This window comes from Neobacillus sp. OS1-32, from assembly GCF_030915425.1.
GTDB classification, from domain to species: domain Bacteria; phylum Bacillota; class Bacilli; order Bacillales; family Cytobacillaceae; genus Neobacillus; species Neobacillus paridis.
Genome location: NZ_CP133263.1, coordinates 1959395 through 2074737 on the forward strand (window position 1 = coordinate 1959395; position 115343 = coordinate 2074737).

At 39.7% G+C, this 115343-nt stretch carries 109 protein-coding genes, 2 pseudogenes and 1 riboswitch (2 of these 112 running past the window's edge); of the genes and pseudogenes, 42 read left to right on the forward strand and 69 right to left on the reverse strand.

Translation table 11 applies throughout. From position 1 onward, the window contains the following. From RCG24_RS09945 to hemE, 7 genes are all read right to left on the reverse strand, one after another. Window positions 1-57, reverse strand: partial view of a fatty acid--CoA ligase family protein gene (locus tag RCG24_RS09945; RefSeq protein WP_202653617.1) — the beginning only. It extends 1506 nt beyond the left edge of the window; only the first 57 of its 1563 coding nucleotides appear in the window; its start codon is at window positions 55-57; its stop codon lies beyond the left edge, outside the window. Between the two features lie 174 nt (window positions 58-231). After that, window positions 232-1221, reverse strand: a complete 990-nt coding sequence (locus RCG24_RS09950) for a lipoate--protein ligase (protein WP_202656376.1) — start codon at window positions 1219-1221, stop codon at window positions 232-234. A 247-nt stretch (window positions 1222-1468) separates the two neighbouring features. Continuing rightward, a complete protein-coding gene (locus RCG24_RS09955; RefSeq protein WP_308078981.1) occupies window positions 1469-2818 on the reverse strand; it encodes a YhgE/Pip family protein in 1350 nt (449 codons plus the stop codon). Then, complete coding sequence (locus RCG24_RS09960) at window positions 2790-3938, reverse strand: YhgE/Pip domain-containing protein (RefSeq protein ID WP_308078982.1); 1149 nt, start codon at window positions 3936-3938, stop codon at window positions 2790-2792. Before RCG24_RS09960 ends, RCG24_RS09955 begins: the two co-directional genes overlap by 29 nt. Window positions 3939-4117: 179 nt before the next feature. Then, entirely contained in the window at window positions 4118-5560 is a 1443-nt protein-coding gene (gene hemY, locus RCG24_RS09965) for a protoporphyrinogen oxidase (protein ID WP_202656375.1), read from the reverse strand. A gap of 37 nt (window positions 5561-5597) precedes the next feature. Beyond that, complete coding sequence (gene hemH, locus RCG24_RS09970) at window positions 5598-6533, reverse strand: ferrochelatase (RefSeq protein ID WP_202656374.1); 936 nt, start codon at window positions 6531-6533, stop codon at window positions 5598-5600. Window positions 6534-6699: 166 nt separating this feature from the next. Beyond that, window positions 6700-7746, reverse strand: a complete 1047-nt coding sequence (gene hemE / locus RCG24_RS09975) for a uroporphyrinogen decarboxylase (RefSeq protein WP_202656373.1) — start codon at window positions 7744-7746, stop codon at window positions 6700-6702. Between the two features lie 208 nt (window positions 7747-7954). On the opposite strand from hemE, the gene RCG24_RS09980 reads away from it, so the two are divergent. After that, window positions 7955-8446 (forward strand): antibiotic biosynthesis monooxygenase family protein, encoded by a 492-nt coding sequence (locus tag RCG24_RS09980; RefSeq protein WP_202656372.1) that lies wholly within the window; start codon window positions 7955-7957, stop codon window positions 8444-8446. A gap of 95 nt (window positions 8447-8541) precedes the next feature. Here RCG24_RS09980 and RCG24_RS09985 read toward each other — a convergent pair whose 3' ends face one another. Both RCG24_RS09985 and RCG24_RS09990 read right to left on the reverse strand, forming a co-directional pair. Next, a complete protein-coding gene (locus RCG24_RS09985; RefSeq protein WP_202656371.1) occupies window positions 8542-9756 on the reverse strand; it encodes an ABC transporter permease in 1215 nt (404 codons plus the stop codon). Beyond that, window positions 9749-10489, reverse strand: a complete 741-nt coding sequence (locus tag RCG24_RS09990) for an ABC transporter ATP-binding protein (protein WP_202656370.1) — start codon at window positions 10487-10489, stop codon at window positions 9749-9751. The genes RCG24_RS09985 and RCG24_RS09990 overlap by 8 nt, the downstream gene beginning before the upstream one ends. Window positions 10490-11080: 591 nt before the next feature. On the opposite strand from RCG24_RS09990, the gene RCG24_RS09995 reads away from it, so the two are divergent. Both RCG24_RS09995 and RCG24_RS10000 read left to right on the forward strand, forming a co-directional pair. Then, the gene (locus RCG24_RS09995; RefSeq protein ID WP_202656369.1) at window positions 11081-11500 is read left to right on the forward strand and encodes an HIT family protein; all 420 of its coding nucleotides are present in this window, start codon (window positions 11081-11083) and stop codon (window positions 11498-11500) included. Window positions 11501-11640: 140 nt separating this feature from the next. Beyond that, window positions 11641-12168, forward strand: coding sequence for a tryptophan transporter (locus RCG24_RS10000; protein ID WP_202656368.1), 528 nt, complete (start codon window positions 11641-11643; stop codon window positions 12166-12168). Window positions 12169-12227: 59 nt separating this feature from the next. Here RCG24_RS10000 and RCG24_RS10005 read toward each other — a convergent pair whose 3' ends face one another. Beyond that, a complete protein-coding gene (locus RCG24_RS10005) occupies window positions 12228-12419 on the reverse strand; it encodes a membrane protein YhzF (RefSeq protein WP_308078983.1) in 192 nt (63 codons plus the stop codon). Window positions 12420-12798: 379 nt separating this feature from the next. On the opposite strand from RCG24_RS10005, the gene RCG24_RS10010 reads away from it, so the two are divergent. Then, window positions 12799-13374 carry an HTH-type transcriptional regulator Hpr gene (locus RCG24_RS10010; protein WP_202656366.1) on the forward strand — a complete coding sequence of 192 codons (576 nt, stop codon included), beginning with the start codon at window positions 12799-12801 and terminating at the stop codon, window positions 13372-13374. Window positions 13375-13382: 8 nt separating this feature from the next. On the opposite strand, the gene RCG24_RS10015 is transcribed toward RCG24_RS10010, so the two are convergent. After that, window positions 13383-13721 carry a DUF1878 family protein gene (locus tag RCG24_RS10015; RefSeq protein ID WP_202656365.1) on the reverse strand — a complete coding sequence of 113 codons (339 nt, stop codon included), beginning with the start codon at window positions 13719-13721 and terminating at the stop codon, window positions 13383-13385. A 184-nt stretch (window positions 13722-13905) separates the two neighbouring features. Between RCG24_RS10015 and RCG24_RS10020 the strand changes: the two genes are divergently transcribed. Continuing rightward, entirely contained in the window at window positions 13906-14085 is a 180-nt protein-coding gene (locus tag RCG24_RS10020; RefSeq protein ID WP_202656378.1) for a hypothetical protein, read from the forward strand. Between the two features lie 75 nt (window positions 14086-14160). Here RCG24_RS10020 and RCG24_RS10025 read toward each other — a convergent pair whose 3' ends face one another. Further along, window positions 14161-14253, reverse strand: a complete 93-nt coding sequence (locus RCG24_RS10025; protein ID WP_202656364.1) for a YjcZ family sporulation protein — start codon at window positions 14251-14253, stop codon at window positions 14161-14163. A 222-nt stretch (window positions 14254-14475) separates the two neighbouring features. Here RCG24_RS10025 and RCG24_RS10030 point away from each other — a divergent pair, with 222 nt between their 5' ends. Beyond that, entirely contained in the window at window positions 14476-15351 is an 876-nt protein-coding gene (locus RCG24_RS10030) for a peptidylprolyl isomerase (protein ID WP_202656363.1), read from the forward strand. A gap of 43 nt (window positions 15352-15394) precedes the next feature. On the opposite strand, the gene RCG24_RS10035 is transcribed toward RCG24_RS10030, so the two are convergent. The 6 genes and pseudogenes from RCG24_RS10035 to RCG24_RS10060 all read right to left on the reverse strand — a co-directional run bounded on the left by RCG24_RS10035 (window position 15395) and on the right by RCG24_RS10060 (window position 23220). Continuing rightward, complete coding sequence (locus tag RCG24_RS10035; protein ID WP_202656362.1) at window positions 15395-15583, reverse strand: sporulation YhaL family protein; 189 nt, start codon at window positions 15581-15583, stop codon at window positions 15395-15397. Between the two features lie 103 nt (window positions 15584-15686). After that, window positions 15687-16632: pseudogene (gene yhaM / locus RCG24_RS10040) on the reverse strand (3'-5' exoribonuclease YhaM). A gap of 98 nt (window positions 16633-16730) precedes the next feature. After that, on the reverse strand, window positions 16731-19724 hold the full coding sequence (locus RCG24_RS10045) for an ATP-binding protein (protein ID WP_308078984.1): 2994 nt from the start codon (window positions 19722-19724) through the stop codon (window positions 16731-16733). A gap of 17 nt (window positions 19725-19741) precedes the next feature. Next, window positions 19742-20959 (reverse strand): metallophosphoesterase family protein, encoded by a 1218-nt coding sequence (locus RCG24_RS10050; RefSeq protein WP_308078985.1) that lies wholly within the window; start codon window positions 20957-20959, stop codon window positions 19742-19744. A gap of 115 nt (window positions 20960-21074) precedes the next feature. Beyond that, window positions 21075-22328: an ABC transporter permease gene (locus tag RCG24_RS10055; RefSeq protein ID WP_308078986.1), complete on the reverse strand. Its 1254-nt coding sequence runs from the start codon at window positions 22326-22328 to the stop codon at window positions 21075-21077. Then, on the reverse strand, window positions 22321-23220 hold the full coding sequence (locus tag RCG24_RS10060) for an ABC transporter ATP-binding protein (RefSeq protein ID WP_202656357.1): 900 nt from the start codon (window positions 23218-23220) through the stop codon (window positions 22321-22323). The genes RCG24_RS10055 and RCG24_RS10060 overlap by 8 nt, the downstream gene beginning before the upstream one ends. Before the next feature lie 118 nt (window positions 23221-23338). Here RCG24_RS10060 and RCG24_RS10065 point away from each other — a divergent pair, with 118 nt between their 5' ends. After that, on the forward strand, window positions 23339-23524 hold the full coding sequence (locus tag RCG24_RS10065; RefSeq protein WP_202656356.1) for a YhzD family protein: 186 nt from the start codon (window positions 23339-23341) through the stop codon (window positions 23522-23524). A 162-nt stretch (window positions 23525-23686) separates the two neighbouring features. Here the strand turns inward: RCG24_RS10065 and RCG24_RS10070 are convergent, their stop codons facing one another. The 5 genes from RCG24_RS10070 to RCG24_RS10090 form a co-directional block, all read right to left on the reverse strand. Beyond that, window positions 23687-24478 carry an enoyl-CoA hydratase gene (locus RCG24_RS10070; RefSeq protein WP_202656355.1) on the reverse strand — a complete coding sequence of 264 codons (792 nt, stop codon included), beginning with the start codon at window positions 24476-24478 and terminating at the stop codon, window positions 23687-23689. Between the two features lie 138 nt (window positions 24479-24616). After that, a complete protein-coding gene (locus RCG24_RS10075; protein ID WP_202656354.1) occupies window positions 24617-26236 on the reverse strand; it encodes a long-chain fatty acid--CoA ligase in 1620 nt (539 codons plus the stop codon). A gap of 247 nt (window positions 26237-26483) precedes the next feature. Continuing rightward, on the reverse strand, window positions 26484-27995 hold the full coding sequence (locus tag RCG24_RS10080) for a coproporphyrinogen III oxidase (protein ID WP_308078987.1): 1512 nt from the start codon (window positions 27993-27995) through the stop codon (window positions 26484-26486). A 255-nt stretch (window positions 27996-28250) separates the two neighbouring features. After that, the gene (locus RCG24_RS10085; RefSeq protein WP_308079150.1) at window positions 28251-29120 is read right to left on the reverse strand and encodes a Cof-type HAD-IIB family hydrolase; all 870 of its coding nucleotides are present in this window, start codon (window positions 29118-29120) and stop codon (window positions 28251-28253) included. 112 nt (window positions 29121-29232) lie between these two features. Then, the gene (locus tag RCG24_RS10090) at window positions 29233-29583 is read right to left on the reverse strand and encodes a YlbF/YmcA family competence regulator (protein WP_202656352.1); all 351 of its coding nucleotides are present in this window, start codon (window positions 29581-29583) and stop codon (window positions 29233-29235) included. A gap of 270 nt (window positions 29584-29853) precedes the next feature. Here RCG24_RS10090 and RCG24_RS10095 point away from each other — a divergent pair, with 270 nt between their 5' ends. The 8 genes from RCG24_RS10095 to RCG24_RS10125 all read left to right on the forward strand — a co-directional run bounded on the left by RCG24_RS10095 (window position 29854) and on the right by RCG24_RS10125 (window position 37034). Then, a complete protein-coding gene (locus RCG24_RS10095; RefSeq protein ID WP_308078988.1) occupies window positions 29854-31230 on the forward strand; it encodes a YheC/YheD family endospore coat-associated protein in 1377 nt (458 codons plus the stop codon). A 1-nt stretch (window position 31231) separates the two neighbouring features. Next, entirely contained in the window at window positions 31232-32335 is a 1104-nt protein-coding gene (locus tag RCG24_RS10100; protein WP_202656350.1) for a YheC/YheD family endospore coat-associated protein, read from the forward strand. After that, window positions 32313-33677, forward strand: a complete 1365-nt coding sequence (locus RCG24_RS10105) for a YheC/YheD family endospore coat-associated protein (RefSeq protein WP_202656349.1) — start codon at window positions 32313-32315, stop codon at window positions 33675-33677. The genes RCG24_RS10100 and RCG24_RS10105 overlap by 23 nt, the downstream gene beginning before the upstream one ends. Further along, a complete protein-coding gene (locus tag RCG24_RS10110; protein WP_308078989.1) occupies window positions 33674-34582 on the forward strand; it encodes a YheC/YheD family protein in 909 nt (302 codons plus the stop codon). Before RCG24_RS10105 ends, RCG24_RS10110 begins: the two co-directional genes overlap by 4 nt. Beyond that, the gene (locus RCG24_RS21280) at window positions 34471-34713 is read left to right on the forward strand and encodes a YheC/YheD family protein (RefSeq protein ID WP_374049142.1); all 243 of its coding nucleotides are present in this window, start codon (window positions 34471-34473) and stop codon (window positions 34711-34713) included. The genes RCG24_RS10110 and RCG24_RS21280 overlap by 112 nt, the downstream gene beginning before the upstream one ends. Beyond that, window positions 34637-34852, forward strand: coding sequence for a hypothetical protein (locus RCG24_RS10115; RefSeq protein WP_308078990.1), 216 nt, complete (start codon window positions 34637-34639; stop codon window positions 34850-34852). The genes RCG24_RS21280 and RCG24_RS10115 overlap by 77 nt, the downstream gene beginning before the upstream one ends. Window positions 34853-35042: 190 nt before the next feature. Beyond that, window positions 35043-35828: a PucR family transcriptional regulator gene (locus RCG24_RS10120; RefSeq protein ID WP_308078991.1), complete on the forward strand. Its 786-nt coding sequence runs from the start codon at window positions 35043-35045 to the stop codon at window positions 35826-35828. Between the two features lie 105 nt (window positions 35829-35933). Then, window positions 35934-37034: an ABC transporter ATP-binding protein gene (locus RCG24_RS10125; RefSeq protein WP_308078992.1), complete on the forward strand. Its 1101-nt coding sequence runs from the start codon at window positions 35934-35936 to the stop codon at window positions 37032-37034. Window positions 37035-37161: 127 nt separating this feature from the next. On the opposite strand, the gene RCG24_RS10130 is transcribed toward RCG24_RS10125, so the two are convergent. Next, window positions 37162-37404 carry a hypothetical protein gene (locus RCG24_RS10130; protein WP_308078993.1) on the reverse strand — a complete coding sequence of 81 codons (243 nt, stop codon included), beginning with the start codon at window positions 37402-37404 and terminating at the stop codon, window positions 37162-37164. Window positions 37405-37705: 301 nt separating this feature from the next. Here RCG24_RS10130 and RCG24_RS10135 point away from each other — a divergent pair, with 301 nt between their 5' ends. After that, complete coding sequence (locus tag RCG24_RS10135) at window positions 37706-37909, forward strand: alpha/beta-type small acid-soluble spore protein (protein ID WP_202656344.1); 204 nt, start codon at window positions 37706-37708, stop codon at window positions 37907-37909. Between the two features lie 355 nt (window positions 37910-38264). On the opposite strand, the gene RCG24_RS10140 is transcribed toward RCG24_RS10135, so the two are convergent. Both RCG24_RS10140 and RCG24_RS10145 read right to left on the reverse strand, forming a co-directional pair. Beyond that, entirely contained in the window at window positions 38265-40280 is a 2016-nt protein-coding gene (locus RCG24_RS10140; protein WP_308078994.1) for an ABC transporter ATP-binding protein, read from the reverse strand. Next, window positions 40277-42034: an ABC transporter ATP-binding protein gene (locus tag RCG24_RS10145; protein ID WP_202656342.1), complete on the reverse strand. Its 1758-nt coding sequence runs from the start codon at window positions 42032-42034 to the stop codon at window positions 40277-40279. The genes RCG24_RS10140 and RCG24_RS10145 overlap by 4 nt, the downstream gene beginning before the upstream one ends. 639 nt (window positions 42035-42673) lie before the next feature. Between RCG24_RS10145 and RCG24_RS10150 the strand changes: the two genes are divergently transcribed. Continuing rightward, window positions 42674-43588 carry a nuclease-related domain-containing protein gene (locus RCG24_RS10150; protein ID WP_308078995.1) on the forward strand — a complete coding sequence of 305 codons (915 nt, stop codon included), beginning with the start codon at window positions 42674-42676 and terminating at the stop codon, window positions 43586-43588. A 703-nt stretch (window positions 43589-44291) separates the two neighbouring features. Here the strand turns inward: RCG24_RS10150 and RCG24_RS10155 are convergent. The 7 genes from RCG24_RS10155 to thiT all read right to left on the reverse strand — a co-directional run bounded on the left by RCG24_RS10155 (window position 44292) and on the right by thiT (window position 50252). After that, window positions 44292-45488: a transglycosylase domain-containing protein gene (locus RCG24_RS10155; RefSeq protein WP_308078996.1), complete on the reverse strand. Its 1197-nt coding sequence runs from the start codon at window positions 45486-45488 to the stop codon at window positions 44292-44294. Beyond that, window positions 45469-46344, reverse strand: a complete 876-nt coding sequence (locus tag RCG24_RS10160) for a transglycosylase domain-containing protein (protein WP_308078997.1) — start codon at window positions 46342-46344, stop codon at window positions 45469-45471. Before RCG24_RS10160 ends, RCG24_RS10155 begins: the two co-directional genes overlap by 20 nt. 115 nt (window positions 46345-46459) lie before the next feature. Continuing rightward, window positions 46460-46918, reverse strand: coding sequence for a helix-turn-helix transcriptional regulator (locus RCG24_RS10165; protein WP_308078998.1), 459 nt, complete (start codon window positions 46916-46918; stop codon window positions 46460-46462). 196 nt (window positions 46919-47114) lie between these two features. Continuing rightward, the gene (locus RCG24_RS10170; protein WP_202656412.1) at window positions 47115-47270 is read right to left on the reverse strand and encodes a FeoB-associated Cys-rich membrane protein; all 156 of its coding nucleotides are present in this window, start codon (window positions 47268-47270) and stop codon (window positions 47115-47117) included. A 20-nt stretch (window positions 47271-47290) separates the two neighbouring features. Beyond that, window positions 47291-49294, reverse strand: a complete 2004-nt coding sequence (feoB, locus tag RCG24_RS10175) for a ferrous iron transport protein B (protein WP_202656413.1) — start codon at window positions 49292-49294, stop codon at window positions 47291-47293. After that, the gene (locus RCG24_RS10180) at window positions 49294-49518 is read right to left on the reverse strand and encodes a FeoA family protein (protein ID WP_202656414.1); all 225 of its coding nucleotides are present in this window, start codon (window positions 49516-49518) and stop codon (window positions 49294-49296) included. The genes feoB and RCG24_RS10180 overlap by 1 nt, the downstream gene beginning before the upstream one ends. Before the next feature lie 149 nt (window positions 49519-49667). Continuing rightward, a complete protein-coding gene (gene thiT / locus RCG24_RS10185; RefSeq protein WP_308078999.1) occupies window positions 49668-50252 on the reverse strand; it encodes an energy-coupled thiamine transporter ThiT in 585 nt (194 codons plus the stop codon). A 74-nt stretch (window positions 50253-50326) separates the two neighbouring features. After that, window positions 50327-50434: riboswitch (TPP riboswitch) on the reverse strand. A gap of 139 nt (window positions 50435-50573) precedes the next feature. Between thiT and RCG24_RS10190 the strand changes: the two genes are divergently transcribed. From RCG24_RS10190 to RCG24_RS10215, 6 genes and pseudogenes are all read left to right on the forward strand, one after another. Then, the gene (locus RCG24_RS10190) at window positions 50574-51131 is read left to right on the forward strand and encodes a GNAT family N-acetyltransferase (protein WP_308079000.1); all 558 of its coding nucleotides are present in this window, start codon (window positions 50574-50576) and stop codon (window positions 51129-51131) included. A 457-nt stretch (window positions 51132-51588) separates the two neighbouring features. After that, window positions 51589-52897, forward strand: a pseudogene (locus RCG24_RS10195) (hemolysin family protein). Between the two features lie 487 nt (window positions 52898-53384). Further along, window positions 53385-54737 carry a hemolysin family protein gene (locus tag RCG24_RS10200; protein ID WP_202655546.1) on the forward strand — a complete coding sequence of 451 codons (1353 nt, stop codon included), beginning with the start codon at window positions 53385-53387 and terminating at the stop codon, window positions 54735-54737. 304 nt (window positions 54738-55041) lie between these two features. Further along, the gene (locus RCG24_RS10205; protein WP_202655547.1) at window positions 55042-55737 is read left to right on the forward strand and encodes an AtpZ/AtpI family protein; all 696 of its coding nucleotides are present in this window, start codon (window positions 55042-55044) and stop codon (window positions 55735-55737) included. 130 nt (window positions 55738-55867) lie between these two features. Then, entirely contained in the window at window positions 55868-57124 is a 1257-nt protein-coding gene (locus tag RCG24_RS10210; protein ID WP_202655548.1) for a DUF445 domain-containing protein, read from the forward strand. A 168-nt stretch (window positions 57125-57292) separates the two neighbouring features. After that, entirely contained in the window at window positions 57293-57658 is a 366-nt protein-coding gene (locus RCG24_RS10215) for a cytochrome-c oxidase (RefSeq protein ID WP_308079001.1), read from the forward strand. Between the two features lie 95 nt (window positions 57659-57753). On the opposite strand, the gene RCG24_RS10220 is transcribed toward RCG24_RS10215, so the two are convergent. Next, the gene (locus RCG24_RS10220; RefSeq protein ID WP_202655550.1) at window positions 57754-58572 is read right to left on the reverse strand and encodes a 5'-nucleotidase, lipoprotein e(P4) family; all 819 of its coding nucleotides are present in this window, start codon (window positions 58570-58572) and stop codon (window positions 57754-57756) included. Window positions 58573-58665: 93 nt separating this feature from the next. Beyond that, complete coding sequence (locus RCG24_RS10225; RefSeq protein ID WP_202655551.1) at window positions 58666-60066, reverse strand: amino acid permease; 1401 nt, start codon at window positions 60064-60066, stop codon at window positions 58666-58668. Window positions 60067-60265: 199 nt separating this feature from the next. On the opposite strand from RCG24_RS10225, the gene RCG24_RS10230 reads away from it, so the two are divergent. Next, window positions 60266-61513, forward strand: a complete 1248-nt coding sequence (locus RCG24_RS10230) for a PucR family transcriptional regulator (protein ID WP_308079002.1) — start codon at window positions 60266-60268, stop codon at window positions 61511-61513. A gap of 113 nt (window positions 61514-61626) precedes the next feature. Beyond that, on the forward strand, window positions 61627-62763 hold the full coding sequence (ald, locus tag RCG24_RS10235; protein WP_202655553.1) for an alanine dehydrogenase: 1137 nt from the start codon (window positions 61627-61629) through the stop codon (window positions 62761-62763). Between the two features lie 45 nt (window positions 62764-62808). Here the strand turns inward: ald and RCG24_RS10240 are convergent, their stop codons facing one another. Together RCG24_RS10240 and RCG24_RS10245 are read right to left on the reverse strand one after the other, a co-directional pair. Further along, complete coding sequence (locus tag RCG24_RS10240) at window positions 62809-64227, reverse strand: SpoVR family protein (RefSeq protein WP_308079003.1); 1419 nt, start codon at window positions 64225-64227, stop codon at window positions 62809-62811. 133 nt (window positions 64228-64360) lie between these two features. Beyond that, entirely contained in the window at window positions 64361-65371 is a 1011-nt protein-coding gene (locus RCG24_RS10245) for a M14 family zinc carboxypeptidase (RefSeq protein ID WP_308079004.1), read from the reverse strand. A 137-nt stretch (window positions 65372-65508) separates the two neighbouring features. Between RCG24_RS10245 and RCG24_RS10250 the strand changes: the two genes are divergently transcribed. Then, entirely contained in the window at window positions 65509-65763 is a 255-nt protein-coding gene (locus tag RCG24_RS10250; RefSeq protein ID WP_202655556.1) for a YhdB family protein, read from the forward strand. 115 nt (window positions 65764-65878) lie between these two features. Here RCG24_RS10250 and RCG24_RS10255 read toward each other — a convergent pair whose 3' ends face one another. Then, a complete protein-coding gene (locus RCG24_RS10255; RefSeq protein ID WP_308079005.1) occupies window positions 65879-67606 on the reverse strand; it encodes a phospho-sugar mutase in 1728 nt (575 codons plus the stop codon). Between the two features lie 181 nt (window positions 67607-67787). Beyond that, complete coding sequence (locus RCG24_RS10260; protein ID WP_202655558.1) at window positions 67788-68186, reverse strand: YhcU family protein; 399 nt, start codon at window positions 68184-68186, stop codon at window positions 67788-67790. 111 nt (window positions 68187-68297) lie between these two features. Between RCG24_RS10260 and RCG24_RS10265 the strand changes: the two genes are divergently transcribed. After that, window positions 68298-69218: an RluA family pseudouridine synthase gene (locus RCG24_RS10265; protein ID WP_202655559.1), complete on the forward strand. Its 921-nt coding sequence runs from the start codon at window positions 68298-68300 to the stop codon at window positions 69216-69218. Window positions 69219-69256: 38 nt separating this feature from the next. Here RCG24_RS10265 and RCG24_RS10270 read toward each other — a convergent pair whose 3' ends face one another. Continuing rightward, window positions 69257-69511, reverse strand: a complete 255-nt coding sequence (locus RCG24_RS10270; RefSeq protein WP_202655560.1) for a GlsB/YeaQ/YmgE family stress response membrane protein — start codon at window positions 69509-69511, stop codon at window positions 69257-69259. Window positions 69512-69824: 313 nt separating this feature from the next. Here RCG24_RS10270 and RCG24_RS10275 point away from each other — a divergent pair, with 313 nt between their 5' ends. Then, complete coding sequence (locus tag RCG24_RS10275) at window positions 69825-70442, forward strand: DUF47 domain-containing protein (protein ID WP_202655561.1); 618 nt, start codon at window positions 69825-69827, stop codon at window positions 70440-70442. 11 nt (window positions 70443-70453) lie between these two features. Further along, a complete protein-coding gene (locus tag RCG24_RS10280; protein ID WP_308079006.1) occupies window positions 70454-71455 on the forward strand; it encodes an inorganic phosphate transporter in 1002 nt (333 codons plus the stop codon). A gap of 51 nt (window positions 71456-71506) precedes the next feature. Here the strand turns inward: RCG24_RS10280 and deoC are convergent, their stop codons facing one another. From deoC to RCG24_RS10295, 3 genes are all read right to left on the reverse strand, one after another. Further along, on the reverse strand, window positions 71507-72181 hold the full coding sequence (gene deoC, locus RCG24_RS10285) for a deoxyribose-phosphate aldolase (protein WP_202655563.1): 675 nt from the start codon (window positions 72179-72181) through the stop codon (window positions 71507-71509). 179 nt (window positions 72182-72360) lie between these two features. Continuing rightward, window positions 72361-72681: a hypothetical protein gene (locus tag RCG24_RS10290; RefSeq protein ID WP_202655564.1), complete on the reverse strand. Its 321-nt coding sequence runs from the start codon at window positions 72679-72681 to the stop codon at window positions 72361-72363. 177 nt (window positions 72682-72858) lie between these two features. Beyond that, window positions 72859-73869 (reverse strand): DUF1646 family protein, encoded by a 1011-nt coding sequence (locus RCG24_RS10295; RefSeq protein WP_308079007.1) that lies wholly within the window; start codon window positions 73867-73869, stop codon window positions 72859-72861. Between the two features lie 294 nt (window positions 73870-74163). On the opposite strand from RCG24_RS10295, the gene RCG24_RS10300 reads away from it, so the two are divergent. Beyond that, window positions 74164-75333 carry a sensor histidine kinase gene (locus RCG24_RS10300; protein WP_306792973.1) on the forward strand — a complete coding sequence of 390 codons (1170 nt, stop codon included), beginning with the start codon at window positions 74164-74166 and terminating at the stop codon, window positions 75331-75333. Window positions 75334-75365: 32 nt separating this feature from the next. Here RCG24_RS10300 and RCG24_RS10305 read toward each other — a convergent pair whose 3' ends face one another. The 7 genes from RCG24_RS10305 to queG all read right to left on the reverse strand — a co-directional run bounded on the left by RCG24_RS10305 (window position 75366) and on the right by queG (window position 84305). Further along, window positions 75366-76364, reverse strand: a complete 999-nt coding sequence (locus tag RCG24_RS10305; RefSeq protein WP_308079008.1) for a CAP domain-containing protein — start codon at window positions 76362-76364, stop codon at window positions 75366-75368. A gap of 132 nt (window positions 76365-76496) precedes the next feature. Then, a complete protein-coding gene (gene yhbH, locus RCG24_RS10310; protein ID WP_202655566.1) occupies window positions 76497-77663 on the reverse strand; it encodes a sporulation protein YhbH in 1167 nt (388 codons plus the stop codon). Window positions 77664-77906: 243 nt separating this feature from the next. Next, on the reverse strand, window positions 77907-79802 hold the full coding sequence (locus tag RCG24_RS10315; RefSeq protein WP_202655567.1) for a PrkA family serine protein kinase: 1896 nt from the start codon (window positions 79800-79802) through the stop codon (window positions 77907-77909). Between the two features lie 408 nt (window positions 79803-80210). Then, window positions 80211-80960 (reverse strand): oxygen-insensitive NADPH nitroreductase, encoded by a 750-nt coding sequence (nfsA, locus tag RCG24_RS10320; protein WP_308079009.1) that lies wholly within the window; start codon window positions 80958-80960, stop codon window positions 80211-80213. A gap of 166 nt (window positions 80961-81126) precedes the next feature. Then, on the reverse strand, window positions 81127-81618 hold the full coding sequence (gene trmL, locus RCG24_RS10325; protein ID WP_308079010.1) for a tRNA (uridine(34)/cytosine(34)/5-carboxymethylaminomethyluridine(34)-2'-O)-methyltransferase TrmL: 492 nt from the start codon (window positions 81616-81618) through the stop codon (window positions 81127-81129). A 65-nt stretch (window positions 81619-81683) separates the two neighbouring features. Then, window positions 81684-82565: an amidase domain-containing protein gene (locus RCG24_RS10330; protein ID WP_308079011.1), complete on the reverse strand. Its 882-nt coding sequence runs from the start codon at window positions 82563-82565 to the stop codon at window positions 81684-81686. A 603-nt stretch (window positions 82566-83168) separates the two neighbouring features. Then, complete coding sequence (queG, locus tag RCG24_RS10335) at window positions 83169-84305, reverse strand: tRNA epoxyqueuosine(34) reductase QueG (protein WP_308079012.1); 1137 nt, start codon at window positions 84303-84305, stop codon at window positions 83169-83171. A gap of 262 nt (window positions 84306-84567) precedes the next feature. Between queG and RCG24_RS10340 the strand changes: the two genes are divergently transcribed. Then, entirely contained in the window at window positions 84568-85239 is a 672-nt protein-coding gene (locus RCG24_RS10340; protein WP_308079013.1) for a B3/B4 domain-containing protein, read from the forward strand. A gap of 346 nt (window positions 85240-85585) precedes the next feature. On the opposite strand, the gene RCG24_RS10345 is transcribed toward RCG24_RS10340, so the two are convergent. Together RCG24_RS10345 and RCG24_RS10350 are read right to left on the reverse strand one after the other, a co-directional pair. Beyond that, a complete protein-coding gene (locus RCG24_RS10345; RefSeq protein ID WP_308079014.1) occupies window positions 85586-86536 on the reverse strand; it encodes an alpha/beta hydrolase in 951 nt (316 codons plus the stop codon). Between the two features lie 124 nt (window positions 86537-86660). Beyond that, a complete protein-coding gene (locus RCG24_RS10350) occupies window positions 86661-87425 on the reverse strand; it encodes an alpha/beta hydrolase (RefSeq protein ID WP_308079015.1) in 765 nt (254 codons plus the stop codon). Between the two features lie 221 nt (window positions 87426-87646). Between RCG24_RS10350 and RCG24_RS10355 the strand changes: the two genes are divergently transcribed. Then, window positions 87647-88879: an IS701 family transposase gene (locus RCG24_RS10355; RefSeq protein ID WP_308079016.1), complete on the forward strand. Its 1233-nt coding sequence runs from the start codon at window positions 87647-87649 to the stop codon at window positions 88877-88879. A 155-nt stretch (window positions 88880-89034) separates the two neighbouring features. On the opposite strand, the gene RCG24_RS10360 is transcribed toward RCG24_RS10355, so the two are convergent. The 13 genes from RCG24_RS10360 to RCG24_RS10420 all read right to left on the reverse strand — a co-directional run bounded on the left by RCG24_RS10360 (window position 89035) and on the right by RCG24_RS10420 (window position 101755). After that, complete coding sequence (locus RCG24_RS10360) at window positions 89035-89757, reverse strand: GntR family transcriptional regulator (protein WP_308079017.1); 723 nt, start codon at window positions 89755-89757, stop codon at window positions 89035-89037. Window positions 89758-89823: 66 nt separating this feature from the next. Further along, window positions 89824-90609: a fructoselysine 6-kinase gene (gene frlD, locus RCG24_RS10365; RefSeq protein WP_308079018.1), complete on the reverse strand. Its 786-nt coding sequence runs from the start codon at window positions 90607-90609 to the stop codon at window positions 89824-89826. Beyond that, window positions 90609-91346, reverse strand: coding sequence for a GntR family transcriptional regulator (locus RCG24_RS10370; RefSeq protein ID WP_308079019.1), 738 nt, complete (start codon window positions 91344-91346; stop codon window positions 90609-90611). The genes frlD (RCG24_RS10365) and RCG24_RS10370 overlap by 1 nt, the downstream gene beginning before the upstream one ends. A gap of 129 nt (window positions 91347-91475) precedes the next feature. After that, window positions 91476-92834: an amino acid permease gene (locus RCG24_RS10375; RefSeq protein WP_202655576.1), complete on the reverse strand. Its 1359-nt coding sequence runs from the start codon at window positions 92832-92834 to the stop codon at window positions 91476-91478. Between the two features lie 57 nt (window positions 92835-92891). Beyond that, window positions 92892-93338 (reverse strand): secondary thiamine-phosphate synthase enzyme YjbQ, encoded by a 447-nt coding sequence (locus RCG24_RS10380; RefSeq protein WP_308079021.1) that lies wholly within the window; start codon window positions 93336-93338, stop codon window positions 92892-92894. Beyond that, window positions 93331-94185 carry an amidohydrolase family protein gene (locus RCG24_RS10385; protein ID WP_308079022.1) on the reverse strand — a complete coding sequence of 285 codons (855 nt, stop codon included), beginning with the start codon at window positions 94183-94185 and terminating at the stop codon, window positions 93331-93333. The genes RCG24_RS10380 and RCG24_RS10385 overlap by 8 nt, the downstream gene beginning before the upstream one ends. 10 nt (window positions 94186-94195) lie before the next feature. Further along, entirely contained in the window at window positions 94196-95014 is an 819-nt protein-coding gene (gene frlC, locus RCG24_RS10390; RefSeq protein ID WP_308079023.1) for a fructoselysine 3-epimerase, read from the reverse strand. Between the two features lie 67 nt (window positions 95015-95081). Continuing rightward, window positions 95082-96110 carry an SIS domain-containing protein gene (locus tag RCG24_RS10395; protein ID WP_308079024.1) on the reverse strand — a complete coding sequence of 343 codons (1029 nt, stop codon included), beginning with the start codon at window positions 96108-96110 and terminating at the stop codon, window positions 95082-95084. Window positions 96111-96135: 25 nt separating this feature from the next. Continuing rightward, the gene (frlD, locus tag RCG24_RS10400; protein WP_308079025.1) at window positions 96136-96948 is read right to left on the reverse strand and encodes a fructoselysine 6-kinase; all 813 of its coding nucleotides are present in this window, start codon (window positions 96946-96948) and stop codon (window positions 96136-96138) included. Next, window positions 96945-97799, reverse strand: a complete 855-nt coding sequence (locus tag RCG24_RS10405) for a sugar phosphate isomerase/epimerase family protein (RefSeq protein ID WP_308079026.1) — start codon at window positions 97797-97799, stop codon at window positions 96945-96947. Before RCG24_RS10405 ends, frlD (RCG24_RS10400) begins: the two co-directional genes overlap by 4 nt. A 459-nt stretch (window positions 97800-98258) precedes the next feature. After that, a complete protein-coding gene (locus RCG24_RS10410) occupies window positions 98259-98420 on the reverse strand; it encodes a hypothetical protein (RefSeq protein ID WP_202655583.1) in 162 nt (53 codons plus the stop codon). 489 nt (window positions 98421-98909) lie between these two features. Further along, the gene (gene gndA, locus RCG24_RS10415; RefSeq protein WP_308079028.1) at window positions 98910-100316 is read right to left on the reverse strand and encodes an NADP-dependent phosphogluconate dehydrogenase; all 1407 of its coding nucleotides are present in this window, start codon (window positions 100314-100316) and stop codon (window positions 98910-98912) included. A gap of 275 nt (window positions 100317-100591) precedes the next feature. Continuing rightward, entirely contained in the window at window positions 100592-101755 is a 1164-nt protein-coding gene (locus RCG24_RS10420; RefSeq protein WP_308079029.1) for a nitrate/nitrite transporter, read from the reverse strand. A gap of 378 nt (window positions 101756-102133) precedes the next feature. Between RCG24_RS10420 and RCG24_RS10425 the strand changes: the two genes are divergently transcribed. The 5 genes from RCG24_RS10425 (at window position 102134) to narI (ending at window position 109728) form a co-directional block, all read left to right on the forward strand. Next, on the forward strand, window positions 102134-102832 hold the full coding sequence (locus RCG24_RS10425) for a Crp/Fnr family transcriptional regulator (protein WP_308079030.1): 699 nt from the start codon (window positions 102134-102136) through the stop codon (window positions 102830-102832). A gap of 460 nt (window positions 102833-103292) precedes the next feature. Continuing rightward, complete coding sequence (locus tag RCG24_RS10430; protein ID WP_202655248.1) at window positions 103293-106973, forward strand: nitrate reductase subunit alpha; 3681 nt, start codon at window positions 103293-103295, stop codon at window positions 106971-106973. Further along, on the forward strand, window positions 106963-108429 hold the full coding sequence (gene narH / locus RCG24_RS10435) for a nitrate reductase subunit beta (RefSeq protein WP_308079031.1): 1467 nt from the start codon (window positions 106963-106965) through the stop codon (window positions 108427-108429). The genes RCG24_RS10430 and narH overlap by 11 nt, the downstream gene beginning before the upstream one ends. A gap of 53 nt (window positions 108430-108482) precedes the next feature. Continuing rightward, window positions 108483-109043: a nitrate reductase molybdenum cofactor assembly chaperone gene (gene narJ, locus RCG24_RS10440; protein WP_202655250.1), complete on the forward strand. Its 561-nt coding sequence runs from the start codon at window positions 108483-108485 to the stop codon at window positions 109041-109043. Next, window positions 109036-109728 (forward strand): respiratory nitrate reductase subunit gamma, encoded by a 693-nt coding sequence (gene narI, locus RCG24_RS10445; RefSeq protein ID WP_202655251.1) that lies wholly within the window; start codon window positions 109036-109038, stop codon window positions 109726-109728. The genes narJ and narI overlap by 8 nt, the downstream gene beginning before the upstream one ends. An 84-nt stretch (window positions 109729-109812) precedes the next feature. On the opposite strand, the gene RCG24_RS10450 is transcribed toward narI, so the two are convergent. Beyond that, complete coding sequence (locus RCG24_RS10450) at window positions 109813-110220, reverse strand: IS66 family transposase (protein ID WP_306792966.1); 408 nt, start codon at window positions 110218-110220, stop codon at window positions 109813-109815. After that, the gene (locus RCG24_RS10455; protein WP_202655252.1) at window positions 110217-111032 is read right to left on the reverse strand and encodes a hypothetical protein; all 816 of its coding nucleotides are present in this window, start codon (window positions 111030-111032) and stop codon (window positions 110217-110219) included. Before RCG24_RS10455 ends, RCG24_RS10450 begins: the two co-directional genes overlap by 4 nt. A gap of 348 nt (window positions 111033-111380) precedes the next feature. On the opposite strand from RCG24_RS10455, the gene RCG24_RS10460 reads away from it, so the two are divergent. The 5 genes from RCG24_RS10460 (at window position 111381) to RCG24_RS10480 (ending at window position 114191) form a co-directional block, all read left to right on the forward strand. Continuing rightward, the gene (locus RCG24_RS10460) at window positions 111381-112166 is read left to right on the forward strand and encodes a hypothetical protein (protein ID WP_308079032.1); all 786 of its coding nucleotides are present in this window, start codon (window positions 111381-111383) and stop codon (window positions 112164-112166) included. A 227-nt stretch (window positions 112167-112393) separates the two neighbouring features. Continuing rightward, window positions 112394-112582, forward strand: a complete 189-nt coding sequence (locus RCG24_RS10465; RefSeq protein ID WP_202655254.1) for a hypothetical protein — start codon at window positions 112394-112396, stop codon at window positions 112580-112582. A 126-nt stretch (window positions 112583-112708) separates the two neighbouring features. Then, a complete protein-coding gene (locus tag RCG24_RS10470; protein WP_308079033.1) occupies window positions 112709-112900 on the forward strand; it encodes a site-specific integrase in 192 nt (63 codons plus the stop codon). Between the two features lie 2 nt (window positions 112901-112902). After that, on the forward strand, window positions 112903-113217 hold the full coding sequence (locus RCG24_RS10475; protein ID WP_235888194.1) for a tyrosine-type recombinase/integrase: 315 nt from the start codon (window positions 112903-112905) through the stop codon (window positions 113215-113217). A 404-nt stretch (window positions 113218-113621) separates the two neighbouring features. Further along, window positions 113622-114191 carry a helix-turn-helix domain-containing protein gene (locus tag RCG24_RS10480; RefSeq protein WP_308079034.1) on the forward strand — a complete coding sequence of 190 codons (570 nt, stop codon included), beginning with the start codon at window positions 113622-113624 and terminating at the stop codon, window positions 114189-114191. A 127-nt stretch (window positions 114192-114318) separates the two neighbouring features. Here RCG24_RS10480 and RCG24_RS10485 read toward each other — a convergent pair whose 3' ends face one another. Then, entirely contained in the window at window positions 114319-115293 is a 975-nt protein-coding gene (locus RCG24_RS10485; protein ID WP_308079035.1) for a hypothetical protein, read from the reverse strand. 7 nt (window positions 115294-115300) lie between these two features. Further along, a protein-coding gene (locus RCG24_RS10490) for a hypothetical protein (protein ID WP_308079036.1) crosses the window boundary here: on the reverse strand, window positions 115301-115343 show its 3' portion. The gene runs 608 nt beyond the window's last position; 43 of the gene's 651 nt are visible here — the last part of the coding sequence; the start codon falls outside the window, past its right edge; it ends in the stop codon at window positions 115301-115303.

Sequence of the window (115343 nt, forward strand, 5' to 3'; positions counted from 1 at the left end):
AGCAATCTTTTCAGCTGAAGCCTTGGCCGTTTCGTGAAGTTGTGAAGAAAGATTCATAACTCGCTCCCCTTTGTTGAATGAATACTCATTCATTTTTAGTTTAAATTTTCTAAATATATTATATTGAATGAATTTTATCTATTCAAGTAAAATAGATAAAATTTATTTGGATTAATAAAGATTTGCCAAAAATAAAAGCACCCATTTGAGGTGCTCTTATTTCGACCGTGATCAATATATTAAGTTCATTAATTCTTGTTTTGATACATTTCCAAAATAATAAGTTGTATCCATGTCAGCAAGTGCCTTTTCTATCTCACCCTTTTCATACCGGATACCTGTCAGCTTCGCTTCGATCTCACTTACGTCGCCAATCCCAAAGAAGTCACCATAAATCTTACAGTTTTCAATCATTCCTTTATTTACTTCCAGACGGACATCAATCGTTCCAACCGGAAAACGGTGAGACCGTTGCAAATTAAATTTTGGTGATTTTCCATAATTCCAATCCCAGCTTTGGTATCTCTCTTTGGAAAGCTCGTGAATTTTCGTCCAATCCTCTTCTGTTAAAACATACTCCGGTATTTCCTGCTGACCGTCAAAAATATTTCTTAACAGGAAGGACCGAAATTCTTCAATACTTATTTTCTTCTCTAAAAACTCAGAAATGTTGGCAACCCGGCTGCGAACTGATTTAATGCCCTTTGATGCTATTTTTTCTTTTTTAACCTTTAAGGCTGCAGCAACATTTTCCATTTCAGAATTCAGCATCAGTGTACCATGACTAAACATTCTGCCTTTCGTGGAAAACTGGGCATTGCCAGAAATCTTTCTGCCGCCCACTTCAATATCATTACGTCCACTAAGCTCAGCATTAACACCCAATTTTTTCAAAGCAGCAATGACCGGTTCGGTAAATTTGCGAAAGTTATGGAAAGATTCGCCATCATCCTTTGTAATAAAACTATAATTCAAATTTCCTAAATCATGGTAAACCGCTCCACCGCCTGATAAACGTCTGACCACATGGATTCCGTTTTTCTCAACATATTCCGTATTAATTTCTTCAATCGTATTTTGGTTCTTACCGATAATAATCGATGGTTCATTTATGTAAAACAAAAAATACGTTTGATTAATATCTAGATTTTTTAACGCATATTCCTCAATTGCCAAATTAATACGCGGGTCTGTTATACCTTTGTTATCGATAAACAACATAAAATTCCAATCCCCTTCTATATTGAAATTGAAGCAAATTCTTCAGCAAGCCTAATTATACCATGATATTCGGAGGATGCCTGTTTCAACAGCTCAGCCAAGTCACCATAGTCCGGCAGATGCGTAAGGATGAGCTGACCCGCTTCAGTATTACGAGCATTTTTCTTATTATGTCTAATACCACTGTAACCATATTAAAGCAGAAAAAAACCAGCCAATTCAAATGTGATGGCTGGTTTGATCAAAGTTAATTTTCTTCTGTTAAATGACCATATTTCACATGATGTCTCATGGTTAAGTAGATTAATGTACAACCAGCAAAGGCAAGCACATAACCTGCTAGAATCATGAAATTATGCCACATATAACTAAAGTCTCCGCTTGATATGACAGCCTTAAAGCCTTGAACTGTGTAAGTCATAGGCAGAAATGCGTTAAAATGCTGCAAGAAATTCGGGATTAATTCAAGCGGAAATGTTCCGGCACTCGTCGTTAATTGGAAGATTAAGATTAAGATTGCCAAGAAACGACCGACATCACCGAATAAGGTAACAAGAAACTGAATTAAGGTAATAAATACCAAACTTGTAATAATCGAAAATAGAATAAATTTAGGTACGCTTTGGACATGAAGACCTAATGGTCCAAGAATAATAGCATCCGCAACCAGGGCCTGAATAAGTCCACAACTTGCTAAAATAGTAAACTTACTGCCAAACCAGGTAAACCCGTTTTTCGGCGTGATAATTGGTTCACGAATCGAGAACACGATGGTTAATACAAGGGCGCCAACAAATAACCCTAATGAAAGGAAATATGGTGTGAATCCTGAACCATAGTTTGGCACGCGGTTTACTTCTTCCTTATCAAGTTTTACCGGTTTTGCCATCATATCATAGGTCTTATCATCAGCTTTTACTTTAGCTACTTCTTTTGATCCGTCTTTCAATTTATCAGCTAGCTCGGTGGCCCCATCGGTTAACTTTGTTGTACCGTCTTGCAATTGACCGGATCCATCTGCCAATTTTCCTGCTCCGGAGGTAAGTGCACCGGCACCTGTGGTTAATTGGCCCATACCCTTGGAAAGATCGAATGCACCCAATTTCAATTGATTAGAACCCAATAGCAATTGATCTTCACCCGACAGCATCGCAGTTGTACCTGCGGCAAGTTTGTTCATCCCGGATGACAAATCACTTGCCCCGCTGTTTAAATCTTTTGAACCTAAATATAGCTGATGGATTCCATTCTGTAACTCAGTTTGTTTAGCATTTAAGCCATTAGCTAACTGATCAAAAACAGGATCTGTTTTGGCTTTAATTTTTGTATCCAAACCTGCTGTTGCACCAAGCAACTGCTTATCAACCTCGGTTTTAAATTGTTCAAATCCTTTATCTAAACCAGGGCCCAGTTTAGCAGGAATTCCACTTTTTAACTGTTCTTTAAGCTGCCCCTGCATTTGTTTTTGCAATTGTTGCTGCAATTCCTCCTGGGTTGGGATCGGCTGCTGCAGAGCTGATTGAAAAATTGCTTGTATTTGCTGAGCTTGTTCCGGAGAATTAGCAGTCTTAATTAGCGTTTGAGCCAGTTGAGTCATTCTTTTCTTTTTGTTGATTATACTGTCCAATTGTTTGGGCGGCGATTTGCTGCGACATTTGTTCAGCAATTTGCTCTGACATTTGTTCAGACATTTGAGTAGTAATCTGTTTACCTAATGCTGTCTTAAATTCGTCAATACCGCCATTTAGCTTGTCAACACTTCCAGAAAGCTGGCTGCCAATCTCAGCTGCAATGCCCTTCGGAAGCTTAGTTTTGATTTCTTCTGTTGCAGCCTTTGTCCCGTCAATTAACAGCGGCATTTTGGAGTCTGCTTCAGCTAACCCTTTTTTTAGTTTGGTAGAGCCGGATGCCAGTTTACCAGCACCGGAGTCGGCCGATTGCATTCCATTATTGAATTCGATCGATTTTTCAGCCAGGGTTTTGAGGCCATTATATAAATCATTAGAACCTGAAGCCAGTTTATTTGCCCCGGAATCAGCCGATTTGACACCATTGTTAAACTCAATCGATTTCTCTGCCAGTGTCTTTAGTCCATTGTTTAAATCCTTGGCGCCTTTATCCAAATCCTTGGAGCCGTCGCTCAATTTTCCGGCTCCATCACTTGCTTGATGGAAACCAGATGCTACATCGCTGATTTTATCAAAAATCGTTTCGGCATATGTTTCCGTTACTTTTTCGGAGACAGCCGTTCTGATTTTTTCTGCAGCCGTGCCGCCTATTTGGGCGGAAAGGAAGTTGAAGCCTTCATTTGGAACATAAACCAATTCCAATTTCTTTGGATTTTTGTCCATTAACGTTGTTGCATTTTCCGAGAAATCCTTAGGAATTTCAATTAGCATGTAATATTTTTGATTATTGAGTCCCTTATAGCCCTCTTCTCTGCTGACGATTTTATAGCCGAAATCCTTGCTTTTCTTTAATTTCTTGACAAGATCATCTCCCAGCTTCAGATGCTCTCCGTCCATTGTTGCCCCCGTGTCACTATTGACAACGGCAACCGGCAGCTTATCCATTTTTCCGTATGGATCCCAGAATGCCCAAAGGAACATTCCTGCGTATAAAACCGGGATGAATAAAACGGCGATAATGGGAATTAAGACTTTTTTATTTGTTATTATCGCAAGTAACTCTTGCTTTAACAGGCCGTTTCTCAACACTGATACCTCCTTTGTTCATTATTGACTAATTTATTCATTTGGTCATATTTTACCAAAAAAATAAAAATTGCTCATTTGACTGTCTCCTAAATTGACCATATGAACATTTTAGTCATTTTTATACTACAAGAGTATACCTCCATTTTCCACCGTTGGCAAGTGAAAAAAACAGCTGTTTATCAATGAACAGCTGTTTTTGAAGAATTAGCGATATTTAGGTAGTTTAGTACATTTTGAACGGCCGCTTCCCCTTGATCCACACAATCAGGAACACCAACGCCGCGATAGGAAGAGCCTGCCAAAAATACACCTGGGAGTTCGGTCTCCATCTTGTCCAGAATGGCCGCCAGCCGCTCTTTATGGCCGACTGTATATTGCGGCATCGCATTTTTCCAGCGGGAGATAACGGTAAAATCAGGTTTCATCGTAATATCCATTGTCTTGTTTAAATCATCCAAGACGATTTGGACGATTTTATCATCAGAAAGATCGACAATCGTTTCGTCCCCTGCTCTGCCGACATAGCAGCGCAGCAAGGCTTTCCCTTTTGGAGCAGAATGAAGCCATTTTTTATGTGTCCAGGTACAAGCGGTAATGGAATAATCACTTCTTCTTGATACAACAAATCCGGTACCGTTAATGTCTTTTGTGATAGCTTCTTCCGGAAATGCCATCGCTACCGTGGCAACCGAGGTCGATGGAACCGATTTAAAGGGGTCGAAAAAGCGATAATTAGAGAATATCGCTTGCGTTGCCTTGTGTGGCGTGGCCGCAATGATACAGTCCGCCTCCATTGTATCTCCATTATTAAGCGAAAGCTGATATTGATCATTTGACCTAGTGATTGTCTCAACCCTGTGACCTTTTAAAATCATGTTCGGGTCTAATTTACTTTCAATGGCTTCGGCAAACGACTGCAATCCGGATTTGAAAGTAAGAAAAGCCCCTTTTGTTTTATCTTTAACAACAGGCTCTTTCGGTTTCGGCGGCTTATTTCTCTTCATGCCGATAATTAAGCTGCGGTATTTCTGTTCGACCTCATAAAATTCCGGGAAAGTGCTCATTAAACTCATTTGATCAATATCACCGGCATAAATTCCCGATAATAATGGTTCAATTAAATTCTCAACCACTTCGTCGCCCAATCTTCTGCGAAAAAATCCCCCCAGAGACTGATCCTTACCGCTTTCCGTACGCGGTAAAATAAAATCAGCGGCAGCCCGAAGCTTACCGGGAATGGAGAATAAATTAGTTGTGATAAAAGGGCCGACTTCCGTTGGTATCCCCATAATAGAACCGCCAGGGATGGAGTACAGTTTTCCTCTTACAAGAACATAAGATTTACCCGTGGAATTATGAACTAACTGGTCTGCCATTCCCACTTCCTCTGCTAAACGGATCATGCTGGTTTTTCTCGCTAAAAACGAATCCGGTCCTCTCTCAATCGTGAAACCGTCTCTGACAACGGTTTGCATTTTACCTCCGAGACGGTGTGAGGCCTCAACAAGCTGTATATCAATAGGAAGATTGTTTTCTTTTACTTCCTTTTGGAGATAATAGGCCGCTGTCAAACCGGCAGCACCTCCACCAATAATTACAACCTTCTGCTTTTTCTCCGCCACGGACTTCACCCTCTTCCGTTAAATTTCGTTAGTATGGTTAACCATTCATTTTTTTCAAAATAACCGTTGCTATAAGTTCAATAAATTCCGGCTTGGCATTGGGCATTTCCGGGCGATAGTAATTTACACCTAATTCATCCGTCACCGCTTTGCATTCAATATCGTTGTCATAGAGCACTTCCAAATGATCACAGACAAAGCCGACAGGAGCATAGACAAACGCCTTATATTGGTGCTCCCGATATAAATCCCGGGTTAAATCTTGGACATCAGGTCCCAGCCATGGCTCCGGGGTATTTCCTGCACTTTGCCAGCCCACTACATAATTTTTTACCCCTGCTTGTTTTGCAATCATATCTGCCGTTTCCTGAAGCTGTCGAGGATATGGATCACCAAACTGGAGAATTTTCTCCGGCAGGCTGTGTGCCGAGACGATTAACACAGCCTGTTCTTTTTCGTCATCCGGCATTTGTGTGAAAATTTGGCTGATCTTGTCTGCCCAGTATGTAATAAATTTCGGCTCATCATACCAGCTGTCGATGGTGGTGATCTTCAGACGACCGCCTAATTTCGCTGCTTCCTCTACCGCCCTGCCATTATACGATTTCACACTGAAGGTTGAAAAATGCGGAGCCAACACAATGCTGACCGCTTCTTCAATCCCGTCTTCATGCATTTGTTTAACCGTATCCTCAATAAATGGCTCAATATGTTTTAAGCCGAGATACATTTTAAACTCAATCTCATCTTGAATTTTATTTAGATGCTCTTCAAGCTTTTCTGCTTGCTCCCGGGTAATTTTGGCTAGTGGTGAAATCCCGCCAATTGCTTCATACCGATTACGGAGATCCTCTATCATTTCCACTGATGGTTTGCGACCATGGCGGATATGGGTATAATAACGCTCCAAGTCTTCTGATGCGTAGGGGGTACCATAGGCCATTACCAGCAAGCCGATTTTCTTTTTTGTCATCCATTGCACCTCTTTATCAACTTAACTCATCGTCTATTTCAAAAAAGGATCAAAAGCCGCCGCAAACATTCCCTAAAACGCGGTCTCTATGACCCTGATTTCAAACAACTCATTTTATTTTGCCAAAAAATAATCGGGATTACCAATGATAGTACTTGAACAAAGATTAGCGGCCAAGCTTGGCAGCAGAATATTCATGAACAAACGCCGTCAATCTTTTTAAGGTCTCCGGTTTAACGGAAGGGAACACTCCATGACCCAAGTTAAAGATATAACCGTCTTGAGCCATTCCCTGGTCTAAAATGGCTTTAGCCTTTTTTTCAATAACCTCCCAAGGCGCCAGCAAAATAGCCGGATCAAGATTGCCCTGTACCGTTTTATGGATCCCCATTTCCCTTGCCTTGGCAATCGGCAGGCGCCAATCCAAGCCGACAACATCAAGCGGCAGGTCATTCCACTCAAGTGCAAGGTGGCTAGCCCCAACACCAAACATAATGAGCGGAACATTTTCTGTTCTTAAGGCTGCAAAGATTCTGTTCATGGTTGGTTTAATAAAGTAACGATAATCCTCTACATTCAGTGCGCCCACCCATGAATCAAAAATTTGAATCGCTTTTGCTCCGGCTCCAATCTGTGCCTTCACATATGTAATCACCATATCCCCTAGTTTATCCATTAAGGCAAACCAAGCTTTGGGTTCTGTATGCATAAAGGCCTTTGTCTTGTTATAATTCTTTGATGGGCCTGCTTCAATCATGTAACTGGCCAGTGTAAATGGCGCTCCTGAAAACCCAATCAATGGTACGGATAATTGTTCTTGTGTTAACAATTTAATCGTATCTAATACGTATGGAATATCTTCCTGCGGATGAATTTCCGTTAATTTTTCCACATCAGCCAGAGATTGAATCGGATTATCAATAACCGGTCCAACCCCGCCTCTAATTTCCACATTCATCCCCATCGCGGGAAGCGGTGTCATAATATCTTTATATAAAATCGCCGCATCAACATGATATTGGTCAACAGGCAGACGGGTCACATAAGCACATAATTCCGGCTGGTGCGTGATTTCGAACAACGAATATTTTTCTTTAATCTCGCGATACTCCGGCTGCGAACGGCCAGCCTGGCGCATGTACCAAACAGGAACATAATCTGTTTTCTCCCCCCTGGCTGCTTTTAAGAATGTTTCATTTATTTGTTTTGACATTCGATACAGTCCACCTTTCAACGACATACTGCTTTTTATTTTAATCTATTATAGTGAATTTTAAAAACTTTTTAGGCATACTCTTTTTACTATAGCGATGATTCCAAATTATGTATAGAAAACCCGATAAATTGTCAAAAAAATGTCGTTTTTCTTTCCTTTTTTAGCATAAAATATAAGGTAAAAATAAATTGGGAGGGGTGATTCCGTGAACGTCTATCTAACAACAGGCACGTTTGACTATTTAAAAAAGATCGAAGCCAAGTACCCTGATGAAATGATCACACTGGTTAATCAAAGTGAGGCCTTATTGTTCCATGAAACAAGCGGTCCGACTGTATTTAAACAACCGCGCAGGTATGAGGCAATTGCCGCAAGCGGTGAAATAAAAAAAGAAGGATTTGCGGTGATGAATAACATTCCTGTTACGGAGGAAGGGCGACCGTTATTTGAACACCTAATAAAGAAGCAGGTACCCTTGGTTGAAAAAGCGGAAGGTCTTGCTGCCTTAAGATTTCTGCGCCCATTATCCTCGAATACATACATCATCATGACCGTTTGGAAAAGCGAAGCAGCATTTAATAAATGGCAGAACTCCAACTCATTTTTTGACTTGAAAGATAAAGGATTTGGCGATGACGGGCAACCTAAAATTTTTGAAAGCTCCTCATACGTAAGAAAATATTTGATTTCGGAATAGCTGTTTTCAGACAGATAGAGCCCGGGAATCACTGTTTCGGGCATATTTGGGGCGCGGCCCCGGACGAAGAAGTCCGGGGCTGTTTGCCTTGAATTTTAAAGTGTCTTTAAGCGATTTTTACTGTAATAATAAACAAATAGATAATTAAATAGCAGTCCTGCTGTAAAACTGAGCAGCGCAGCAGTGGCCTCCCCTTTTAGCAGAATCAGTAGAGCAAATAGCACTGCTTCAATAGATAGAATAATCATCAGCATAGTGTGAAAGGCCGCTTGTTTATACTTGGCTGCTACCGGATACAAGTCGATCCAAAGCTTGTTTTGGTGATGTTTCATGAGTGGAAGCAATTGAAACCCGGTTAGATACAAAAATAACAAACTAAGCAAAATCTGCCCCGGACCAAACGAGATAAAATAGATGGCCAAAGAACCAATCACCGTCAACCGAACAAATAACCCTAAATAATCAGAAGAACGTAAAAACGCCCGTGAAAATAAATACAAAAAGGTATGATCCTGAGAAAATTTTATCCGACCGAGCAAGAAATCAAGATATTTTCTTCGTTTTACTGTCTCCTTAATAGTAGGCACATCAGTAAACATGTTGGCCAGCCGGTAAAATGAGCCCATCCGTTTTTCTTCCTGTTCAATAAGCATGTCCCATTTTAACCCCATTTTACTTGTTCGCAAATAAAAGGAGTGATAATAAAGCAGCATCACTATTCCTATGACTAGCAGAATGATAAGATTGGCCTGTTTTAACAACAAATATGTAAAGGTGCCATTGATGAAATAGCGTACGACCATATCCCACCTATGGACAGACAGCTGAACAAAATAAAGAATTCGCCATTTTGCCGCTAAATTCCAACCCTTTACGACTAAAAGGACAAGCAGAAATGGTAAAAACAAGCCAAAGCCGTTGTCGTTCACCTGGGCATACATTGGCATCAGAACAGCAAGCACAAGCAACAGGATATATCCTTGAAAAACAAGGCTTGCCACACCGGAACGAAGGAAGTAACCTTTCAGCTTGTCTTCAACGACAATTAAATATACTTTGTCTGCTTCCACCAAAAAATTATAAACAGGACTGTATGTAAGAAATAAACCAATGATCAGGGCAATCATTTCCTCGGCAGGAAAATCTGCCGGTAAGGTTTCCAGCCATTTCTGATAATAAAAGGATGCCGTTCCAATCAGAAATAATAACACAATCACAAAATGGCCATTCAAAATATACTTTAAATACCTGCTTAACTCCTTTACCCGGCCGCCTGCCCGCTTACGCCATAAGTTTTTATCATCAAACATATTTTTCTTCCTTTGTTAATTGGATATAGATATCATCAAGTGAGGCTTCAGGCATCCTAAACTCATCCCTTAGTTCATTTAGCGTGCCTTTTGCTCGTATTTTCCCTTCATGTAAAATAACAAAGCGGTCGCAATATTTTTCTGCCGTTGCTAAAATATGGGTTGACATCAGAATACCCGCTCCATTTTCTTTCACTTTTCTCATTAAATCGAGCAATGATTGGATACCTAGCGGATCAAGCCCAACAAACGGCTCATCGACAATATATAGAGACGGCTGCACAAGAAAGGCACACATAATCATTACTTTCTGCTTCATCCCTTTGGAAAAATGGGCTGGAAACCAATTCAGCCGCTTTTCCATGCGAAATTCTGCCAACAGTGGGGAAATCCGCTCTTTGTATGATGCTTCGTCCAACCCATAGGCCATCGCGGTCAGACGTAAATGCTCCTCTAATGTAAGTTCTTCGTATAACACGGGGGTTTCCGGGACGAAGGTGAACATCCGCCGATAGGCTTCTTTGTCATCCGTAAAACTTTTCCCATTAATCTTTACAGATCCACTATGCGGTTCCATTAAGCCAATAACATGCTTAATGGTCGTACTCTTTCCAGCCCCGTTTAACCCAATCAAGCCGACAATTTCATGTTCATTTACCGCAAATGAAATATCCTTTAACACTGGGTTTCTTGTATAGCCGCCGACAAGATTTTCAATCGATAATAAAGCCATGGATAACGTCCTTCCTCTGCATGATACTGTTATTTTAACAAATTGTTCCTAAGAAAAATAGAAATTCACATTTGCCATTTGGTTTGTATATTTAGCCTCGAACAGGACATCCTATTCTCTGAAGGGGAAAGTCACTTGATGAAGAAATTTCATCCTTCAGTTGAAATGAGGTGTCTACAAAAGACAATATCCGTTTCAATCCAGAGTAGCTTCACAAAACGTTTCAATAACAAGGGGATGGTTGTATTGTACAATGTGCGAACTAACCATTTTGTGTTCATATAACACCAATAGTTTATAACGAATAAACTTTAAATGAGGTGTTTATCGCAGACATCATCCGTTTTTAAAGGTGTGTAAACCGATAAAAACAATTAGGGGATGGTCAGCTTGAACAATAATGTTGTTTCATGATCAAAAACACTAACTGGTCAAATGAGGTGTTTATCAAACAAACAACATTCCTGATTGAACGTCAATTTTGAAGCAGTTCCCCTTCGAGAGGCAGGATTCCATTTGGATCCTGTCTTTTTATTTTAGCTAAATCATGGTAAAATAAGAACAAAATTAACTCGAAAGGCTGTGTAATCAATGAGCGATTGTATTTTTTGCAAAATTGTCAAGGGAGAAATCCCGGCAGCAAAAGTATTTGAAAATGAGCATGTTTTGGCATTTATGGATATCAGCCAGGTTACGAAAGGACATACCCTGGTCATTCCAAAGGTACATAAAGAAAACTTGTTCGAGTTGACACCGGAAATGGCCAGCAATATTTTTGAGGTTGTTCCAAAAATCGCCAATGCCTTAAAGACAGAATTCAATCCGATCGGTTTAAATGCTGTTAATAATAACGGAGAAAAAGCCGGACAATCTGTGTTTCATTTCCACCTTCATTTGATCCCACGGTATGGTTCCGGTGATGGCTTTGGCGCTGTTTGGAAAAATAATCAAAGCGACTATACAGCAGAAAAGCTGGCCGAGATGGCTGCCGGTATTGCCAAACATCTATGATGACAAATAAATTTTTCCGAAAATTATATCTTTATTACTAATATCGTCATATGCTATAATGAAAATAAGTTTTTTGCTGCAGGCATTCAGGGCACTGCAGAAGAAACAATAGTTTGAGAAAAGCAGAGGAGAGATTAGCAATGAATACGAAAAACCTTGTTATTTTATCACTTTTAGCGGGAATTGGTGTAGTCCTACACACCATTACGCCTAGTTTCTTTGGAATTAAACCGGACATGATGCTGGCAATGATGTTTTTAGGGATCGTGTTGATTCCAGAAATAAAAAGTGTCCTGCTTCTGGGCATTGTAACTGGCGTGTTATCTGGATTAACAACCGGATTCCCGGGAGGACAAATTCCTAATATGATTGATAAGCCGATAACAGCTTTAGTATTCTTTGGATTATTTTTAGCATTAAAGAAATTCCGCAGCAATGTGATTAGTGTTGCAGTCTTATCTGCCGTTGGAACACTTGTATCTGGTACGGTCTTTTTAACGGCTGCCTACTTAATTGTCGGCTTGCCAGCTGCATTCACAGTACTGTTTGCTGCAGGAGTTTTACCGGCAATGGCCATCAATGCTGTCGTAATGGTGGTTGTGTATCCAATCGCGCAATCAATCTTTAAAAGAACAAGAATATCAACAGCTTCCGTGATTGAAAAATAATTCGCGGGGGGCCTTTAAGAAAAAGAACCCTATTCCAAGGGTTCTTTTTCTTAATTGATTTAGGAAATATACGAAAATATTAGTGCGATTATGAGAAATATCCCCCCACCCCCTGCAAGCACAGCTGCTCTGCTTTTTAAAAGCTGTTTAGGCGGATATACTCCCGGTCTTTTTAAAGCTATAAAATAGTTTACCGATCCTAATAAAAAAATTGCACTCACAATATAAAAAATCACGGTTACAATCTTCATTTACTGCCCCCCTGCTAGGATCATGAATCCCCTCCATGCTGTAACTATTTATATGAATAATCGTCCACACATATGAACAAGGTTGTGATCTTCCCAAATCCTTATACAAAATGTTTGCAAAAATGCAATAAAAACTTTAATGTTTTCAAAAAAAAATTCCAATTTCTAAAAATTTTGTGAATTTATATCTTTATTAATTTTTATTTTATTGGCATAATGATAGTAGAGAAAAAGAAAAGCGCAAGCGCCTTGGTTAGTCCCGACAAGCACAAGACAAGCCGACCTAAAGGTTGCTTTTTAACCTTTTGGACGGATTGGCTTGTGACCTCGAGGTACTAGGCGCTGGAGCTGGACAAAAAAAAAGTAGGTGAAAATGGGGATGACAGAGAAACAATATTCGATGAAGGAAGCGATGCTGTTTAGCCAGAGAATAGCACAATTAAGCAAGGCCTTATGGAAATCAATTGAAAAAGATTGGCAGCAATGGATTAAACCCTTTGATTTGAATATCAATGAACATCATATATTATGGATTGCCTATCATTTAAATGGCGCTTCCATATCGGATGTTGCAAAATTCGGGGTTATGCATGTCTCAACGGCTTTTAATTTTTCGAAAAAATTAGAAGAGAGGGGGTTGCTAAAATTTTCAAAAAGAGAAAATGACAAGCGTAATACTTACATTCAGCTAACAGCTGAAGGTGAGAAAATTTTAGTTCAACTGATGGAGACATACAAACCGGATGAATACGCTGTCTTTTCCGGAGCTTTACCATTAAGAGATTTATATGGAAAGTTTCCTGAGATCATTGAAATGATGGCAATTGTCCGCAATATTTATGGAGACGATTTCATGGAAATTTTCGAACGATGTTTCAATAATATTGAAAATGGATTTGTTGAAGAAGATGGGACGCTTAAAAAGCCTGAAAAATCCGAACAGGAATTAGCCTAGACGATACATTAAAGGTATCTGGCAAATTCCTTAAAAAGTGGTTCATAAATTTTTTGCGCCAGGCATGCTCGCACAACATCATTTGTCTTCAGGCCAGCCGGCATTGCCGCAGATAATTCTGTGAAAAGCGGATGGAACGTAACAAACCCTTCCGCTTTTTGTTCTTCCATTTTATTATTTAATTCATGACATAACCGATAGAACCTTTCCATTTCATGTTTGGAAATGCCCTTTTCAACTATGAGTTTATAAAATTCCAAGTTGGGATTACTAATTAGCTCTAATAAAAGCTGTTGGTGGAACTCAAGTAGCTGAATCTTTTCCATCAGAATATTAAAATCATTCATGTCATATCCCTCATTCCAAACATTTAATCCTGTTTTATTTTCACTTATTTTTTGAGAGGTATACCTTAAATGAAGAAAAAGAATTAATCCAAAAATCTGACAGTCTACTATTTTAATGACTATCTTTTTTTGATAATTTTTGGTATCTTATAAAGGATACCACGTTAAAGGGAGGGAATCCATGATGATCTCCATTTTTATTGTCTTCGCCATTTTTATTTTGTTTTATGTCAATAAAATGACCTCAACGCTATGTATTCAAAAGGAAATTCCCGAAGAACGGCAACATAAAGTGTTTCGAACCATAAATGTTCTGATTACAATCCTGTTGATTTCTTCGTACCTGGAAATTTTATATACATAATGGCTTGAGATTTCATGGGAGAATGTTCGAGATTAAAAATATAAGCGATGAGGAGAATCCCATCGCTTTTTTTCATTACCAAATCCAAGCAGCCCCAACGATAATCAATAGGATGAAGAGGACTACGATTAACGCAAAACCTGCACCGTATCCACCTGCAGCAGTCATTTTATAACCTCCTTTTTCTTTTTCTACCTTATACTATTCATTTGTCTTTATTTTCGACTAGGCACTTTCCTTATTTTTGGTGGAATAGTCATGATTCATTTTTGGCAATTTACAAAAGAACATTTTAATGGCTTATATTTTTGCAGTGGTTCCCATTTATGTTATAGTAGAGCATATGGACAAGCGCCCATATGAATTTACAATGTAGGAGAGATTTAAAACATGAAAAAATGGATTTTAGCCTTAACTTTGGCCGGTGGGGTTCTTGCTTTGAGTGCATGTAATCAATCCGGTTCAGAAACAATAGCGCAAAGCAAAGCAGGAGACGTAACCCAGGAAGAACTTTACAACGCCATGAAGGAGAAGGTTGGCGACAAAGCTTTACAACAGCTGATTTATGAAAAAGTACTTTCGAAGAAGTACAAAGTATCCGATAAAGATGTAAATGATAAAATTAAGCAGCTGAAAGCAGACCTGGGCAGCAATTTTGAAGCTGCACTGGCGCAATATGGGTATCAAAGTGAAAATGATTTAAAAAGCACTTTAAAGCTTGGCATGTTGCAGGAAAAAGCAGCAATGAAGGATATTAAGGTAACCGAGAAAGAATTAAAGGATTACTATAATAACTATAAGACAGACATCAAAGTCCGGCATATCCTTGTGAAAGATTTAAAAACAGCCAAAGACGTTGAGAACCAACTCAAATCCGGCAAAAAGTTTGAAGATGTGGCGAAAAAAGAATCTACAGATACTGTCTCTGCAAAAGAGGGCGGTGATTTAGGCATAATCAACAACCAAAATGCCGGCCAATTTGATAAAGACTTTATAAAGGCCGCTTATGCCCTTAAAGTCAATGAAATCAGCGCACCTGTTAAAACACAATTCGGTTATCATATCATTCAAGTGACCGAGAAAAAAGAGAAAAAACCTTATAATGAAATGAAACAACAGATTGAATATGAGGTAAAATCCTCAAAATTAACAAACGATGATATCAACAAGGCCATGGAACGGGAAATGAAAGCTGCCAATGTGAAGATAACCGATAAAGATTTAAAAGATGCTTTAAAAACCCAAACAACAACTGCTGGCCAATAAGATAAGTGAAAAGCGCCCTTCATGTGGGCGCTTCCGCTTTTGATTATTCACTTGTTGCCTTTACTTCTTTTCGCATTTCTTTTTCTTTTTCCAAACGTTTCATGTAGATTTCTCCTTCCCGCTCGATGTTTTCCATTTCTAGCTGCCGCTCTTCCCGGCCTGTTTTAATTGCCATCAATGCGCTTATGACAATGCCAGCGACAACTGCATAAATCCAAATTGGAATCGTCAATTTCTTTTCCTCCCTATTAATGGTTGTCCACAATTTTTGATAACATCATATGCTTGAAGAGCAGAAAATAGACCCAAAAAAAGACAACCCGCGAAAGGCTGTCTCATTTATGAAATATCGGTTTGTAAAAGGAACGATTATCCAAAGCAAAAATACGCTCTGAAAATTCGCCTGGTTTCACCCGCTCTAACGCCCGATCTAGCATGTTCATTTTTGCATCTAAATTATCAATATAATGAAGTATTTCCGCTTCCTTAATTAAAGGTGGCTTAGGACTGCCCCATTCCGCTTTCCCATGGTGACTGAGCACCAGGTGCTGCAGAATTAACACCTCTTCACCAGTAATTCCCAACTCCTCAGCAGCTTTACCAATCTCATTTATCATAATGGTAATATGACCGAGCAAATTTCCTTCAAGCGTATAAACCGTGGAAACTGGTCCTGACAGTTCAATCACCTTGCCCATATCATGCAGAATGATCCCGGCATACAGCAAGTCCTTATCAAGGCTTGGGTATAGTCCAGCAATCGCCTTTGCCAGATCAAGCATGCTGACAACGTGATAGGCCAAGCCGGAAACAAACTCATGATGATTTTTTGTCGCCGCTGGATACTCCAAGAACGCTTTTTGATGTTTCTTGATAGAGATGACGAGTGATCCTCTGGATGTTAGGGTTTTTCATTTCAAAAATATATTGTGTCAGCTTGCTAACCATCTCTTCTTGGCTAAGCGGAGCCGTTTCAAGCAGGTCCTCAATTCTAACACCATCCATCGGACCAGACCGGCGGATCTGACGAATTTTCAACTGGTTTTTCCCACGATAGTTTTGCACATCACCGAGGATTTTGACAATATTTTGCGCGGCATACTTCTTTTCTTCCTCTTCTCCCACGTCCCAAAGCTTCGCCTCGATTTCCCCACTTTTGTCCTGCAAGATTAATGTTAAAAACGGTTTTCCATTGCTGGCAATTCCTTTTGTTGAACTTTTAATCAAAAAATACAATTCTATTTGTTCTCCGACTTCATAATAAGCGATCCCTTTTGCCAACCTTTTCACGTCCTTTCCCATATTAAGAGTATAGCATAAAGTGAAACTTCCATCAGTGGGGCCTTTACTGCCCGTTAAGGCGGGAAACACCTATTAGCCTATGACATTATCTGAACAGTACCTTTTTCCAGTGACAAAATATTTTCTTTAGAAAATAACGGTAATAAATGAGCATGACAGGTAAAAAACAAAATTTGATTTCCGTTTAGCCTTCGCAGCAGCTCCATGACTTTTTGTGTTCTTCCGGCATCAAAATTTACAAAGCTATCATCAATGATGAGCGGCAGCTTGTAATTTTCATAAAGGGTTGTCACAAGTGCCAGCCTGATGGATACATATAACTGTTCTGTTGTTGCTTGACTTAATTCATTCGCTTCAAATATGGTTCCATCCTTGCTCTCTACCAGAAATCCGCTCCCTGAAGGATTAAGATAGATCTGCAGATACCTGTCATTTGTCAAGAAGGCCAAAAACTCCTGAGCTTTTGTTAGCATTTTTGGTAAATGAACATTTTTGTAGGTATCTATTGTTTTCATCAGGATATCCTGGGCAATGGCTAGTACAGCCCAATCTTTCACGTCTTGATCAAACTCATATTTTCTTTGTTTGAATTGATGTAATAGATCAGAATAAACTCCGCCTTCCTCAAGCACCTGAATCTCATAATTTGTAGCTGCTTGTTCCTCATGGAGGGCTTTCAATTCAGCCCGTAAACGCTGCGTTTCCTGATTGTATTCTGACAATGATGCTCGATCTAATTGAAGTTGTAAAAATTCCTCCCGTTCCCGCTCGGAAAGAATCGAGTATTTTAGCTGTTCCTGTACTGATACCAAGCGTTCTTGTAGCTTCATTTGTTTTTCGCTTTTCTCCCCAAGTTCATAGAACTGCTGAACTGTTTCAACATTTGCTGACGTAATAAGCCGGTTGTACTCCATTTGCAAGTGCTCATGCTCTTGATTTTTTTGTTGCCATTCGGCTTCCAGTTCGCTTAGCTTTGCTTGCTTTTCCCGACGTTTTATTTGCTTTTCATGTTCCTCCTTGAGCTTATTCCGCAGTAAATAGGCTGATTGCTGCAGGCTTGTACCTTTTTCCGGCAAATAGCGTTGGACAAACGAATTAAGTCCTGCCTCTATCCTCGCTTGCTGCCGGGTAATCTCATCAAGCCTTTTTAGCAAATGCTGCTTCTCCCTCACAATTGACTTAAGCTGTTCAATCAACTGAAAAGCCTCAAGTAAGAAATCCTTTGCCATTTTTTCAGGGATGTTTAACTCCTTGCTCAAATCTCGCAGCTGGTTCTTATTTAGGGAAGATTGGAGCTCCCATTCTTCAAATTTTGCAATTACTTTTTCAAATTGTTCCTGCTGCTGTTCCAATTGAAAGCCTAACAATTTAAGCTGTTCCTGCCGCTCTTGGTCACGGAGTAATTGTTCCTCAATCTTCTGGAAATCGAAATACTTCGCTGCTTTAAGCCTTTCTATTAATTGTTGCTCTTTTTCTTGCAATACCTTCAGCTGTTGGTCAACATTCCTTTCCTTTGCCGACTTTGAACTTTGAACGAGGAAGACGGCCATCACAACCATTGCTGCCACGCCAAGCACTGTTAATAACCATTGCTTAGTATAGACTCCATACATGGTAAGCCCCAACAGGATGACGGCAAACAAGATATACTGCTGTTTTTGTCGGCCTGCTGCCTTTTTTTGCTGTTCAATGGCAATTTGATAGAATTCCATTTTTTCTCTTGTATGCTTTAATTCATTTTCGATGCTCTGTTTATCCTTACCCTCTGCCAATTGTTCCTCAAGAAGTATTCTTTCCTGCTTAGGTAAACATAGGTTTTCAAGCTGTTGAATCTTCTGTTCAAGATCTTCTAATGCTTCTTTCTCCTCCTGATACTGATTCTCCAATTCCTCCTTTACCTCGATGAGCTTTTTTGTTTTTTGCGCAACAAGTTCAACTTGTTGCTTCATATGTATATTTGTATTCATTTTAACAATCTCTTCTTCAGATAATGAAAAATGAAGCTTATCTCTTATCTCTAACAGCTTGTCCTCCAGCTCTCGAAATTTCGTTTCACACTGTTGTTTTTCAAGCTTTAATTGCTCATAAATCGGAACTTGGTCAATCAGTGACAGCAGTTCAGGTTCTGCTTCTAGGAAGGAACCGTTCGGATCAAGCGTTTCTAGCTCATGCCTTATCTGTTTCATTCGTTCTTGCAAACTGCTGAGCTGGGCGCGGTAAGGGGGCATAAGCTCAGTTAATTTTTCCAGCCGCTCAATACCGCGAGCCGGAAAGGACTGCATCTCCCCCAAATCTTCCAATTCTTTCATAACTTTCTTTTCCTCTTTAACAATTGCCTCAATTCTGATCCATTCATTCAGCTTTTCCTTCTTGTGCTGCAAATCTCCCAGTATTCCATTAACTTGCTTGATTTCCTGCTCGAGATTCTCTCTTATTGTAACTAACTCTTCATATTCCTTATTCTTGGCGGCAGCCTTATTTAATTCAGACTTCAGTTCATGAAGTGCTTGCAGTTTTTCATTCAAAACGGGTTTTTTTCCGCTTGGTTTAAAACGGGAATCAAGCTCCTTTTGCAGCCAAATTTCTGTTTTTGCCAATTGGTCCGTTCCTAATGTACCGGCAGAAAAGAGAAATTTCCCGATATCTTCTCCTTTCATCTGATGAATGTTTTGCAGTCCATGCAAATTAAAAGAAAAAACTGCTTGAAACAAGTTCTTGTCAAGATTGCCGAGCAATTCCTTTAACAGCTCTTCACCACCGATCGTACCATTGTCCAAAACGACTTTCACGTCACCGGCAGCCTTTCCCTTTACCCGCTCAATCGAGGCGTACCCCATTTCGTCGTGAAAAATTCGAATATTGCCGCCATACTTGGTATGATGTTTCGGTTCATAACGCAGTTCCGCTTGTTGTTTTGTCGGAAAGCCAAATAATATTCCATGAATGAAGGCCATGATCGTCGATTTACCGGCCTCATTTTCACCAAAGAATACTTGAAATTCAGCCAGGTTGTCGATTTTAACATCAGCTAATTGACCATAGCCATAAATGTGCAATGCGATAATTTTCAAACAGCAGGCACTCCTTTCTATTTGTTCAGCAGATTAAGCAGCAGCTTCTCAGCTTTTTTTAATACCTCTCGCTGTTCACCCCGGGACAGTGGAACCGTATATTTTCGTCCTAACGTATGTCGGTAAAGGGGCGCTAAGGCATGATCAAAGTTATTGTAGTGATCAAGCGTATGAAAAAGTTCCGCATAGAAACCGGCTTCTGTCGCCAACTGTTCCTTATCCGTTGATTTACTTTCGGAAATTTGGAGATCAACGATCCAAACAAAGGACTCTTCCTCTAGTTCTTCTTCTAAAAGAAGCTCCACAAGTTCGTCATGAATACTTTTATTTTCTTGATCATCTTCTAAGTTGATATTTTTCAAATAAACAGTCAACAGTGTGCCAATTTTATCCTTGCGATACCGATTCATTTCTTCCCGGCATAATTGAAATACTTCAAAAAAGCTTCCCGCCGAAGAAACATCAATTTCCGCTTCCTCCCAAATAATATCTGCGGATTCAATCAACGACATTTCCACCCCGTTCTGACTTAAGCTGACATGATAAAAACCCTTAACTCCGGCTTCCTTTCTGCTCCTTCCTTGGATGTTGCCCGGATAAATGATCGGGGGATGTTCCGATAAAGTCGTCCGTTTATGAATATGACCCAACGCCCAATAGTCAAACTCTTTCTCGCGTAAATCTTTGACTGTAAACGGAGCATAATTGTCATGCTCCGAGCTTGAACTTTCATTCCCGTGGAGGATTCCTATATGGAAATCACCCCCATCTATTTTCTGAAATTGATCGATTTTTCGCTCAAAAACATGACGAGTCGGATAGCTAAACCCATAAAGATGAACCTTTGCTCCGGTTTTTGTAAATAATGTTTTCATTTCTACCTGGCTGCCAAACACATGGACATTCGCCGGCATCTTAAGGTCAATCCATGAGCCATTTAAATGATCATGATTACCGTGAACGACATAAACAGGAATCCCATTTTCTTCAAGCTTGAGCATCTCCCTTCGGAGACGGGATTGAGCTCTTAGGCTGCGATCCTCCCCATCAAATAAATCACCGGCAAGAATCACAAAATCAACCTTTCTTTCAATCGCCGTTGCGGTAATTTTTCTTAGCGCGGTGAACGTACTCTCTTTTATCCTGGTAAAAATCGTTTCTGGCAAAAATTTCAGGCCAACCATTGGGCTGTCCAAGTGCAAATCAGCGGCATGAATAAACGAAATTTTTTTCATCAAAATTTCCTTTCATTAGTACTTTTCTCTATTGTAACATTCCGTAAATACGAATGCACGTTCTGCCGATAAAATTAATAACAGCTCTGCCTTTACGACAGAGCTTTGTTTAATCCTATTCATTTTTCGTTAATTGCAGTGCTTTTTTAATATCTTTAAAAGAGCTGGATTTACCATACATTAACACGCCACCGCGATAGACGCGGGCGCCAAATATGGCTAACACGATAATCGTCGCGACAAGAATGACAATCCCGAGCATTGTCTCCCAAGCTGGAATGGAGAGCATTCCGACCCTTAAGAACATGATCATTGGTGTGAAGAAAGGAAAATATGACGTGATCGTGATAAACGGAGTATCCGGTTTACCAAGCCCAAACATCGCGATCATAAATCCCGCCACTACTAATAAGGTCATTGGGGTAATCATTTGCTGGACATCTTCAATCCGGCTGACGAGCGACCCCAAAAAGGCGGCAAGGGTGGCATAAAGAAAATAGCCTAAAATAAAAAACACCACAGCGTAGATGATTGTCATTACTGGAACATTTCCAAATCCAAAAACATCCCAAAAGCCGTCTTGAAATGAATTCATGTTGCTTTTTAACGAATAATAGCCGACAAGCAAAAATACCACGAGCTGTGTCAAGCTCAATAATCCAACCCCTAATATTTTGGCAAACATTTGTTTAATCGGCGAGACACTGGAAATTAAAATTTCCATGACTCTTGAAGATTTTTCTGTCGCCACTTCCATCGCAATCATATTGGCATACATGATGACCGCGAAATAAATAATAAATAATAGGAAATAGACGAGTCCCCTAGCCTGATTCAGTTCCTCCTCGGTCTTGGCATTTTTCTCCAAGGCAATCTTTTTGAAATTGACAGGTTCATACAGTTTTGTCAGCTGGGCCTGGGTTAAATTTAGTTTGGAGGCGGCAAACGTTGTCTTCAGCTGCTGTAAACCTGTTTGCAAATCAGTGAATAACGAGGTGTCCGCAATGCTCTTTGCTTTAAATACAGCTTCTGGGAGCTGCTCCTGGTTTAACCGCAGCTGGATGAGTGCATCAAAATCTCCGGCTGCCACCGCTTTTTCCGCCTCCTTTTCATTATGAGAATAAATGGTCAGTTTAATCTCTTTATTAATCGCAGCAAGCTGCTGCTTCAAAGGCTCATAGAGTTTACCTGTTTCATCCAAGACTGCAACGGTCTCCTTTGCACCGCCCTTGTCAAAGAGATTGATAATGTTTTGAATATTGGTCAGTCCCAGGACAATAACAACCGTCAATATGGTGGTGATAATAAACGATTTGCTTTTTAATTTGGTCAGGTAGGTATGTAGTAAAATAATCCAAAAACTATTCATAGGAGGCACCTACTTTCTCGATAAAAATATCATTCAAAGAGGGCTCTTCGAGGGCGAATTTCCGGATGAATCCCTTTCCGACGATTTCCTGTAAAATCGCTTCGGCTACGCTCTCCCCTTCAATTTGCAAAAGAATGCCTTCCATTGTCGGCTTCGCCTTTACCACACCAGGAAAATCCTTTAATGATTCCAAAGGAAAATCGCCATGAATGATCAGGTTCTTTTTTCCGAATGCCCGTTTAATTTCTTTTAATGCCCCATGGACAACCGGCTTGCCTTTCTGCATGATACATAAGTGTTCACACAACTCCTCTACATGGTGCATTTGATGACTCGAAAATACGATCGTTGTACCATTTTCTTTTAAGGCAAGCACTGCATCCTTTAATTGTTCCACGTTCACCGGGTCAAGGCCGCTAAATGGCTCATCGAGAATAAGTAATTTTGGTTTATGAATCACAGCTGCAATAAATTGGATTTTCTGCTGGTTCCCCTTTGATAACTCTTCTACCTTTTTATTCTCATATTCAGGAACTCTAAATCTATCCAGCCAGAATTTTAATTCCTGCTGTGCTTCGTTCTTCGTCATTCCTCTTAATCTTGCCAGGTAAACAATTTGGTCGCGGACCTTTAGTTTTGGGTATAAGCCTCTTTCCTCCGGCAAATAGCCGACCAAATGACTGGTGGAATAGTTTAATGGCTTCCCCTCCCAGCTGATTTCTCCACCACTCGGGTCAAGCAGACCCAAAATCATGCGGAATGTAGTCGTTTTTCCGGCACCGTTTGCCCCAAGAAAACCAAATATTTCTTTTTCTGGTATGACCAATGATAAATCATCCACTGCCGTAAATTGCCCAAAGCGTTTAGTCACATGTTTCAGCTCTAAAGCCAAGCCCCTCACTCCTTTCCTTCTCCCTAAAAATATACCATATTATGCCGACTTCCTTTGCACAATTTGGTGAATTATGCAAAAATAATAGTATCAATCTATTTAAAAAAGGGGATGCAGAATGAAAACTTATAAATTAACAGCTTTTGAAGCAAATGGCGAAAAGATAATTGACGAGGCCTTCCAGGCAGAGAACGATCAAGCGGCCAAGGAACAAGGCGAAAAATTATTAGCTGAAAAAAACTTATTGGAAAAAACACACCGCTGTACCTCACCAAGCGGCCAACTGTTGCTTTTCCATCCATAATAGGAAAAGCGTAAGCGCCTCGATCAGCCCTGACAAGCAAATGTTCTTCTACCCTAAAAGTCCGCTTTTTGACTTTTTGGGTAGAAGGTTATTTGACCTCGAGGGGCTTGGCGCTGGAGCTGGACATAAAGCGGGCGCATGAATTACATGCGCCCTGCCTTATTATTTCCCAATAAATGTTGGTTTTCTTTTTTCAATAAATGCCTTTATCCCCTCTTGATGATCCTGGGTTTCACGCATTTTCTGCTGACCATGTTTTTCTAGTTCTAAAATCTTCAATAATTGTGGCCGGTTTTTCTCTGCTAAAATCTTTTTCGTCCTAATCATGGCTTGTACAGGGCGGTTTAACCAATCGGTTACTCTCGTATGTACGGCCGTCTCAAGGTCATCGTCAGCAACTTCTTGAATCAGTCCAAGCGAAAGCGCTTCCTCTGCCCCCATCATTTTGCCATCCCAAATAATCTGCTTTGCCTTTGTTTCACCTAATCTTTTTTCTAAAAAGAAATGGGCTCCCCCGTCCGGTATCAAACCAATACCGATGAAATTCATTGCCAGTTTGCTCGATTTGTCAGCAATGATATAATCTGTTGCCAATGCTAAACTAAATCCTAGGCCAGCCGCAGCACCTGTAACGGCACTTATGGTTAGCTTGGGAATGCTGTAAAGGGTAACGACAAGTTCGCTAATACAGTCCATAACTGGATAAAACGCTGAGGGATCCATGTTCGATAGCATTGTTTTAATATCGCCGCCTGCGGAAAAAGCTCTTCCTTTTCCGGTTAACACGACAATATCAATTTCATCCGATTCACTAATTTCTTTCAGCTTTGTGACTAATCCCCTGATCATCTCAACATCCATGGCATTTAATGCTTCCGGTCGATTCATTTCAACGGTTGCAACTCGGCCAGCCACCTTCACATTTACCTTATCGGTTACAAAATTGGTTGACACTTTTTATCTCCTCCCACAAATATTCAATTCTATTATATATGAAACAAACAAAAAAAGGATGAACTTTCATAATATATCGAATTTTTATCGAAACGCATACAGGACAAAGGACATGCCTGCCCCTTGTCCTGTGGTTGGTTAATTCTTGTTAATGACTCCTTTTTGCACTTGATCCCGAAGTGTCCGTTTTAGAAATTTCCCGACAGATGTCTTCGGAATTTCTTCAAGGAAAAGTATATCATCCGGAATCCACCACTTTGCAAACTGTGGTTTTAAAAAGTCAAATAATTCTTCTTTTGTTGTTTTTCCTTTATAGGCATCTTTTAATACGACACAAGCAATTGGCCGCTCCTGCCACTGTTCGTGCGGTACGGCTACAACGGCGGCCTCAAACACTGCTTCATGTGCCATTAATGCATTTTCCAAGTCAACGGAGGAAATCCATTCACCGCCGCTCTTAATTAAATCCTTTGTCCGGTCGACAATTTTGACAAAACCTTCCTCATCAATCGTAACCACATCACCGGTATAGAGCCAGCCATCGCGGAAGGCATCTTCGGTTCGTTCATCTTTATAATATTCGGAGGCAATCCACGGACCCCTCAAGGCTAATTCGCCCATTTCTTTCCCGTCCCAAGCGACCTCTCCATCTTTACCGATAATTTTCATTTCAAGGCAGGGAACAAGTGTCCCTTGCTTTGAGCGAAGTTCCAATTTCTCCTCGGGATCAAGGTTCTCCTGGTAGCTTTTTAACGTTGAAATAAGCGTTAGCGGACTTGTTTCTGTCATTCCGTAGGCATGCTTGAATGGAATGTTATATTTTTGTTCAAATGTTTTAATCATTCCTTTTGGTGCAGCCGATCCACCGCATAAAACCGTTCTTAAGCTGCTTAGATCATATTTGCCTTCTTCAAGTTCCTTTAGCAGGCCGAGCCATATCGTCGGCACACCCGCAGTGATGGTAACCTTCTCCTGCTCAATCAATTCCGCCAATATTTTTGGGGTAAAATAGGGCCCGGGCAGAACCAAGGTAGTACCAAACCATACCCCGGCAAAAGGCATTCCCCAGGCATTGACATGAAACATTGGGACAACTGGCATGGCGATATCCCGTTCACTGATGCCGCCGCCATCTACAAGTCCAAGCGCCAAGCTGTGCAAAACGATACCGCGATGAGTGTAAATGACTCCTTTTGGGTTACCGGTGGTTGCCGATGTATAGCACATTCCCGCCGGGGCATTTTCATCGATGTCTTCAGGAAAGTTAAAGTTTGGATTTGCTTCTTTTAAAAGATCTTCGTAGTGATAAATTGGTGAGAGTGTTGTTTCCGGGAGCTGTTGATCATCTGTCATGACAATATAGGCTTTTACAGTCTTTAATTCTGAAGCGCACTTTTCAAGCAATGGCAGGATGTCTTGGTCAACTAGGAGGACTTTATCTTCTGCATGATTGATGATATAGGTGATATGCTGCGGTGAAAGCCGGATGTTTATCGTATGGAGGACGGCTCCCATGCATGGAATCGCAAAATAGGCTTCTAAATGACGATGGTGGTTCCATGCCAATGTTCCTACTTTATCCCCTTTTTCGACGCCTATTTTGGCAAGCCTGTCAGCAAGCCTGCGCGTCCGCTCGGCCATTTGTTTGTAGGTGAATCGCTGGATTCCGCTGGCAGTCCTTGAAATCACCTGCTTTTTTGGAAAAAACATTTCTGCCCTTTTGATCATTTGCGTCATTGTTAAAGGTGTTTGCATCATCGCTAATAACCACTCCTTTAGCGTTTTAAACCCATAGATTTCTATGAGCTCCAGTCCTCTATTCTATTCGCCGTTAAGCCAGCGGATTCCTTTATTAAGAACAATATTTTGTCTAGGGAGATTGGTAAAGTGTAACAGAATATTCATATATCGTTAAGCTGTGTTGGGCTAGTTTTAATAAAATGAAACTAGACTTACATTTTAAAAAGGATGGTGGTTATGTTTACAAAAAGCTCCCGCTTAAACCTCAAGCAGGAGATCCGTTTTCTGAAAAGAGTTTTTCCAGAATTTTGATTTTTTCATCAGTATATGCTTCAAAATTGTCATTATAGGATTTAGGGTCTTTGGGATTGGCAAAATGGGTAATCTTGCCGCTTACAGGGTCAATAAATTTGCTTGAAGCCCCACAGCCGAGCCCAATAATCGTTTGCAGCTCTTCCATAATTATGATGTTATAAATACTCTCTTGAGTTGGTAAAGAATAACCCACATTCTCAAGATTGCCTAGGATATTTTTCTGCCGATACAAATAATATGGAACATAGCCATGAGCAGCAGTCCAATCCTGCGCAAGCTCCATCATTTTTTCAACTTCCGTCCTGTCGGCAACCCGATACCTATCCTTGTTTTTTGTCATTTCCGAAGCCCGTTTAAACGACAAGGTGTGGACAGTTAATGATTCTGGCATTAATTTCTCGGTTTCCGCCAAAGTATGGGCAAATTCCGTTACTCCTTCACCAGGGAGACCAATTATTAAATCCATATTGATATTATTCATGCCCGCCGAGCGCGCTAAATGAAACTTATCAATCGTTTCCTCGACGGTATGATGTCTGCCAATTGCTTTTAATGTTTCCTGGATATAGGACTGTGGATTAATGCTGATCCGATCGATGTTCCACTTTTTCAACACGGCCAATTTTTCCGGCGTAATTGTGTCGGGTCGCCCCGCTTCTACGGTAATTTCGCGAATTCCGGCAACCTCTGGAAATGAAGTATACATTTCTTCATAAAGCAAGTCCATTTCTTCAGCAGTAATACTTGTCGGGGTGCCGCCGCCATAGTAAACAGTTGTAATCTTGATTCCCCTTTCCTTTAGCCATTCACCAATTTTCCGCATTTCATAATGAAGGCCGCCTAAAAAGGAATCGACGGAACCCTGGCGTCCATTAATCGCATAAGCTGGGAAGGTGCAATAAGCACATTTCGTTGGGCAGAATGGAATCCCGATATAGATGCTCACTTCCTGCCGCAGCGAATACAGATCTGGCACGACGGATAATTGGCGGTCAACAATTTGCTGCATTAGCTGGATTTTTTCATCCGTAATAAGGTAATCAGCCTTCAGCTGCTGGTGGGCTGCTTCCATGGGTATTCCTGCCTGAATTTTTTTATGAAGCAGTTTGGTTGGTCTTACCCCTGTTAGAATGCCCCATTTCTGAGTGATTCCGCTAAAATCCTGTAAGACTGTTAAATATACATGGGAAACAGCATTTTTCACCTGCTTGAACCGTTCTTTGTCCGAGTCATCCGGAGGTAGTTCCTTCTGATAATTTGAAAAATAAACAGCACCTTCTCGGTCACATAATTCCGCCGAGACGGAAACTGCCTCACCTACCCGTAAAACAAATTTTATTTGTAAATCAGCCGTTCCATCAACAGCCATGACAATTTGTGATTCTTCGAAAAATAGATTGGCTATCAACTGCAGCGGCCGGATAAATCTTTCATCCTCTAATCCTAGTATGGAAATACGCAAATCTTATCACCTTTCAAACAGAATTTCCTTTAAGTGTACAAAATCGTCAATATTAGGTCAATATAGAGGTAATGATTCACCAACAACTGTTATCGGCCGGAAAAACGATGAAAATTAATTTAAAGAACCAGTTCCCGCCATTTTAGGCGCTTTAAGTAAAGATTCATTTGGCAAATGGACATATTCTTTCACTGTGGCTTGGCTCTCCCCTTTATCACAAAAAAATACCACAGGACCGAAGCCCGTGATATCTCTTTACGGTTTGATAATTTTCATCTTCCGTAGAAATTCGATTGGTTGCTGTTTCCGGAAGTGTTCCATTACCATGTACGCTACCCCTTGATCATTTTCTGATCTGGTAACCCAATCGGAAGCCTTTTTAACCGCAAACGGTGCATTTCCCATCGACACGCCCAGGCCAACAGCCTCAATGACCGGAATATCATCAAGTCCATCACCGATATAAACCATTTCTTTAAGTTTAATTCCGAACTGGTTTCCAAGATAGGTTAAGCCGGTGAGTTTGGAAGCGCCCGTCGGAACGATGTCTATCCTTAAAGGATCAAGCTCATACGCTTCAACTTCACTGTACATTTTTTCAAGGGCAGCTTTTGCATCAAGCAAATCACGCTTTTTTTCAAAATATACTTCGATTTTCGAAGGAGTCATTGGCTGGTCATGTAAATACTCACTTAATGAATTGACGAATTGCTGCGAGTAAACGAAAGGCTCTCCTGTCGTAAATATCGTCTTTGATAATAAATCATTTTGAATCTTAAACTTGTTGGCCAGCGAAAACTGTTCGTGGACGAGTCGGATCTGACAGGGAAGTGCCTCGAAAAATCGCACAATATCATACGTAATGCCCTCATTGATTCGCTTTACATAAATCGGTTTTTCCTCCGAACCGGCTATATACGCCCCTTGATGGGTCACGAGCGGCATTTTAATTTTTAAAGCTTTAGCTACTTTTCTTGCCGATGGAAAACTGCGTGATGTCACCAGTGTGACGTAGATACCTTTTTGCTGAACATATTCGATAGCTTCCTTTGTTGACTTATGAAGCTTCCCATTTGTTTGTAAAACAGTCCCATCAATATTTAGTGCAAGCAAGCGATAAATCATCATGGTGCCCCCTGTTCTTGGTGAAATTCCTCTATATCACTTTTATGACTTTTCACTCATTAATAGAACAGTCCATCAGCAACGTGATGATACCATTTACAACCTCTGCCGCTTATTGCCTTTCACCGTATAGTTCTAATAATGGTTTCATCACCACTTGGTTGATCTCGTGAATGATCATGTTCATCCGTTGCTCGGCTTCCATCAGCCGAAAGATCTTTTCATTTTGTTGTACTTGAAGAACCGATGCCTGCGCCTGCTGGAGCTCTTGCTCGGAAATGTTTTGGCCGGTCATTTGCTTTTGTTGAAGAGTCATTTGAATTTCCCGAAAGTGGTCAAACATATTTTTCGAGGCTGGATCAGCATTTACTCCATCGTACATCATTTTCAAATATAAAAATTCATCGCTTTCACGGATTGCCGCTTCCAATGCGTAAGCGGAATCATATAAGTTAACTGCCATCTTTAGGTCACTCCTTTAATGGGTAAATCTTAATAACTATACCAAATTATTCAAGAAATAGCGAAAATGTTCGAATCACCTTCTGCCGCGGAATGACATACATTACACTATCAACGGATGCCTATAGGCTATTTTGGCTAATAGAAAAATATAAAATTTTCCCAAATTTTATTCTTTACTATGTCGCATAAATTCAACTACGCCTTATGAACCGTCCAAACGGACTCGCCAATTGACGAGCTTTCATTTACCGGAAAATGAGGAATGTGTATGTCTGTTCCATTAACCTCGATTATGATCTCGATTCGGAAAGCAGCCAATCAAAATGACCGGCTTATACAAATGTCACAGCAATTATTGGAAAAATTAAACATTACTAATACGCAAAACCTGTATCTTTCACTGGGAAAAACAATCGTCAGTACGAACATTCAAACTATGGCAATGGCTGAAAATGAAATCATTCTACCGGAAAATATCACAAGAAGCCTGCACCTGCCAAATCAAAGATACAAATTTCAGGCCATTTACCGCTCTAACACTCATACACTTAAGCTCGGACCTGTGATTGCACTGCTGACAAACTTCCATATTAATAACGAAGATCCTCATTTTCGTACTGTCCATAAATTTTGTGAGGAACTTCATCAAGTTATTTCGAAAAACGGCGGTTTTTTTTATGTGTTTTCCTATAAAGACTTTTCAACTAAAGGATTTTTCTTTCAAAATGAAAAGTGGATTCCGGCTGAACTTCCTTTACCTGATGTCATCTACAACCGGATCCATTCACGGCAACTGGAACAGAAGATAAAATACAAACAATTCCGCCAACAGCTTGAACTATTAATGATCCCGTTATTTAATGATCGCTTTTTATCCAAGTTGGAAGTTTATGAACATTTAAAGAAGGAAGTCAGCCTCTTTTCTGCCATTCCCGAGACAAAGATTTTTTCAAAAGAAAACCTTTATGAATTTGTACAAAAATATGACACGGTTTTTATCAAACCAATCCACGGAAGCCAAGGTAAAAACATCTTGAAAATAAGCAAGCATAAGGATAACAGTTATTTCGTTCAATCCTCGGTAAAAACCGGCAAAGAACCATTTGAAAAACCTTTTTTCCTGGAAGAGTTATATCAGCGGCTAAAACCGGAACTGCAAAATCGCATCTATATCATTCAGCAAGGAGTCTCTTTGATAACGAAAGATTTGCGGCCAATGGATTTTCGCGTGTTATGTCATAAGCATCAGCCAACTCGCTGGGAAATAACTTCAATCATCGCCAGAGTCGGGGCGGAGCAAGAAATTGTCTCTAATTTGGCCCGGGGCGGTACCATCATGCGGCCGTTGGAGGCATTAATAAATGTGATGGATATCCAAAAAGCGAAAGAGTGCTTAGCACAAATGAAGCAATTGGCATTAGAGATTGCTGCAGGGATCAGTACACATTCAGCGGGAATCATTGCTGAACTAGGAATTGACATCGGCGTCGACAGCGAGGGAAAGCCCTGGTTAATCGAAGTGAACTCCAAACCTTCGAAATCATTTACTGAAACCCAAGGTAAAGTCAGACCGTCAGCGAGGGCGATTGTCCAATTTTGTACGGTTCTGGCATTTGATGAAAATACAGAAAGGGAGATTGGTTAAATTGATTGCATTTGGCATTATGACGTTAACCCCGGATAGTGAGGCCACCTATCTCACGGAAATCGCCAGGTTGGCAAAGAAATTTGATATTGAATGTTTCTGGTTTATCCCATCACAAATTAACCCATACTCACAGCAGGTTAAAGGAAAAAGGTTTGATTCTCTAACCAATCAATGGGTGGATGGTGATTTTCCCATTCCTTCTGTCCTTTATGACCGCTGTTTTTACGGCGATGACGATCACTCCAAGCAATGTCTCCCCATCGTCTCATGGTTAAAAAACAGAAACGATATTACTTTCCTCGGCTATGGGCTACCGAATAAACTAGAACTTTATGAATCCTTAAAGGACTCTATACTTTCTCCCTATTTACCGGTATCTGTGTTTGTTTCTGACAGTGAAATGGTCTTTCAAGAGCTGGAGGCAAGAAGAAAAATCGTTTTAAAACCAATTAACGGCTCACAAGGCCACGGGATTTATTATATCAAGAAAAACGACAATAGTTTTCATGTAAAAACGGAGAAGCAAAAGCAGATTATTTCGCGAATTTTTCCAAATAAGCTCAAGCTGTTAAGATGGTTAAAACCATTAATTCAGGCAAAAAAATATCTCTTGCAGCCATACCTTGAATTATACGATCAGAGCTTACAGCCGTTTGACATTCGCATTCTGCTGCAGAAAAACGAGCAGGGAATCTGGACCGAACGCGGCCGGGGAATTCGCACAGGAACAATGGGAGGAATCTTGTCCAACTTAAGTGCCGGAGGAATAGTCAAGAACTTTACGGAATGGGCCGATACGCTGCCGCCAACAACAGCGGAATACATCCGTTCCGAATTAAACTACATTCTAAATCATCTACCGCTATTACTAGAAAGTAAATTTCTTCCATTATTTGAAATTGGTGTTGATATCGGTATCGCCAAAAACGGTTCTATCTGGATCCTTGACCTTAACTCGAAGCCGGGGAGAAAGGTCATTTTACAAACAGCACCGGAAATGAAGGAAACGCTTATCCATGCCCCGCTTCTTTATGCAAAACACCTCCTTGGACTGGAACAACAGGAAAGGAAGAGCTTTTATGCGAAAACGTTATCTCATTGAGGTTGTACAAAATGACCAGTTAATCGTATTTTGCCCGGAAGCGCTGCTTAAAGGTCGGATCATTAAACGAATTGCCTTCGGTTCTAAGTCAATGGCCGTCGATTTCTACCCACATCCCGACAGCCATGACCGTATTGTCATCAGCAAAAGAATTCAACGGCAGCTTCAATACCCCAATTTAAATATTCCACTGCATGCCTTTATCAAAAATGAAGTGCTGACAATTGGACCGCTTGTGGGAATTTTCACCTCCGGCTTTACCCAGAATTTTGGCCAGCCTCTCGGTGAACGAACGGCTTTTTTTGCGAATTTGTTATCAGTCAACAAATCTGTTGGTGCGCTCTCCTTCCTGTTTGGAGAACAGCAAATTGATTGGGAGCAAGGCATCATAGAGGGATATTTCTTTTATAAAAATAAATGGCAGAAATATGAAGTGCCGTTCCCAAATGTCATTTACGACCGCCTGCCAAACCGCCGCAGTGAAAAAAGACAAAAGCAAAAAAAGGTAAAAGAACGGCTGCAAAAAGAATATATGATACCCTGGTATAATCCGGGCTTTTTTAACAAACTGGAAGTGTACGAAAGACTGCAGCAGGATGCATCGGTTGAAAGGTATCTACCCGAGACCCACCCTTTCACCTCTTTCTCCCATATCGAGTCGATGCTTTCCAAGTATGGACACGTCTATATTAAACCGAAAAATGGCAGCCTTGGGCTGGGAATCCATCAAATTATTTATGACAAACAGACAAATGAATATTATTGCCGTTACCAGGAAAAAGGTGAGGTGAACCGCTTAAGGAAATTTCATAGCCTTGAAAAAATGTTCGAACTCGTATTTGCTCACCAGCCGCTTGATAAAATGGTCGTCCAACAAGGTATCCATTTACTAAGAATGAATCAGCGTGCCGTTGACTTTCGGGTTCATACTAATAAAGATGACGCCGGGATATGGCAGGTAAGTGCGATTGCGGCCAAAATTGCCGGTCCTGGCAGTGTTACAACTCACAAACGCAGCGGCGGTGAAATCAAAACTTTGAGCGAAATTTTCCCACTGAAAAAGGCGGCGGAATATAAAGAAAAGCTTGAAACGGCTGCTCTTCATTTAAGCCATGCACTGGAACAGAATATGGAAGGAATCATTGGCGAGATTGGTTTCGATTTAGGGATTGACCGCCATGGGAATGTCTGGCTCTTTGAAGCAAACTCCAAACCGGGGCGGTCGATTTTCAGTCATCCAGAATTACAAGCCTTTGATTTATTAACGCGAAAGTTATCGATCGCTTTTGCGGTCTTTCTCGCGGAAAAATCGTTGCTACACCCCGAGGAAATGTATAAATGAAGAAAGCACAACGAAAACCGTTAATTGGCATCATCACTGCACAAAAAGGAAATGGAGCAATTGCCGGAAACAGCCGGCTGTTTAAAAGCCTGCAGCAAAAGCTTATTTCATTTGGTGGAATAAGCTTTGTCTTTACTGTGGAAGGAATCCATGAAAATGAAATTGACGGCTTTGTTTTTTCAGTTAGAAAAAACAGCTGGATGAAATCGCAGTTTCCCTTTCCTGATGTTGTCTACAATCGAATCCCCGATCGAACAGTGGAGCAAAGTGAAGAAGTCCAGAACTTTTTCTTACGCTTGAAGGAAAAAGGAATTCCCTTTTTTAATCCTTGCTTTATTGATAAATACGAGCTTTATCAATGCTTCCAACACGACTCCATCATCAGCAAATTTTTACCTAAAACCAGCTTGATTGAGAATAAGCAAAATTTATTAAAGTTATTGGAAACTCATTCTTCCATCTATTTAAAGCCCTGCAACTCTTCTAAGGGAAACGGAATTTATCGTCTGGCTCAGTCACCCTCCTTATCATTAACCGGGAGAAAACAACAGATATTGTATGAAAGTTACGAGCAGTTTTGGCAGGAATGGGGCGAGAAGCTACTGAGAAAAAGATATATTGCCCAGGAGGATATTCAGTCTGAACAATACAACGGCAAGCGATTTGATTTCCGCATCCTTGCCCATGCTTCCGGTACACACTATGTCTTAACAGGCATAGGCATCCGCCAGTCACAAAAGCAGGACATCACCACTCATATTCCATCGGGGGGAGGCTGGTTCCGTATCAACTTTTGCAAACTGCCTCACATGATCAATTCATTCAAACCATCATCCCGCCAATTGGAAAGACATTATCAGAACGGTATGGCTTTTTTGGTGAATTTTCAATTGATGCCGCGGTAAGCAAAACAGGACAATATTATATTTATGAGGTGAATTCCAAGCCAATGAGCTTCGATGAACCGGAAATTGAATCAGCTAAAATTGCTCAGCTCTGCCGATTATTTTGCCAACTTGCAAAAAATGATATTTAAATCATTCCATGAAACAGGTAAGCTAATAATAGCTATCATTAAGGGGAATGATGAAACGATCACCACCTCCAATTTAAACCATTATTTGAAAACAAAAATATTCCCGGGTGAAGTGTTTCTTATTACACTGCTGGGCTAAAGAAACATGGCTCAGCTTTTTTTGCATTTGTTATAATTAAACAAAATGTAATTTAATGGGGAATGTCATATGTTTAAAAAACTGTTAACACATTTTAAAGATTCCATTTTATTATCGAATCGTCCTGAGAAACCCATGGACCAATATTTCATTCTTTTACAATGAAGCCGAAAACGAATGGATCGGCCTATTGAAATCATTTGTAAGCGAGCAGGAATTACAGCTGTTGAAATCACTTTTCACACTTGTGGAATACGAACCATCATCCGCCATGACATTGCCACAAACATGGTATGAATTCTTATTAATGGATGGACCGCCCCCCAGCCAGAAGAAGGAAAATAACGTCCGTTTGATTCAGTTTTATCTTCATCATCATAATCCGGATCCTTCAGAAATTGAAACCGCGTTAACCGGATTTTTCAGCGAAGAAGTCATTATTTTTTGGGAAAACAATCATCGAGGGATTGTCATTGAGGAGAAGTCACAAATCGCTTTAACTGAGGAAGAATTAATCGCTATGACCGGCACATTAGAAAGTGATTTTTATGTTAAAATTTCTTTTTTCATCGGGAAGCGTTATCCGCTTACAAAGCTGCTCCCTTCAAGATTTCGAGAAGAAAGAGACTTCTTCGCATTTGGACTTGCCCATTTAAACAGCACGAATATTTTTACATATGAACGAATTTTTCCGGCATATCTTGCCTATCATTTACCTGAAGAAATTAAGCAAAAGGTAAATAACGAGATATTAGAAATTTTTCAACAAGACCCGGAGTTATTCTCAACCCTGAAAATTTTTCTCGAAAATAATTTAAACGCCAGCCTTACAGCCAAAAAATTATATATTCATCGGAATACCCTTCAATACCGAATTGATAAATTTACCGAAAAAACCGGGCTCAGCCTAAAAGATTTTTACGGTGCCTTTACGGTCTTTCTGGCCTGTCTTCTATTTGACTATCAACAAAAATGACAAGATGCCCAAAAGAGCGCTTTCAAACTTTGTGCAACCTGACGATTATGAAAAATTGATATATCCGTTAAACTGAGATTATTAATATCACAGGAGGCATTAAAGATGGCAGAATTAAAATTGGACCATATCTATAAAATTTATGATAATAAAGTTACCGCTGTTTCGGACTTTAATCTTCATATTGAAGATAAAGAATTTATCGTCTTTGTTGGTCCTTCAGGATGCGGAAAATCGACCACTTTGCGGATGATCGCTGGTCTTGAAGAAATTTCAAAAGGGGATTTCTATATTGATGGGAAACGCGTTAATGATGTGGCACCAAAGGACCGCGATATCGCGATGGTTTTCCAAAACTACGCTCTTTATCCGCATATGACCGTTTATGATAACATGGCCTTTGGACTCAAACTTCGTAAGTTCCCAAAAGCCGAAATTGATCGCCGGGTGAAAGAAGCAGCCAAAATTCTCGGCCTGGAAGATTATTTAAATCGCAAACCAAAAGCCCTCTCCGGTGGTCAGCGTCAACGTGTTGCTTTAGGTCGTGCGATTGTCCGTGATGCCAAAGTATTCTTAATGGATGAACCATTATCGAACCTTGATGCCAAGCTCCGTGTGCAAATGCGTGCTGAAATTGCTAAACTGCACCGCCGTTTAAATACAACCACCATCTACGTAACCCACGACCAAACGGAAGCGATGACGATGGCAACAAGGCTGGTTGTTATGAAAGATGGGGTGATTCAACAGGTTGGTTCGCCTAAAGAAGTTTACGAGAAGCCGGAAAACATCTTCGTCGGCGGCTTTATCGGTTCTCCGGCCATGAACTTCTTTAACGGCAAACTGGAAGAAGGCAAATTTATCATTGGAAATTCCACCATCACTATACCTGAGGGCAAAATGAAATACCTCCGTGAGCAAGGTTATGTTGGAAAAGAGATGATTCTCGGGATTCGCCCAGAGGATATTCATGACGAGCCAGTTTTCATCGAGGCCTCAAGCGGTACTAAAATTACTGCAAAAATTGATGTTGCTGAATTAACCGGAGCGGAATTAATGATTTACTCCAACCTTGATGGCCAGGATTTTGTTGCCCGCCTTGATTCACGTGCCGATATTAAACATGGCGACTCAATAGAACTGGCATTTGATTTAAATAAAGCTCACTTCTTTGATGCTGACACCGAGCTGAGAGTTCGTCCTTAATTTTCGTTCTTCTTGAAGTATTCCTGAGGACGCCGTAATATTAGATAAGCCCCGTAAAATGGCGGGGCTTTTTCTATTATGACCTTTGGATGCCAATCGCTTCCGGCCTTTCCACCACCCTCTTTTCTTATTCTTTTATAAAAACCACATCTTCCTTTTGACAGCCAGGGCAGCGATAAAAATGGGCACATTTGCGACTTGAATGGTTATCAGAATATCCATCTTCAAGCTTCATCAAGTCAATCTCCATATAGGGACTGTAATCATCATAATAATCCATTAACTTGCCGCATTCCAACATAGGTTCCCCGCAATTGGCACAAAGTAAATATACTTCCCGCAAACCATTACAAACCGGGCATACTGACATTTCCTTCACCCTTTTGTTTATTGTTTTCCCTAGTTTATGCTACTTTGTTTTCCCTATGTGGTGGAATAAATTACTAATGATTCTATCGAATAAGCAAACAAGATTAAACCATAATAAAGATTACAAGCTACAATCCAACATTGGATGAAACCATCAAGGGTAGTTACCGGTGCAATTCCGGTTCATCCAACCAAGTTTTTTCTTACCGACATGGGTTAGGCCTAGATGGCTTTAGGTAAATCCAAATATGGTGCAAATCCATACTAACCCCAAACTTTTTAAAGAGGAGTGTTATACAACTATGGCTAACAACAACAACTCTAATCAACTTCTAGTACCAGGAGTACAAGAAGCTCTTAACCAAATGAAGTATGAAATTGCTCAAGAGTTTGGTGTAAACCTTGGGGCAGACACTACTTCACGTGCCAACGGATCTGTCGGAGGAGAAATCACTAAGCGTCTTGTTTCAATGGCTCAATCACACCTTAGTGGATTCCAACGTTAAACGCAAGCAACCCTTTTTATAACAAGTTAATAATATGGCCTAAAGTCCCCTCTTTTCAGAGGGGGTTTTCATTTGCTGCTTTAACGGCAATACCCTTGCTTATGCAAAAAAAAGCCACAGATTATCATCTGCAGCTTTTAATGAGTCGTAATTGTATACCCAATAAAATATACAAGCACTAATACACTTCCGATTGCAAGTACAATTGAAAAATCCATAATTTTTGTCCCACCCCATTTGAATGATGTTAAACATTTTTAAATTATCATAAAATGGGACTTTTTCTTGTGACTTTTATTACACTTTCATGGCGGAAAATCGAACATTTTGTGAACTTTCGGGTTTTTTGCTCATTTTATCCGGCCAATTCTGCTCCCCCTTGCTGTAGCTGGTACATTTGGTGGTACTTGCCCGCTAACGCCATTAACTCATCATGTGTTCCTTGTTCAACAATCGACCCACGGTCTAAAACAAGAATTTGGTCTGCATTGCGAATCGTTGATAATCGGTGGGCAATGATAAAGGTTGTTCTCCCTTTCTTTAGCACTTCCATCGCTTCTTGAATCAAAGCTTCCGTCTCTGTATCAATACTGGAAGTTGCCTCATTTAATATTAAAATCGCCGGATTAAATGCCAATGCCCGGGCGAAAGAAATTAACTGACGCTGTCCGCTGGACAAGGTGCTGCCCTTTTCAATCACCGGTTCATCATAGCCATTTTCCAAATTTTTAAAGACACGGGCCGCGCCAACGTCTTTTAGTGCCTGCTCAACTTTTTCTCTTGTAATCGATGGGTCTTGTAAACTAACATTGGAGACAATTGTCCCGGTAAATAAATAGGGATCCTGTAAAACGATTCCCATATGGTTTCTTAATGTTTGCCTTGGAATACATTCAATATCCTTTCCGTCAATAACGATTTTTCCCTTTTGACAATCATAAAAGCGAAACAACAGATTCATGATTGAGCTTTTTCCGGAGCCGGTGTGGCCGACAAGGGCAATCGTTTCTCCCTGTTTCGCCGAAAAATTAATATTCTTTAGTACATATTCGCCCTCTTTATAGGCAAACGATACATTTTTAAATGAAACATTCCCTTTAATCCGAGGAATGCGCTCCTGACTGACGTTTTCACCCGGCTCATCCAAGAGCTTGAAAACCCGCTCCCCAGCGACGAGTGCCTGTTCCAAATTGGCAAGCTGGTTCACCACTCCCTGTACCGGCTCGAACAGGCGGTTGATATAATCAACAAAGGCGTAGAGCATTCCCAGGGAAATGACCGCGGAGGGGACAAGCGACTGAACGCCAAAATACCAGATAAAGGCAACGAAAATCAGATTGCGCAATACTCCAACCAGGTTATGTGAGGTTAAAGAGTTAAGGGTTAACAATTTATTTTGGTAGGTAAAATGTTGGTTGTTCAACTTTTCGAATTCCGCTTTCGTTTCTTTCTCACGGCCAAACGCCTGAATAATACTCATCCCTTGAATTGATTCGTTAATCATCGCATTTATATCGCTGTTCCGTGAGCGAATGACGCGGTTATATTTCGAAGCAAATTTCCGGTATACCAGCATCCAAATATACAGAATCGGCAGTAGCAATAGACAGATGGCCGCCAACTTGGGATTTAAAATAAACAAAGCAACATAAATCCCGCTGATATATATCGCGCTGGTAAAGAACGTCGCCAAAACGGTAACGTACAGTTCGCGGATCGCCTCTGTGTCATTGGTAATCCTTGCAACCACTTTTCCCGCAGGCAGATTATCAAAATAATGAATAGGCAGCCGCTGAATATGGTTAAAGACATCCTCCCGCATTTTTTGAATAATGCGGTTGGCGGATTGTTGCAGTAAATATCGCTCGCCATATTGAAAAATCGCCGATACCACTAATAATCCAAAATAGAGCAGTAGCAATTGGATGATACTCGGAATTTCCGGCTGGTAAAATCGCAACAGCTCATTTCCTTTTAGGACTTGAACTTGGTATTCAGCTGTTTTTGCTCCTTGCGTAATTGTCAATACGTCCTTGTTTAAACTCCGTTTCCCATCAAAGGCCAGTAATTCGTCTGTAAATACAAATTTGCTGCCAACTTGAAGAATACGGGCCGGGTCTCCTTTTGGCTCACCCTTGGAAAAATTGGTCTCCCGTTTATAATAGCTGCCATTAAATTTAGCAGCGTTCCTACTGCTTGAAGTTTCATACCAGACAGATTCGATTCCGAGAATGTGCTGGTCAATCACATTTTTTGCAATGAACGGGCCGGCTAGGTCGGTTGCAACAGAAATGGTCAGCATGACCAGTGCTGCAAAAATGATTTTCTTATAGGATAAGGCGTATTGAATTAATCTTTTTCCTGGTTTCATACTGACACCTCCTCTGCCACTTTGTTTTCAATCTGTTGGCGGATCAATTGCTCCTTGTACCAGCCATTTTGCTCAAACAATTGTTCATGTGTTCCTTTCTCGATGATGTTACCTTCATCAAGGACAATAATGTGATCCGCATGCTGAACCGCGGACATGCGATGTGTGGTTATAATCGTTGTCTTATTGCTGCGAACCTGACGGATATTATCGATAATTTGTTTCTCTGTTTTCGCATCGACAGCCGATAAAGCATCATCAAGAATCAGGATTTCCGGATTTTTGATGAGTGCTCTGGCAATTGAGATTCGCTGCTTCTGCCCCCCTGAAAGGGCGACACCCTTTTCGCCGACGAGCGTTTCCAACCCTTCCGGCAGCATTTCCAAATCCTGACGAAAAGCTGCCAAATCAATGGCTCTATTCATTTCTTCAGGGCTGGCATCTTCTTTACCGAATAAAATATTTTCCTTTACGCTTTTTGAAAAAAGAATATGGTCCTGGGGAACATAGCCAATCCAGCCCCGTACCTGCTCAAGCGTTTGCTCATCCAGGGAAATATCAGAAATTGAGACATCTCCTTGACCAAGCGGATATTGCCTTAATAATTGCTTAATAAATGTGGTTTTTCCACTGCCTGTTTTCCCAACTATCCCGAGTGTCTCGCCTTGATGAAGAGATAGATCAATATTTTTCAGGTTATCAAATTTCGACGATGGATAGCGGAAGGTCACTTGTTTAAAGTCAATTTTTTCAGCGGCACTTAAGGATGTTGGCTTTGACGGATCGGTTACTTCTTCTTTGTAGCGCAATGTTTCATTAACACGGTCTAACGAGGCATTGCCGCGCTGCATGACATTGATTAATTCGCCAATGGCAAACATCGGCCAAATTAACATCCCTAAGTAAACATTGAACGAAACAAGATTCCCCAGAGTAATGGTCTGATGAAAAACCAGGTACGCACCATAGCCAAGACCTATTAAATAGCTGATTCCAACTAAAATTTTTATGGTAGGATCGAATAAAGAATCAATCAGTGCTACTTTCATATTTTTTTGGTAAATATCCTCGGTCAACTGCCCGAATCTTCGGCTATCGGCGTTTTCCTGAACATAGGCGCGGATCACCCTGACACCGGCGACAGATTCCAATACACTGTCATTTAACTTACCGAAGGAATCCTGCGCTTCCATAAAGCGGATATGAATTCTTTTCCCGTACATTTGCATCAGGACTGCCATTATAGGTAGCGGGATGATTGCGGCCAATGTCAGTTTCCAGCTGATCAAAAAGCCCATTGTTAACAATAGTGTCAGCATCCAGGCACTTGAGTCGACGAGCGTTAAAATTCCAAACCCTGCTGTCATCGAGATGGCTTTTAAGTCATTCGTCGCCCGGGCCATTAAGTCCCCGGTACGATTTTTCTCATAAAAGGCCGGGGTCATTTTTAACAGGTGCTGGACAAATCTTGATCTCAGTTTACGTTCTACCAGAAACGCTCCGCCAAATAATAAATACTGCCAAATGTAGCTTAGACCGTAGGATGAAATCATAATAATGAGAAGAGCTATCAAATAGAGTCCTATTTTATTTCCGGTCATCGTACCAATATGGATATCATCAATGGCCATTCCAATCAATTTTGGCGGCAGGATATCAATTAACCCTACAATAATAAGCAATGGTATCGCGATCGCATAACGCTGCCAGTTTTCTTTAAAAAACCAGCTTAGTTTTTTTAATACTGAAAACATAATGGCACTCCCCCTTTTGTTGAACCTATCCGCTTTCTATCTCGATATTTTTGCTTGCGAATCTAATTAGGAATTTGGGTTTCATTTGTTTTTCCTCCTCTATTTTTATTGAAAAAAATAGAGCATACCGCTTAAAACGTGCAGTATGCCCTATCTTCAACCCGAAAAAAGAGACAAAAAAACACACATTACGTATCACAAAGGAACGTAACCTGTGTTAAGTTATCTGTTGAAAAACATTAAAGGATAATCGGATTATTCACCTGGACAGGTTACGTTGATATATTCAGTTGTTGGCTGGACTTTTTTAAGCTCAATCATGTCGTAACCCTCCATTTCCTTTTTTTTCTTACCTTGTTAGGTTATCACCAGTTTTTCTATATGTCAATTCCTAATTTTCACAAATTATTTTACCCAGGCAGCGGTTCCATAAGCAATGATTTCAGATGCTCCCTGCATCACGATGATCATCCAGAACACCTCTTTCCCCACATTTGCAACTATTTTGCCTTGCAATTGAAAAGTTTAATATAAAATTATTGGAAAACGTAACAAATTTTTCATTCTTTTTACAAAAAACAATGTTCGTTTCCTATAGAATATATATAGGGTTTTAAAAAATTTAAAGGATGTGAAAATATGCCTATACTAAGAAAGAAACGGCAAATACCAAAAGAATTAAGGATATTGCGGTTTCTTAATGCTCGAATGGTATTATTAGATCAGGACCGGAGGAACTACTTTAATGCGGAAAAAGGTTTTGAGGGTGAAACAAAGTTTGATCTTTTAACTGAGAAACTTGTGAGTAATTGCATAGTTATTAACGGTTTGCTGCTGAAAGCAGATAACACTTTCTATCAAATTGACACAGTTATTATTTTTCAAAAATTAATCTACCTTATTGACGTCAAAAATTTCGAAAGCGATTATCAGTTTGAAGGGAAACACCTTAAACATATTAAAACCGAAAAAATTATTAAAGATCCGTATATCCAGCTGCAACGCTGTGAAACCCTTTTCCGTCAATTACTCCAACAACTGGGGTTTAGCTTCAATGTTGAACCATTTCTCGTGTACATTAACCCCGAGTTCACCATGTATCAAGCTCCTCATAACCCTTCGATTATTTTTCCAACACAAGTGGATCGATTTATAAAAACTTTAAATAAGATGCCTTCAAAATTAAATAGCGGTCATGAAAAGCTGGCGGACCTGTTAATTTCAATGGATATTGGGGACTATCCTTTTGCTCAACTACCTAGTTACGATTTTGAACAGTTGGAAAAAGGAGTTATTTCCCCTTGTTGTTGGACGTTTATGAAGCCTCTTAGCAGGGAAAGATTAATTTGTCCAAAAAGTGGATTAATAGAAAAGGTGGATTCTGCGGTTTTACGGAGTGTGGAGGAATTTAGAATTTTGTTTCCCGACAGAAAGATTACCACCACTGAGATATATAACTGGTGCAAAGTAATAAAATCAAGGAGAGCCATTATGAGGATTCTTTTGAACAATTATCAATTATGTGGAAAAGGGAGATATTCTTTTTTTGTTTGAAAGATATTAAGGTTATGGGTTGCGTAAAATGTTGGAGTAACTGTGGTTTCATTATTAGTTGGGCCGCTCATAAGTGATGAGCGGCTTTCTATTATTCTTAAGATGGAGTTTGGATTTAGGACGGGGTATAATCGCTACATTTGACTTTATCATCACAGTTCGCGTTTATTCAAGACGACCATGTGCACTTTTGGGGGCTCCTCCTGGTTATTCTGTTCATTGAAGCTCGCCATGTTCACTTTCCGGGGGCTCTTCCTCATTTTTCTGTTCATTGATGCCCGCTATGTGCACTTTTCAGGGGCTTTTCCTCATTTTTCTGGTCATTGAAGCTCGCCATGTTCACTTTCCGGGGGGCTCTACCCCATTTTTCTGTTCATTGGAGCCCGCCATGTTCACTTTTTCTGGGGCTCTACCCCATTTTTCTGTTCATTGAAGCCCGCCATGTTCACTTTTTCTGGGGCTCTACCCCATTTTTCTGTTCATTGAAGTCCGCCATGTACACTTTTCAGGGGCTTTTCCTCATTTTTCTGTTCATTGAAGCTTCCCATGTACACTTTTCAGGGGCTTTTCCTCATTTTTCTGGTCATTGAAGTCCGCCATGTACACTTTTCAGGGACTTGTCTTCATTTTTCTGATCATTGAAGCTCACCATGTACACTTTTCAGGAGCTCTTCCCTATTCATTTGTTTATTTCGGGGCCATGTCAATGTCCACGTCCCCAACCATGTCCTTTCCCCTTATTATTCCACTTCTTTTTCCATTTTTCTTTTTGTTTATTCCATTTTTCTTCCCATTTTTGAACTTCATTGTTGAAGTTCTTTTGAAGGTTCTCAAAGATTTTTTCCCTTTCTCTTTTTTCGATCAAGGGAGCGATATGGGGCACGTTGAAGCTTTCTACTGAAGTATTTTGCAGCGCTTTGGTCATTGCTTCGCGAAAAATAACAGCTGCTCCCTTATCACTGGATGAAGTTATATAATGCTGGGCATCAGTCTTATCATACCCGACCCAGAAGGCACCGACCAGCTGCGGTGTATAACCGACAAACCATTGATCCTTCAAACCATTAATCCCTTTAATTGGAACTTGAGTAGATCCCGTTTTTCCAGCTGTCTCGCGACCAGAAATTTGTGCTTCCTTCCCGGTTCCCTCCTCAACCACGCCAAGAAGCATCGTAGTCATGTTATCCGCAACCGCCTTGGTGGTGACCCGGGTACCTTTGCCCTTCCATTCCGCGACAACTGTTCCATTTGCATCAACAATTTTCCTAATCACATGTGCCTTAAAACGAATTCCGTTGTTTGGAAAAACTGAAAAGGCCTCAGCCATCTCAACTGGAGCAACCCCTTTATGCAGGCCGCCAAGGGCAACGGCTAAATTTTGGTCTTGTTTATCTAAGGTAATGCCGAAACGTTTAACCGCATCTAACCCCTTTTCAAGGCCAATTTGATTTAAGAGCCAGACTGCCGCAACATTTTTTGAATCTTTCACGGCTTCATACATTGGCACCTCACCGTCATATTGATGATCATAATTGCTCGGCTGATAGCTGCCAAAACTGATCGGTTCATCCTTTACCATATCAGTTATTTTCCAGCCTTCTTCAAGTGCCGGTGTATAGACGGCTAAAGGTTTAAAGGAGGAGCCAGGCTGTGCTGTTAATTGTGTGGCACGGTTATAGCCTCTAAAAGTATGTTCTCCCCGGCCGCCGACTAAAGCTCTTACACCGCCTGTTTTCGGGTCCAGTAAAACGCCGCCGCTTTGCATGAGCCTATCACTGCTGCCAGCAGGAAATAATTCATCCCGTTGATACGTCTCCTCCATCGCCGTTTGCATAACTGGATCGAGCTCAGTATAAATGTGATAACCGCCGGTGAGCAGTTCATTCTTGCGACAAACCATATTTGTGAATAGCTTCAGACAATACCTCATCCACATAATAAGGATATTTCCCGCGAAACGGGTCGGGTCCCTTATCATTTAACACGATTTTTTCGTGAATGGCTCTGTTATATTGCTGCTTCGTGATGTATCCCTGCTCCTTCATTTGCAGCAGGACAAGATTCCGTCTGTCCACTGCTTTTTTCATATGTTCATAAGGGTTTAGGGCAGATGGGGCTTTAATCAATCCGGCCAGTGTAGCGGACTCAGATAATGACAAGTCCTTCACATCTTTGGCAAAATATTTCCCTGCAGCCTGCTTAATTCCCCAGGCACCATTCCCAAAGTATATTTGGTTTAAATACATTTGCAGAATTTCCTGTTTGGAATATTCCCGTTCCACTGCCAACGCTAAAAATACTTCCTCAAATTTGCGTCGCAGCGTTTTTTGCGGTGTCAGCAGCGTATTTTTGATTAGCTGTTGCGTAATTGTGCTGCCGCCTTCAGCCATTTCCCCCGCTCTTAAATCACGGACCAAAGCCCTGGACATCCCGATAAAATCCACACCATGATGGTGATAGAAACGATGATCCTCAATCGCAACAACAGCATTTCTCATCGAGGCAGGAACATCTCGAATCGGAACCCCTTCATTTTTATTAGCTGATATTTTACTGGCAACTTGCCCATTCACATCATAAAATACCGTTGGCTGAGGGAGTTCATTTTTTAAGCCGGAGATATCGGCATCCTTTGAAAAATAATATAGTAATCCAAAAAACGCCAAAATCACAATTAAGATTAACAGCAGTATTACTTGGAGTAAATGTTGTTTTCGTAAGCCTGCCAGCATACTGCTGATTGTTTGCTTTTTCATAGTGCCTCCAAAGATGTAAGATCATTTAATAATAGCACGTATAATTTTCGTAGAATTGGCTGCTTTTGTGACCGTTCATCGAAATTAGAAAAAGACAGGCAGATGCCCATCTTCTTTAATCTTTTCCCTGAGCTAGTTCTTTAAAACGCTGCTGTGATTGGTTTTCGTCCAGACTGCTGAAAATTCGATAGTTTTTTTCATTTAATATCCGAAAATGTTTACTTAAGATATTCTGTTGCAGGATAAAACCATTATCCCTGTTGAGTACCTTCCACCAAACACGCCCGCCAAGTGTTTTGGATTTACGATAGTCAATTCCTTCCCTGGCGACCGTTTCGATTACTTCAAGCGGTTCACTTCCAAACAAAAATTGAACCGTCTCAGTTTCACGAAAAAGAGCACATATGGCTACCACTGTTGACCAATTGGCAAGCACTCTGCCTTTTTCAATTTGAACGAGAGTTTTCTTTGAAACACCAATGATTTCAGCCATTTTATCTTGCGTATAACCCGCTTCTGTCCGAATTAACCGCAGTTTTTCGGAAACCTGCTGGATAATATCATCTCTGTTCATTTAAAACCCTTCCTTCAATAACTTATGGTGAAATATTACACTATATTTTTGATTTTTAAAAGTAAATCAGCTTGTTCAATGAAGAATTCTTCCATCCCAATTTCTAGATGGCTGGATAACGGATTGACTACAAGGAAACTGTTTACTACACAAAAAGGCTGCTACCTTCAACATGATAACAGCCTTTTTTGCCAATTTATTTAACTTTTGACGGGAGCGCACAGCTGCCAGAACAGGACTTTCTTAGGTCACAGGCAGCGCATTTTCCTTTTTTGGATCTGTTTATGAATTTTACCAAAGCCCAAGCAGCATAGCCGAAAATAACGGCTCCAATGATAATGCTCGCGATCATGTGATCATCTCCCCTTTAATTTAAACGAGCCCAAACAGCTTACCACCCTGATAAATAAGAAATGCCAACACATAGGCAATAACCAGGGCATAGCCGATGGCAAAAGCTGTCCATTTTTTCGACCCGGTTTCTTTGTAAATGGTCGCTGTTGTTGCTAAACAAGGAATATACAACAATATAAAGACCATAAAACTATAGGCAGCAAGGGGTGTATAATAATTTGCCAACAGCCCTTGTAAGTTGGAATCTTTGGGAACAAAATAAATAATATTCATTGTCGAAATGATTGATTCCTTAGCAAGGAAGCCAGTGATTAATGATGCAGCCGCCTGCCAGGTGCCAAAGCCAATTGGTGCTAGAATTGGAGCAATCACTCCTCCAATGGCAGCAAGGAAACTGTGGTCCATATCAACATTCAAGCCATTAGGCCCGGCATATGATAATAACCAGATAAAGACAGATCCGGCAAAAATAAAGGTCCCAGCCTTTCTGATAAAGCCTTTTCCTTTATCCCATGTACTGCGCCAAAGCGACTGAAACTGTGGCAGACGGTATGGCGGTAATTCAATGACGAATAAAGATGTTTCCGCCTTTAAAATGGTGGAAGAAAAGACTTTTGCCAACGTTAAAGCCACCACAATACCTAGCACATATAAGCTTAAAACTACAAGTGCTCGATGTCCGGCGAAAAAACCACCCACAAACAATGCATACACCGGAAGGCGTGCTGAGCATGACATTAACGGAGTCAGCAAGATGGTTAACAGCCGCTCCTTAGGTGTTTCAATCGTTCTGGCCGCCATGATTCCCGGAACATTACAGCCAAACCCAATGATCATCGGAATAAAGGCTTTACCGTTTAAACCGACTGATTCCATGATTCGGTCCATCACTAATGCAACACGGGCCATGTAGCCGGAATCTTCCAATAATGAAATAAAGAAGAACAAAATAAAAATTTGCGGTACAAACACCAGTACCCCGCCAACACCGGCAACTAATCCTTCAATAATTAACGCATGAATAAAAGCAGATGCATGAATCGCCGTTAAGGCCGATTCGAACAGATTGGTAATCGGACCCGTTAAAAAAGCGTCCAACATATCTGATAATGGTGTTCCTAACCAATCGAACGTCAGCATAAACATCAAATACATTAACAATAGAAAAATCGGAATCCCCAAATATTTATTGGTAACAATACTGTCGATTTTCTCTGTTAAGGGAATCACCGTGTCGGTTTTAACAGCAACCGCAGCGGCTATTTTTTCAATCGTTTCTTTTCGCTTCAGATAGATAAAATTAGCCAGTGATTTACAATCATAGCGATTTTGCAGTTCAGATTCCAGATTGCTAAGAATCGAACTCAATTTCATAGCATCGGCAATTTGGTGCAGATAATTTTTGACATATTCATTGCCTTCCAAATATTGAACCGCTAAAAAACGCTGGGAATGTTCTGTTTTACCTTCAATTACAGCAGATATTGCCGCAATCGCTGCTTCTACTTCTTTTCCATAATAAACAAGGTTCTTTTTAACGGGCTTCATTGATTTCGTCGATATGACATCAACCAGCTTGTCACAGCCCTTGCCGTTTCTGGCGACAACCGGAACAACCGGTACCCCCAAAAACGCCGAAAGCTTTGCCGAGTTAATTTGAATTCCCCGTTTTTTTGCCACATCAACCATATTAAGGCCAATAAGAACGGGTTTTTCGAATTCCAGTAATTGCAGTGTTAAATGCAAATTCCGTTCTAATTGAGAAGCATCTAATATATTTAGTAAGCGGTCAACTGATTCTGTTAAGAAGAAGGAAGTAACAACGCCTTCATCCTTTGACAGCGGGTTTAGCGTGTAAACCCCTGGTAAATCAATTAAATGACCTTGGGTATTTTTAAAAACGCCAACTTTCTTTTCAACTGTGACACCGCTCCAGTTGCCAACATACTCGTAGGATCCTGTTAAATTGTTAAACAATGATGTTTTCCCGGTATTTGGGTTACCAATAAGAGCGATTTCCATTATATTTTCACCACTTCCATCTGAATGGCTTCTTTGCGGCGGATACCAATACATTGTCCGCATGACTCAATCATGATCGGTCCACCGAATGGCATGACACATTTCACACACACTTCCGAGCCTTCAGTAATACCTAAATCCAACAGTCGTCTTTGTACCAGCTGGCTTACATGAGAAAGATCAACTATTTTTCCTTTATCTCCTGCTTTAAATGAATGATTCATAAATGATGATCACCCTATCTATGTTAAATGAGAATGATTCTCTTTCTATGTTGTTATTTTAACACTTTTTTCTGCATCCGTCATAATTAATTTTTGACAATTAAACGAAAAAAATAGGAAAGTTCTATGACTCTCCTATTTTTTCGACTCTAGTTTTCTTGTATAAGCATTTTCTTGGGTAAGGCTCTGATGACTAGAACAACAATAATCGCGCTGATCACGAAGCTTGGCAGCATGTACGTTCCATTATATAACAGCGAGTAAATCATCACCGGCTGACCTTTTGGCGCATAGTTTCCGAAAAATATGGCACCAGAAATGACATGAGCAATATAGCGCAGCAAGCTGCCGATAAATGCTCCAAAAACGGTATAAGTAACCCAAGTCCGATGATTGCCTTTATCAAAAGCAAGTTTAATTTGACGGGCAAACACTCCAGCAAAACCCACAACCGTAAAGGCGATGAAATAATCGATAATTCCCTGAATGATTTGATAAATCTGGGTAAAACTCAATATAAATTGTAACAATCCAAGAATAAACCCGGTTAATAAGCCGCCTTTAATCCCCCACCGATAAGCCATGATAAAAATTGGAACCATGGCAATCGAGATCGAGCCACCCTGAGGCCAGATTTTTAAAGACAGAATCCCGCAAAACAGGTCCAGTAAATAGGCCAATGCCGAAAATACTGCCACCTCTGAAATAAATAATATGTTGCTTTTTTTGTTCACTTCCAACTCTCCCCTTTGTATTCCACAACAAAAAAAGCAATGCAAACATAAGGAATGTCCGCATTGCTTTCTTTTCCGGCAAAAAACCACATCCCTACGCTAGCGTTAACTAACAGGTTCGAAGGGTTAGAACTCTTACGTTCACTCTCAGCCGCGCAGGTGCAGCTCCCCTTGTGGAACATATGTAATTTTAATTTCACTAACGACTATACAACTGTTCCCCGATAAATACAAGAAAAAAGCTTTGCTGTTTTTAAGAAAAAAAAGCACTCTTGGTATCCATCCTCATATTATGTAGTAAAAATTTTAGGAGTATGGCCTATGTTTACACTAAAAGTCGATCATGAAATTGAATTGCAAGTTTTGCAGCAGCATCACGCCATGAAACTTTTTCAGCTTATTGATGCGAATCGGGCTCATCTTCGTGAGTGGCTGCCTTGGGTTGATAACGTTCAGTCCCCTTTCGATATTGAGGGCCTAACTACTCTCTGGCTCAATCAATTTGCCGAAAACAGCGCCTACAATCTTGGAATTATCTTTAAGGGGGAACTCGTCGGAGCGATTGGGATCCATCAAATTGACTGGTACAACAAAATGGCCAGTTTTGGCTATTATCTTGTAAAAAACGCGGAAGGCCACGGAATAATTTCTCGTTCTGTTAAAGCCTTGTTGAATTATGCCTATTTTGAATTAGGCTTAAACCGGATCGAAATCCGCTGTGGAGCAAAAAATACAAAGAGCCGGGCAATTCCAGAGCGGCTCGGCTTTGTCATGGAGGGAACCATTAGAGACGGTGAACTATTAAATGGATATTACCATGATATAATATTGTATAGTATGCTTGCCCGGGAATGGAACGCCATGCCTCGATTAATTTAATACAATTTCCACTTAACAGCTGCCCGAATGGCAGTTTTTTCACGAGAAAACCAGCGGATTTGCTAAACAGATCATTTTTTGAAATAATAAATAAAGAAAAGCGCAAGCGCCTTGGTCATCGCTGTACAAACTCCTCGAAAAAGCTAACGCTTTTCCTTCGTGCGATGTTGATTCTGACGAAGCGTCCCTTGTGGAGGGGCTTCGACTGAGATAAAGGAAACACGATGCTCCTGCGCCAAGGGAGATTCGAGGAAGTGAATGTTCAGCTCGTCGCAAAGCTACATGATGTTTTTTCATAGAAGCTGCTTTGTTGACTTATCGTAGGGAGGAGACCTGAAGTTTGCTAGGCGATAGGCGCTGGAGCTGGACAGTATAAAGAAAAAATAACGGTACACTACTGATTCAATCAGTAATCTTGTAAGTGAGGTGGCATGTCTTACCGATTGTAAGGCGACCGATGGTTTGGATGAATGTTTTAGTTATAGCGATTTTGATTGCCTTTACAGCATTTTTTGTTGCTTCGGAATTTGCGATTGTAAGGGTACGAACAACCAGAATTGATCAATTAATCTCCGAAGGAAATAAAAATGCGGAGGCCGCTAAGAGAGTGATTTCCAATATGGACGGCTACCTGTCAGCTACACAGGTGGGGATTACCGTCACATCATTAATTTTGGGATGGCGGGGTGAATCTACTGTCCGCGAGCTTTTAAATCCAATTTTTGATTGGATTCAGATGCCTTTTTCGATTAAGCAGATCATCTCCACTTTCTTAGCATTTGCAATCATTACCTTTTTCAATGTTGTCATTGGGGAATTGGCTCCAAAAACTTTTGCGATTCAAAAGGCGGAAGAAATTATCTTACGAATTGCCAAGCCGCTTACTTGGTTTTATCGCATTATGTATCCTTTTATTTGGATTCTAAATCACTCTGCCCGATTTGTGACGGGACTATTCGGTATTAGACCAGCATCGGAAAATGACATCGTGATGTCTGAGGAAGAACTGCGGATGATCCTCTCACAAAGTTATGAGAGCGGAGAAATTAATCAATCCGAATATAGCTATATGAATAACATTTTTGAATTTGATGACCGAGTTGCCAAAGAAATTATGGTTCCAAGAACTGAGGTGGTTACCCTTTCCATCGATGCCACTTTAGATGAAAATTCTTGACACGATAAAAGAAGAAAAATATACCCGATACCCGGTTATTGATGGTGACAAGGATAATATTTTAGGAATTGCCAATATGAAGGAAGTATTAACAGATTGTATTAAACAAAAAAACTTAGAGAAAGAACCGCTAAAAAATTACATTAAGCCTGTCATTCATGTGATTGAAACAATTCCAATCAAAGAATTATTAATCAAGCTGCAAAAGAACCGCTCTCACATGGCGATTCTTTCTGATGAATATGGCGGTACCGCCGGAATCGTGACGGTTGAAGATATTTTGGAAGAAATTGTTGGTGAAATTCGCGATGAATTTGATGTTGATGAACTTCCGCTGATTCAAAAGGTGGGCGAGAATCACTTTATTTTAGATGGCAAAGTCCTAATCAGTGAAGTAAATGATCTCTTGGGGACTACGCTTGAAGAGGAGGATGTCGACACTATTGGAGGCTGGTTTTTAACACAAAAGTTTGATGTTCATCAGGGAGATTCCCTTGAAAGAGAGGGGTTTATTTTTCAAATCACGGAAATCGAAGGGCATCATATCCTATATATAGATGTAACGAAAACAAATGCGTCTCCTCAATAAGGAGACGTATTTGTTTGTATTTATTTTGCAAAGAGTTAGAGCCATGTATATGTCACTGTTAGATTACCATTCGATTCCTTCTCACCCCAGCAATCATGTGATGATCCTGATCTGCACAGATCGTCTTTCTTTTTCGAATTATTTTCATATCTACAACAAATACTCCATAAAATGTAGAAAATGGCACTTACACACTAACTAGTTTGACTGTAGCGTTTATTTCTTTTATAATAAAAGTTAATTTATATTTTTATATTTTTGTTGAGGTGGTCAGATAGACCAATTAGATTGAAATCAATAAATCACTGGGCAGCTGAACTGTTTTGTGACTGGTAAGACATGTTTAGCTACCTCTGAAACGCAAGGGTTTGTCGCTTTTTGCAATTCTAGTTTTCTTACAATCTCTGACAAAGTATTAAATTAATTTTTTAAATTACCGGGAGGTGAACCCTTCCCCGTCTTTAACAACCGGGCTAAGGGAACTTATTTGGACATATTTAACTTGGTTTTAATAGCCATTTTAATCGCATTAACAGCATTTTTTGTGACTTCTGAATTTGCAATTGTCAAAATTAGAAGTTCAAGAATTGACCAGTTAATCGAGGAAGGAAATTCGAAGGCAATTTCCGTAAAAAAGGTCATTTCAAACCTGGATGAATACTTGTCGGCTTGTCAACTTGGTATTACAATTACCGCTTTAGGTTTAGGGTGGATCGGAGAATCAACCATTGAGCATCTTCTTGATCCTGTTTTTCGTCAATTGAACATTCCCGACAATGCTGTAATTTTATTATCTGTCTCCATTGCTTTTGCGACGATTACCTTTTTACATGTTGTTGTTGGCGAACTTGCACCGAAAACACTAGCCATTCAAAAGGCCGAATGGATCACTCTAAATGTATCAAAACCGCTGATTCTGTTTTACAAAATGATGTATCCATTTATTTGGGTATTGAATGGATCGGCCAGGATTGTATCTCGTCTTTTTGGATTAAAGCCAGTATCGGAAAATGAAATTGCCCATACGGAAGAAGAGCTTCGAATTATCCTGTCGGAAAGTTATAAAAGTGGCGAAATAAACCAATCAGAGTTTAAGTATGTAAATAAAATCTTTGATTTTGATGATCGAATCGCCAAAGAAATTATGGTTCCGCGGACAGAAATCGTCTCATTGTCCAAGGACGACACACTCGAATCTTTTCTTAAGGTGATTCGTGAAGAAAAATTTACACGCTACCCGATTATCGATGGAGATAAAGATCATATTATTGGGGTTATCAATATTAAAGAAATCATGACCGACTTAATTGGCAATGAAAAGTTGACAGCGAAAACTCTGGAAACCTATATTCGACCAATTATTAGAGTGATCGAAACGATCCCGATTCATGATTTACTCGTTAAAATGCAAAAAGAAAGAATGCACATGGCCGTGTTAATGGATGAATATGGCGGTACTTCCGGACTTGTTACCGTTGAAGATATTTTAGAGGAAATTGTCGGTGAAATCCGTGATGAGTTTGATATGGATGAAATTCCTGAAGTCCGCAAAATTAAAGATAATCATTATATTATTGACTCCAAAGTATTAGTCAGTGAAGTTAATGAGTTATTAGGCGTCGAAATTAATGATGAAGATGTTGATACGATTGGCGGTTGGATCTTAACAGAAAATTACGAGGCCAAAGAAGGCGACATCATTTATCATGACTCCTATGCATTTAAAATTATTGAAATGGATGAACATCATTTAAAATATATTGAAGTAACAAAAATAGCCAGCGATGATGACTCAGCAGTACAACAAATAACGCTGCAAAAATCAGAGGCACTCTCGTAAATTGAATTCGTATCTGAATATATAATATATCGAGACCCGGTTCAAGATTGACCTGGTCTCTTTTCATTTCTTGCTTTTGGAGTGCTTACAGAAAGATTTACGATAACTAGGAAACTCTTTTGCCAAAATTAATATCGAGTTCACCCACACTAATAATTAAAATTCATTATTCCCTTAAACATGGTTCAGAAAATTAAAATTAATCGACTGTTTATATTACAATAATGGAAATTTATGTGTATAATATAGTTGAGAGGGAAGATTGGTATTCCTAAGGGAGATGGTGTAAAGGAGGCTGGTTTTTATGAAAGCCCTTTCCTTTAGCGTAGCTTTTGCAATCACTTTTGTTATATGTGTTTATGGCGGCTTTAAACTTGGCAGCAGCTTGGATGATAGGTTTGTTTCCTCCCCCATTTTCACTGTTATCGGAGCGCTTCTGGGAATTGGCACAGCTTCCGTCATTAGCTATTTCGTGATTTACAAACATCTGAAAGCCACAAAGGTTAAAGAGATTGACAATAAACAACTTGCAGTTAGTAAGGAAACGACAGCGAAACAACATTACCCCATTATTGATGTCAGCATTGACGAGGTTCGTCAAGCGATTCGAAAATTTTCCGACCAATTGCCTAATGGCGTTTATCGAACCATCCTGGTTAAAGAGGACCATAGTATCGACTTCAATCAATTAGCGCCCATTCTCGGGGGAATCCCAGCAAAAAAATTCTACATGTCAAAAGAAACCTATGATATTTTTGAAGAAAATGAAAAACATATTCCTCCCGCAATGGACATGGTTCAGAAAGCTGTCGATCAATATGTAAAAGAACATAAAGAATATCCGATATTAGATTTTGATCCAGAGCGCAGGGTAAATTATTATCAGCTTACCCAAGAGAAATTTCTCAAAAAGGCACCGGATATTCAATTTTATATTACTGATATGGATGGACTCATCACCCATATCAAACCGAAGCGGAAAAACACTTCTCGTTATTGAGGAGTGTTTTTTTTACATATACAGCCATTTCTATTTGTGAAATTACGTGTTTTTCGATATATTAGTTCTTGAATTATCTTTTTTCTCAAGAAGAATATCAGTATTATTATAGCAAACGAGGAGTTTTAAGATGGATAAACCGAAAAAAAATTTGCGTCATTTGGCAACGATCTCCCTTGCAATCATGGCAGCCGGTTTTCTAATAACCATTTTTTTAGAGCCATCCATATGGAAAACGATCCTACAGGGGGGTTTTGAAGCAGGACTTGTTGGGGGACTTGCCGACTGGTTTGCGGTAACCGCGCTATTTCGACATCCGCTGGGTGTACCTATCCCGCATACAGCGCTTTTACCAAAGAACCGGGAGAAGATTACTGCAAAAATAATTTCAATGATTGAAAATGACTGGCTGACAAAGGAAAGTATTCGTGAAAAAATAAACACGTTCCGGATTACTGACAAACTTTTTGGCTTATTGGAAAGGGAAATTCCCTCCGATCCTGTGAAAAAAAACATAATGAACGTGATTCAACATTTTATTAAAACCATGAATGTTAAAAAATTCGCACCTGTGATTGAAAAAGAACTTAAGTTGCGGCTAACCAAAATCGAGATTAAACACTATTTACCGATATTAATTGAGCAAATTAAGTTACGCAAATATGATGAAAAAGCACTTGATTTTATCCTCGAAGAAATTGATGAATGGGCAAAAAAAGATAGTACAAAGCTCCGCCTTGGTGGAATGGCCGTTGAAATGATTGAAAATATTAAAGCAGACGGTTTCATGCAATTTGCCTTACGGTCATTTAGCAGCCTGGTCAATGAAGAAAAATTGGGCAGTATCATTCAAAATCTCATTGTCAAAGGGGTCGACAGCTTCCGTGACCCCTATAATCAAAACCGGCTGACATTGCTGATGCATATCAATCAAAAGCTGCAGGACTTAAAGAACGATGAAAAAGTGTATGATGAGCTTGAGCGTTTCAGAACACACATCATCAATAGCTGGCAAGCAGAGGAGAAAATTACCAAGTTGTTGACAGAAATACAGGAAAAGGCGTTGGTTTTAACCTCAGCACCTGATTTTTACGAAAAATATATCCTGCCATTTATCACTAATAATCTGGAGCAGCTTAAAGCAGACGAAGACAAGGTCAATCAAATGGAAGCATGGCTGAAGAAACAAATTGCCAGCTTTGTTGATCAAAACCATTCAAAAATTGGAACCCTTGTAAGGGAAAATTTAGATAAGTTAGATACAAAGACACTCACTGAAATGATTGAAACCAATGTTGGTAATGACCTGCAATGGATCCGAGTAAACGGGGCTGTATGCGGCTTTTTAATCGGCCTCGTTCTGGTAGGAATAAAGGCGCTATTCTAATAACTCGACCGGAAGACCTTCAGAAAAGAAGGTCTTCTTACATTTATTATTCCACAATATTCTTCATAAAAAATCCTTTCTCGTCCTTATAAATCAAAGTTCTACTTTATAAAGAGCCCTCATAATTAGTACTGTAGGCATAATTTTGATCTATAAGGAGGCTGGCAAATGGGCGTTAGGTTCATTAAAATTTCCGTTTGTTACTTTGTCATTGGGGTGTGTTTTGGAATGTACATGTCAATGACAGAAAAATTTACCTTTACCCCTGTACACGTCCACGTAAATTTATTAGGATGGACGGCGATGACCCTTGCCGGATTGATCTATGTGGCATTCCCAAGGGCAACTGAAACAGCCCTGGCAAAAATTCATTTTTGGATTCACAATATTGCCCTGCCTGTTATGATGATTGGTCTTGCTTTATTAGTTTCCGGTGTGTCAGCTGCCGGCCCTGCCGTAGCCATCGGAGGAACGGCCATGGTCTTGGGTGTGATTATTTTCGCAATTAATATTCTTGTTAATGTAAGAAACTAAAACCACTGTCCTATTAATGATTATTTTTTATCATCCGCTTCTTGCTTCTCGCCAAAAATGCTGCCGTCATACTGCCGCAGCATTTTTGGTATTTTTTACGGCTCATAGGTTTGCAAATGATCTCTCCTGATCTTTTCTATTTCTTGCCAAGGCTTCTTCAAGTTAAAATCATAAATGGCTCCCTCCCAATCCCCATACATTGGGTTCGGAAATACAATCAATTTTTTTCCAAATTCCTCTTTCAATTTATTGACTGTTTCTAATCTTCCCCTATCTGTCAGACCATCAAAACCGCTGAAATCCCCTAAATTATCGCCAAATAATAACAAAATATCATGAGTTTTCGCCACCTGTTGGCGCCGGTTTTCCTTCCCATTTTCGCTTTCCTGCTGCAGCAGCACATGGTTTGCATCCGCTTGCGGTACTCCAACTTTTTGCAGATTTTTAATTGTCGATTCCTTCGCGGCCTCCTGACGGTTTGAAATATAAAAAATTTCAACTCCTTTTGAGTCGGCATAGCGTAAGAAATCAAGTGCGCCTGGCAGCAGTTTGGCATCAGCCCGTTTAATCCATTTGCTCCAATCACGCGGGTCCCCCTTTCCATTGACAACATAAGAAGCCTGATGGGGACTGTTATCAAGGATCGTTTCATCAATATCGAGAACGATCGCTGGCTTTAAAGCACGATTATACTGCTTTTTACGAAGTATTTCATCCAGCCTCATTTTTCCGATGTTATAGCCTTGAAAATACAATGCTTTTGCTTCTCCGGAATTTTGGAACCAAAGAATCGACATTGTATTTTGTTCATAAAGACGTGTCGGCGGTTTCGTAATGGTTTCCGCGTAACCACTACTGGCGGAAAAGAGCAGTATTAATCCGGCAGCAGAAACCGAAATTATTAATTTTTTCATCACTTTTACCTCCTGTTCATTTTTATATTGTTAGTATGTGAAAAACGCATAAAAAAATGAGACCCTTAATGGGTCCCATACTTCAGTCTGTATTTAACTGGCCTTTTGTTTAACTGACGTTTGCCGGTGTTCTTTTTTATGAAATCCCTTGCCGTAATAAAAAGCAACCAGAAGACATAACCATAGCGGTCCAACCAAAAGGGCAACTCTTGTATCAGGGCTGTAAGCCATAACCCCAATTACAAACACAAGAAAGGCTAACGAAAAATACGAGGTATATGGAAAAAACGGCATTTTATAGTTTAAACGTTTTACATCTTCAGGGTTTAATCCCTTTCGATAACGGATCTGCGACAGTAAAATGATCCCCCATGTCCAGATAGCACCAAAGGTCGCGATACTTGTCACCCAAGTAAAAACCTTGGCCGGCACAACGTAATTCAACAGCACACCTAACAATAAAGCGGCAGCAGATGCCAATACGGCAAAGCCGGGAACTCCGGATTTGGTTACTTTAGCAAATCTTTTGGGAGCCTCGCCATGTTCCGCAAGGTCAAATAACATTCGGGCTGTACTGAAGATTCCACTGTTACAGGAAGACAATGCAGCAGTCAGCACAACAAAGTTGATGATGCCGGCAGCACGTTTGATTCCGATTTTTTCAAAGGTCAGAACAAAAGGACTTCCTTTTGTTCCAATTTCCGCCCATGGGTAAATGGACAAAATGACAAATAATGCACCTACATAAAAAATCAAAATCCGCCAAAACACCGTATCAATCGCCCGTGATAATGATTTTTCCGGATTTTTAACCTCTCCAGCCGTTACCCCGATCATTTCGATTCCCAGATAAGCAAACATTACCATTTGTAAGGACAATAAAATACCTTTGGCCCCATTAGGAAACAATCCTCGATGATTCCATAAGTTACTGATACCAGTTGCGGTACCGCCGTTCCCAAAGCCGAAGAAAATCATCGCAGCACCAACAATGATCATGGCCACAATGGTTACAATTTTAATCAGTGCAAACCAAAATTCTAATTCACCATAAGCCTTAACGGCAATTATATTCACCGTTGTCATAATGATTAAAGCGGCTAATGCCCAAATCCATCGTGGCGTGGATGGGAACCAATACTCCATATAAATGCCCACTGCGGTAATTTCCGCCATACAAGTTACAACCCATAAAAACCAATAATTCCAGCCGGTAATATAGCCCGCCAACGGTCCTAAATATTCCCTTGCATAGGTGCTGAACGACCCGGCAACTGGTTTTTGAATGGCCATTTCGCCCAGTGCTCTCATGATAAAAAACATAATCATTCCGCAAAAGGCATAACCTAACAGTATCCCCGGCCCCGCCATTTTAATAGCAGTTGCTGACCCGAGAAATAAGCCCACACCGATTGCTGCCCCCAATGACATTAACGTGATATGCCTTTCTTCCAATCCGCGCTGAAGTTCGTCTTCCTGACTCTGTTGATTCATGTTTACACTCTCCAATGGTCCTGTATTTACTGAAAATTGATAATTAAAAGACCTAAAATTATTTTAACATTGTTTTATGTTATTTTTGAATAATATTTTGTAAAAAAACATGAAATACAACTATTTTTTTTGTAAAATTAAACAAAGAAGGTTTTACCTTTATATTTGTCTTCCTTTTCTTTAGATGGGGGTAATTCATATGAATTATAGTTTAAATGATCCTTTTAAAATGGATTTTGAAAGTTTGGAAGAATTGGCTGAGATGATTAGCCAAGTGTTGGAATGCCCAGTCACCATTGAGGACGCCAATCATCGCCTGCTTGCCTATAGCACCCATGATGAGCGAACGGATCCGGCGCGAATTGCCACAATAATAGGACGCAGGGTCCCCGAAAAGGTAATTAATCAGTTATGGAAGGAAGGGACCATTCCTGCCCTGCTGTCAACGAAAGAACCGATTCGTGTCAAAAATATGGACGAAATCGGTCTTGGTCATCGGGTAGCCGTATCAATTTGGAAGCAAGAGGAAGTATTGGGGTTTATTTGGGTAATTGAAATTGATAAAACCCTAACGGAAGAAGAGTATTCGCTGTTAAAGAAGGCGGCTGAATCTGCCAAAAATAAATTGCTGCAGCTTCAGACACGGAAAAATAAGAAAGAGGAGCGGTCTCAAGAATTCTTTTGGAAGCTGTTAACAGGGCATTTAGCTAATCATGAAGAAATCACAGGTAATTTTCACTCCCTGCAAATAACACCTGCCTCTTCCTATTCCTTGCTTGTTTTTCAATTTAAGCATAATATTTCGGGTAAGATAGAGCAAAATATTTCCTATTTGCTCACGACCAATCAGCGTTTTAAAATTATGCTTTATACCATTGACAGCAATCAATTGATATTACTTGTTTCGGCAGACAATATACGCCATACATTTGAAGAACTAAACTATTTTGTCCGCCAATTTGTCTTTAATATGAGTGAACGCTACGGGGGAAATGAGATCACTCCGGTTTATAGCAGTATTTATTATGACTATGGAAAAATAAAGCATGCCTATCATGAATCATTAGAGGTATTATCGATTAAGGAAAAGTTTCCAGAAGAAACCAAAGACATTCATACATATCAAAAGTTGGGAATTTACCAATTCTTTGATATCCTTCTGCAGAAACGAAAAAGTAACGATTTTGAAAATTATTCATTGAAATTACTTTATCAATACGACCAAAAACATAACAGCAATCTGATTGAGACGCTCGACGTATTTTTAACTAAAGATGCGAACATCAACGATGCCGCAAAAGAACTAAATGTACATGCCAATACTTTAAATTATCGGTTAAAAAGAATTGCGGAAATTGGCGAAGTCGATTTTAAAGATCCGAATCAAAAAATATCCCTTTATATTGACTTGAAGTTAAGGAAGTATCAGAATATGCAGCATTTGTGAAAATTTCCAAAAACACCGAAAATATTTCTTCAATCTTAACAAAGAAATTCCTTGACAAACGTTTTATACTTGACCTATGGGAGAAAAAACTTTATATAAGGGGCGAATTAAAAATGTTGATTGGCGTACCAAAAGAAATTAAAAACAATGAAAACCGTGTTGCTTTAACACCTGCCGGCGTACTTTCATTTGTAAATGCCGGACATACTGTATTAGTGGAAAAAGGGGCAGGTGGTGGAAGCGGTTTTGCCGATGAAGACTATGTTAAGGCTGGGGCCGAAATGATTGATACTGCTGATACCGTGTGGAAAAAAGCAGAAATGATTATGAAGGTTAAAGAACCTCTCGACAGCGAGTATCAATACTTCCGTCCAGGATTAATTCTGTTTACCTATTTACATCTGGCTGCTGAGCCTGAACTTGCCAAAGCACTTAAAGATAAAGGTGTTATTGCTATTGCCTACGAAACTGTTTCAGTAAACAGAACCCTTCCTTTATTAACACCGATGAGTGAGGTAGCCGGACGGATGGCGGCGCAAATTGGTGCGCAATTTTTACAAAAGAATAACGGGGGACAAGGAATTCTGCTTGCCGGCGTTCCTGGTGTTAACCGCGGTAAAGTAACCATTATTGGCGGTGGAATCGTTGGTACAAATGCTGCAAAAATGGCTGTTGGCTTAGGTGCTGATGTTACGATCATCGATTTAAGTGCGGACCGTCTGCGCCAGCTTGATGACATTTTCGGACATCAGGTAAAAACGTTAATGTCTAACCCTTATAACATTGCCGAAGCAGTAAAAGAAGCGGATCTTTTAATTGGTGCCGTTCTTATTCCAGGGGCCAAAGCTCCTAAGCTTGTTACGGAAGAAATGGTTAAAACCATGAAACCTGGTTCCGTAATTGTCGATGTTGCGATAGATCAAGGTGGCATTGTTGAAACAAGCGATCACGTTACAACACATGATAATCCAACTTTTGTAAAGCATGGTGTGATTCACTACTCTGTCGCTAATATGCCTGGGGCTGTTCCACGGACATCGACGATCGCTCTTACGAATGTGACTGTCCCATATGCATTGCAAATTGCCAACAAAGGTGTTTACAAAGCGGTCATCGAAAATCCTTCCTTACAGCTAGGGGTTAACGTTGCCGCCGGAGAAATCACCTATGAAGCGGTTGCACGTGATCTTGGCTATACCTATGTACCTGTAGAGGATGCATTAAGAAAAGTAACTTCTGAAGTAAAATAATGTTATTGAATCAAAGGCAGCTATCCATCTAGCTGCCTTTTCTTATTACAAATATTTCCGATGAACTCCCTTGCCATCGTATGAAAATAGCATCGTTCTATCCTCAATCATTGTTTCCAAATGCACGGGCCTGCCCCACAGCTGATAAATATAGGGCATGACCTTTTCAAGATATTTTACGTCCAATTCTACCCCTTCATACCAATGCTTCAAATATAATTCGCCATTTCTCAGATAGTCGCCGTCATTGACCGTAATGTAGGGAAACCCGCCGTTCACCCGCATGTTTACTAATTGATCACGGACATGCTCCCAATCTTTATCAACAATTTTATATTCCCTTCCCTGCTTTTGGAAAAGATACATATCCTCCCTAAAAACAAGCTCCTTTGTTAAATAATTTCTCAAGAAAGAAATGTCGGATTCAATTTCTCGTACTTCGAAGATTTTTTCCCTGCCGGAATTGGGTTCAACTCCCCGTTTTTTCATTTCTTCTGTTGGATTGTTATACCGTTCCTCAATATCTTCAAAAATCTTCAATCCAAGATAATAAGGATTGATTCCGGTTTTCGAAGGCTGCACGACTCCGGCATTTAATTTTGCAAATTCAATCGCCTCACCACTCGTCAAATTCATTTCTCGTAAAATACGTTGATGCCAGTATGATGCCCAGCCTTCATTCATGATTTTCGTTTCCAGCTGCGGCCAAAAATAAAGCATTTCTTCCCGCATCATCGTGAGAATATCGCGTTGCCAATCCTCCAATTCTCTGCTGTATGTTTCAATAAACAGCAATAAATCCTTTTCCGGTTTTGGCGGAAATTTCTTTTTCTTTACTGGTTTTGTTCTGCTCTTATTCTTTTTGTTTTCATCCAAATTCCATAAATCATCATATGGTGTTGGTAAACGCTTTTCTTCCTCTTCCTCCTCATCATCCTCGATTGACCATGCTAGTTTAGGACGCATAAGCGACGGATCAATATGTTCGTCAATCGCCAGCACGGCATCAAGGAAGGACTCAACTTCTCTTTTTCCATATTGAATTTCATATTGATGAATCCGGTCAGCTGTGGCAGCCATGCTTTCAACCATATCCCGTTTTGTATTCTGAAAGCGGACATTATTTTTGAAGAAATCACAATGAGCCAAGACGTGTGCAACGATCAGTTTGTTCTGGATTAACGAGTTGGAATCCAATAAAAAGGCATAGCATGGATTAGAGTTAATGACCAGTTCATAAATTTTACTTAAGCCGAGATCATAATGAAGCTTCATTTTATGGAATTGTTTACCAAAACTCCAATGCGAAAACCGGGTAGGCATACCATAGGCACCAAATGTGTAAATAATTTCGGCAGGACAAATTTCATAACGCATTGGATAGAAATCCAGGCCAAAACCACTGGCAATTTCCGTTATTTCGCTAATGGCAAATTCAAGTGCCCTGCGTTCTTCCTCATTCATCAGCCAATCCCCCCTTTTCCTCTTACCACAATGTATGAAGAAAAAGCAGGAATGATGAAACAAGATAAAGTGAAACTTCCATCAGTGGGGATTTTCTTCCCCCACTGATGGTTTGTTAAGGCGGAAAAAACAATTAGCGATAATGGATCTTTGTAAAAGAGTCAGTCGGAATCTTCCTTGCCTCTTTGGCAAGCTTTAGGCCAACCAATTTATTTCTGTTCCATTCATTTTTAAAAATGCTTAGCGGCGGGCTTGTTTCCCCGACAAGATAACTAATTTCGATGGTCAGTGCCGGACGGCGATAAGTAGTAATAAACCAGTCGGTAAAACCGCCGCCGGTTGCCTCCTTCTCCGGCTTTGCCAATTTGTAGCCAGTCAGTTTTGCGATTTTTCTGGCGATCCAATAGTCGCGAAATAGATAACGCCCATTTTTGTAGTTCCAAAAGAGCTCCCGGCCAGCTGAATGGTAGGAGACAGCAACCGCTGGATTTATTTCTCCGATAAAGTTTGTTAATGCCTGAACTTCCACCGCTTCCAGCGGCTTTTTTCCTTTATAGGATTTATAATATGGTGTTAATGGGTCCTTCGGAAGCTGATCCCAATCTGCGGGATATTGTCGATTTAAATCAATTCCGTTGCCATTGGCTTTCCAGCGTTTAAAATTTTGACATCCATCATTCATTTCTTGCAGATGGATTTGATGCTTGAGGGGAAATGTTGCCAATTGATGTTGCTGAATGATAACACCATCCGGATTTAACATCGGTACAAACCAAATAGCCGTTCCGTTTAGAATCGCGGTTGACTGTGAGCTGACACTTTCTTTTTTTTCATAGGCGTCTGCATATGTTTCCAGCATTTTCATCAGCAGCATACTTGTCAGCCATTCACGGCCATGATGGGCGCCAACCAGCAAGATTGTTTTTTTTCCTTGTCCAAGCTTGATTCCCCATATTTCCCGGCCAAACTCGGACTTGCCAATCGATGTTACCGTTAAAACGTTGCTATATTTATTTTCTAGTTCAAGTACATCATTGGTTAAATTGTTATATGAATACGGCTTAGTTGTTTCGACTATCGCCGCAGCAGCGTGTTTGTTACATAAGAAACAGCATACCAGTAAAAGAGCAAGATACTTTCCCATAAACCCCTCTTTGTTTTTAAAAATAAACAGGTAAATGTTGATAAGCGCTGTATGATCGGGCGTCCAACATTTTCTGCGTGTGTTCTCGTTAAAACGTCATACAATAATCACAACTCCTAATAAGGAGGAGAATATAAATGAACAAAATGGATTATGACCGGGCGTTATTTTATACGCACCGTTCCGAATGGGACAATTTATTGATTTTAATGGTGCGGACCACTGACCATTTTCTTTCGAAAAAAATAGAACATTTCCTGCATGCCTATAATTTTGAACGTGACTACGCTGTTATTGAGCAAAAATTATATAATCTGCTTCGTTACATCGACCATGCAAACGAGACGCTTGATGAGGAAATAAATGAGATGCCGATGTATAGTCTTTCCTGAAATCACAAGTGGATACATTTTAAGTGAAAAGATTTTTTCCAACCGGACAAAAGAATTCCACCAAAAAAGCACGGGATTTCAATTTTTTGAAATGCCGTGCTTGCTCAGTTTAAACTTATTTCATTTTTTCATCAACCAAGGCCATAAAATCTTGTTGAATTGCTTGTAATTTGGCTTTGCTCGTTTCCATCCTTTCACTATTCACACCAAAATAAAATTTGACTTTCGGTTCAGTGCCGGAAGGTCTTAGACAAACCCATGAACCGTCCTCAAAAATGTATTTCAACACATTTGAATGTGGCAAATTAATTTTCTCTTGGCGATTCAAGGTTGTTCTAACTCCTGATAAATAATCTTCCGTCGCCACCGTTTTCAGCGAACCTAATTGACTTAACGGTTCAGAACGGAAAGAAGCTAAAATACGTTGGATTTTTTCTGCCCCTTCCTTGCCTTTCAGAGTCAAGGAGCGAAGGCCTTCCAAATAATATCCATACTTTTCAAATAGCTGCATTAAGCCGTCATAAAGGGACATCCCTTGATTTTTATAATAGGCACATACTTCTGCAGCTAAAAGAGCGGCTTGAAGGGCATCTTTATCACGGACAAAATCGCCAATTAGATAACCGTATGATTCCTCATAACCAAATAAGAATTGGTGGTCACCGCTGGCATGATATTCTTTAATTTTTTCCCCAATAAACTTAAAGCCGGTCAGAACATCAACCGTTTCTAACTGGTATGCAGAAGCAATGGTTCTTCCCAGTTCAGAGGTGACAATCGTTTTTAAAACGACCCCATTCTGCGGGAGTGTTCCTTTCTCCTTTTTCTGGGAAAGAAGATAATCGAGCAATAACGCCCCTGTCTGATTCCCGGTTAGAACTACGTATTCACCTTCATGATTTGGTACCGCTATCCCCAAGCGGTCAGCATCAGGATCGGTTGCGATTAAAATATCAGCCTCTGTCTTTTGGCCGTCACGAATGGCTAATTCAAAAGCGGCATGTTCCTCGGGATTAGGGCTTTTTACAGTTGAAAAATTCGGATCCGGAAGTTCCTGTTCTTTGACAACTGTGACATTTTTAAACCCGAAAGCGGTCAGCGCAGCACGCAAAGGCTTATTAGAAGTACCATGTAAGGGAGTAAACACAATGTTAATATTTGTTTCTTTTGCCAAACTTGGGTTTACTGAAATGGTTTTTAATTTTTCTATATAGGCTTGATCAATCTCCTGGCCAATCGTCTTAATTAGGCCATGCGAACGGAGCTTTTCTTCATTTTCAACGTTAATTAATAATTCATTTTCAATTTCGTTGACTTTTTGTATTAATTCATCAGCAGCCCTGGGAGTTAGTTGACCGCCATCTGAACCGTATACCTTATATCCGTTATATTCAGGTGGATTATGGCTGGCAGTAACGACAATTCCAGCAAATGCCTGCAAATACCTTAAAGCAAAAGACAATTCTGGGGTTGGCCTGAGTTCATCAAATAGATAAGTTTGAATTCCAGAAGTCGCCAATGTTTTGGCTGCTTCCAAGGCAAACTCCGGTGATTTATGGCGTGAATCATAGGCGATCACAACCCCCCGCTGTTTTGCCTCTGCCCCAAATTTTTCTATATAGGCAGCCAGGCCAGCAGATGCTTTACGAACTGTATAAATGTTCATTCGGTTTGTCCCTGCACCAATTTCACCGCGCATGCCCCCGGTACCAAATTCTAAATTCTTATAAAAGGCCTCCTCAAGATATTTTTCATCATCCTTAAACGCTTCGAGCTGGTGCCGTAATTCTGGCTCTAATCCCGCGAATTCCATCCAGCTTTTTGCAGCTGTTCTCCAGTCCATGATTAAAATTCCCTCCAATGTTTATGTACTGTGTTATTCATTTTAACTTCTATTCTTATTCTATTACCCCTGCTAGAATTTCGTAAAATTAACCGACAATTTTTGCAGAATAAGAATACTTTCAATCCTATATAATTTTATCAAAATCCATGAATAAAAAAAGAAGCCAAAATCGGCTTTTTTAAATAAGCAGTTCATTATCTGCCTTTGAATATATACTTAAAGTCATTTTGTTGATGTTTTTAACAGTTTCAAACTGTTCAAACTCAAAAGGAAAATACAAGCCGAAATCATTGAGAGTGGCCGCATTTTTGTTGAATAAGGCGGAATAACGCTTATCCAAATAAGGCAGCTCAAGAATCGAAATAACAGTTTGAATACTTGTCATCACTTCAAAAGCATCCTTTAATGTACCAATTTCTTCAAACTTTTTCTGGGAAGTATATAATACTTTAAGTTTTTCGAACCGTTTGATCTCATGGTCGCTAAAATATTGCGGAAAAACATTTGAATAAAGATACCTCACTAGTTCACATATCTCTTGCTCCTGACTTGGTGTCGAAGCCCATACAATTTTCATTTAAAACCCCACCCTTGCCCTCGCTTTTTCTGTCATTATATATATAATTAAGAATAACATAACAAAACCCTCTGCTAGGGTGGTAATTAGTGGGATTCTAAAGGAGAATTTATGCAACAGACAATGCGTTATGGTGATTGGTACCAATTGATCGTTTTAAATAATTGGGAAGGCAAAACAATTGAACAGATTTTTCGCGATGACTGGAAGGTTTCTAAAAAGATGATTCATTCTTTTCGTACAGACAAAAAAGTACAAGTGAATGGAAAGGAATATAATTGGAATGTACCGCTTTCAGCTCGCTCTAAGCTGCAGCTCCGGTTATTTGAAGAAGAAGAGATCCAAATTGCTCCCCATTTCCAAGAAATTAAGGTGCTTTATGAAGATGACCACTTGGTTGTATTGAATAAACCACCTTTCATGAAAACACATCCGAATGACCCTACCGATACCGATACACTTGTAAATGCTGCTCAATTTCATATGCTGGCAAATGGTGAAGTTCGAAATATCCGGCAAATACATCGTCTCGACCGCGATACCTCGGGTGCCATTTTATTTGCCAAGCATGCTTTAGCTGGTGCAATTTTAGATAGAATGCTGGTTGAACGGAAAATTAAAAGAACTTATTTGGCTCTCGCGCAAGGGATCTTTCAAAAGAAAAAAGGAACCATTGATGCCCCAATTGGCCGGGATCGCCACCATCCAAGCAAAAGAAGGATTTCGCATTCAGGACAAGCGGCAGTTACCCATTACCATGTGATAAAAGAGGATAAACATAACCATTTATCATACGTAAAGTGCTCGCTCGAAACGGGGAGAACACATCAAATCAGGGTTCACCTTAAATCAATTGGACATCCATTAGCCGGGGATATTCTTTATGATGGAAACCCCATTTTCAATCGCCAAGCTCTCCATGCGGTGAAGCTTGAATTTATTCATCCATTTACTCAGGAGGAAATGAAATGTTTGGCGCCATTTCTGGACAACCCGGTGATTTTTAAGAATATTGACCTCGATACACTATAAAAGCCCCCCGGTTAGGGAGGCTTTGCTTTTTGATTTGACTAATCTGCTTTTCTGAAGGCTCTCATAATAAAGCTTAACAAGAGTACCAAAACGGCTGAGCCGATAATTGCCGGAATGATCGCGAAATCCGCAACATTCGGCCCCCAATTTCCTAAAATTGCTGTTCCAAGCCATGCGCCAACAAAACCTGCAATAATATTACCGATAATGCCTCCAGGTATATTTCTTCCAACGATTAGCCCAGCAAGCCAGCCAATTACTCCACCTACAATTAACGACCAAATAAAACTCATTAAGAACACTCCTTCTCTCGAATTTGGTATGACTTCCTAAATTTTCAACCCCACAACTAAGGTGATGAGCTGCCTATACCTTATAAATTTCCCCCATTTTCATTTTTATACTTATGATTTTCCTTAAAATCTCAAATAATAAATTTAACACTTGAGAAGGTGATAATGGATTGTGACGTAAGATAAGATTTTGAAAATTCTAATGTTAAGTTTTTGTAAATTTCCTTGGATTTGTTTCATTTTTCGACATTTATTAGATAAAATAGTTAAGTTGATATGGTGTTATTTATTCGAAAAATGGAGGTACCTTATTATGGCATTTAAAAAACAAGATAAATTTTCGAATTTACTTAGTAATATTTCGACAAATTTGAAAGAAAGCACCAATTTTTTTACGGACTACAAACTTAAAAACATCAGTGACTTAAAAATTTTTTCCGAAAAAATGAAAGAGTATGAATCAAGTGGGGACACCTTTGTTCATGAAATCATAAAGGAATTAAATGATGCCTTTATTACGCCAATCGAACGTGAAGACATTCTGCAGCTGGCAATGTGTATGGATGATGTTTTAGATGGACTAGAAGCAACCGCCGCGTTATTTGAAATGTATTCGATTACCCAAGCAGACGAGTTTATGAAAAAATTTGTTGACGCTATCCAAAGCAGTGTGGTTGAAATTGATAAAGCAATTGAACTTTTGTCCAATAAAAAACTGCAGCAGATAAGAGAACATGCGATTAAAATTAAGGATTATGAATCGCAATGTGATAACATTTTGAGACAATCAATCAAAAATATATTTAATGTTGAAAAGGATCCGATTCGGATTATCCAATATAAAGAAATTTATGAAAACCTCGAAGATGTTGCCGATAGCTGTCAAACTGTCGCTAATACTTTAGAAACCATTATTATGAAAAATGCATAAGGAGCAAGACTATGAGCGTTGTACTTATCTTAACCATTTTAATCGTCATCGGTGCTCTCGCATTTGATTTCATTAATGGGTTCCATGACACCGCAAATGCGATTGCAACAGCCGTGTCAACGAAAGCATTAAAGCCGAGACAGGCGATTATGTTAGCAGCATCGATGAATTTCCTTGGCGCATTGACATTCACCGGGGTGGCCAAGACCATTTCAAAGGATATTGTTGATCCATTCCATCTTGAACACGGCTCCGTTGTTATTCTGGCCGCGTTACTTTCAGCGATTGCCTGGAATTTAATTACATGGTATTTCGGTATTCCAAGCAGTTCTTCCCATGCCTTGATCGGGTCGATTGCTGGTGCCGCCATTGCTGCCGAAGGCTTAAATGTCCTGAACTACAGCGGTTTTATCAAAATTATCGAAGCACTTATTCTTTCGCCAATTTTGGCTTTTACCGTAGGTTATATCATTTACAGTATTTTCAAAGTCGTTTTTAAAAATTTCAATCTCACCAAAACGAATCGAAATTTCCGTTTTATCCAAATCGCTACCGCAGCATTGCAGTCATATTCACATGGTACAAATGATGCGCAAAAGTCGATGGGGATTATCACAATGGCGTTAATTGCCAACCAATTTCTTCCTCATAACGCCGATATACCTTTTTGGGTTCAGTTATCCTGCGCAACAGCAATGGGCTTAGGGACTTCTATCGGCGGCTGGAAAATCATTAAAACAGTTGGTGGAAAAATCATGAAAATCCGCCCCATCAATGGGGTTGCCGCAGATTTAACGGGGGCGGCGATTATTTTTGGTGCTACGTACATTCATTTACCTGTTAGTACCACACATGTAATTTCATCGGGGATCCTTGGCGTAGGAGCCTCCCATCGTCTGAAAGGCGTGAAATGGGATACGGCCCAGCGCATGATTATCACATGGGTTATCACCCTTCCCATCACCGCTTTAATTTCGGCAATTATTTACTTTGTTCTACACTTTTTCTTTTAGTTAACAACAAAAACCAGGGACTTACAGTATCCCTGGTTTTTTGTCATTTTTTTAATACTGGCTGTTGGAAACTTCACCATTACAAATAGCAACACCTGAACTAGCGCCAATTCGGGTTGCCCCAGCCTCTATCATGGCAAGTGCATCTTCACGGCTGCGTACACCACCGGAAGCTTTTACGCCGATATTAGGTCCAACCGTTTGTCGCATCAAACGAATATCCTCTACTGTTGCCCCGCCGGTTGAAAATCCGGTTGAGGTTTTTACATAATCAGCACCAGCTTTTACCGCAAGCTGACATGCCTTTATTTTTTCTGCATCCGTTAGTAGACATGTTTCAATAATAACTTTGACTAACGCTTTCCCTTTTGCTGCTTCAACGACACTGCGAATATCTTTTTCAACTAATTCATCCTGGTTACCCTTTAAAGCACCGATATTGATCACCATATCAATCTCATTTGCGCCATTTTCAATTGCGTTTGTTGTTTCAAACGCCTTTGTTTCCGACGTTGTTGCTCCAAGCGGAAAGCCAATCACCGTACATACCTTCACATTTGGAGTATCAGCAAGCATTTCAGCAGCCGTCTTTACCCATGTAGGATTCACACACACAGATGCAAAGGAATATTCTTTTGCTTCATTTACTAATTTAACAATTTGCTCTTTTGTCGCATCTGCCTTTAATAATGTGTGGTCAATCATGCTGGCAATATTTTGTGTCATCTTTACGACCTCCAAAGTTATCATTCGATAATAATTTCACAAAGTAACTATAACAAACAATGACAAGGTTTCCAAACATTATTTTTGCCATGATCCTTAGAAAGGAAACATCTGGAGGTTTGAATTTTTATCTTTTTGCGTTATTTCTACCTAAAAAAAGAAGCTCCGAAGAACTTCTTTTAGGCCATGAATGAAAGGATCACCTTTTGCGGAATGTCCGTTTTCCCGTCGGCTGTATTCTTAATCCGCTCACAAGAAGGCATCTGATATGAGAATTCTTCAACATTTGGAGGGATGATTCCTTGCTGCTGCAAACGGCGGAATACTGTTTCCATTGCATCATCAGTGGAAAGAGTAGCATCCGAATCCTTTAGTTTTAAGCACTCAACACATGTTTCTATAATATTATCGTCAATCTGCTCTTGCGCAAAAATCAATTTCGCCCCGGTCATTGCTTCAACTTCTTGATTTTCCAATTCAATAATTGTTGTGATGTTCATTTCCCTTACCTCCCCATTTAGATACCTTCATTATAAGAAATTTTCACCATATTCATAGAAGAAAACCGGATATTTCAATATTTATTCATAAGTTATTGACAAATTTCTGTCAAATTTTGCTTTCTTCATTTTTAGTGTCCTTTGAAGGAACTGAAAGGAGTGATCCTCACAGAATTATTAAAAAACAAACAGTACCACAAAATAAACCAACATCGTGATCAGCCCTACCGGTACACCAAAACGAGCCCATTCTTTACTGGTAATATTAAGCTTCCCTGCTGCAATAATATTGGGGATATTTCCAGGGATCAGCATCCCTCCACTAATTAACAACCCAAGTAAAATTGCCCTTATGGTTTCCCCGTCCATTGCCGGACTAATTTCTGCGGCTGCTAATGTTGCATTGTCTAGAATGGCGGAAATCATGTTAATCCAATATAATAGCATCGGATGAAGTCCCAGGACGTATTCATTGATTAACGGTTCGAAACCATGTCCTAAGAAGGTTAATCCCATAACAAACAAATAAATTTTTGCCGAGCGAATAACAATTTCTTTATAACTTTCAGTCTTTTGCGCTGACTCTAACCCTTGTGAACCTTCCCGCGGCTTAACAAGGAACATCGCTAAAATGCCAAAGATAACAACAGCCGGAATGACCTCTGCACCAACCAATTTTATTAAGTAAAAGAAATTCTCATTCAATTTACTGACCGTAATCGTTGACAACGGTTCACCAAGCGGTGTCAGTGTAGCCCCCAGACCAATTGAGAAGCATGCGAGTATAGTAAAGCGAATTTCAGATTGGCGGTCCAGCGGAAGGACATTCACGACGATTACCAGAATAATAGCCGCAATAATTGCAGTAATGATGCTTGAAGCCAGTCCTAAAATGATGATCGTCAAAGCGAGAAAAACCCGAGGCGTCAATACTCTGCTGATCGTCAAGATCGATTTTTCCAACGGGACTTGGGCCCATTTCGTAAATAATCCAGCCAACAACACAGCAAGCGTTATTTTAATGGGATCTTGCAGCGCTTTTGTCATTAAATGTTGATCCATTACACCGCTTACAAGCGCAGCCGCTACACCCATAATAAACAGAAAAAGTTCAAGGTTATGTTCGACCGGTTTTACTATAAAGGGTAAAAATAACACTAATGCTAAGATGACGATTAACCCTATCACTGTTATAGCTCCTTTTCGTGCGAATTATGTATATTTTTAAACTATTATAAACCCTTTAGATAGATTTTGCATGTGGCTTTTTCACATGGGATCCTGCAAAAAATAAATGACCTTATTCTTATGACAAAATTGTTGGATTATGTTGTAAGTGGTAGAAAAACAAGGTAATATTTTACTATCATTCTCTTATTGGAAGGTGTATTGAGTGGAAATTACTAAACATTTTTTCAGAATTTTTCCATTATTATTATCTTATTATTTTTCTTTTTAGTTTTTCTTGAAAGACACCCGAATTTGAACCTGCGCAGATTCCCGGTTACTCTAGTTTTCATTGTACTATTATGGAGCTGTATTCAATTCTCCTATCATCCGACTCCTTTTGCCAGATATGATCTAAGGATCATCCCTTTAGTTATTGGTGGTCTTTACTTTGGCATAGCGCCTGTTCTTGTAGGGGCCACAATTGCATTAAGAAGTTTTTATGGAATGGATATCGGTTTTTTTCAAACGGTTATTCTATACGTTCCATTTGCTATAATCGTTTGGCGGGTGCATCCCTGGTTTTTGAAACAAATCCCTTCACGCCGCATAATTATGTCTGTTTCTTTTACCGGTATACTTGGAGCTATAACCGTTTTGGAGATGCGAATAAATGAAACAAAGTCCTACTGGCTTGATGTGGTACTGGCTTACCTTTTTATCCCCGCGATAGGGGTTTTCATTATTGCTTATGCCATCGAGTTTTTCAGAAAAAGTGTCAAAATGCAGCAACAGCTAATTAAGTCAGAAAAGTTAAAGGCCGTTGAACAAATGGGCGCTGCCATTTCTCATGAGATTCGTAACCCGCTTACGGCAGCCAGCGGGTTTGTTCAATTATTACAGGATGATTATCTGCCGCGACAAAAGCGTAAGGAATATTTGTCAATTGTTAAAGATGAACTGCTCTCTGCAGAAAAGGTTATTCAAGATTACTTAACTTTTGCCAAGCCCGATATCGGGAAATTGGAGGAGATAAACGTAAAAAGCGAATTGCGGCAAATAATTAGTATTCTTCAACCATTAGCCAATCAAAATTCGGTTGAAATTTTAACCGATTTTTCAATCATTGGTTATATTAGAGGAGACAAACAAAAATTCCGGCAATGCTTTGTCAATATTATAAAAAATGCAATTGAATCGATGCCAAATGGCGGCCACTTAACGATTTTTACCAAGTTCAGTCAATCTGTGGTAACCATCGTGATTGAAGATACTGGTGAAGGGATGACAAATGAACAACTGGCGCAGCTTGGGGAGCCTTTCTACTCAACAAAGGGTAAAAACGGCACCGGATTAGGATTAATGGTTGTATACGGTATTGTCAGAGCAATGAATGGCACGATTCGGGTTAACAGTGAACTTGGGGCCGGAACATCCTTTCATATTACCTTCCCGACGATTTCCTCTATTCGAAAGAAAAGTTAGAACCGACAGAGTGAACTGTCGGTTCTCATTTATTATTTTTGAATAAACATTTGTGACCAGTGTTTTCCTGCTGACTCGAATCCGACACCAATATGCGTATATTTGGCATTGAGGATATTGGCCCGATGCCCCGGACTATTCATCCAGGCGTTTACTACTTCCTGTGGTGTTCGCTGCCCTTGAGCAATATTTTCCCCTGCGGCTTTATAGGTAACACCAAAGTCCCTCATCATATCAAATGGTGATCCATATGTCGGACTTGTATGGGAAAAATAGTGGTTTTGCTGCATATCATTAGCTTTTCTCTGAGCTACAGATCCCAATAGCGTGTCAGCTTTCAATTCTGACAGTCCTTGTTTCCTGCGTTCCGCATTTGTTAAGCTAATGACTTGTTGGGCATATTGACTGACCGTTCCAGTTGCAGTCGGATTATTTTGTTGAGTTGATGGCTGTTTTGGTGCTTGCTGGTTCTGATTTGGTGCCGGCTGAACCTGCTTTGGTGCCTGTTGGGTTTGATTCGTTGATCTCGGTTGGGTTTGATTTGGCACTGCATGTTGGACCGGTGGTTTAGCCATTGAATATTGTTGTTGTCCTGCATACGGCTGAAATGGCTGCAAAAGCCCTGTATTATTTGACCAGCTCCCTGGGTTCACTGGTACATACTGATACCTTGCATCTTCAATTAAAATTGCTCTTGTATGTGGATACTGAGCACTATCCAATGTTGTCTGATAAGCTGATATGGTATCACGGTTGTTTCTTTTTCTGTTATTATTAAACAGATTTACATCTACATCATTGTCATTGTTATTTCGATAATTTTCCGTTAACGGTCCATTATTGTCGTCCCAATCGTTACGAACATTTCTGACATCATTTAAATCATTGTTCCGATTGGTTACATTCATTCCAACCTGATCGTTTCGCTGATCATTCAGCTCGTTTAATCCGGTTTTATCATTGTTATTACAAGCTGCCAGCCCTATTGTCAGAATTGCTGTTAAACATAAACCTGCTGATTTTTTTATCACTTGTAATACCCCCCTCTGGCAAAAAGATTATTTCTTCTTGCACTTTTATTTTTTATTTTTTAGGGGCAAAGTATTAATGGTAATAAACGCAAAAAAACAGGTGACTGTCACCTGCATTGTTGCTTTTTTTAATTAAGCATACATTTTTTCTTCTTCTTTTTGGAAAAAGTGCTTCATCGCGTGGAAGACGTCTGACTTTTGCTTAAGGATATAATAGCGAAACTGTTCATTTTTAATGTTTTTATACGCAGTCATGAGAGTGGAATGGCGGTTGTACTGGTTGACCTCGCCATAGCCAAACATGTTTGACACCTTCATGAGTTCTTCAACGAGCTTTACACAGCGAGCATTATCTGAGGTGAGGTTATCACCGTCGGAAAAATGGAATGGATAAATGTTAAACTTTTGTGGATTATATTTCAGATCAACCATTTCCAGGGCTTTGCGATAGGCTGATGAACAAATGGTGCCACCGCTTTCTCCTTTGGAGAAAAAGTCTTCCTCCGGAACGACCTTTGCCTCCGTATGGTGGGCAATAAACTCAATTTCCACCGTTTCATACTTTGTGCGCAGAAAACGGGTCATCCAAAAGAAGAAGCTGCGGGCCATATATTTTTCCCAAATTCCCATACTGCCACTGGTGTCCATCATCGCAATAACAACAGCTTTTGAATCAGGCTTAACCACCTCATTCCAGGTTTTAAATTTCAAATCATCCTTGTAAATTGGATGGAATGCCGGCTTTCCGCTCATCGCATTCCGTTTAAAGGCAGCCATCATTGTCCGTTTCTTATCAATATTTCCCATAAGTCCTATTTTTCGAATATCATTAAACTCAATATTTTCAACCAAATTTTCCTGTTCTTCTTTTTTCTTTAAATTAGGAAGTTCCAATTGCTTGAATAATGCTTCCTCAAGTTCCATCAGGGATACCTCTGCTTCAAAATAATCTTCACCGGGTTGGTCTCCGGCCCCCTGCCCTTTACCGGGAGCATTTTGTCCGCTAGTTCCATCGCGGGCGACTACATCACCAACTTGACTGTCACCGTCCCCTTGGCCAACGTGCTTGTTTTTGTCATAATTATATCGAATTTTGTATTCGTCTAATGAGCGAATCGGAATTTTAACCACATCTCGACCATTAGACATAATGATGCTTTCTTCTGTAATTAAATCGGGAAGATTATTGCGAATAGCCTCTTGGACTTTTTCCTGATGGCGCTGCTGGTCATCGTGGCCTTTACGATGGAGGGACCAATCTTCTTTAGAGATCACAAACTGATGGTTACCCGTAGTCATGCAAACCCCTCCTTATCAAAATTTTTCACTAAACGTGCACACATTTTTTCTCAAGTACATACAATATCGCGAATGTAAAAACTTTAAACAATTGGTAGATTACTTTATCCTATGCAGAAATCGAGAATTATTTACAAGTAATTTAGACAATTGGTCTTTGGCCTAATAAAAGGGACAGGCCCAATAGGTGAAAAACGGACTGGCAGAAACACTCCGCCAGCCCTTCCTTCTTCACCACATACTTTATCGATTTAATAAACTGCCAACATAACGCAATAATTCATTAGCAGATGTGGAGTTATAGCCATACTCATCAATTAATCGGGCAACCACTTCATTAATTTTCTTAAGTTGCTGCTCATCAGGTGTTTTCGTGGAGGTTGTAATTTTGACTACATCCTTCAAATCAGCAAACAGCTTTTTCTGAATGGCCTCCCGCAAGCGGTCATGGGAATTATAATCAAATCGCTTGCCTTTGCGGGCAAAGGCAGAAATTCTGATTAATATTTCTTCCCTGAAAGCCTTTTTCGCATTTTCCGAAATACCAATCTGTTCTTCGATCGAACGCATTAACTTTTCATCCGGGTTAATTTCCTCTCCGGTTAACGGATCGCGCAGCTTGGATTTATTGCAATAGGCTTCAACATTATCCAAGTAATTATCCATCAACGTTTTGGCCGACTCTTCATAAGAGTAGACAAATGCCTTTTGAACCTCTTTTTTGGCAATATTATCATACTCCTTACGTGCCAAAGATATAAAGTTCATATAGCGTTCACGCAGTTCAGTCGTAATCGATGGATGCTGATCAAGCCCATCCTTTAACGACCGCAACACATCGAGCGCATTAATCGAAGGCACTTCTTTACGAATGATCGTCGAAGAGATCCGGTTAATCACATAGCGTGGATCTATTCCGCTCATTCCTTCATCCGGAAATTCCTTCTTCAATTCATCGACATCGGCTCGATTAAATCCTTCCACACTTTCACCATCATACAGGCGCATTTTTTTCACAAGGTCAATGTCACCCTTCTTTGGTTCCTTCAAACGGGTTAATATCGTGAACATCGCAGCAACTTTTAATGTATGTGGTGCAATATGAACATCAGCAACATCACTTTCACGAATCATTTTTTCATAAATTTTTTCTTCTTGAGACACCTTTAAATTGTACGGAATCGGCATGACAATAATTCTGGAATGGAGTGCTTCGTTTTTCTTATTAGAAATAAAGGAGCGATATTCTGTTTCGTTTGTGTGTGCGACGATCAGTTCATCAGCACTTATCAGCGCGAACCTGCCCGCTTTGAAATTTCCTTCCTGGGTCAATGACAGCAAATGCCAGAGGAATTTCTCATCGCATTTCAGCATTTCTTGAAATTCCATCATCCCACGGTTCGCTTTATTTAACTCCCCATCAAACCGGTAAGCACGGGGATCTGATTCTGAGCCATATTCGGCAATCGTGGAAAAATCAATACTCCCGGTTAAATCAGCAATATCTTGTGATTTCGGATCGGAGGGGCTGAATGTACCAATCCCTACACGTTTGTCCTCGGAAAAGAAGATCCTTTCCACGAGCACATCCTCGATTCGGCCCCCGTACTCCTGTTCAAGCCTCATCATATTGAGCGGAGACAAGTTTCCTTCGATCCTAATCCCGTATTCTTCAAAGAAATCCTGTCTTAAATGATGGGGAATTAAATGGAGCGGGTCCTCATGCATTGGGCAGCCCTTTATCGCATACACAGCCCCTTGATCGGTAAGGGAATATTTCTCCAACCCCCGCTTTAGCATTGTGACAAGAGTGGATTTTCCTCCACTAACGGGGCCCATGAGGAGAAGGATCCGCTTTCTCACGTCCAGTCGTTTGGCGGAAGGGTGAAAGTATTCCTCCACCAGCCGCTCAAGGGCTTCCTCCAAGCCAAATAATTGATGACTAAAGAAATTGTACTTTTTCGTCCCTTTTTCTTCTTCAATTCCAGCATCTTTAATCATATTATATACTCGAGAATGTGCCGACTGTGCAACCCATGGCTTCTCTTTTAGCAATTCCAAATAGTCCGCAAACGTTCCTTCCCAACGAAGTTTTTCCTCTTCTTCGCGAAACTTCTCGATTTTTTTTAAAATATCCATATTGCCCTCCCCCTGTACTTAATCAGAGACGATTAATATACTCTATGCGCTTTATCAATTGAACATGCGTGACCAAGACGTAATCAGCTTTTACTTTTTGTATTCTTTTACAACTTACTCTTTTCATTTTTTTATGATAGGTTATAATAAAGTTATATGTGTAAAATGGAAAATATGATTCTAAGGGGGATGTACATACTATGAAATTATTTCTAATTCTTTGCGTAATGGTGGCATTCTTGTCGGCAATCTTTACTTCAGGCTATAATGATAAACCGGGGCAAAATTAAGCCAAAAGGGCCGCTACGAGAAAGCGGCCCTTTTTTTAGCAAAAAGTTGAAAATTTTATCTTTTCCATTTCGTATAAGTTCAACTTCGCCTTAAAGGCTCGCCAGTCGGCGAGTTTTTTTATCTAAGGTTTAGTTTGTTTTTTTGAACAAAGTCCTTCATGTACATTCTGTTTTGTCTTGCCAGCATATTTGCCATTTGCTCTGTCCAACGATCTTGCCTTGTGCCATTGGTCCTTTCATGATAGTAACTTGAAATGACATCGTCATACTGGCGGAGCTGCTGTAGGTATTCTTGTTGGTTTTGTTCGTATTCTTCTTCATGATAAATATGTTCAAAAGGTAATCTCGGCTTTTTGCCAGTCACTTTTGTCGGATAGCCTACCGCGAGGCCGAACAGCGGAATGACCCTTTCCGGTGTTTTTAATATCGCCTTGACCTCCTCTAAATGATTCCGCAATCCGCCTATGTAACAAATGCCTAAGCCCATTGATTCTGCAGCAATTGCTGCGTTTTGTGCCGCTAAAGCCGTATCAATCAGCGCTACCATAAACTTTTCGGTACTTTCAAGTGAAGGGGTGACATTTTTTTGTTCCTGTTGGCCAATCAGTGTATGACGATAGAGGTCGGCGCAGAAAACAAAAAAGTGGCCATTAACGGCGACATATTCCTGATTCCCGGCAAGCTCGGCCAATTGTTTCTTTTTCTTCTTATCTTTTACTCCAATAATCGAATAGGCCTGAATAAAGCTTGATGTCGCTGCAGCTTGCGCACAGGAAACAATTGTCTTAATCTGCTCGTCAGTTAATGGCTTGTCCGCAAAATGACGGATTGAGCGATGGTTTAAGATGGTTTTAATTACTTCGTTCATAACGAGAAGCCCCTTTCAATTTGTTTATTTATAAGAACTGAGTGGAGGATTTTTCGATGGGTATGGTTCGCATAAACGCTCTATGAGAACTCAGCACCTGCTTTTTTATGGTTGCAGTCCTCATGAACACCCGAAGACTTTAAGGAAAGCAATATGAAAAAAAGGCCTAGCGTTCAGGCCCTTTTCTAATTAAGTTTGGATAGTTTTGCTGCCTTAACGCCTCATAAACAAGAATAGCGGCGGAGTTTGACAGGTTTAAGGCACGGACATTTTGATTCATTGGAATTCGTAATGCCCGATCATAGTTTTGTTCAATTACTTCTTTTGGCAGCCCGGTTGTTTCACGGCCGAAGATAAAATAATAGTCTTTATCTCTGTTGCTGTAATCAAAAGAGCTATGCGGCTTATCTCCGTATTTCGTTACATAATAAAACTCACCGCCGGCATTTTTTTCAAAAAATTCATTTAATGAATCATAATAAACAATATGGACGAACTCCCAGTAATCTAAACCAGCTCGTTTTAACATTTTATCTTCGGTAGAAAAGCCTAGCGGGCGAATCAAATGTAACATGGTATCGGTTGCGGCACAAGTACGGGCAATATTTCCGGTATTTGCAGGAATTTCCGGCTGATATAATACAACATGCAATGACACGAATCTCACCTCAGAAAAAAACTCTATCTGCAATTATACCACTAACCTCCGCCTGTTCAAGGATTTTAGCCATCTACAATAGTGTAGAACCGATACTTAATATTTGGTGTGTAAGCGGATGAATCTTCATAAGCCCAGTATCTCATGCGGCTGTTATAAGTATTAGCATTCACCAATGGCATTCCATATGCATCCTTCCCGGTTACAATCGTATTGTGATTGAATCTGCCATCGCCTTCGAAATCATAACAAATAATATCTCCGAGAAGCAACTGCTCAGGGCTGCTGACCTGCTTTGCTCGTAAACCGCTTTTGGAAGTATTTAAATAGTTTTTCAGCGAATGGGCTACGGCCCAGCTGTAGCTCCAATTCGTATGTTGGTACCACCAGCCCGTACCTCGGTTTGGCTGTCCTCTCATTGGCGCCTCCCCAGCCCGTAAACACTGGGAAATATAATTAGTGCAATTATTTTCAAATTTTTTATAAGCAGGGTTATACGTATTCCACCAGCGTTCTGCATATTGAACTGCCTTAAGGCGATTATAAGAGTAGCTAATGCGGTCACCATTATCCTCTTCAGCAGCGCGAGGCAAAGGGGATGATTCTTTGGAGCCTTCAATAGCCGTCAGCACTATTTCTTCATCCATGATCAGCGCGCCTTTATAAAACTTAGCTGTCCTTTCCTCCACTTCTTCTTCCATATAGAGAAGATCCTTTTGTCTAATTAAAAACTGATAATGTGCCAGATAATTAACATGTTCAAACTCTTCTTCGACGTTTGATTCAAAAATATTTCCGGATACTTTTACTTTCACAATCTCAGCAGACCTTTTTGCCATTGTTTCCAGCTTCCGTTCAGCTTTTGGAAAAATATCCTTAGCATTCCGTTCACTGGTAATAAAATGCTTAGCTCTGAACTCGAATAGTTGTTGAAGTGCCTTGTTCATGGTAGGTGAAATCAACTCCTTTCTCTTCATACATATGAAGGAAAGGAACATTTAACAATTAAAAATGAAGAGGGGGATTGCTGACCGGGGGCATGAAAAACTCGAGTGTTCGGGTCCCTATACACTCTATTGGTGACCAGAAACTCAATTCATTTAGATGCTTGGACTCCTATAAGCGCCATTGGCGACCGGCAACTCAAAAAAATATGGTGACCGGGTCCCTATAAGCGCCATTGGCGACCGGCAACTCAAAAAAATATAGTGATCGGGTTCCTATAAGCGCCATTGGCGACCGGCAGCTCAAAAAAATATGGTGATCGGGTTCCTATAAGCGCCATTGGCGACCGGCAACTCAAAAAAATATAGTGATCGGGTTCCTATAAGCGCCATTGGCGACCGGCAACTCAAAAAAATATAGTGACCGGGTTCCTATAAGCGCCATTGGCGACCGGCAACTCAAAAAAATATAGTGATCGGGTTCCTATAAGCGCCATTGGCGACCGGCAAACAAAAATAATACTGTGTTCGGTCACCTATCAAGGCGATTGGCGACCGACAAGACAAATAATCTGGCAACTCGGTCACCAACCAATAAAGTAGTTTTTATTTTTGCACTATCAATCCCAAGCCTTTATCTATTTCTCGCAGTACTTCAGGATCAGTTTCGCGTGCTTTTGCCGTCTTCAATGCCGAAAGCGCCAGTTCACCGCCGATTTTTCCAAGAGCCCAGGCGGCAGTGCCTCTTGCGACCGGACTGGTCTCCTCTTTCAAAACCCTAATTAAATCGGGGACAGCAGATTGATCTTTAAAATGAGCAAGGGCAATCATCGCATTTCTTTGAATTGGCTTTTTCCCGCGCCATGCACCTGAAACCTGGCCAAACTTCAGTTTAAATTCCCGATTACTCAAGTTTAAAATGGGTTTCAGAAGTGGTTTCGCCACTTCGGGATCGGGCTCCATTTCTTCATGAAAATGAAAATCCTTACCTTTGTTATAAGGGCAGGCTGTTTGACATGAATCACAGCCATATATGCGATTTCCAATTTTGTCACGAAACTCATCAGGAATCAAACTTTTTGTTTGGGTTAAAAACGAAATGCAGCGTTGAGCGTTGATTTGTCCTCCCTGCACCAAAGCACCTGTAGGACAGGCTTCCAAGCATTTGGTACAGGAACCACATCTGTCCTCAATTGGGGTATCCGGCTCAAACGGAAGGCTGGTGATCATTTCCCCGATATACACATAAGAACCAAATTCCGGGGTGATAACTGCGCAGTTTTTACCGCTCCAGCCAATTCCGGCCCTTACTGCGACCGCCCGGTCAGAGAGTTCTCCGGTGTCAACCATTGATTTTAACCGTACGTCTGGAACTTTTGATACAATAAATGTCTCAAGCTTTTGGAGCCTGTCTTTAATAATATGATGATAGTCCAATCCCCAGGAAGCGCGGCAAAAGATCCCTCTTCTTGCTCCTTTTTTACTTTCTACCCGGATTTTCATTTTAGCTGGATAAGCGAGGGCAATGGAGATAAGCGACCTAGGCTCCTCTATTAGGAGCGCCGGGTTCGTCCTTTTTTCGATATCAGGTTCCTCAAACCCGGATTGATAGCCCAATTCTTGCTGACGAATTAAGCGATTTTTCAATTCCGTAAAGGGATCAGCAGTGGTGAACCCAATTTTATCAATCCCAATTGATTTACTATAGGAAATAATTTCTTGTTTTAATTTTGTTAAGTCCATATTCAGTAACCTCCCTTCGAGTGAAGTTGGTTTATGATAAAGTGAAACTTCCATCAGTGGGGGTTTTCTTCATCCCCCACTGATGGTTAGCTGAACCGATCGGATCTTTACGGGCAGTTGATCCCCCGCCTAGATTCCTTGTAGACTTGGACTCTTAAGGTGGGGTCTTACTGCCCGTTAAGGCGGGATAAAAATTAAATAATTTTTAGCTACACATTTAATTATGATAAACTATTATTAACAAATTTTGGAGGTGGAGTTTTTGGAAATTCAACTAGCAACGGAATTAACGGAGCTAATCCCCCATTTCAAAGTAGGTGTCATTGACTATCGAAATATTACGGTGGGCGATTCACCGCAAATGTTAAAAGGCCGAATTCAGCTATTTCAAGAGTCTATTTATTTTGAACTAGAGAATAAAAATGTAACCGAACTTCCGGGCATCCAAGAATGGCGGTCCATTTTTAAAACAACCGGCAAAGACCCCAACCGGTATCGGCATTCTGCTGAAGCATTGTACAGAAGAGTGAAAAAGAAAAACTACCTTTCTTCTATACAAAGTGCGACAGACTTAAATAATTTTTTCTCATTACAGTATCAAGTGCCGATGGGTATTTATGATCAGGATTTGCTTGTTGGGCCGGTAGAAATCCGTCTTGGCGCGGAAAACGAAGAATATCTCGGTTTAAACGGACGGACCAATTCGCTAAACCGTTTAATTATTTCCTCTGACCAAAATGGACCTTTCGGCAGCCCATTCGTTGATTCAGAGAGAACCGCTGTCACTACTAATACAAAAAATGCCCTGCAAATCATTTATTTGCGGCCATCTACCGACACCGAGGAGGCTAAAAAACTAACTGAATCAATCATGAACATGTTTACCCAAATAAACGGCGGCGAAGCAAGCTATCAAATCTTAGGTGACCACTAATGGTTCACCAGAACGAAAATGAAAAAACGCAATGCATCGTTCTCTTTTGAAACGATACACTGCGTTGTTAACGATAATATGTGACAACTCTCATCAGTCGACTTTTACAATATTACATATTATCTTAAAATTCGTCAAGTATTTTTCGACAAATTCTGTCGAAATATTTCCCGGGAAAAATAGCAAAATAATACCTATGATCCTAATTAATAGATATTATTTGAGTTCATTTTTTCTAGGCAAAAATGGACAGGCATCTGTGGATCGGCATAGTTTTATACTTGAGAAGCTCTAATTTTTTGTTGTGTTAGTTATTGATCAGACTAAAAGTAAATGTCATCGACACTTAAAGTCCATCTGCTGACTTTAAGTGTTTTTTGATCCAGGAAATTATGTCTTTGTGCACTTCTTCGCGATTTATTTCATTTAGTAGTTCATGCCGGGCATTTTCATAAAACTGGTAGGAAACATCGTTCATCCCAGTCTGCCTGTAGGTATTATAAGTTTTTACGACGCCTTTTGTATTATTTCCGACCGGATCCTTGGTTCCGGAAATAAACAAGATTGGCAGTTTTGCAGGTGTCATTTTGATATTTTCTACCTTATTTATTGTTTGCAGTCCCTCTAGTAAATCGAAAAAAAAGCCGCACGAGAAAACTCCGCCGCAGCGAGGGTCGGCAATATACTGATCTACTTCTTTTTCATCCCTCGTTAACCAGTCAAACTCCGTCCGATTGGGGCGAAAAGCCTTATTATAACTTCCAAATGTTAAATTATTCATTAAGGGGCTCGGCGTTCTTCTTCCTTTTCTTTTGATTTCTCTGACAGCGACCATTTTTCCGATTTTACCCATTAGGCCTGGGTCACCGCCTGTTCCACACAAAATAACTCCCGCCAGCTTTTCGCCAAACAATTGAATATACCTTCTTGATAAGAATGACCCCATACTATGACCAAATAAAAAGATAGGTATATGAGGATATTCTTGTTCAATAATACTTGTCAGCAGCTGCATATCCCCAACGACTTTTTCAAAACCTTGTTCATCAGCAAAATAGCCGATACTGTTATTGAGTTTTCCCGTTGTTCCATGTCCGCGATGATCATTGCCATATACAAATAACTTATTAGCAACAAGCTTTCGGGCAAATGCATCATAACGTTCAATATGTTCTGCCATTCCATGAGCGAGTTGGACAATGGCAAGCGGCTTTTCATCACCTTGGGCAACCCATTTTTTTGCGTAGATTTCCACGCCATCATTTGCTTGAAATGTAAATGGCAATCCTTGGGTCATCGACGTCCCCTCCAAACGAGCGAAAAATTTGGTTTAATTGTTAATAATTATAATCTTAACACCTAAAGAGAATAATAAATACAATAAAGTTGGAGATGATAAAATGCCGCATCCATTTGAAGCACTATTGAAGGTAGTCATCTAAATCGCGAAAAAAGCGGATCGCACGATGAATAGCGTGATCCCAATACAACCAGGAGTGTTCACCCGTTTCATAATGGCTGGCAACATTATAGCCATGCTGTTTGCACTTATTCTCAAACTCCCTTGTGTCTTCGTAAAATTCATCCTCTGTTCCGCACAAAAGAAGAAGCTTTCCGTCCCGGTAAACTTCCGCCTTTCCTTCCATTAGTAAATCCAGGGGCTCCCGGACTCTTTCCAATTGTGAACTTGCCCACTCATCCGGAGCAAACAAATCAGGCTCGCTAGTAATCAGTTTTTTTAACGAAATCACAGGGGAAAGGGCGGCAATTTTTTCGTAATTCTTAGAGTGAGTAAGACCAATTCGGAGTGTACCGTATCCCCCCATGCTTTCTCCGCTTAGAAAAGTCTTTTCCTTTGCTGGGATCTTAAACCAACGCTCAAGGAATTTCGGCAGGTCGGTTGAAACATATTGTTCATATTGAGCGCCGGGTTGATCCAAATAAAAACTGCGATGCACTTCAGGTAAGACAATAATCGCATTGTATTTTTTTGCATAGTATTCAATTTTGGAAAAACGCGTCCACTCACTGGCATTTCCTGTTAATCCATGCAGTAAGTATATGAGAATGATGTCATCCTCTGGATACAAAGGTGTTACATCATTGGAAGCTTCCGGGAGGATCACTTGAACCTGGGTGGTTTGACGCAATGTTTTTGATGAAAAATTTAACAGCAAATGTCCCATATTTTCCTCCAGCTTATAACATTGCAGCCACTCTCCGCGAAAAACGGCTGCACAATTTAATAGAATAAACTACTAGACTCTTGCAAAAAACTTGTCATGTCGAAATTCATCTGAAATTGTTTTATGTTCAGAACTTTTGTCGACTCTGAAAATTTAAAAAGGACATTCCACCCTTTTTGCTGAAATTTAGGTTACCGACCAAAAATTCCACAAAAAGGAGAATGTCCAATATCATGGTAACCTTTTATTCACATATCGTCAATTTTATTTTAGCCTTGCAGCTTCAAATTTCTAAACCGCAAATGACCCATTTGTTGACTTTTATACATGGAATCATCCTGACTGATGGCAGGATAAACGTTTCTCAAATTCGCCGATCAACCAATGAAATACGGGATCTTAGCTGTATGACTCGATTCCTTAATGAATCTCCGTGGTGCCCGAATCGAGTGACAAGGCGCCGCCTGCAGTTTGTCATCAACAAAATAAAAAGGTCCCGGACTAAAGCTGGAGATTCACGTCCTATAGTCTTTTTCATTATCGATGATACACAGTGCAAAAAGGAGCGCTCTACCAAACGGATGGAAGGTCTCGATAATCATTTTTCCCATTCTGATGGGAAAACGATTTGGTCCCATTGTGTCGTAACCGCCCACGTTGTCAGTGAGAATAATTCCTTTGCTTGGGATTTTCGATCCTATTTTCGAGAACCCTATTGCCTAGAAGAAGGGACTTCATTTAAAAGCAAAAATGATCTCGCAATTGAGTTGATCAACTCGTACCCAGTAAGCGATGATGAACTAGTTTACGTACTGGTTGATAGTTGGTATACCAGTAAAAAACTGATCGAATCCTGTTATCAAAAGGGGTTTCATCTCATCGGGGGTTTACGAACAAACCGAAAGATTTACCCTATAGGAACAGGAATCAAAATTTCTGAATTTGCATCAACCTATCTTGAGTCAACTGACCTCCGCCCCGTTACCGTGGATGGTCATACCTATAAAATTTACACGTATGAAGGCAACTTAAGTGATACCGAGTATGCCAAAGTCCTGTTGTCTTGGGAAAACAAATTCGATTCGAACAAAACACCGTTTTGTCTCCTTTGTACAGATAGTAGTCTGAATCTCGTAACCATTCTGAGCTATTATAATGTGCGCTGGAATATCGAAACTGGATATCGTTATTTCAAGGAGTTACTAGGCTTTGACGAATATCAACTTCTTTCACACAAAGGGATTGAGCGTTTTTGGTGCATTGAGTTTTTAACCTACAACTATCTAGAATACCAACGTCAAGAATGGCAACAGGAACTACCATTAACAATTGGAGATGTTGTTCGGCGAATACGAAAAGACCATCTTGGTCAATTTGTGGTATACGCCTATGAACAAGCATTGTCGAAAAAACCATTGATGGATGTGCTGAAAGACCTAAAATTGGCGGTTTAAAAATTTCCCAACCGCATGACACTACCAGTATGCCCTTTTTTAGGGGTAGTGTTAAAAAATGCAAGAGTCAAGTAAACTACTAGCTTTTTTCAAATGTTCTGACCTGATTACCACTTACAGGCATGAATCGCTGTTGTGATCTCATTGAGACTATGTTAATGACTGAAATTAACGGTAAATTCGCAAAGGTCAGCACGTACGTAAGTTTTGGCATATTCAATTGGAGTTTTCTCGTCAGCATAGGTTATGCTGGTAAACAGATATACCGCCTGTGAGGTATTAATATTAAGCAGTCTGGATTCATTTTGATCCAGCGTAACAATATCCAAAGTTTGGTAGGCATTGGTGACATTGATTTTATAAAAATGATACAGATCATACATGGAAAAATCAGCTACATTGAGCTCGTTCATGTTCGGCAAAATTACCTTAGGGACAAAAATCTCTTCAATTGACATTGGTGTGCCATCAACAAAACACACCCGTTTGATGTAGTGGACTTCGTCTTCTTCGTCAATGTGAAAAACCTTGCTAAATTTTACCCCCGCCTTCCGTACTCTCTGATTTAGCACATTTACCTTAGGATTACTATTTTTTCCACGAATGGTGTTGGAAAAGCCTGACAACGTATCAAGGTCTCTGTTCATCCGCTCTCCCATAACATAAACACCTTTACCTTGGACTGGTTTCACAATTCCTTCCTTAGTCAGTTCTTCAATGGCCGTTCTCACCGTGAGACGGTTAACACCATACTCTTCACTGAGTTCATTTTCTGAAGGAATGGCAGTTCCAGGCAAATACACACCATTTTCAATCTGCTCTCTTAAAATATCACGCAATTGTACATAAATCGGATATTGCTGCTTAAATTGATACATAATAAGCGCTAAAAAAAGCTCCCTCACTTTCAAAAAACTCCACAAATCACTTTGAACTATATCACATCACCATGCACCATTGTAGCCAATCGTTACCGCACTGGTCTCTGCTCCAAACTTCATTCGCTCAACAATTGGCAACCCCTTTAAAGAGGCCATTAAAAATCCGGCAATATAACTATCACCTGCACCAATGGTATCGACGACTTCACAAGGGATGATGCCAAACTCATGAAAATCCTTCCCATCATAAACGATACTTCCTTTATCGCCTCGAGTAACAATAATCAATTGACCGTCATAATGGTGTAATTTCTTCATAAACTCCTTGATCCAATTAATATCCTCCCCATCATAGGAGAAAAAGGCGTAATCTATATAAGGAATGACCTCTCCAACAAGTGGATCATCTAATTTTGTCGCAAAATCAAAGGCTGTCTTTATTCCTTGTTCATGAAAATACTTAAAATCCTGATGGACATGCCCCCAAAAACCACTGGTGACAATATCAAAGTTCTTAATGAATTCATAATCTTCTTCCCGGAGTTTAAAATGCTCCATGACTCCTTCGTTGTAATCGCCAAAAACCCGATCACCGTTAATTAGTTCTACTTGCGTGACAGCAGTTGTCCCTTCCTCCACGTGGACATGGGACACATCGACTCCTTTTGCCTTTAGACCATTCAATAATACCTGACCAAATTCGTCTGTTCCTACCGCGCCAATATAAGCACTCTCGCCGCCATTGCGGTGAAAATAGACGGCGACGTTCACAGCATTACCACCCGGAAATGCTTGATTTGTTTGTTCATAAAAATCGATACAATTATCCCCAATTGCAACTAATTTCATCAAAATTCTTCCTTTCTTCTCAAAGTTGAGAAAAACTTAACATTGTCGGAGCGAATAATCGATTTAAAATATTCAAAAGGGTGTTGTTCTCCTTCACTATAGGTGACACCTCTTAAAAAAAAGATCGGTGTTCCTTCGGGAATTTGTAACAGTTTAGATTCATTATCTGTAGCATAACTAATCGACACTTTTTGCGAGCCGGCAGAAGGTTTTATTTGATAGACTCTCTCTAACGTATCATAGAGAGAGTTTGTATTAAAATCACAATCTTCTATCCCCTTCGTAAATGATTGATTTATATAACTATACTCAAGCAAGGAAGGAGTTCCATTAAGATAACGGAGCCGAATTAATTCCATTACCTTTTCGCCAATCTGAATCTCCAACCTTTTCGCAATGCTTTCATCCGCTTCAACTAAATGACTGCTTAAAACAACCGTCGTTAGTTCCTTCCCTTGTTCCTTGACAATTTCAACTAATGGCCGCAAATCCTGCAGATTACGAATCAGTTTCTTCTCTGCCACAAAATAGCCAATTCCCCGAACGGAATAAACGACCCCTTCTTTGATCAATCTAGCCAAAGCATTTCGGAGAGTAGTCCGATTAATCCCCCATTTTTCACATAGGAATCTCTCTGATGGAAGTTTTTCATTTTCTTTTAATTCGTTTTCTTCTATGTAAGCTTCCACCATCTCGGCGATTTCATCCTTTGGTCTAATAGAATTTTTCTTTGGCAAGACGACTCTCTCCTTTAGATACCGCTAATATATATTTGAATGATTATTATGAAACTATTTTATCATTGGCATCTTAAGTTTCAAAGGGAAGACCAACAGGTGTTGATTCTTCCCTTTGTTTTTTTCGATTTACGCAATGTGATATCTATGTTTAAAGAAGTAGTAAGCCGGTACGCCTGTTACAATTGAAATCACGGCAGCCACCAAACCGGCAACTGGTGCCCAAAGGAACGTAGAAACAATTAAGGTGCCGGTAACAAACATCGCCACACCAGCCATAAAGTAGCCACCAGGCATTCTCCAAAGCGGATTATAGCCGGATTTTTTCCTTCTTAAGAAGAAGATCATACTGAATGTCAAGAAGTTCTTCATCAAGGCAACTAATGTGAAGTAGCCCAATAAGTTCGCCAAGTCAGTAGCGAATATTAAGACAATTGCAAAAGCGCATTGGATAATGATCGATACATATGGTGTTTCAAATTTTGGATGAACTTTCGCAAATGATTTAAACCATAGACCGTCTTTGGCCATTGCATACTCAATACGAGGCTGGAACATAATACAGCTGGAAAGAGAACCAATGATAACAATGATCGCCATAATCGCTGTAATGGTTCCTGCAGATCCGCCAATTCCCGGCAGCATGGCAGCAGCATCGGCGATTGGTGAATCACTACCCGCAAGCTTATCCATCGGCAGCAAACCGGTTACGACAAAGCTCAGTAAGACATAAATGGCTGTAACCGCAAAAACAGTAATAAGCAGAGCACGAGGCATAGTTCTCTTCGGTTCTTTAATTTCACCTGTCATATAACATACTGCACCCATTCCATCAAAGGACCATGTGGTTGCTGAGATACCTGCAAGCAAGGCCAGGATGCCGATATTTGATCCTTTTAATGCCGGAGCACTGTACAAGCTTCCATTCAGGTTGAAAAGCCCATAGCCGATTAACAGCACAAAAGGTAAAATTTTAAAAAAAGTAATAAAGGTTTGAAACTTACCGCCGCCTTCAACACTTCGTAAATGCACACCCATGAATATTAAGACAAGCGCAACGGCGACGAACTTTAATGCCAAATCACTCCATCCGAGGAAGAAGCCTAAATAGTTGGCAATTGCCAGAGCCATAATAGAGATCGAAGGAGGGTCTGTAGCCCAAAAGCTAATCCAGCCACACCAAAATGCAAGTCCTTTAAAGCCAGCTTCGCGGAAATATACATACTGACCACCATCTTCCGGATAGGCTGTTGCCAGCTCGGCATATACTAAGTTTGCCGGAATGTTGATAATACCACCAACCAAAAATGCTAAGATTGTTATAAGAGCAGTTCCACTTGCAGCAGCAACCTCTTGGATGGAGGAAAAGATCCCGGACCCTACGGTTGTTCCGAGGGAAATGGCAACAGCTGCCCATAATCCCAGTTTACGGCCGAGTTCTTTATGCTCTACTGACTCTACCTTTAGGTTATCAACTACTTTTGACACCTTTTTTCACCTTCCTGAAAAAGTTTTAGTATTGCCGGTAATACTAATAGTGTTCACTTACGAAAAGGTCTTGTCAAAATCGTCTAAGATTACGCAGTAGGTTCTTTTGGAAGGTCCATCGAATTCATAGAAATAAACTTCCTGTGCAGATCCCTTTTCTAAAACACCATTTTGAATCAACAAATGACAATGATTCCCTACCAGCATTGCTTTCAAATGGCCTGTCGGATTTCCCGCAGTCGAGCCATAATCAGGCAGAAGCCTGGCATGATGATAGGGAGCGCTTTCAGGAACAAGTTTTGTTAAAAATTCATCAATATCCTGCTCCAAGCATTCCAGCCCCTCATTTACTGTAATCCCTGCGGTTGTATGCATCGATAATACTGTGACCATTCCATTTTGCACACCGCTGGACTGCACCACCTCCTCAATTTGCTTTGTAATATTAACCATCTGGGTGTACTGGTCTGTCCAAATAGTCTGATAGACAACTTGTTTAGCCATTTTTGATCCCCATGAATTCCATGGCATTCTCTCCCTTAATCAGGTCTAAAGTTTTCTTCGAGAACCCCAGTTCGTCTAAAGCATGGGCCATTCTGATTTGTTCAAACCGAGGGTTATCGCTGCCAAACATAATTTGATGTCTCAGGCTTCTTTCTACCCAAGTCCATTCATATTCTTTCGTAAAAATATAACGGTAAAACTCTAAGGCATTGTCAAAAAACAGTGCTGCCGTATCGACATATACATTCTGATACTTCAGCATTAACATTGCTGTGTCCTTCACCCACGGCCAACCGAAATGTTCGAGTCCGATACGAAGCTTAGGATAGCTGCTTGCCACTTCCTCAAACTCCAGCGGATGAGAATATTTGGCAACCGTATCATGTTCATAGCTGCAGCCGCAATGGAAAAGAATCGGCTTGTCCTCTTCCAAACAAATTTCATAGAGTTTTTGTAATCGGTCATCTGTCGGATACAGCTTCAGTTTTGAAAGATTCAGACTCAATCCGTTTAAATGCAGCTCCTGAAAGGCAAAATACAGTTCTTCCTCCCAATGATCTGTTAAAGGGTCAACACTGGCAAAACCAAAGAATAGCTCTGGCGCCTGGTTTACCAACCCAGCAACCTCCTGATTAGAGACGAGAGGCTGTCCATATAGGGAGGATTCATCCTGTGCCAGTAAACAAAGTTTATCGAGACCGGCACATTTCATTTGATTTTTCACATGCTGAATGGTAGCGATGGAATTCTTATGGATATTTAACCCCTTTTGTCTCAGGGCAAACATTTCCTTTCCTTTATCAATTCCTTCGTAAAAATTAGGGTGGACATGTATATCGATAAACATTGTCTTCCTCCTAATCTACCATTCTTTTTAAATTTTGCAGGGCTCGCTTGGCATAAAACCTCGGTTCATTTAGATAGGCCGTAACCAACTCGATCGTGATCGTCTTGTCATAGCCGATATTTTTAAGTTCACACATTAATTCGTTTAGCGGTAAGACACCCTCGCCTGGCAGGACATGTGTTTCACTATGACCGTCACTATCGATAATGTGCATATGGACCATTTTGTCTTGGAGCTTATCAAAATAAGCTAAAATACTTTCCCCTTGAATGTAAGGAACGACAATATCAACCATGCCAACCAAATAAGGGGAATCAATGCGATCGAGAACCGCTTTTAGCTGATTGGCATTTGTCGTTACGTTGGATTCAAATGTTGTTAACGGCTCATAGATAATTTTGTGGTTAATCTTCTCAGCGTGTTCCACTAACTCTAGTAAGCTTTTGTCAAGCCGTTCATCAATTTCCTGTTGCGTTGCCAGATATCCCGCATGTCCGGCAGAGATTAACGTATATTCCGCCCCGATTGCTTTAGCGACATCCATCGCTGCCTTCGTATATTCAACCGAATCCACCCTCATTTCTTCCGTTCCGGACATGATATTAAACGGATAGGCATTCATTTCAGGAGTATAGATTTTCACCGGCATCTCGTACTTATCAATCAAGGCTTTGATTTCATCAACACCATTACGCTTTAAGTCGTAAGGATAGGCATGCGGCCGTCCGCCCCATAATTCCACGTAATCATACCCAAAGCGCTGGGCATCTTCAAAAACATGTTCAATCGGATTTCTTTGATAACCAGATGTAAACATTCCAAACTGCATGATCACTACCTCCTTGTTTAAGGGTCCAGCTCCAGCGCCTCTTTTAAGAGCGCTGGAGCTTTTCTTATTAATATTCCACTTTACCACCGTAATAGCGTCGATCGTCAGGGTTGTGATCCTTGGCGATTGACAGATAATAATAGAAATACTCTAAAGGTACAAATAAGACTAATGGAGTAATCATCGGATGTAGATTGACTTCTAAATCATTCACATCGAAGACAAAGACATCGTTCGTAAATTTCTTAACAAACTTTAGCGTCCGTTCGACTGTATGTCTAGATTCATCATTGCCCAATAAGAATACATATGGTACTCCCGCTTCCACTACTTCTAAAGGGCCATGGCGAAACTCAGCGGCATTTAGCTGACAACCATGAGTCCTCGTGAATTCCAGCATCGTAATAATGCCTTCTTTATAAGCCAGTGGTAATAGATTCCCGGCAGAGATCGTATAAAGAAATGGATATTTACTAGCGGCAATCCCTAATTGTTTGGCACTTTCTTCTTGAGTTTGCACTAATGTTCTTAATACTTCTGGCAACTGTTGAAGCTGGTTCAGAATCAGTGTAAGTTCCTCATTTTCCCCTTCCGCTGCCTGAATATATTTACAAGCAATCACGTATGTCAGGAATAAGTGCATTTGCCAAATCGAATGTCCTTGATAGCCAATTGTAAACTCGGCGCTGTCTCCAAGCGGTACACCTGTACCATCTTTCGAGAGTCCCAGAGTCATCGCGCCTTTTTGCCTTGCCAGGTCAACGCTGCAATAAACCTCTTCTGTTGTTCCCGAATCACTTACACCAATAACAAGAGTATGTTCGTCGATCACATATGGAGTTTGATCGAGAAAATCAAACCCACTATATGCCTTTGCAGAAATACGAGAATAGCGATCAAATAGAATTTGTGCTGTTTGACATGCGCATAGCGGTGAACCGCAGGCTACGAAGTAAACTCGATTAATTTTACGAGCCTTCATTTCCTCAACGATTTTTTCTACCTCAGCTACTTTTTCATTTAGTAAAAACTTCACTTCATCAGCCATATGCTCTGTCACAAGAAATTCAACTGTGCTTTTATCAATGTCCAACATAATTGTCATCCTCCATTCAACATGTTTATTCTCTGTTTGTTTGATTCTCCCAAGGTTCGAAAATGGAGATAATCTTTGCGGCGACTTCGGCTCCTTTTTGCAGCGAGCTTTGGATGTTTTCACTGGTTAAGTATTCAGCAAGGAACCCGGCAATAAAGCTGTCTCCGGCTCCCACTGTATTGACTACCTCGACCTTGACGATTCCCGCTTGATATACTTCGTTCTTGCAAACAGCGATCGAGCCGTTTTCACCAAAAGTCGCGATGGCGATTTTCATTCCATCTTTGAGGCGGTCCTGTAAAAAAGCGATGATCTTTTCATCTTTCTCATGATAGGAGAAGAACCCAATATCTACGACATGGCTGAGCTGTTTAACTAAATCGCTCTCAAGCCGGTCGGCAAAATCAAAACTTATTAAGACGCCGGGATTGGCACGTTTAATATCAGCCAATACCCCGTCAGCTTTTCCCCAGAAAGCGGAATGGACTAAATCATGCGCTGCCGCGAAGTTTACATCCTCCTGCTGAAAAACGATATTTTCGAGTACGCCTTCCAGGTAGTCTCCATGAATTCGCTCACCGTCAATCAACTGCATATAGGTGATCGCAGTGTCTCCATGGGCAATCTGAACATGAGACGTATCAAGTCCTTGATCCTTGAAACATTGAAGCATGTCTTTGCCATACTCATCATCAGCAACCGTCGTGATAATGGAAGTAGGTACTCCCAGTTGGGCAAGGTTAATTCCAGTGTCAACAACGTTACCAGTAAGATAATAGCGGTTTAAATTAGAATAGTAATCTACGCAATTATCACCAATCACAGCCACTTTCTTCATTTCACTGCCGGCCCCCTGTTGAAATAATTTTCAGTTAAATATTCCATTGATTTTTTCAAAGATGGAAAAGGGTCTTCCCAGTAAATTGAATCATTAATCTCCAAAGATACGTACTGGTCATAACCGATGCTGGCAAGGTAATCCAAATATCCGATAATCGGATAATGGCCATTACCTAAAATTTCATGGTTGTTATCAGCTAAATGAATATGTACGATCTTCTTCCCCAACTGATCAAAGAAGTCTGGAATCGTTTCACCGGCCACTTCCATTGCCACAACATCCAAGCAAACTTTGAGGTTTTCCTGCTGCACATCATGAAGCATCTTTTGAACGTCTTTCAATGATGTAACAAGATTGCTTTCATATGGCTGTAACTGCTCCAGCACTAATTCGACACCGTAGCGATTGGCAATCTCACAAATTCTATGGAAGCTATCAACGGTATAGTTCCAGCTAATATCCCGATCTACATCCCGAAGTCCGCACCCGGTATTAATAAAAATCCGCTTACAGCTTAACTCCAGAGCATCTTGACAAGCCAGGTCAAAAAATTCAACAGTTCGATCCCTTACTTTCCCATCCGGATTGGAAAAACTGTAAGGATACGCGAGAGTCTCCGGTGTGTACATAACAACTTTAATTCCGTGTTCTTCCAATTGTTGACGTATTTTTCTGAGCCTCTTACCAGCTTCATATCTTGTAAGATAATTCAGCCTGTAGTAATGCGGTTCCGCTCCCCAGAACTCAATATTGCTAATTCCACTTTTGGCAAATGAGTCGATGGTATAATCCAAAGAATATTGGATAAATTGAACACTCATGGCTGCAACCTGTTCTTTTTTTAACATTTACACCCACCTTCCTAAGGAAAACAACTAATTTAACTTTAATACCACGATAGATGTATTAATTTTTTCTAAATCCAAACTAGTCAACTTTAAACTTTTTTATACCACCTAATCAGATTGTAAGGGTTTTCAGATTCTATGTCAATAATAAAACTAGATAATTCTAAAAAGTTTTATACCACTACGCCGCAAATGATGGAAATATTGGAATTTTCCCTGGAATTTCTAAGAATTGAAGATCTAATAAGGAAAGATTGTTCAGCAGTGAGATAATGAACTTAAAGAGGAAAAAATCTATCAACAAATTACTTTTTATTTTATCTGCCACGATCCGATTTCGTTCAAAACATATGTCAATCTGACTAAAAAACTGTAATAAAAATAGACCGTCTTAAAAACCCGGAACTGATAAGGGCTTTGACGGTCTATTTAAATCACATTGTCCATTTTCGGTTACCTTCATTCCTCATCATAGGTTTCGTTCATTTTATCCCTGCATTCCCAGCAGATTGCCCGATTCCTTTCCATTCTGGCTAATTCCTTGCCACAATAGACACATACATCTTCCATCATAACCATTTTAGGAGTTTCTTCTGGCAGAGACTGTAGTAATACTTCCATTTCGGATCACCTCCCTTTAATTGGATTCAAATGATCGTAATTTGATAGAGAATTAGGTCCTAAAATCTTTTACTAACTCACTACTGCGAGGCAGTTGCATTGTGAATGAACGAGCATTCAATCAGGTTTTAGGATGTAAAATTTGTTGCACCACTTGAAGGAGTTAAATGATGCAATAACTCTATCTTAAAATATATTTTAGCACGGATTTTGCAAAAAGTATCGAATATGACATAACAGTCACAATATTTTAACATTTTTAAATTTCGCGCAAAGCACGTATTCATAATTCTTTCCATACCACTAAGTATCGAAACCTACTCTTCATTCTGTGTCATTTCCAGTGTTCGTAAAGCTAATCCCTCCTTTTTTATGGCAAGGAATCCTAATAATTAAAAGCCCAATTTCTCATAATGATGCAGAAATTGGGCTTTTCCTATAAAATTATATCTTCTATGAGATAGCATAAAAGGTTTCCCATTACTCCTATTACTTCATCCATTCTGTGTGGAAAATTCCTTCTTTATCAATGCGTTGATACGTATGTGCTCCAAAATAATCTCGTTGGGCTTGAAGTAAATTCGCTGGCAATGTTTCTGAGCGGTAACTGTCATAGTAAGACAAAGCACTGCAAAACGCAGGAACAGGAATGCCATTTGAAGTTGCCATTCCGACGACTTTTCTCAGGGAATCCTGATAATTTTCCACGATTTCTTTAAAATAAGGATCCAATAATAAATTTTTCAGGTTCGGGTTTTTATCGTAGGCATCCTTGATTTTTTGCAAGAAAGCAGCCCTGATAATACAACCGCCCCTAAATATCATCGCAATTTCTCCGTATTGTAAATTCCAATCATATTCCTCGGATGCCGCTCTCATTTGAGCGAATCCTTGTGCATATGAACAAATTTTACTCATATATAGCGCTCTTCGAATGGATTCCACTAATTCTTGTTTGTCTCCATTAAACTGAAGTTTTGGGCCACCCAAGATTTTGCTTGCTTCCACACGTTCTGTTTTCATAGCAGAAAGAAAACGAGCAAAAACTGATTCGGTAATTAAAGGAAGCGGAACCCCTAAATCTAAGGCACTTTGACTGGTCCATTTTCCTGTTCCCTTTTGACCTGCCGTATCTAAAATAACATCAACCAATGGCTTTCCTGTTTCATCATCCATTTTTGTAAAAATGTCGGCTGTGATTTCAATTAGATAACTATCCAATTCTCCTTTATTCCATTCTGCAAAAATTTCATGAAGTTCTTTGGCGGATAGACCCAGTAATTGTTTCATTAGAAAATATGCTTCACAAATTAGCTGCATATCACCATACTCAATTCCGTTGTGAACCATTTTCACATAGTGACCCGCACCATTTGGACCAATATATGTACAGCATGGGTCCCCATTCACTTTAGCAGAAATAGCGGTTAAAATCGGTTCCACTAGTTCATATGCATCCTTTTGTCCACCAGGCATAATGGCTGGTCCTTTTAATGCTCCTTCTTCTCCACCGGACACTCCAGTACCTATGAAACGAATCCCTGCAGCTTCAAGTTCTTTGTTTCTTCTTTGTGTATCTGCAAAGAATGTATTTCCTCCATCAATTAAGATATCACCTTTTGACAGATAAGGCTTTAGTTGTTCAATTGTGGCATCCGTTGGTTTTCCTGCCTTCACCATCAATAATATTTTTCTTGGTGTTTCTAACGAATGGATGAATTCCTCGATACTGTATGTGCCAACAATGTTTTTTCCTTTATGTTCTCTTAACAACTCATTTGTTTTTTCAGATGAACGATTATAAACAGCAACGCTATACCCTCTGCTTTCAATATTTAATGCCAAATTTTTACCCATAACAGCTAAACCAACGACACCAATTTGTTGCTTTGACATATAATCATTCCTTTCTATCTAGAGTGCTTTTATCCTTCCTTATTCTTCCGTAATTCAATCATGCTAGTCATTTAATAACCAAATAAAAAAGACGGCCTTGAATTTACTAAAATCTCTCATGTAATCCGTATAGTATTGGCAATAGCTACAATGACATAAATTGTGATGTTCGGTGTATCATTTTTTTATTTTTTTCGTATCAAAATTTATAAGTCAATCCAAGCGAATCAGGGATTCATGAAATTGATTTAACCCGATTATTTTTTTCTTTTAGTTTAGTTGCTGACCATTCCTAATTTGTCCTGGTAATACATCCAGATCACAATAATTAAGCTGGCCATCGCCACTTGAGATAATGCCATGAAACCAATGGCATAGTGCCCTGTTAGATTAAATAAGATGGAAAGAACTAATGGTGGGAAAAATCCTCCTAAACCACCCATTGCTGATACAATCCCGTTTACAATTCCCGCCTGTTTGGAGAAATACATTGGAACTAATTTGAAAATAGTACCATTCCCAATCCCTGCACCAAAAGCAATAACTAAACAGCCTGCAGAATAGATCATCAGGGATGGATTAAACGCTAGGACTACCCCAGCAATTGTCATTCCTGCAAAGACAAGCATTAAAATTTTGAATGAATTGAATTTATCCCCAAGCCATCCACCGATTGGGCGACAGAAGGTTGCAATCACGATAAATCCAGCTGTGCGCATACCAGCATCTACTTTTTCTAAACCAAAGTTAACTACAAGGAAATTTGGTAAATAGATTGTGAATGCAACAAATGCACCAAATGTTAAGAAATAAAACAGACTAAGAAACCATAATTTTTCATTTTTATACACACCTTTAAATTGTTCGGAAAATGAGGCAACAACCTTTGGTTCATTCTTGTCACCAAACAAGAAGTTTAATACAGCGATCACTAGAACTAAAACTAAGTAAAACTTTACAGTAGTTTGCCAGCCTAATTTCGTCGCGATTACTGGAGCGGAAAATGTTGTAATCGCTGTTCCGATATTACCTGCTCCATAAATTCCATTAACAAAGCCATGTCGTTCTTTCGGATAATACTTAGGAAGTGATGTAACCCCGACTGAAAAAACAGCTCCACTAATTCCTAGGAACAAACCACCAATTAATAGATCGACGAAAGAATTAGAAGTACTAATATAAAAAATAGGGAACAATAACAATAAGAAACTGATGGAAAATAATTTTCTTGCACCAAAGCGGTTTGTCCAGAAACCAATGGGAATTCTGAGAATAGAACCTAACACGACTGGAATAGCTGTTACAAGAGACAATTGAGTTGCTGTCATATGAATGTCTTCTTTAATGAATGGCATTAAGCCGGATAGAATGACCCAAACCATAAATCCAGCAATTAAACTAATTGTTTGTAATGGTAATTGCAAAGACTTTGTTTTCACTAAAAAAACTCCTTTCGGGTGAAAAATTTTTTCTTAAGTTTTTTTGTTCACTTTATTCTTGAAAATATCGTAAAAAAAATTAAAAGGCTCAGGATGTGAACTTCTTCACATTTTTTCCAAGTTCAAAAATTCTTCACAGTTAACGATTTGTTCATTAAATCTACAAATTTGCCAAACTATTTTCTTTCTGTTTTCACCGTAGGAATAGTTATAATATTTATAGTTATGCTTTAATAATAAAGGGGAATAACTTTTCGGTATGATTGCAATCAACTGATCCATGGTAAACAATTTCAACAAATGAACACTATTACCAAAGTTCAAGCAATTAGAAAGTATGGTAAAATAAATTGAAATGTATGTAAGGGAGGTAATCAAATGCCTAATACAATGAAGCCGACGCATTCCATTGAAATTAAAGAATTACTCAGGTTCAGTGATCGAACAATAAAAGCGAAAAAAGGGGAATACTTATTTCAAGAAGGAATGGACGCGTACGAGCTGTATTTGATTATTTCGGGAAAAGTACAAATAAGTAAAATAACAACAGATGGACGTGAACTTTCACTTCGAATTTGTGGAGAAAATGATATATGTGGTGAATTAACTTTATTTACGAATTCTCCAAAGTATCTTTTAAGTGCGCTCATCATTGAAGACGGGGAAATCGCTGTAATTAAAAAAGATGTAATTGAAAAAGAAATATTTCAAAATAGCGCATTAGCCTTTGAATTTATGAAATGGATGAGCGATCATTTCCGTAAAACACAAACGAAATTCCGTGATTTAGTTTTAAATGGTAAAAAAGGCGCGTTATTTTCCACCCTTATTCGTATGACAAATAGTTATGGTGTAAAAAAAACAGATGGAATATTAATCGATCTGCCTTTAACGAACCAGGAGCTTGCAAATTTTTGTGGAACATCAAGAGAAAGCACGAACCGAATTTTGAATGAATTAAAACGTGACAAAGTTATTTCATTAAAAAAAGGAAAAATAACTGTTCACGATCTTCAATTTCTTAAAGATGAAATTGGCTGTGAGAACTGTCCAGCTATTTACTGCAGTATTGATTAGTGTGCTGACTTAAGTTAAGTCAGCCTCTTTAATTTTTGTTGAAAGGTGCCCGACCTAAACCATCTATGGATCCTGTGAGACCTTACTGCGTTAGAGCGTTTCCGTTTTTTCTTTCGCAAACATTTGAACTGACAGGCTCTTGTCAGTTCCCATATCACTATAAAAGGATCTTTATTAAAATCCCCCCATTACCATAAGTGGTAAGCACCTCCTTGATTATTCCGATCATTTCACACCCGCATTATAGTTAAATTATCACCATGTATAAGTGAAAAACCTCACATTTTCCATTTTTAAAATCATAACTTCTTATTTTTTGACTGTTTTGTGACAAAAAAATCTAGTGTGAAGTTATTCACAGTTTCCCCCATTCCCACATTGTTACATTAAAGCTAACAAAAGCGACTTAAATAGTAAGTAAAGGCTTTTTGAAAAAGTCGTGAAAAAGGAGAGATGATGAATGAAAAAGAAGCGTTCACCTTTAACCAACCGCTTAAAATATTTAACTCCAATTGAAAAACAAGCAAATAACCATAGCCAAACAACTTATGAAAATCGTGACTGGGAAAAAGCTTACAGACAAAGATGGCAGCATGATAAAATCGTCCGATCGACTCATGGTGTTAACTGTACTGGTTCTTGCAGCTGGAATATTTTTGTGAAAGATGGAATTGTTACTTGGGAAGGACAGCAGCTTGATTACCCTTCAACTGGTCCAGATATGCCAGACTTTGAACCGCGCGGCTGTCCTCGTGGAGCCAGTTTTTCTTGGTATATATACAGCCCATTACGTGTGAAGTATCCATATGTTCGCGGTATTTTATTAAATATGTGGAATGAAGCTTTAAAAACCAATAAAAATCCATTAGATGCTTGGAAAAGTATTGTTGAGAACCCCGAGAAAGCGCGTGCCTATAAACAAGCACGCGGTAAAGGAGGTCTTGTTCGGGCAGAGTGGGATGAAGTTATAAAATTAGTCTCTGCATCCATTTTGTATACAGTTTTAAAATATGGACCAGACCGCAATGTTGGATTCTCACCAATTCCAGCAATGTCAATGGTTTCACATGCAGCAGGCTCTCGCTTTATGTCACTAATTGGTGGGCCAATGCTAAGCTTCTATGATTGGTACGCTGACCTCCCTCCTGCTTCACCACAAATTTGGGGAGATCAAACAGACGTACCTGAAAGTAGTGACTGGTACAATTCCGGCTACATTTTAACTTGGGGCTCAAACGTACCGCAAACTCGAACACCAGATGCTCACTTCCTTGCAGAGGTTCGCTATCGTGGAACAAAAGTAGTTTCAGTAAGCCCAGATTATGCGGAATCTACAAAGTTTTCAGATGACTGGATGAAGGTAAAACAAGGAACAGACGGTGCTTTAGCAATGGCAATGGGCCATGTTATTTTGAAAGAATTTTATGTTGACAATCAGCATGACTACTTTATCAATTACTCTAAGCAATATACGGATTTCCCATTTGTTGTCACATTGAAAAAGGATGGAGATCATTACATTCCGGATCGATTCCTTAACGCAAATGATCTTGGCAAAGAAGTCGGAAATGGCGAATTTAAACCAGTTCTATTTGACGAAAACACTGAGAAGCTTGTTATTCCAAACGGAACGATGGGAGCTAGATGGGAAGATAAAGCTAAGTGGAATTTAAAAATGGTGGACGAAGAGTCCGGTGAAGCCATTAACCCAAGATTATCTTTCAAAGGAATCGAAGAAGAAGTTGCGACTGTAAAGATTCCATACTTCTCACATGAAGGCAATCAAGTTCTTTATCGAAACGTTCCTTTGAGAAAAGTAGAAAACAATGGTGAAGTATTCTATACAACTACTGTATTTGACTTAACACTAGCAAACTATGGTGTGGACCGCGGACTTGGTGGACAAACTGCAAAATCTCTAGAGGACAATGTACCGTTCACGCCAGCATGGCAAGAAAGCATTACAGGAGTCAAACAAGAGCTTGTCACAAAAATTGCACGTGAATTTGCACAAAATGCTCTTGATACAAATGGCCGCTCGATGATCATTGTTGGTGCCGGGATTAACCATTGGTTCAACTCAGATACGATTTACCGCGCTGTCTTGAATCTAGTACTATTTGTTGGAGCACAAGGTGTAAATGGCGGCGGATGGGCGCACTATGTCGGTCAAGAAAAGCTTCGTCCTGCAGAAGGCTGGCAAAATATCGCAACTGCTCGTGACTGGCAAGCACCGCCGAAATTACAAAACGGAACATCCTTCTTCTATTTTACAACCGATCAATGGAGATACGAGGATCAACCAGTTAGCAATCATATTTCACCCATTCATGAAAAAGCGCGCTATGACCATTATGCTGATTATAATGTTCTCGCGGCACGACTTGGTTGGCTTCCTTCTTATCCAACATTTAATCAAAATAGCATTGATCTTTATGAAGAAGCAGCAAAATCAGGTGCAAAAACACCAGAAGAAATCGGCAAATATGTTGCAACAAAATTAAAAGAGGGCAAATTACAATTTGCAATTGAAGATCCTGATAACCCGGTCAACTTCCCTAGAAATCTATTTGTTTGGCGGGCAAACTTAATTTCTAGTTCAGGAAAAGGACATGAATATTTCTTAAAGCATTTATTAGGAACTTCAAATGGATTATTAAATGATGACGAAGATTCTTTAAGACCAGAAGAAGTGAAATGGCAGACAAAAGCCCCTGAAGGAAAATTAGATTTATTAATTAACTTGGATTTCCGCATGGCTGGAACTGCTCTTTATTCAGATGTCATCCTACCTGCTGCAACCTGGTATGAAAAGCATGACTTGAACAGCACGGATATGCATCCTTTTATCCATCCGTTTAACCCCGCAATCTCTGTACCATGGGAAGCTAAATCGGATTGGGACATTTTTAAAGCATTAGCTGGCGGTGTATCCAAGCTAGCAACTGAACTTAATTTAGATCCTGTAAAAGAAGTTGTTGCAACACCGCTTCAGCATGACACTCCTCAAGAGTTGGCTCAACCACTAGGAACAATTAAAGACTGGAGCAAGGGTGATTGTGAACCTATTCCAGGTAAAACAATGCCACAAATTCACGTGGTTGAACGGGATTACAAGCTTATTTTAGATAAAATGACTTCTTTAGGACCGAATATCGCCAATCTCCCTTATGGAATTAAAGGGATCAACTGGTCAGCTAAAGAGGAGTATGAAAAGTTAAAAAAGATACTTGGCACAGTTAAAGGTGGAATTGCTGATGGCTATCCAAATATTGAATCAGGAAGAAGTGTTGCTGAAGCGATTTTAACCCTGTCTTCTACTTCTAATGGAAGAATGGCAGTGAAAGCTTGGGAAGCACTTGAAAAGAAAACGGATCTTGAATTAGTGGACCTTGCCGCAGAACGTGAAGAAGAATGCTTCACTTTTGAACAAATTACGGCTCAACCAAAAACAGTAATCACTTCTCCTGCCTTCAGTGGCTCAGAAAAAGGCGGACGTCGTTATTCTCCATTTACAACAAATGTGGAACGACTCATCCCTTGGAGAACGATTACTGGTAGACAATCTTTCTATGTTGACCATGAAATGATGCATGAGTTTGGTGAGACTATGGCAACCTTTAAGCCGATTCTACAGCATAAACCATTCAAGGCAAATCGTCCTGAAGTGGAAGGAAAAGAAATTGTACTGAACTATTTAACACCACATAATAAATGGTCGATTCACAGCATGTATTTCGATTCTCAACCAATGCTCACACTTTTCCGAGGTGGTCCAACAGTTTGGATGAACAAAGACGATGCTAGTGAAGTTGGAATTCAAGATAATGATTGGATCGAATGCTTCAACCGTAACGGGGTTGTTGTCGCAAGAGCAGTTGTTTCGCACAGAATCCCAAGAGGCATGGCATTCATGCACCATGCTCAAGACAGACATATTAATGTACCTGGAACAAAATTAACAAACAATCGCGGCGGAACTCATAACAGTCCGACACGGATCCATATGAAGCCAACTCATATGATTGGCGGCTATGCGCAATTAAGCTACGGCTTTAACTACTACGGACCAACAGGAAACCAACGTGACTTAAATGTGGTCATCCGCAAACTGAAGGAGGTTGATTGGCTTGAAGATTAAAGCACAAATCGGAATGGTCATGAACTTAGATAAATGTATCGGCTGTCATACTTGCAGCGTAACCTGCAAAAACACCTGGACCAATCGTCCAGGTGCAGAATATATGTACTTTAACAACGTTGAAACAAAGCCTGGTATCGGATATCCAAAGCGTTGGGAAGATCAAGATTTATATCGTGGCGGCTGGGAAATGAAAAACGGCAAGCTGCAATTAAAATCTGGTTCAAAAGCAAATCGTTTATTGAATCTCTTTTACAATCCGAATCTACCGACCATTGATGATTACTATGAACCTTGGAACTATGATTATGATACATTAACAAGCAGCCCAGCAAGAAAAAATCAACCAGTTGCCCGCCCAAAATCAGCTTTAACCGGCGAATTTATGGAAATTCTTTGGGGACCAAACTGGGAGGATGACCTTGCAGGTGGACACGTAACTGGTCTTCAAGATCCAAACGTGGAAAAAATGGAAGACAAAATCAAAACAGAATTTGAAGATGTGTTCATGATGTATTTACCAAGAATTTGTGAACACTGCATCAATCCTGCTTGTGTCAGCGCTTGTCCATCTGGTGCAATGTATAAACGCGATGAAGATGGGATTGTTCTTGTTGACCAAAATGCATGCCGTGCTTGGAGACATTGTGTATCATCCTGCCCCTATAAAAAGGTTTATTTTAACTGGCAAACAAATAAAGCGGAAAAATGCACGCTTTGCTTCCCAAGAATTGAGGCAGGAATGCCAACAATCTGTTCTGAAACTTGCGTCGGTCGGATCCGCTACCTTGGTGTCATGCTTTATGATGCTGACAAAGTTGAAGAAGCTGCAATGGCTGATGAAAAAGACCTTTATCATGCACAATTAGAGGTATTTTTAAATCCAAATGATCCTGAAGTAATCGCAAAAGCAAAAGAAGAAGGAATTCCAATGGAATGGATTGAAGCAGCGCAAAAATCTCCAATTTATAAAATGATTATTGATTGGAAAATTGCTCTTCCACTCCATCCCGAATATCGCACATTGCCAATGGTTTGGTACATTCCACCACTTAGCCCAATTATGAATATGTTTGAGGGTATTGGAAGCAGCTCAAACGCAGAAGATATTTTTCCTGCTATTGATCAAATGCGTATTCCTATTCAATATTTAGCCAATCTATTAACTGCTGGTGACGAAACTCATATTCGTACGACATTGAAAAAAATGGCGGTCATGAGAACGTATATGAGAAGTGTGCAAACAAATAAACAACCAGATGTTGAGCTAGTAAAATGCTTAGGCTTAAGGGAACAAGATATGCAAGACATGTATCGTTTACTTGCGATTGCGAAATATAATGATCGCTTCGTTATTCCTGCTTCTCACCGTGAAGAGATAGCAGATCTTTACAGTGAACAAGGCAGCTGTGGCTTAGCATTTGCTGGCGGTCCTGGAGCTTGCGGAACTTTATAAGGTTATTGAGTTTACTCACGAAACCATCATTTCAAAGAAAGTTGGTGATTCCTATGTCCTACTCACAAATTCAACAAACCTTTCAACTTTGCTCATACTTATTAAGCTATCCCGATCAAGAATTAATGGATTCTCTTGAAGATGTTAAAAGCGAACTTGAATCTCTCGCTTTCTCAGCAATAAAAGAAGAGCTCGTACAATTTTTGGAAAAAGCAAAGTTGAAATCATTAAGTGAGCTTATTTCAACCTATGTATACACCTTCGACTTTGGCAAAAAAACCAATCTATACGTCACATATATGACAAATGGCGAACAGCGTGAAAGAGGCATGGATCTTTTATTTTTAAAAAATTATTACAGATTGAATGGCTTTGACGTTACTGATAAAGAATTACCAGATTATTTACCAATCATGCTAGAATTTGCGAGCCTTGTCGATAAAGAAACGTTAAAGCCGGTTTTTGAACGGTATTTAGACAATATTAAAGAAATCAATAATCATTTAGATTCTGAAGTTAATCTTTATGGTCATATAACGAAAACGATTGTGTTAGCACTAGAGGAAGCAGGTATTTCAAAGCCGGTACGAAGGAGTGGAGAAATATATGTTTGAACAGTTTCTATGGGTAATTCTCCCTTACATTGTTCTTGTGATATTCATTGGCGGACATATATACCGTTATCAGCATGATCAATTTGGTTGGACCTCTAAGTCAAGTGAATTGTTGGAAAAGAAAATGCTGAGAATTGGCAGCAACATGTTCCATTGGGGAATTATTTTCGTATTTGGTGGTCATGTCATGGGACTGTTAATTCCAATTGAAGTTTATGAATCCATGGGAATAACAGAGCATCAATATCATATAATTGCACTTGCTGGAGGAATTCCAGCTGGGATTTTGGCAACCGTTGGGATTTTAATTTTATTCTATCGTCGCATGACCGTACGCCGTCTTGTGGCAACAAGTACAAAAGGAGATTGGACAGCTCTTTTCTTCTTAACAATTGTTATTTTATCTGGTATGTCAGCGACCCTTTTAAATATTGATTCAAACGGCTTTGACTACCGCACAACGATAGGTCCTTGGTTAAGAGGGATTTTAACCTTCCGTCCGGATGCTAATCACCTTGCAGAAGTGCCAGTTTGGTTTAAAATTCATATCATTGCAGTATTAGGAATCTTTGCTGCATGGCCATTTACAAGACTTGTACACGTATTTAGCATGCCTGTTCGTTATTTAACTAGAAGCTATGTTGTTTACCGTAAACGTACACCAAAGCAAGAAGGTTTACGGTAATAAAAAATAAGCGTACCTTTACGGTGCGCATCATAAATAACCGTTTATCTTGATTTTTTTAATCAGATAGACGGTTATTTTATATTAATTGCCACATTCTTCTTGGATCATTTTTGACCAAGGCATATAAAAATTTAAAATTTCTGGTTGTTGATAGATATTAAGGTTCGGCAAATCCGACAGTAACTTCAAAAGATAACGATAGAAATCCACACCGTTCGCTTTTACAGTTTCTGCGATACTTAAACAGATAGCGTTGGCCTTTGCACCATCTTCACTAACAGAGTGGAGCCAATTTTTTCGACCAACTACACTTAGACGTATTGCATTTTCGGCTGGATTATTATCAATTTCAATACGACCATCCATCAAAAATGCTTTTAGTCCGTTTGCTCTATTTAAATCGAAAAAAGTAACATTCCCAACTTGTGTCATATTATAAAACCGTCCTTTTTGACTTCTTTTTGTTCTTACATTTTCATTTGTGGTCAAGAATCATGCGTTTGTGACGCTTGCAATCGAAATTTTTCTGCTTGGAAGCAAATCGACAAAGAATGTCCCAACAATCTCCGACTTCGAATCCTTCCGCATGATTCCGACCGTTCGAATCTTTGTAGGGTCTTCGTATCCGACGATGGGCGGAAGGTTATGTGAAAACAAGACCTACGACCCGGCTCCAACGTTCCCAAACGCCGCCCCTTACGATTGTAGAACGGCGAAGGCGACGATAGTTCCGTATAATATAGACCGTCACTAATATTGCCGAAATGACTCGCCGCGAACGCCTTCTTCCCGTCCCAACCGTTCGACCGGCAATTCCAAAACAATCCAATCAATGAACGGCAAAGAATCGAATCAATGCCGCCCGCTTGAAGAATCACTTCTTCGCCTAATTGCATGAACTCCGAAACCAACGCAAGGCGGGGCGACCGTTCCAAGCAGTCAAAGGCTTCGATTCGCTTGAATTGATAGTTCACTATATTTGCACGAGGATAATTCGTCCTTGTCACCGTTTGGACGCCTTGCGATTCCTCCGACACAAAGAACAATGACCCCCGTTGAAGTGTTCCCGCCTTATTGTCCGCATTGTGACGGAATTCCGGTGACATTCGAAGTGCAAATTCCTTCAGCGATACATAGACCCGAAGAATGTGATTCCGTATCGTGTATGATTCCGAATCAATACCCGAAACAATCGCCGAAGTCGGGTCGGGTCTTATTGTTTGATAAACGACAAGGGCAACGACCAAGACGCCCCAAGCGGCAAAGAATTGCCGTTCTTGCCTTCGAATCATATTGAACATATATCGACCGTCCTTTTCTTTTATTTAAAATGGTAATTGTGCCCGTCGTAAAGTGTGTAATGATATAAGAAATTCATTAAAGAACAAATCGTGTGCAATCTATACTTTATTTATCCTACCAAATATATATTGGAAGAACTTAAAATACACAATAATTTGATGATTTAGAAATACACAAGGAAGCTATTTTTTTCATACCAGTTCATCTTCAAAAATTCCAACAAAAGGTATTTTACTGTAATTGTCAAATTTTACAATTATAAACCAATAAATATATTAAAAGGTAATGTTTACATATATATCTAATCGTGATACCATATAATTAAGATTCATAGGGGTGGTAATATTTTGAAAAAGATAATTCCCTTATTTACTATTTTCCTAATGTTTGTCTCGGGACCAATAACATCTTTTGCAGCAACAGATGCTAGTGAGAATCAAATTATGGTAGATTCAAACCATACTGATTCTGCTACATTTGAAATTGATGGGATTACATATTCTCTAACATTGAAAGTAGATGGTGATTTTCAGAAAGCAATAATTGATGACGGTACAAAAAATGAAACAGTTTCTTATGATAGCAGTGCTGATGAACTACGTTTTAATGGTAAATTAGTAAGTGATGAAGAACTCGAATCTATGAAAAGTATTGTTGATGAAGGGATAGTAAGAGACGACATTATAAAAACAGATGATGGAAAACGGACCCAAGTTATGGTAACAAAGATTCCATATAAATTAGTAAAAACTCATAAAGGTTCTATTAATGTAACAGTGGCAACTGTATTGGTTGTAACTGGGCTTATTCTTTTGATTCCGACTGGTACGGGTGCAATCGCAGGTGTAGTTTTATCGGCAAGAGCAATAGCAATTTTAGCTTCAGCTATTGTTTCTTCAATGCAGTGTTCCTGCTTTAAGGTTGTTTATTTTAAATTCCAAACTTACTATAAAAATGCAGGAGGCTATTGGTGGAATAAATTCGTCCTGTCAGTATATAAAGATAGTAAACGTACAAAATTAATCAAAAGTGTATCCACTGAAACTAAATATGGAAAAAAATATTCCTTTGATAATTTAGGGAAAGCGAATTCTTTTATCAAGTGTTCATTACGCTTACCATCAATTGGATAGTTTTACCCTTCACGGGTCTACACTTTGTCCGGTAACAATAAAAGCGACTGGTTCTTACAATGGTCGCTTTTTATTTGTCAATAAAGTATAAATAAAGCAATGCTTAAAACGAATCATTTTAATATAAAATGTTATCCTGAATAAAATATAAGGATTATGGAATTTTATAGGAATTCAAAGATTAGGATATTAATATAAGAATTATTTATAAGGGAGGAATGGATAGTTTGAGATGGCTTGTTGCTATTCTATTTATATTACTTGGGGCTTTTTTATTTTCATTTACCATTGATGATATGGGAAAAATAGGTCGAGTAATTATGAAAACTATAGGAATTGGATGTTTTGTTATTGCTATTTTATTGTCAAAAATAAAAAAAAAACAAAATAATCATGCTAAACAAACTGAAATATAAGTGGAGATTGCATTATCAGAAAGCCCATAAAATCGGCTCATCAAAAATCTTTTTTTCATGTAGGAATACATGGGTAAGTAAAAAGGTTTAGGGTTTTCCTTATTGCTGTTAGGTTTGACCTCTGGTATGCGTTTTGGTGAACTTGCAGGTCTTACCAGAAACGACTTTGATTTTATTAATAATACGATCAGCATAAATAAAACATGGGGATATAAGAAAGATTCCCTTAAAGGATTGGGACCAACAAAAAACGAACAATCGAATCGTACCATCAAGATGGATCAGCTAACGATGAATCATTTAAAAATCTTTTTATAATAATGCCGACAAATCTTCAACAATTAGCATTTTATAGTCATGCATCAAAATATAAAGTTATCAGCAATACCACTGCAAATAAGTTGCTAAAAAAACTTTTAGACAGGCTAAATATTAATCCAATAACTTTTCACGGGCTGAGACACTCACATGCTTCCCTATTGCTCTGTGAAGGAGCAACCATTTATTACGTAAGTGAACGATTGGGACATAGTGATATCGATACTACAATTAAAAGATACACTCATGTTCTTAACGAATTACGTGCAAAAGATGAGTTAACAACAGTAAAAATCTTTGAGGCTATGGCTGTGTAAAAAACGTGTAAAATAATTTAATATCGTATCGTTTTCATTCAAATACTAGAAAAAAGAAAAAGCCGACAAATCCTTTTATATCAAAGGTTTATCGGCTTTTTCTTTTTCTTATCGTAATCAAAATTAACCTAGAGATACCGGTGGTCGGGGTCGAACCGACACTCCTTACGGAACACGATTTTGAGTCGTGCAACGGTCAATTTCGAAAAGGGGACGAACCCCTAACCGTTGATATATCGACAAAATAAAGCGTGAAGGACGTCACACTATTCGTTTGTATTCGTATGACCCTAATTTCGCAACGTTAAAACATTCATTCGAAAACGTGCGAAAAGTCTATATTACAATATTAATGGATTGCCCCCGTTTATGTCAACGCATAGAACGAAATGCTTAATGAGTGGATGGAAAAACAAGATCCTAAGTATTATCAAACTCCACTGAAAGACTGCTATCAAGAAATTTCACGGATTGTTAATCTGGTTTATAAAAAGAACATAGTGCTCTCCGATGGTCAAACAGAAATTGCAGTTACAAGAGGTGAAATGTTAACTATTTATCAATATCCCAAAAAGTTACACCATACAATTAACGCTTTACTCATTCATTCCAAACGCTTTGGGGATAAAAAAAGCCAATTCTATATGACATATGAACAAATAGCAGAGGCTGTACAATGCTCTAAGCGAAATGCAATCGCTCATATTAAAGAACTTGAACAAAAAGGCTTGATAAAGGTAACAAGAAATCCCATTGCAGGACTGCCAGAAAATCACCCTAATACATACGAATTGAATCTTGATTGGTTAGAAGCAGAACCAGAAATTATTGTTACAGTATCAGTCGATAAAGTAGATTCCTATCGTGATATTAGAACAATCCTAATAATGAAGGCATTTCCTAACAACGAATGGTGGAATATTAAAGAGATACTTAACAAAGCAAAAGAGCAACAAGCAGTTAAAATGCAATAAATTAAGTACTTCTCTGAAGTTATTTTCACTTATATTTGGATATATAACTTTTTCCACATTATTCAAGGACCCTTTGGAAATATCCAAATGAGGTCCTTTTTCAAATTTATCTATCAGAACCTTATTATTATCTACTATTATACGCCTCAATGATGTAAGGTTTAATCTGTTCAAAATCTTCTACCCATTCTAAACGAATATAAGCCTCATGGGGATATTTAATAGAATCAGAACTGCTTCTGTTATAATCTTTTTTTAGTATTTTGTCGATTTGTGTTTGAAATTCTAAACCTTTCTTTTCTTCTTTATTTCCAACATGAAGAATTAAACATCTTTGCCTTGCAGTCGTTAAAGTCGCAAACTTAGGGAATCCTTTTCTTCTGTAACCAATCCCATCTGCTGTTCCGGCATCTTCAACTTCAAATTCCTTATTACCCCATATATAATTATCAATTTTACGTGCAAGTTTTCTTGCTTTATCCTTTTCAAAACGCAAAAAGAAATATTCTTTAGATTTTTGTCTATCACCGATACAATTAATAACACAGAATTCCTCAAATTGTTTTAGTAAAAAACTAGTAAGGATATCTCCCTCTTTATCAAAATCCTTTTGTTTAGCCCTTAAGAAATTCCGAATTTCTATCCACGTAACAATTATAGGTTCATCGAGAATATACTGACCGTTCGCAAATAACCTTTTATGCCCATCTAGTTGCTCCTTAGTTAAGTATGAGTTATAACCAATTTTATTTTCTAATAAAAGAGATATCTCATTTGATAAAATTGCACCATCAGGAATGTTAGAATCCTTATAGGTACCTTTCCTAATTTCCTTATTTTCGGCAATCCCAATTATCCCCGCCAAAGGAGTAATGCTACTTAATTGTGAAGTTAATTGTTGCCTGAACTCAAAGTTTGCACTTTCTTTTGTCTTAATGCCAATAAATCTAATAAATTCATTTGCCAAAACTGGAGAGGAGTGTTGTAAGACATTTAAAAATGCCTTAGTAACATTATTTTCAATTTGCAATTGATTTGTCACTTCGTCCTTATTTCTTGTCTGGCCTCGGTAATAATGAAAAACATTATTGTAAATTGACATTAAACCATCACTCCTTTAATTTAGAAGGCACTTCAATTATGGCTATCTTA

Coding starts and splice junctions, on each gene's coding strand:
- RCG24_RS09950 (WP_202656376.1), bottom strand. CDS start 1,221: ATGTTGTTTATCGATAACAAAGGTATAACAGACCCGCGTATTAATTTG.
- RCG24_RS09955 (WP_308078981.1), bottom strand. CDS start 2,818: ATGACTCAACTGGCTCAAACGCTAATTAAGACTGCTAATTCTCCGGAA.
- hemH (WP_202656374.1), bottom strand. CDS start 6,533: ATGACAAAAAAGAAAATCGGCTTGCTGGTAATGGCCTATGGTACCCCC.
- hemE (WP_202656373.1), bottom strand. CDS start 7,746: ATGTCAAAACAAATAAATGAAACATTCTTAAAAGCAGCCAGGGGGGAG.
- RCG24_RS09985 (WP_202656371.1), bottom strand. CDS start 9,756: ATGTTTGATGATAAAAACTTATGGCGTAAGCGGGCAGGCGGCCGGGTA.
- RCG24_RS09990 (WP_202656370.1), bottom strand. CDS start 10,489: ATGGCTTTATTATCGATTGAAAATCTTGTCGGCGGCTATACAAGAAAC.
- RCG24_RS09995 (WP_202656369.1), top strand. CDS start 11,081: ATGAGCGATTGTATTTTTTGCAAAATTGTCAAGGGAGAAATCCCGGCA.
- RCG24_RS10000 (WP_202656368.1), top strand. CDS start 11,641: ATGAATACGAAAAACCTTGTTATTTTATCACTTTTAGCGGGAATTGGT.
- RCG24_RS10005 (WP_308078983.1), bottom strand. CDS start 12,419: ATGAAGATTGTAACCGTGATTTTTTATATTGTGAGTGCAATTTTTTTA.
- RCG24_RS10010 (WP_202656366.1), top strand. CDS start 12,799: ATGACAGAGAAACAATATTCGATGAAGGAAGCGATGCTGTTTAGCCAG.
- RCG24_RS10015 (WP_202656365.1), bottom strand. CDS start 13,721: ATGAATGATTTTAATATTCTGATGGAAAAGATTCAGCTACTTGAGTTC.
- RCG24_RS10020 (WP_202656378.1), top strand. CDS start 13,906: ATGATCTCCATTTTTATTGTCTTCGCCATTTTTATTTTGTTTTATGTC.
- RCG24_RS10025 (WP_202656364.1), bottom strand. CDS start 14,253: ATGACTGCTGCAGGTGGATACGGTGCAGGTTTTGCGTTAATCGTAGTC.
- RCG24_RS10030 (WP_202656363.1), top strand. CDS start 14,476: ATGAAAAAATGGATTTTAGCCTTAACTTTGGCCGGTGGGGTTCTTGCT.
- RCG24_RS10050 (WP_308078985.1), bottom strand. CDS start 20,959: ATGAAAAAAATTTCGTTTATTCATGCCGCTGATTTGCACTTGGACAGC.
- RCG24_RS10055 (WP_308078986.1), bottom strand. CDS start 22,328: ATGAATAGTTTTTGGATTATTTTACTACATACCTACCTGACCAAATTA.
- RCG24_RS10065 (WP_202656356.1), top strand. CDS start 23,339: ATGAAAACTTATAAATTAACAGCTTTTGAAGCAAATGGCGAAAAGATA.
- RCG24_RS10075 (WP_202656354.1), bottom strand. CDS start 26,236: ATGATGCAAACACCTTTAACAATGACGCAAATGATCAAAAGGGCAGAA.
- RCG24_RS10085 (WP_308079150.1), bottom strand. CDS start 29,120: ATGATTTATCGCTTGCTTGCACTAAATATTGATGGGACTGTTTTACAA.
- RCG24_RS10090 (WP_202656352.1), bottom strand. CDS start 29,583: ATGGCAGTTAACTTATATGATTCCGCTTACGCATTGGAAGCGGCAATC.
- RCG24_RS10095 (WP_308078988.1), top strand. CDS start 29,854: ATGTCTGTTCCATTAACCTCGATTATGATCTCGATTCGGAAAGCAGCC.
- RCG24_RS10105 (WP_202656349.1), top strand. CDS start 32,313: ATGCGAAAACGTTATCTCATTGAGGTTGTACAAAATGACCAGTTAATC.
- RCG24_RS10110 (WP_308078989.1), top strand. CDS start 33,674: ATGAAGAAAGCACAACGAAAACCGTTAATTGGCATCATCACTGCACAA.
- RCG24_RS10115 (WP_308078990.1), top strand. CDS start 34,637: ATGAACCGGAAATTGAATCAGCTAAAATTGCTCAGCTCTGCCGATTAT.
- RCG24_RS10125 (WP_308078992.1), top strand. CDS start 35,934: ATGGCAGAATTAAAATTGGACCATATCTATAAAATTTATGATAATAAA.
- RCG24_RS10130 (WP_308078993.1), bottom strand. CDS start 37,404: ATGTCAGTATGCCCGGTTTGTAATGGTTTGCGGGAAGTATATTTACTT.
- RCG24_RS10135 (WP_202656344.1), top strand. CDS start 37,706: ATGGCTAACAACAACAACTCTAATCAACTTCTAGTACCAGGAGTACAA.
- RCG24_RS10140 (WP_308078994.1), bottom strand. CDS start 40,280: ATGAAACCAGGAAAAAGATTAATTCAATACGCCTTATCCTATAAGAAA.
- RCG24_RS10145 (WP_202656342.1), bottom strand. CDS start 42,034: ATGTTTTCAGTATTAAAAAAACTAAGCTGGTTTTTTAAAGAAAACTGG.
- RCG24_RS10150 (WP_308078995.1), top strand. CDS start 42,674: ATGCCTATACTAAGAAAGAAACGGCAAATACCAAAAGAATTAAGGATA.
- RCG24_RS10155 (WP_308078996.1), bottom strand. CDS start 45,488: ATGGTTTGTCGCAAGAATGAACTGCTCACCGGCGGTTATCACATTTAT.
- RCG24_RS10160 (WP_308078997.1), bottom strand. CDS start 46,344: ATGAAAAAGCAAACAATCAGCAGTATGCTGGCAGGCTTACGAAAACAA.
- RCG24_RS10165 (WP_308078998.1), bottom strand. CDS start 46,918: ATGAACAGAGATGATATTATCCAGCAGGTTTCCGAAAAACTGCGGTTA.
- RCG24_RS10170 (WP_202656412.1), bottom strand. CDS start 47,270: ATGATCGCGAGCATTATCATTGGAGCCGTTATTTTCGGCTATGCTGCT.
- feoB (WP_202656413.1), bottom strand. CDS start 49,294: ATGGAAATCGCTCTTATTGGTAACCCAAATACCGGGAAAACATCATTG.
- RCG24_RS10180 (WP_202656414.1), bottom strand. CDS start 49,518: ATGAATCATTCATTTAAAGCAGGAGATAAAGGAAAAATAGTTGATCTT.
- RCG24_RS10190 (WP_308079000.1), top strand. CDS start 50,574: ATGTTTACACTAAAAGTCGATCATGAAATTGAATTGCAAGTTTTGCAG.
- RCG24_RS10205 (WP_202655547.1), top strand. CDS start 55,042: ATGAAAGCCCTTTCCTTTAGCGTAGCTTTTGCAATCACTTTTGTTATA.
- RCG24_RS10210 (WP_202655548.1), top strand. CDS start 55,868: ATGGATAAACCGAAAAAAAATTTGCGTCATTTGGCAACGATCTCCCTT.
- RCG24_RS10215 (WP_308079001.1), top strand. CDS start 57,293: ATGGGCGTTAGGTTCATTAAAATTTCCGTTTGTTACTTTGTCATTGGG.
- RCG24_RS10220 (WP_202655550.1), bottom strand. CDS start 58,572: ATGAAAAAATTAATAATTTCGGTTTCTGCTGCCGGATTAATACTGCTC.
- RCG24_RS10225 (WP_202655551.1), bottom strand. CDS start 60,066: ATGAATCAACAGAGTCAGGAAGACGAACTTCAGCGCGGATTGGAAGAA.
- RCG24_RS10230 (WP_308079002.1), top strand. CDS start 60,266: ATGAATTATAGTTTAAATGATCCTTTTAAAATGGATTTTGAAAGTTTG.
- ald (WP_202655553.1), top strand. CDS start 61,627: ATGTTGATTGGCGTACCAAAAGAAATTAAAAACAATGAAAACCGTGTT.
- RCG24_RS10240 (WP_308079003.1), bottom strand. CDS start 64,227: ATGAATGAGGAAGAACGCAGGGCACTTGAATTTGCCATTAGCGAAATA.
- RCG24_RS10245 (WP_308079004.1), bottom strand. CDS start 65,371: ATGGGAAAGTATCTTGCTCTTTTACTGGTATGCTGTTTCTTATGTAAC.
- RCG24_RS10250 (WP_202655556.1), top strand. CDS start 65,509: ATGAACAAAATGGATTATGACCGGGCGTTATTTTATACGCACCGTTCC.
- RCG24_RS10255 (WP_308079005.1), bottom strand. CDS start 67,606: ATGGACTGGAGAACAGCTGCAAAAAGCTGGATGGAATTCGCGGGATTA.
- RCG24_RS10260 (WP_202655558.1), bottom strand. CDS start 68,186: ATGAAAATTGTATGGGCTTCGACACCAAGTCAGGAGCAAGAGATATGT.
- RCG24_RS10265 (WP_202655559.1), top strand. CDS start 68,298: ATGCAACAGACAATGCGTTATGGTGATTGGTACCAATTGATCGTTTTA.
- RCG24_RS10270 (WP_202655560.1), bottom strand. CDS start 69,511: ATGAGTTTTATTTGGTCGTTAATTGTAGGTGGAGTAATTGGCTGGCTT.
- RCG24_RS10275 (WP_202655561.1), top strand. CDS start 69,825: ATGGCATTTAAAAAACAAGATAAATTTTCGAATTTACTTAGTAATATT.
- RCG24_RS10280 (WP_308079006.1), top strand. CDS start 70,454: ATGAGCGTTGTACTTATCTTAACCATTTTAATCGTCATCGGTGCTCTC.
- deoC (WP_202655563.1), bottom strand. CDS start 72,181: ATGACACAAAATATTGCCAGCATGATTGACCACACATTATTAAAGGCA.
- RCG24_RS10290 (WP_202655564.1), bottom strand. CDS start 72,681: ATGAACATCACAACAATTATTGAATTGGAAAATCAAGAAGTTGAAGCA.
- yhbH (WP_202655566.1), bottom strand. CDS start 77,663: ATGACTACGGGTAACCATCAGTTTGTGATCTCTAAAGAAGATTGGTCC.
- RCG24_RS10315 (WP_202655567.1), bottom strand. CDS start 79,802: ATGGATATTTTAAAAAAAATCGAGAAGTTTCGCGAAGAAGAGGAAAAA.
- nfsA (WP_308079009.1), bottom strand. CDS start 80,960: ATGAACGAAGTAATTAAAACCATCTTAAACCATCGCTCAATCCGTCAT.
- RCG24_RS10330 (WP_308079011.1), bottom strand. CDS start 82,565: ATGAACAAGGCACTTCAACAACTATTCGAGTTCAGAGCTAAGCATTTT.
- queG (WP_308079012.1), bottom strand. CDS start 84,305: ATGGACTTAACAAAATTAAAACAAGAAATTATTTCCTATAGTAAATCA.
- RCG24_RS10345 (WP_308079014.1), bottom strand. CDS start 86,536: ATGACCCAAGGATTGCCATTTACATTTCAAGCAAATGATGGCGTGGAA.
- RCG24_RS10350 (WP_308079015.1), bottom strand. CDS start 87,425: ATGGGACATTTGCTGTTAAATTTTTCATCAAAAACATTGCGTCAAACC.
- RCG24_RS10355 (WP_308079016.1), top strand. CDS start 87,647: ATGTCCAATATCATGGTAACCTTTTATTCACATATCGTCAATTTTATT.
- RCG24_RS10360 (WP_308079017.1), bottom strand. CDS start 89,757: ATGTATCAATTTAAGCAGCAATATCCGATTTATGTACAATTGCGTGAT.
- frlD (WP_308079018.1), bottom strand. CDS start 90,609: ATGAAATTAGTTGCAATTGGGGATAATTGTATCGATTTTTATGAACAA.
- RCG24_RS10380 (WP_308079021.1), bottom strand. CDS start 93,338: ATGGCTAAACAAGTTGTCTATCAGACTATTTGGACAGACCAGTACACC.
- RCG24_RS10385 (WP_308079022.1), bottom strand. CDS start 94,185: ATGTTTATCGATATACATGTCCACCCTAATTTTTACGAAGGAATTGAT.
- frlC (WP_308079023.1), bottom strand. CDS start 95,014: ATGCAGTTTGGAATGTTTACATCTGGTTATCAAAGAAATCCGATTGAA.
- RCG24_RS10395 (WP_308079024.1), bottom strand. CDS start 96,110: ATGTTGGACATTGATAAAAGCACAGTTGAATTTCTTGTGACAGAGCAT.
- frlD (WP_308079025.1), bottom strand. CDS start 96,948: ATGAAGAAAGTGGCTGTGATTGGTGATAATTGCGTAGATTACTATTCT.
- RCG24_RS10405 (WP_308079026.1), bottom strand. CDS start 97,799: ATGTTAAAAAAAGAACAGGTTGCAGCCATGAGTGTTCAATTTATCCAA.
- RCG24_RS10410 (WP_202655583.1), bottom strand. CDS start 98,420: ATGGAAGTATTACTACAGTCTCTGCCAGAAGAAACTCCTAAAATGGTT.
- gndA (WP_308079028.1), bottom strand. CDS start 100,316: ATGTCAAAGCAACAAATTGGTGTCGTTGGTTTAGCTGTTATGGGTAAA.
- RCG24_RS10425 (WP_308079030.1), top strand. CDS start 102,134: ATGCCTAATACAATGAAGCCGACGCATTCCATTGAAATTAAAGAATTA.
- RCG24_RS10430 (WP_202655248.1), top strand. CDS start 103,293: ATGAAAAAGAAGCGTTCACCTTTAACCAACCGCTTAAAATATTTAACT.
- narJ (WP_202655250.1), top strand. CDS start 108,483: ATGTCCTACTCACAAATTCAACAAACCTTTCAACTTTGCTCATACTTA.
- narI (WP_202655251.1), top strand. CDS start 109,036: ATGTTTGAACAGTTTCTATGGGTAATTCTCCCTTACATTGTTCTTGTG.
- RCG24_RS10455 (WP_202655252.1), bottom strand. CDS start 111,032: ATGTTCAATATGATTCGAAGGCAAGAACGGCAATTCTTTGCCGCTTGG.
- RCG24_RS10470 (WP_308079033.1), top strand. CDS start 112,709: ATGCGTTTTGGTGAACTTGCAGGTCTTACCAGAAACGACTTTGATTTT.
- RCG24_RS10475 (WP_235888194.1), top strand. CDS start 112,903: ATGCCGACAAATCTTCAACAATTAGCATTTTATAGTCATGCATCAAAA.
- RCG24_RS10480 (WP_308079034.1), top strand. CDS start 113,622: ATGGAAAAACAAGATCCTAAGTATTATCAAACTCCACTGAAAGACTGC.
- RCG24_RS10485 (WP_308079035.1), bottom strand. CDS start 115,293: ATGTCAATTTACAATAATGTTTTTCATTATTACCGAGGCCAGACAAGA.